Source organism: Blautia aquisgranensis (genome assembly GCF_040096615.1).
Lineage (GTDB): Bacteria > Bacillota > Clostridia > Lachnospirales > Lachnospiraceae > Blautia_A > Blautia_A aquisgranensis.
The window spans coordinates 1-115343 of record NZ_JBBMEJ010000005.1; the positions used below are offsets into that span (position 1 = coordinate 1).

The 115343-nt window shown below is 45.9% G+C and carries 89 protein-coding genes, 4 tRNA genes, 1 other RNA gene and 3 pseudogenes; 83 read left to right on the forward strand and 14 right to left on the reverse strand.

Features of this window, described 5'->3' with window-relative positions:
* Positions 1-89: 89 nt before the first annotated feature.
* Positions 90-1373: an O-acetylhomoserine aminocarboxypropyltransferase/cysteine synthase family protein gene (locus WMO28_RS05410; protein WP_349056292.1), complete on the reverse strand. Its 1284-nt coding sequence runs from the start codon at positions 1371-1373 to the stop codon at positions 90-92.
* Between the two features lie 341 nt (positions 1374-1714).
* Between WMO28_RS05410 and nadA the strand changes: the two genes are divergently transcribed.
* The 4 genes from nadA (at position 1715) to WMO28_RS05430 (ending at position 5539) form a co-directional block, all read left to right on the forward strand.
* Positions 1715-2620: a quinolinate synthase NadA gene (gene nadA, locus WMO28_RS05415; RefSeq protein WP_178644633.1), complete on the forward strand. Its 906-nt coding sequence runs from the start codon at positions 1715-1717 to the stop codon at positions 2618-2620.
* A 68-nt stretch (positions 2621-2688) separates the two neighbouring features.
* Positions 2689-3948 carry an FAD-binding protein gene (locus WMO28_RS05420; RefSeq protein WP_349056293.1) on the forward strand — a complete coding sequence of 420 codons (1260 nt, stop codon included), beginning with the start codon at positions 2689-2691 and terminating at the stop codon, positions 3946-3948.
* Between the two features lie 62 nt (positions 3949-4010).
* Positions 4011-4865, forward strand: coding sequence for a carboxylating nicotinate-nucleotide diphosphorylase (gene nadC / locus WMO28_RS05425; RefSeq protein WP_178644508.1), 855 nt, complete (start codon positions 4011-4013; stop codon positions 4863-4865).
* Positions 4866-5026: 161 nt separating this feature from the next.
* Positions 5027-5539, forward strand: coding sequence for a 3H domain-containing protein (locus tag WMO28_RS05430; RefSeq protein ID WP_178644510.1), 513 nt, complete (start codon positions 5027-5029; stop codon positions 5537-5539).
* A gap of 130 nt (positions 5540-5669) precedes the next feature.
* On the opposite strand, the gene WMO28_RS05435 is transcribed toward WMO28_RS05430, so the two are convergent.
* Positions 5670-7595 carry a GH36-type glycosyl hydrolase domain-containing protein gene (locus WMO28_RS05435; RefSeq protein WP_178644513.1) on the reverse strand — a complete coding sequence of 642 codons (1926 nt, stop codon included), beginning with the start codon at positions 7593-7595 and terminating at the stop codon, positions 5670-5672.
* A 188-nt stretch (positions 7596-7783) separates the two neighbouring features.
* On the opposite strand from WMO28_RS05435, the pseudogene WMO28_RS05440 reads away from it, so the two are divergent.
* Together WMO28_RS05440 and WMO28_RS05445 are read left to right on the forward strand one after the other, a co-directional pair.
* Positions 7784-7870: pseudogene (locus WMO28_RS05440) on the forward strand (carbohydrate ABC transporter permease); the annotation flags it as partial.
* Between the two features lie 215 nt (positions 7871-8085).
* Positions 8086-8736: a trimeric intracellular cation channel family protein gene (locus WMO28_RS05445; RefSeq protein WP_349056295.1), complete on the forward strand. Its 651-nt coding sequence runs from the start codon at positions 8086-8088 to the stop codon at positions 8734-8736.
* 128 nt (positions 8737-8864) lie between these two features.
* On the opposite strand, the gene WMO28_RS05450 is transcribed toward WMO28_RS05445, so the two are convergent.
* Entirely contained in the window at positions 8865-10589 is a 1725-nt protein-coding gene (locus WMO28_RS05450) for an ammonium transporter (RefSeq protein WP_349056296.1), read from the reverse strand.
* Positions 10590-10878: 289 nt separating this feature from the next.
* On the reverse strand, positions 10879-12981 hold the full coding sequence (locus WMO28_RS05455) for a glutamine synthetase III family protein (protein ID WP_349056297.1): 2103 nt from the start codon (positions 12979-12981) through the stop codon (positions 10879-10881).
* Between the two features lie 294 nt (positions 12982-13275).
* Between WMO28_RS05455 and WMO28_RS05460 the strand changes: the two genes are divergently transcribed.
* From WMO28_RS05460 to WMO28_RS05565, 22 genes are all read left to right on the forward strand, one after another.
* A complete protein-coding gene (locus tag WMO28_RS05460) occupies positions 13276-14304 on the forward strand; it encodes a BMP family lipoprotein (RefSeq protein WP_349056299.1) in 1029 nt (342 codons plus the stop codon).
* Between the two features lie 137 nt (positions 14305-14441).
* Positions 14442-15968 carry an ABC transporter ATP-binding protein gene (locus WMO28_RS05465; protein WP_349056399.1) on the forward strand — a complete coding sequence of 509 codons (1527 nt, stop codon included), beginning with the start codon at positions 14442-14444 and terminating at the stop codon, positions 15966-15968.
* A complete protein-coding gene (locus WMO28_RS05470; protein ID WP_349056301.1) occupies positions 15961-17028 on the forward strand; it encodes an ABC transporter permease in 1068 nt (355 codons plus the stop codon). The genes WMO28_RS05465 and WMO28_RS05470 overlap by 8 nt, the downstream gene beginning before the upstream one ends.
* 1 nt (position 17029) lies before the next feature.
* Positions 17030-17965: an ABC transporter permease gene (locus tag WMO28_RS05475; RefSeq protein ID WP_349056302.1), complete on the forward strand. Its 936-nt coding sequence runs from the start codon at positions 17030-17032 to the stop codon at positions 17963-17965.
* Between the two features lie 213 nt (positions 17966-18178).
* Positions 18179-19723, forward strand: a complete 1545-nt coding sequence (locus tag WMO28_RS05480) for a YjjI family glycine radical enzyme (protein WP_178645550.1) — start codon at positions 18179-18181, stop codon at positions 19721-19723.
* A complete protein-coding gene (locus tag WMO28_RS05485; protein ID WP_349056303.1) occupies positions 19724-20566 on the forward strand; it encodes a YjjW family glycine radical enzyme activase in 843 nt (280 codons plus the stop codon).
* Positions 20567-20621: 55 nt separating this feature from the next.
* Positions 20622-21287 carry a deoxyribose-phosphate aldolase gene (deoC, locus tag WMO28_RS05490; RefSeq protein ID WP_349056305.1) on the forward strand — a complete coding sequence of 222 codons (666 nt, stop codon included), beginning with the start codon at positions 20622-20624 and terminating at the stop codon, positions 21285-21287.
* 56 nt (positions 21288-21343) lie between these two features.
* The gene (locus tag WMO28_RS05495; RefSeq protein WP_435375941.1) at positions 21344-21775 is read left to right on the forward strand and encodes a cytidine deaminase; all 432 of its coding nucleotides are present in this window, start codon (positions 21344-21346) and stop codon (positions 21773-21775) included.
* Positions 21776-22070: 295 nt separating this feature from the next.
* Positions 22071-23465, forward strand: coding sequence for an amidophosphoribosyltransferase (purF, locus tag WMO28_RS05500; RefSeq protein ID WP_119239956.1), 1395 nt, complete (start codon positions 22071-22073; stop codon positions 23463-23465).
* Positions 23466-23752: 287 nt separating this feature from the next.
* Positions 23753-23977 carry an HPr family phosphocarrier protein gene (locus WMO28_RS05505; RefSeq protein ID WP_119239983.1) on the forward strand — a complete coding sequence of 75 codons (225 nt, stop codon included), beginning with the start codon at positions 23753-23755 and terminating at the stop codon, positions 23975-23977.
* A gap of 321 nt (positions 23978-24298) precedes the next feature.
* A complete protein-coding gene (pyrG, locus tag WMO28_RS05510; protein WP_178644380.1) occupies positions 24299-25927 on the forward strand; it encodes a CTP synthase in 1629 nt (542 codons plus the stop codon).
* A gap of 5 nt (positions 25928-25932) precedes the next feature.
* The gene (gltB, locus tag WMO28_RS05515; protein WP_178644378.1) at positions 25933-30477 is read left to right on the forward strand and encodes a glutamate synthase large subunit; all 4545 of its coding nucleotides are present in this window, start codon (positions 25933-25935) and stop codon (positions 30475-30477) included.
* Positions 30478-30490: 13 nt separating this feature from the next.
* Positions 30491-31978 carry a glutamate synthase small subunit gene (locus tag WMO28_RS05520; protein ID WP_178644376.1) on the forward strand — a complete coding sequence of 496 codons (1488 nt, stop codon included), beginning with the start codon at positions 30491-30493 and terminating at the stop codon, positions 31976-31978.
* A 149-nt stretch (positions 31979-32127) separates the two neighbouring features.
* Positions 32128-33450 carry a type I glutamate--ammonia ligase gene (gene glnA, locus WMO28_RS05525; RefSeq protein ID WP_178644374.1) on the forward strand — a complete coding sequence of 441 codons (1323 nt, stop codon included), beginning with the start codon at positions 32128-32130 and terminating at the stop codon, positions 33448-33450.
* Positions 33451-33488: 38 nt separating this feature from the next.
* On the forward strand, positions 33489-34043 hold the full coding sequence (locus tag WMO28_RS05530) for an ANTAR domain-containing response regulator (protein WP_349056307.1): 555 nt from the start codon (positions 33489-33491) through the stop codon (positions 34041-34043).
* Between the two features lie 130 nt (positions 34044-34173).
* The gene (gene aspS / locus WMO28_RS05535; RefSeq protein ID WP_349056308.1) at positions 34174-35505 is read left to right on the forward strand and encodes an aspartate--tRNA(Asn) ligase; all 1332 of its coding nucleotides are present in this window, start codon (positions 34174-34176) and stop codon (positions 35503-35505) included.
* 14 nt (positions 35506-35519) lie between these two features.
* Positions 35520-35813 carry an Asp-tRNA(Asn)/Glu-tRNA(Gln) amidotransferase subunit GatC gene (gene gatC, locus WMO28_RS05540; RefSeq protein ID WP_178644368.1) on the forward strand — a complete coding sequence of 98 codons (294 nt, stop codon included), beginning with the start codon at positions 35520-35522 and terminating at the stop codon, positions 35811-35813.
* Between the two features lie 15 nt (positions 35814-35828).
* Complete coding sequence (gatA, locus tag WMO28_RS05545) at positions 35829-37301, forward strand: Asp-tRNA(Asn)/Glu-tRNA(Gln) amidotransferase subunit GatA (RefSeq protein WP_349056309.1); 1473 nt, start codon at positions 35829-35831, stop codon at positions 37299-37301.
* On the forward strand, positions 37298-38737 hold the full coding sequence (gatB, locus tag WMO28_RS05550) for an Asp-tRNA(Asn)/Glu-tRNA(Gln) amidotransferase subunit GatB (RefSeq protein ID WP_349056310.1): 1440 nt from the start codon (positions 37298-37300) through the stop codon (positions 38735-38737). Before gatA ends, gatB begins: the two co-directional genes overlap by 4 nt.
* 6 nt (positions 38738-38743) lie before the next feature.
* Entirely contained in the window at positions 38744-39964 is a 1221-nt protein-coding gene (locus WMO28_RS05555) for an LL-diaminopimelate aminotransferase (protein WP_349056311.1), read from the forward strand.
* A 181-nt stretch (positions 39965-40145) separates the two neighbouring features.
* Positions 40146-40472, forward strand: coding sequence for a cupin domain-containing protein (locus WMO28_RS05560; protein ID WP_349056312.1), 327 nt, complete (start codon positions 40146-40148; stop codon positions 40470-40472).
* A gap of 209 nt (positions 40473-40681) precedes the next feature.
* A tRNA-Leu gene (locus WMO28_RS05565) sits at positions 40682-40766 on the forward strand.
* Positions 40767-40910: 144 nt separating this feature from the next.
* On the opposite strand, the gene WMO28_RS05570 is transcribed toward WMO28_RS05565, so the two are convergent.
* Positions 40911-44411 (reverse strand): fibronectin type III domain-containing protein, encoded by a 3501-nt coding sequence (locus tag WMO28_RS05570; RefSeq protein WP_349056313.1) that lies wholly within the window; start codon positions 44409-44411, stop codon positions 40911-40913.
* Positions 44412-44639: 228 nt separating this feature from the next.
* Between WMO28_RS05570 and WMO28_RS05575 the strand changes: the two genes are divergently transcribed.
* From WMO28_RS05575 to rnpB, 10 genes are all read left to right on the forward strand, one after another.
* A tRNA-Leu gene (locus WMO28_RS05575) sits at positions 44640-44724 on the forward strand.
* 27 nt (positions 44725-44751) lie between these two features.
* Positions 44752-44836, forward strand: a tRNA-Leu gene (locus WMO28_RS05580).
* 247 nt (positions 44837-45083) lie between these two features.
* The gene (locus tag WMO28_RS05585; protein ID WP_349056314.1) at positions 45084-46094 is read left to right on the forward strand and encodes a deoxyguanosinetriphosphate triphosphohydrolase; all 1011 of its coding nucleotides are present in this window, start codon (positions 45084-45086) and stop codon (positions 46092-46094) included.
* Between the two features lie 19 nt (positions 46095-46113).
* Positions 46114-47907: a DNA primase gene (gene dnaG, locus WMO28_RS05590; protein WP_349056315.1), complete on the forward strand. Its 1794-nt coding sequence runs from the start codon at positions 46114-46116 to the stop codon at positions 47905-47907.
* 39 nt (positions 47908-47946) lie between these two features.
* Positions 47947-49074 (forward strand): RNA polymerase sigma factor RpoD, encoded by a 1128-nt coding sequence (gene rpoD / locus WMO28_RS05595; RefSeq protein ID WP_148447579.1) that lies wholly within the window; start codon positions 47947-47949, stop codon positions 49072-49074.
* Complete coding sequence (locus tag WMO28_RS05600) at positions 49067-49792, forward strand: tRNA (adenine(22)-N(1))-methyltransferase (RefSeq protein ID WP_349056316.1); 726 nt, start codon at positions 49067-49069, stop codon at positions 49790-49792. Before rpoD ends, WMO28_RS05600 begins: the two co-directional genes overlap by 8 nt.
* Entirely contained in the window at positions 49779-50561 is a 783-nt protein-coding gene (locus tag WMO28_RS05605; RefSeq protein WP_178645438.1) for a Nif3-like dinuclear metal center hexameric protein, read from the forward strand. Before WMO28_RS05600 ends, WMO28_RS05605 begins: the two co-directional genes overlap by 14 nt.
* Before the next feature lie 42 nt (positions 50562-50603).
* Positions 50604-52271 (forward strand): nucleoside kinase, encoded by a 1668-nt coding sequence (locus WMO28_RS05610; RefSeq protein ID WP_349056317.1) that lies wholly within the window; start codon positions 50604-50606, stop codon positions 52269-52271.
* A 31-nt stretch (positions 52272-52302) separates the two neighbouring features.
* The gene (selD, locus tag WMO28_RS05615; protein WP_349056318.1) at positions 52303-53337 is read left to right on the forward strand and encodes a selenide, water dikinase SelD; all 1035 of its coding nucleotides are present in this window, start codon (positions 52303-52305) and stop codon (positions 53335-53337) included.
* Positions 53338-53529: 192 nt separating this feature from the next.
* Positions 53530-53881: RNase P RNA component class A (gene rnpB, locus WMO28_RS05620), an RNA gene on the forward strand.
* A 243-nt stretch (positions 53882-54124) separates the two neighbouring features.
* Here rnpB and WMO28_RS05625 read toward each other — a convergent pair.
* The 3 genes from WMO28_RS05625 to WMO28_RS05635 form a co-directional block, all read right to left on the reverse strand.
* The gene (locus tag WMO28_RS05625; RefSeq protein WP_178645482.1) at positions 54125-54562 is read right to left on the reverse strand and encodes an aspartate carbamoyltransferase regulatory subunit; all 438 of its coding nucleotides are present in this window, start codon (positions 54560-54562) and stop codon (positions 54125-54127) included.
* The gene (gene pyrB, locus WMO28_RS05630) at positions 54556-55479 is read right to left on the reverse strand and encodes an aspartate carbamoyltransferase (RefSeq protein WP_178645481.1); all 924 of its coding nucleotides are present in this window, start codon (positions 55477-55479) and stop codon (positions 54556-54558) included. The genes WMO28_RS05625 and pyrB overlap by 7 nt, the downstream gene beginning before the upstream one ends.
* Positions 55480-55550: 71 nt before the next feature.
* On the reverse strand, positions 55551-55952 hold the full coding sequence (locus tag WMO28_RS05635) for a putative ABC transporter permease (RefSeq protein WP_349056319.1): 402 nt from the start codon (positions 55950-55952) through the stop codon (positions 55551-55553).
* Between the two features lie 154 nt (positions 55953-56106).
* On the opposite strand from WMO28_RS05635, the gene WMO28_RS05640 reads away from it, so the two are divergent.
* The 6 genes from WMO28_RS05640 to WMO28_RS05665 all read left to right on the forward strand — a co-directional run bounded on the left by WMO28_RS05640 (position 56107) and on the right by WMO28_RS05665 (position 64227).
* Positions 56107-57408, forward strand: coding sequence for a bifunctional folylpolyglutamate synthase/dihydrofolate synthase (locus WMO28_RS05640; RefSeq protein ID WP_349056320.1), 1302 nt, complete (start codon positions 56107-56109; stop codon positions 57406-57408).
* A complete protein-coding gene (pheA, locus tag WMO28_RS05645; protein ID WP_349056321.1) occupies positions 57401-58531 on the forward strand; it encodes a prephenate dehydratase in 1131 nt (376 codons plus the stop codon). Before WMO28_RS05640 ends, pheA begins: the two co-directional genes overlap by 8 nt.
* 26 nt (positions 58532-58557) lie before the next feature.
* Positions 58558-59874 carry an ATP-binding protein gene (locus tag WMO28_RS05650; RefSeq protein WP_349056402.1) on the forward strand — a complete coding sequence of 439 codons (1317 nt, stop codon included), beginning with the start codon at positions 58558-58560 and terminating at the stop codon, positions 59872-59874.
* A 34-nt stretch (positions 59875-59908) separates the two neighbouring features.
* Positions 59909-61444, forward strand: coding sequence for a Ppx/GppA phosphatase family protein (locus tag WMO28_RS05655; RefSeq protein WP_349056322.1), 1536 nt, complete (start codon positions 59909-59911; stop codon positions 61442-61444).
* Between the two features lie 17 nt (positions 61445-61461).
* Positions 61462-63615, forward strand: a complete 2154-nt coding sequence (locus tag WMO28_RS05660) for an RNA degradosome polyphosphate kinase (protein WP_178645476.1) — start codon at positions 61462-61464, stop codon at positions 63613-63615.
* Between the two features lie 78 nt (positions 63616-63693).
* A complete protein-coding gene (locus WMO28_RS05665) occupies positions 63694-64227 on the forward strand; it encodes a hypothetical protein (RefSeq protein WP_349056323.1) in 534 nt (177 codons plus the stop codon).
* 175 nt (positions 64228-64402) lie between these two features.
* Here the strand turns inward: WMO28_RS05665 and WMO28_RS05670 are convergent, their stop codons facing one another.
* Positions 64403-65161, reverse strand: coding sequence for a ComEC/Rec2 family competence protein (locus WMO28_RS05670; RefSeq protein WP_349056324.1), 759 nt, complete (start codon positions 65159-65161; stop codon positions 64403-64405).
* Between the two features lie 307 nt (positions 65162-65468).
* A tRNA-Glu gene (locus tag WMO28_RS05675) sits at positions 65469-65540 on the reverse strand.
* 225 nt (positions 65541-65765) lie between these two features.
* Here WMO28_RS05675 and WMO28_RS05680 point away from each other — a divergent pair.
* The 25 genes and pseudogenes from WMO28_RS05680 (at position 65766) to WMO28_RS05800 (ending at position 91374) form a co-directional block, all read left to right on the forward strand.
* A complete protein-coding gene (locus tag WMO28_RS05680; protein WP_178643167.1) occupies positions 65766-67448 on the forward strand; it encodes a diguanylate cyclase domain-containing protein in 1683 nt (560 codons plus the stop codon).
* Entirely contained in the window at positions 67435-69339 is a 1905-nt protein-coding gene (locus WMO28_RS05685; protein ID WP_349056326.1) for an EAL domain-containing protein, read from the forward strand. Before WMO28_RS05680 ends, WMO28_RS05685 begins: the two co-directional genes overlap by 14 nt.
* A gap of 227 nt (positions 69340-69566) precedes the next feature.
* Positions 69567-71492 carry a DNA gyrase/topoisomerase IV subunit B gene (locus WMO28_RS05690; RefSeq protein ID WP_349056328.1) on the forward strand — a complete coding sequence of 642 codons (1926 nt, stop codon included), beginning with the start codon at positions 69567-69569 and terminating at the stop codon, positions 71490-71492.
* 69 nt (positions 71493-71561) lie between these two features.
* Positions 71562-73808: a DNA topoisomerase (ATP-hydrolyzing) gene (locus tag WMO28_RS05695; RefSeq protein WP_178643157.1), complete on the forward strand. Its 2247-nt coding sequence runs from the start codon at positions 71562-71564 to the stop codon at positions 73806-73808.
* A gap of 52 nt (positions 73809-73860) precedes the next feature.
* Positions 73861-74052, forward strand: a complete 192-nt coding sequence (locus WMO28_RS05700) for a hypothetical protein (protein ID WP_349056329.1) — start codon at positions 73861-73863, stop codon at positions 74050-74052.
* Between the two features lie 159 nt (positions 74053-74211).
* Entirely contained in the window at positions 74212-75048 is an 837-nt protein-coding gene (locus WMO28_RS05705) for a metal-dependent transcriptional regulator (RefSeq protein ID WP_349056331.1), read from the forward strand.
* 9 nt (positions 75049-75057) lie between these two features.
* The gene (locus WMO28_RS05710) at positions 75058-75891 is read left to right on the forward strand and encodes a hypothetical protein (protein ID WP_178643150.1); all 834 of its coding nucleotides are present in this window, start codon (positions 75058-75060) and stop codon (positions 75889-75891) included.
* Positions 75892-75895: 4 nt separating this feature from the next.
* A pseudogene (locus WMO28_RS05715) lies at positions 75896-77002 on the forward strand (ABC transporter ATP-binding protein/permease); the annotation flags it as partial.
* Positions 76995-77210, forward strand: a complete 216-nt coding sequence (locus WMO28_RS05720; protein WP_349056332.1) for a hypothetical protein — start codon at positions 76995-76997, stop codon at positions 77208-77210. The pseudogene WMO28_RS05715 and the gene WMO28_RS05720, both read left to right, overlap by 8 nt.
* A 74-nt stretch (positions 77211-77284) precedes the next feature.
* Positions 77285-78125: pseudogene (locus WMO28_RS05725) on the forward strand (ABC transporter ATP-binding protein); the annotation flags it as partial.
* A gap of 115 nt (positions 78126-78240) precedes the next feature.
* On the forward strand, positions 78241-78708 hold the full coding sequence (locus tag WMO28_RS05730; protein WP_178643148.1) for a DUF3990 domain-containing protein: 468 nt from the start codon (positions 78241-78243) through the stop codon (positions 78706-78708).
* On the forward strand, positions 78692-79132 hold the full coding sequence (locus tag WMO28_RS05735; protein ID WP_178643146.1) for a hypothetical protein: 441 nt from the start codon (positions 78692-78694) through the stop codon (positions 79130-79132). Before WMO28_RS05730 ends, WMO28_RS05735 begins: the two co-directional genes overlap by 17 nt.
* A 272-nt stretch (positions 79133-79404) precedes the next feature.
* Entirely contained in the window at positions 79405-79869 is a 465-nt protein-coding gene (gene rimP, locus WMO28_RS05740; protein WP_349056333.1) for a ribosome maturation factor RimP, read from the forward strand.
* 48 nt (positions 79870-79917) lie between these two features.
* A complete protein-coding gene (nusA, locus tag WMO28_RS05745) occupies positions 79918-81117 on the forward strand; it encodes a transcription termination factor NusA (RefSeq protein ID WP_178643142.1) in 1200 nt (399 codons plus the stop codon).
* Positions 81117-81395, forward strand: coding sequence for an RNase P modulator RnpM (gene rnpM, locus WMO28_RS05750; RefSeq protein ID WP_178643140.1), 279 nt, complete (start codon positions 81117-81119; stop codon positions 81393-81395). Before nusA ends, rnpM begins: the two co-directional genes overlap by 1 nt.
* Positions 81382-81699, forward strand: a complete 318-nt coding sequence (locus tag WMO28_RS05755) for a ribosomal L7Ae/L30e/S12e/Gadd45 family protein (protein WP_178643138.1) — start codon at positions 81382-81384, stop codon at positions 81697-81699. Before rnpM ends, WMO28_RS05755 begins: the two co-directional genes overlap by 14 nt.
* A 42-nt stretch (positions 81700-81741) precedes the next feature.
* A complete protein-coding gene (gene infB, locus WMO28_RS05760; RefSeq protein ID WP_349056334.1) occupies positions 81742-84423 on the forward strand; it encodes a translation initiation factor IF-2 in 2682 nt (893 codons plus the stop codon).
* A 12-nt stretch (positions 84424-84435) separates the two neighbouring features.
* Positions 84436-84804 (forward strand): 30S ribosome-binding factor RbfA, encoded by a 369-nt coding sequence (rbfA, locus tag WMO28_RS05765; RefSeq protein ID WP_178643135.1) that lies wholly within the window; start codon positions 84436-84438, stop codon positions 84802-84804.
* A 9-nt stretch (positions 84805-84813) separates the two neighbouring features.
* Positions 84814-85770 carry a DHH family phosphoesterase gene (locus WMO28_RS05770; protein WP_349056335.1) on the forward strand — a complete coding sequence of 319 codons (957 nt, stop codon included), beginning with the start codon at positions 84814-84816 and terminating at the stop codon, positions 85768-85770.
* A 6-nt stretch (positions 85771-85776) separates the two neighbouring features.
* Positions 85777-86667, forward strand: coding sequence for a tRNA pseudouridine(55) synthase TruB (truB, locus tag WMO28_RS05775; RefSeq protein ID WP_349056403.1), 891 nt, complete (start codon positions 85777-85779; stop codon positions 86665-86667).
* Positions 86668-86694: 27 nt separating this feature from the next.
* Positions 86695-87594: a riboflavin biosynthesis protein RibF gene (gene ribF / locus WMO28_RS05780; RefSeq protein WP_349056336.1), complete on the forward strand. Its 900-nt coding sequence runs from the start codon at positions 86695-86697 to the stop codon at positions 87592-87594.
* A gap of 154 nt (positions 87595-87748) precedes the next feature.
* Positions 87749-88015: a 30S ribosomal protein S15 gene (gene rpsO / locus WMO28_RS05785; RefSeq protein WP_114001446.1), complete on the forward strand. Its 267-nt coding sequence runs from the start codon at positions 87749-87751 to the stop codon at positions 88013-88015.
* Between the two features lie 212 nt (positions 88016-88227).
* Positions 88228-90321 (forward strand): polyribonucleotide nucleotidyltransferase, encoded by a 2094-nt coding sequence (locus WMO28_RS05790; RefSeq protein ID WP_349056337.1) that lies wholly within the window; start codon positions 88228-88230, stop codon positions 90319-90321.
* 3 nt (positions 90322-90324) lie between these two features.
* Positions 90325-90816, forward strand: a complete 492-nt coding sequence (gene nrdG, locus WMO28_RS05795; protein WP_349056338.1) for an anaerobic ribonucleoside-triphosphate reductase activating protein — start codon at positions 90325-90327, stop codon at positions 90814-90816.
* Positions 90817-90858: 42 nt separating this feature from the next.
* Positions 90859-91374 carry a dCTP deaminase/dUTPase family protein gene (locus WMO28_RS05800; RefSeq protein WP_349056339.1) on the forward strand — a complete coding sequence of 172 codons (516 nt, stop codon included), beginning with the start codon at positions 90859-90861 and terminating at the stop codon, positions 91372-91374.
* 86 nt (positions 91375-91460) lie between these two features.
* Here WMO28_RS05800 and WMO28_RS05805 read toward each other — a convergent pair whose 3' ends face one another.
* Positions 91461-91835 (reverse strand): DUF1292 domain-containing protein, encoded by a 375-nt coding sequence (locus WMO28_RS05805; RefSeq protein WP_178643543.1) that lies wholly within the window; start codon positions 91833-91835, stop codon positions 91461-91463.
* A gap of 181 nt (positions 91836-92016) precedes the next feature.
* On the opposite strand from WMO28_RS05805, the gene WMO28_RS05810 reads away from it, so the two are divergent.
* From WMO28_RS05810 to WMO28_RS05845, 8 genes are all read left to right on the forward strand, one after another.
* Positions 92017-92772: an exodeoxyribonuclease III gene (locus WMO28_RS05810; RefSeq protein WP_349056340.1), complete on the forward strand. Its 756-nt coding sequence runs from the start codon at positions 92017-92019 to the stop codon at positions 92770-92772.
* Positions 92773-92797: 25 nt separating this feature from the next.
* Entirely contained in the window at positions 92798-94723 is a 1926-nt protein-coding gene (locus WMO28_RS05815; protein WP_349056341.1) for a Type II secretory pathway, pullulanase PulA and related glycosidase, read from the forward strand.
* Positions 94674-95228 carry a DUF5662 family protein gene (locus WMO28_RS05820; protein WP_349056342.1) on the forward strand — a complete coding sequence of 185 codons (555 nt, stop codon included), beginning with the start codon at positions 94674-94676 and terminating at the stop codon, positions 95226-95228. Before WMO28_RS05815 ends, WMO28_RS05820 begins: the two co-directional genes overlap by 50 nt.
* A gap of 57 nt (positions 95229-95285) precedes the next feature.
* Positions 95286-95864 carry a DUF6553 family protein gene (locus WMO28_RS05825; RefSeq protein WP_178641241.1) on the forward strand — a complete coding sequence of 193 codons (579 nt, stop codon included), beginning with the start codon at positions 95286-95288 and terminating at the stop codon, positions 95862-95864.
* A 141-nt stretch (positions 95865-96005) separates the two neighbouring features.
* Positions 96006-98930, forward strand: a complete 2925-nt coding sequence (locus WMO28_RS05830; protein WP_349056343.1) for an insulinase family protein — start codon at positions 96006-96008, stop codon at positions 98928-98930.
* A gap of 61 nt (positions 98931-98991) precedes the next feature.
* Positions 98992-99900: a GTPase Era gene (era, locus tag WMO28_RS05835; protein ID WP_349056344.1), complete on the forward strand. Its 909-nt coding sequence runs from the start codon at positions 98992-98994 to the stop codon at positions 99898-99900.
* A 3-nt stretch (positions 99901-99903) separates the two neighbouring features.
* Positions 99904-100659 (forward strand): DNA repair protein RecO, encoded by a 756-nt coding sequence (gene recO / locus WMO28_RS05840; protein ID WP_349056345.1) that lies wholly within the window; start codon positions 99904-99906, stop codon positions 100657-100659.
* 110 nt (positions 100660-100769) lie between these two features.
* Positions 100770-102164, forward strand: coding sequence for a glycine--tRNA ligase (locus tag WMO28_RS05845; protein WP_178641253.1), 1395 nt, complete (start codon positions 100770-100772; stop codon positions 102162-102164).
* Positions 102165-102212: 48 nt separating this feature from the next.
* On the opposite strand, the gene WMO28_RS05850 is transcribed toward WMO28_RS05845, so the two are convergent.
* Entirely contained in the window at positions 102213-103079 is an 867-nt protein-coding gene (locus tag WMO28_RS05850; protein ID WP_178641256.1) for an AraC family transcriptional regulator, read from the reverse strand.
* Between the two features lie 521 nt (positions 103080-103600).
* Between WMO28_RS05850 and WMO28_RS05855 the strand changes: the two genes are divergently transcribed.
* From WMO28_RS05855 to WMO28_RS05870, 4 genes are read left to right on the forward strand one after another with little or no spacing between them, the layout of a single operon-like run.
* Complete coding sequence (locus tag WMO28_RS05855; protein WP_178644117.1) at positions 103601-104896, forward strand: extracellular solute-binding protein; 1296 nt, start codon at positions 103601-103603, stop codon at positions 104894-104896.
* 2 nt (positions 104897-104898) lie between these two features.
* Positions 104899-105777 (forward strand): ABC transporter permease subunit, encoded by an 879-nt coding sequence (locus WMO28_RS05860; RefSeq protein ID WP_178644119.1) that lies wholly within the window; start codon positions 104899-104901, stop codon positions 105775-105777.
* Positions 105777-106619 carry a carbohydrate ABC transporter permease gene (locus WMO28_RS05865; protein WP_349056346.1) on the forward strand — a complete coding sequence of 281 codons (843 nt, stop codon included), beginning with the start codon at positions 105777-105779 and terminating at the stop codon, positions 106617-106619. Before WMO28_RS05860 ends, WMO28_RS05865 begins: the two co-directional genes overlap by 1 nt.
* 23 nt (positions 106620-106642) lie before the next feature.
* A complete protein-coding gene (locus WMO28_RS05870; RefSeq protein WP_178644123.1) occupies positions 106643-108823 on the forward strand; it encodes an alpha-galactosidase in 2181 nt (726 codons plus the stop codon).
* 102 nt (positions 108824-108925) lie between these two features.
* Here the strand turns inward: WMO28_RS05870 and WMO28_RS05875 are convergent, their stop codons facing one another.
* Entirely contained in the window at positions 108926-109804 is an 879-nt protein-coding gene (locus WMO28_RS05875) for an aldose 1-epimerase family protein (protein ID WP_178644125.1), read from the reverse strand.
* 232 nt (positions 109805-110036) lie between these two features.
* Between WMO28_RS05875 and ppdK the strand changes: the two genes are divergently transcribed.
* Entirely contained in the window at positions 110037-112667 is a 2631-nt protein-coding gene (gene ppdK / locus WMO28_RS05880; RefSeq protein ID WP_015525819.1) for a pyruvate, phosphate dikinase, read from the forward strand.
* Between the two features lie 139 nt (positions 112668-112806).
* On the opposite strand, the gene WMO28_RS05885 is transcribed toward ppdK, so the two are convergent.
* A complete protein-coding gene (locus WMO28_RS05885) occupies positions 112807-114834 on the reverse strand; it encodes a right-handed parallel beta-helix repeat-containing protein (protein ID WP_178642843.1) in 2028 nt (675 codons plus the stop codon).
* A gap of 140 nt (positions 114835-114974) precedes the next feature.
* Here WMO28_RS05885 and WMO28_RS05890 point away from each other — a divergent pair, with 140 nt between their 5' ends.
* Positions 114975-115265, forward strand: a complete 291-nt coding sequence (locus WMO28_RS05890; protein WP_349056347.1) for a hypothetical protein — start codon at positions 114975-114977, stop codon at positions 115263-115265.
* Positions 115266-115343: the final 78 nt, after the last annotated feature.

Below are 115343 nucleotides of genomic sequence, written 5' to 3' on the forward strand. Positions count from 1 at the left end.
TGCTGACGCTGGCAAGTTCTAATTTCGAATAACGAAATATAATAAAAAGGCTGTAAACTCAAGGGTTTACAGCCTTTTTTATGTGGTGCTTATGCGTTTTCAAGTGCCTGTTCCAGATCTTTGATGATATCATCGGCATTTTCGATACCGATAGAGAGACGGATCATTCCCGGAGAAACGCCTGCCTCTGCCAGCTGTGCATCGTTCATTTGACGGTGGGTATGGCTGGCCGGGTGAAGAACCATGGTGATAGATGCGGCGACATGAGTAGCGATCGTAGCCAGCTTCAGACTGTCCATAAAACGGACAGCAGCATCACGGCCTCCGGTCAGTTCAAAGGAAATGACACCGCAGGTTCTGCCGTCTTTCATGTATTTCTGTGCCAGGGAATGATATTTGTCACCCGGAAGTCCTGCATAATTTACATGAGAAACCTTTTTGTGGGCGTTCAGATATTCGGCAACTTTCTGTGCGTTGGAGCAGTGACGTTCCATACGGAGAGGAAGGGTCTCCAGTCCCAGATTCAGAAGAAAACAGTTCATCGGAGAAGGAATAGAGCCAAGATCACGCATAAGCTGAGAGGTTGCCTTGGTGATATAGGCTTTTTTGCCAAACTGTTTGGTGTAGATCACGCCGTGGTAGGATTCGTCCGGCTCGGTCAGTCCGTGATATTTGTGACCGTAAGCGTCCCAGTCAAAATTTCCGCTGTCAACGATGGCACCGCCCACCTGAACAGCGTGACCGTCCATATATTTGGTGGTGGAATGGGTGACGATGTCTGCGCCCCATTCAAACGGACGGCAGTTGACAGGTGTTGCAAATGTGTTATCCACAATAAGCGGTACGCCGTTTTTGTGGGCTACACGTGCAAATTTCTCAATGTCCAGAATAACAAGGGCAGGGTTTGCGATAGTTTCTGCAAAGAGAACTTTTGTATTAGGTTTAAATGCAGCTGCAATCTCTTCTTCGGTCGCATCGGTATCCACGAAAGTACAGTCAATACCAAGCTTCTTGAAAGTTACTGCCAGAAGATTAAAGGTTCCGCCATAAATAGTGGAAGCTGCAACAACATGATCTCCGGCTTCGCAGATGTTAAATACTGCGTAAAAGTTGGCTGCCTGTCCGGAGGAAGTCAGAATGGCAGCAACACCGCCTTCCAGGTCTGCAATCTTGGCTGCAACTGCATCGTTGGTTGGGTTCTGCAGGCGGGTATAAAAATAACCATCTGCCTTCAGATCAAATAATTGTCCCATTTCATCTGTAGTGTCATATTTGTAAGTGGTGCTCTGGTAAACAGGAAGAGCACATGGTTCACCTTTGGATGGGGTGTAGCCGGAGTGGATACATTTGGTTTCTAAACTGTAATCGCTCATAGTCTTAAATCCTTTCTGTCTTCGGCGTGGGCATTGCAGCATGAAATTCTGCGGCAAAACAGACGCTTTAGTTAAAATTAATAAATATATATCGAATTATAACTCTTTATATATATAAATACAACAATAATCTCCGTAAACCATACCAGAGTATACGGGAAATACAAAACAAAAAACTTTACATATTACAAAACAACTGTCTTGTCACATGTAAACAACTGTGATATTATGTGTAAGATGCTTCGGATGGAAAAAGCCATCCGGCTTACAGAAAAAAACAAGATCGAGGGCAGGAACCGGCATTTACTTAAGAGGCTGAGCTGCCGGAAAGGTGTGAAAGTATGACAGTTGTGGAGGAAATCCAGAAATTAAAAAAAGAAAAAGACGCGATCATCCTGGCGCATTATTATGTGAGGCCGGAAGTACAGGATGTGGCAGATTATATAGGAGATTCTTTTTACTTAAGTAAGATCGCAGCCAGTGCGAAGGAGAAAACGATCGTTTTCTGCGGTGTAGGATTTATGGGAGAGAGTGCCAAGATATTAAGCCCGGATAAGACGGTTCTTATGCCAGCCATGGATGCAGACTGTCCGATGGCACATATGGCGACAGAAGAAGGAATCCGTAAAGTCAGAGAGGAGTATGACGATGTTGCTGTTGTCTGCTATATTAATTCAACAGCAGCGTTGAAAGAGCTTTCAGATGTCTGCGTAACTTCTGCAAATGCAGTAAAGATCGTGAAAGCACTTCCGAACAAAAATATCTTTTTTATCCCGGACAGAAACCTGGCACATTATATTGCAGAGCAGGTTCCGGAGAAAAACTTTATTTACAACGAAGGATTCTGTATCGTACATGAGTTTATGGATCCGGAAGAAGTGAAAGAGGCGAAGGAAGCACATCCGGAAGCGTTGGTTCTGGCGCATCCGGAATGTCCGCAGAGTGTTCTGAAACAGGCGGACTATATTGGCAGTACATCCGGAATCATTAATTATGCACAGCAGAGTGATAACAGAGAATTTATCATCTGCACAGAATGCGGTGTGCAGTATAAGCTGGAAACCACATGTCCGGATAAAAAATTCTACTTCACAGAAACTGTGCCTGTCTGCAAAAATATGAAAAAAGTATTTCTGGAAAAAGTCCTTCATGTTCTGAAAACAGGAGAAAATGAAGTGCATGTAACAGATGAGACACGTGAAAAAGCGAAAAAACCGCTGGAGAGAATGCTGGAGCTGGCGAAATAAGAGAAACAGGTGTATCGGCTGAGGTAAAAAAGAGATATACCAGGCAGGACAGAGAGGTAAGAGGAATTATGAAGATTAAAACAGATGTAGTCATTGTAGGAACAGGAGTTGCAGGAATGTTCAGTGCGCTGAAGCTTCCGAAGGATAAAAAGATCGTGATCATCACCAAGGAGGATATGAGAAGCAGCGACTCTTTCCTGGCGCAGGGCGGAATCTGTGTGCTCAGAGATGAGAATGATTATGACAGCTATTTTGAAGACACCATGAAAGCCGGACATTATGAAAACCGGAAAGAGTCAGTGGATATTATGATCCGCAGTTCAAGGGATATTATCAATGACTTGGTTGGATATGGTGTGGATTTTAAACGTGATGGAGATGATTTTGCCTATACAAGAGAAGGTGCACATTCCAAACCGAGAATCCTTTATCATGAAGATATCACGGGAAAAGAAATCTCAGAGAAGCTTCTTATGCAGGTGCTGAAGCTTGAAAATGTAACCATTCTGGAATATACTACCATGGAGGACATCCTGGTAAAAAATGGAAAATGTGCAGGCCTTAAGGCAGTTTCCGCAGAGGCGAACAGAGAGCGTCTGGAAGCGATGGAAGCAGGAAAAAAAGTAAAGATCCAGGAAGAGATTCAGCCAGGCGGCGAGATTCCGGTAGAAATCTATGCAGAAGACACCATTCTTGCAAGTGGAGGAATTGGAGGAAGATATCAGCATTCTACCAACTATCCACATCTTACAGGCGATGCTCTTGATATTGCGAAAAAGCATGATATCCGTCTGGAGCATCTGGATTATGTACAGATCCATCCGACCACTTTATATTCAAAAAAACCGGGAAGAAGATTTCTGATTTCAGAGTCTGTGAGAGGAGAAGGCGCAGTTCTTTATAACAGCAAAAAAGAACGTTTTGTCAATGAGCTTCTTCCGAGGGATGTTGTGACAAAGGCAATCCAGGAAGAAATGAAAAAAGAGGGGACTGATCACGTATGGCTTTCCATGGAAAATATTGATAAGGACACCATTCTTCATCATTTTCCAAATATTTATCAGAGATGCCTGGAAGAAGGCTATGATGTGACAAAGGAATGCATCCCGGTGGTTCCGGCTCAGCATTATTTTATGGGTGGTATCTGGGTAGATTCTGACAGCAAGACCAGTATGGACCAGCTTTATGCAGTAGGTGAGACCAGCTGCAATGGTGTACATGGTGCCAACCGTCTGGCCAGCAATTCCCTGTTGGAAAGCCTTGTGTTTGCAAAACGCGCAGCGAAAGCGATCGCAGGGGAAAATAAGAGTGCGGCAGGAGCAGCCTGAGCATAGATTGCAGCTGCTTTGCGAGAGATTGAAATAAAAACCAGAAAGAGAGAATATAAAAAATGAATAATATCACAATGACACTTCAGGTAGATCATCTGATTCTGGAGGCTCTGAAAGAAGATATATCCAGTGAGGACGTTACTACAAATTCTGTTATGAAAGAAGCTGTTCCAGGTGAAGTGGATCTGATCTGCAAGGAGGATGGAATCATTGCGGGCCTTGAGATCTTCAGCAGGGTATTTACACTTCTGGATAAAGATACGAAGGTTGAGCTGTTCTGTAAAGATGGTGATGAGGTGAAAAAAGGCCAGAAAATAGGAAAAGTAACCGGCGATATCCGTGTGCTTCTTTCCGGCGAGCGTGTAGCCCTCAATTATCTCCAGAGAATGAGCGGCATTGCGACTTATACACATTCAGTTGCTGCACTTCTTGAAGGAACAGGAATCACCCTTCTTGATACCAGAAAAACGACGCCGAATATGCGTATTTTTGAAAAATATGCAGTGCGCGTTGGTGGCGGACAGAATCACAGATATAATCTTTCCGATGGAGTTCTTCTGAAAGACAATCATATCGGTGCAGCAGGAAGTGTTGCCAAAGCTGTAAAAATGGCGCAGGAGTACGCACCTTTTGTCCGCAAGATCGAGGTTGAGGTGGAAAGCCTTGACCAGGTAAAGGAAGCTGTTGAGGCTGGAGCAGATATCATCATGCTGGATAATATGACATCGGAGATGATGAAAGAAGCTATTCAGATCATTGACGGCAGAGCAAAAACAGAATGCTCTGGAAATGTTACAAAAGAAAATATTGCAAAGATCAGGGACGTTGGTGTAGACTATGTATCAAGTGGAGCATTAACACATTCTGCACCGATCCTTGATATTTCCCTGAAAAATCTTCATCCACTCTCCTGAATGGACAGGCAGATTCCAGAAAAACCGGAAGCTACGACCGAAATGTTCCAAAACAGAAATGTCGGTGGACAAAAAAGATGGCGTTCGGAAAAAAGCGAACCTCATAAAAACGGGAACACAGATATCAGGAAGAACGGGTGCAGCAGGAAAGGGGAACTTAAATGACTGGTTCAGAACGCAGGGCAGCGATCGTGGATCGAATAAAAAACAGTGACCGGCCGGTTTCGGGCAGCGCACTGGCAAAAACATTTCAGGTCAGCAGACAGGTGATCGTGCAGGATATCGCATTGATACGGGCGGAGGGAAGTGATGTGATATCTACAAACAGGGGATATATCCTCAATGCTCCGCGTACAGTGAGCCGTATTTTCAAGGTTCACCATACAGATGCGGATCTGGAAAATGAGCTCTGTGGAATCGTAGATCTTGGCGGAAAGGTGATCAATGTGATGGTGAATCACAGAGTTTACGGACGCATAGAGGCAGAGCTTATGATCGGTTCCAGACGGCAGGTAGAGAATTTTATGGAGGATATCCGAAACGGAAAATCCAGCCCGCTCAAGAACATCACATCTGATTATCATTATCATAAAGTTGAAGCAGAATCCGAGGAGATCCTGGATATGATCCAGGATATGCTGAAGAGACGCGGATTTCTGATCGAAGCAGAATAAAAATAGTGAAGCTTCCGGATATGGCAGAAAGATGCTGTATTCCGGGAGCTTTTTTGTCGGAAAAAGACCACAGCCTGCATGACATGCAGGCTGTGGTCTGATTTTAAAATATCCTGAAAAGTCTGAAAGCTTATCCCATATAAGCGGTTACGAAATATTCCTTTTTATCTGCTTCATAAGGAATTATATTTCCATCAATTTCCTTTCCGTCCACGTTCAGATGAGTGATGCCTTTCTGTACGTTGGATGGATTTTTGATCTGGATGTGATATACGGCATCACGGAAAATTCTGGTGATGGTGAAATCCCCGAAGCCCTCCGGAATACAAGGATCAATGCGAAGTCCTTCGTAATCCGGGCAGACGCCGAGGATCGCCTGGGAAAGGTTGACGAAGGTCCATGCGGCAGTGCCGGTAAGCCAGCTGTTTTTGGCTTCGCCGTGGCGGGCTGCATCAGCACCGGCAACCATCTGTGAGTATACATATGGTTCTGTACGGTGAATCTCGCTGATATCTTCAATGCAGGAAGGGCAGGTCTTGCTGTAGATCTCATAAGCACGGTTTCCACGTCCGATCACAGTTTCTGCAATGGAGACCCATGGGTTATTGTGGCAGAAGATACCGGCATTTTCCTTATATCCAGGCGGGTAGGAGCTGATTTCGCCAAGGTTAAGGTAATACCGGGTGTAAGCAGGCTGCAGGAGCATGATTCCGTATTTCGTGTACAGACGTTCTTTTACGGAATCGAGAGCTTTTTCTGCCAGACCTTCTTTAACACCGACACCGGCCATAACACAGAATCCCTGTGGCTCGATGAAAATCTGTCCTTCTTTGCATTCAGAAGAACCAATTTTCTCGGAGGCTGCATCGTAAGCTCGAAGGAACCAGCTGCCGTCCCAGCCGGCATCCAGGATTGCCTGATACATGTTTTTTACTTCTTTTTCGGCTTTTTCGGAAAGCTCTGTATTGCCGTAGAGCTTGCTGATCTTTGCAAATTCGTCACCGTATTTTACAAACATACCTGCAATAAATACGGATTCTGCAACTGATCCCTCGGATGGGCCTGTTGTCTGGAAGGATTCACCTGGCTCAGAGGAAAAACAGTTCAGATTCAGGCAGTCATTCCAGTCTGCCCGGCCGATCAGCGGAAGCTTATGCGGACCAAGATGGTCTGCTGTGTACTGGAAGGAACGGCGAAGATGCTCAAACAACGTTTCCTCTGTGCCTGGCTTGCAGTCGAACGGAACCTGTGCATCCAGAATAGAAGCATCGCCGGTTTCTTTCAGATAGGCAGCAACTGCAGCAATCAGCCAGAGATTGATCTGATGAACGGCAGCGGGATACCAGCCACTTGCAATGGAGTTATGGCATTTGCACTCACGTACTGCATCCGGAATGGCGTTGCTGTTATAAGCACCAAGGAAATCATCACGGCTGGTATCAAATCCGTCTACAGAAGTATTTACTGTAAAGAAACTGTAATGGTTTCTACGTTCGCGGTATTCTGTTTTATGATAAATAGTGCTGTCTTCGATCTCGACTTCTCCGATGCTTAAGTTTCGCTGGAAGTTTGTCATATCGTCCATGGCATTCCAGAGACAGAATTCTACATAGGAGAAAAGGGAGAAGCTTTTTTCCTCAGAGGAAGTGTTTTCCAATGTGAGCAGATTGATCTCGCAGGCTGCGTCTACAGGTACGAAAGCCAGAAGCTCTGCACCAAGCCCGTTCTTACTGCTTTTGAAACGGGTATATCCCATTCCGTGTCTGCATTCGTAGGAATCCAGCTCCGTGCGGGATGGCATGAATCCCGGGTTCCAGACGGTTCCGTTATCATTGATATAGTAATATTTTCCGTTGGAATCGTTTGGAATATCGTTGTAGCGGTAACGGGTAATGCGGAGCAGCTTGGCATCTTTGTAGAAGCTGTAACCTCCGCCGGTGTTGGAGATCAGGCTGAAAAAGTCCTGGGATCCGAGATAATTGATCCATGGTAAAGGGGTGCGGGGAGTTGTGATGACATATTCACGGGCTTCGTCGTCAAAATATCCGAATTTCATATAGAACCTCCTTAAAATCCAAAATCAGTGAAAATAAAATATGGTTATGATTCGGGAAAATAAAAAGCAAGAAAATTATATTACGAAAACGAATAAGTTTAGAATATTAAAGGAATAAATTCGATAGAATTAAGATTCACCATCAGTATAGCGAATTAAAATGATAAAATCAACATGTGGGATTGTTTGTGACGATCATTCCACTGATCGTAGTTTACCTGATCCTGTCGAAGTATATTGTGGCAGGTGTGGCCCTTGGTGGTGTAAAAGGATAAAATATGCAAAAGAAAAGATGTACAGAATGAGAAAATTTTGTTAGAATAAAAAAAGTGAATGTAAAGATAAAAGAAGGAATCCTGCAGGCCGGGGTTCCTTCTTGTGCCCTGTGTAAAATATAAAATGCAAAAACAGGGCGAGTACAGGCTGCAGACAGATGCAACGAACGGGAAAAAGAAGACAGGAACAGCAGCCGGATATGTATGGAGGGGAAATGGATTATCAGAGTTTGTTTACATTTATCCTGGAGATGGCAGGGACGATTGCGTTTGCTGCTTCCGGAGCCATGGTAGGAGCGCAGAGAGGAATGGATATTTTTGGCGTCTGTGTTCTTGGCGTAGTGACAGCCGTGGGAGGAGGAGCGACCAGAGATATTATTCTGGGAATCGTGCCGCCCGGCATGTTTCAGGATCCTTTGTATACACTTGTGGCAACGATCACAGCCTGTATCGTATTTGGAGTGATGTACTGGAAGCAGGAGCTTCTGGAGGGAGAAAACAGGCTGCTTTATGATAAGGTGATGCTGGTGATGGATTCTATAGGTCTTGGAGTGTTTACGGTTATGGGAGTGGATAAGGGAATTCAGCAGGGTTATGCAGGGAAGATGTTTTTTCTCGTCTTTCTGGGAACGGTTACCGGTGTTGGCGGCGGATTGATCCGTGATATAATGGCCGGAGTGCCGCCGTATATTTTTGTGCGCCATATTTATGCCTGTGCGTCTATTGTTGGTGCTGTTGTCTGCGTGTGGGTGTACCGCCTGTTCGGAGGGGTACCTGCCATGGTGACAGGAACTGTTGTGGTGATCCTGATCCGGTATCTGGCTGCACATTACCGGTGGAACCTGCCGAGACTGAGGAGAGAGTAGAATCGAAAATGTAATGCAGATCAATGACGGAAACGAAACAGGATATAAAAAGAACCGGAACGTGTTACCATACGTCCCGGTTCTTTTTGGCTTTTCTGGTTTTGCTGTTGTCTGTTAAGAATCTGCGATCAGGCATCTGTATCCTGAAGAGCTAGGAAGCCTTCCTCACCTGTACGGATCTTGACAACGTTTTCGATATCGTAAACAAATACTTTTCCGTCACCGATCTGACCGGTGTGGAGAACTGCTTTGGCAGTATCAATAACTTTCTGAACAGGTACCAGACTGACAACGATCTCAATCTTAACCTTCGGACGGAGATTCATATCAACCTCAACACCACGATAGTAGGTTGGAGCACCTTTCTGGACTCCGCAGCCCATAACGTTGGTGATGGTGATTCCGGTTACGCCGATCTCGTTCATGGCCTGCATGAAGTCGTCCAGCTTGTTCGGACGGGTGATGATAACAACCTTTGTAAGCTTGTGTACGCCATCTGCCGGAATTTCCGGAACAGATTCAGCAGGAGCAGAAGGAGCATGTTTTACAACAGGATCTTTTACGGAAGTGCCCATAGGAGCAGGAGCTTTTGTCATGGTATCCTGTACAAAGAATCCGTCGTATGCACTTGCAAGACCGTGCTCTTTTACATCAAGACCTGCGATCTCTTCCTCAGCGGAAACACGAAGACCAATGGTGTGTTTGATCACCTGGAAGATAATTGTCATGGTAACGGCTACCCATGCGATGGTAATAGCCATACCTGCGAACTGAACTGCAAAACCATGGAAACCGCCGCCTGTGAAAAGACCTTTCCACTCAGTTCCGGCACCGTCAGAGAAAAGTCCGACAGCAAGAGTTCCGAATGCACCATTGAGACCGTGGACACCAACAGCACCAACAGGGTCATCGATTTTCAGAACCTTGTCGATAAACTCAATACCAAATACTACGATAAATCCGGAAATGATTCCGATGATAGCTGCGGATGTAGGAGAAACGGTATCGCAGCCGGCTGTGATCGCTACAAGTCCTGCGAGAGAACCGTTAAGGGACATGGAAACATCCGGTTTTTTGTAGCGGATCCATGTGATCAGCATAACAGTGCAGGTTGCAACTGCAGCAGAAAGGTTTGTAGTTACGAAGATTTTTCCGGCACTTACGATGGCATCGCCTTCCATGCTTACAGTGGAAGCACCGTTGAAGCCGAACCAGCAGAACCAGAGAATAAATACACCAAGTGCGCCGACGGTAAGGTTATGTCCCGGAATCGCTCTGGATTTGCCGGATTTGGAATATTTTCCGATACGAGGTCCAAGAATGATGGCACCGATAAAAGCAGCTACACCACCGACCATATGAACGGCGCAGGAGCCTGCAAAATCATGAAATCCCATCTGGCTGATGAAGCCGCCGCCCCAGATCCAGTGACCGGATACCGGATATACGACGAGACTGATCAGGAAACTGTAAATACAGTAGGAGATAAATTTGGTACGTTCTGCCATGGCACCGGATACGATGGTGGCAGCTGTTGCACAGAATACAGTCTGGAAGATGAGAAAAGCCCAGAATGGAACACCGTCCGGAAGCATTGCGTTTCCGTAGTTGGCTTCTGTGGCGATTCCGCCGATCTTACCGATGAAACCATTTCCAGCACCGAACATGAGACCAAATCCAACCAGCCAGAAGACCGGCGTACCGATACAGAAGTCCATCAGGTTTTTCATAATAATATTACCTGCGTTTTTTGCTCTTGTGAATCCTGTTTCGACCATTGCAAAACCAGCCTGCATAAAGAAGACAAGTGCTGCGCCGAAGAGAACCCAGATTGTGTTTACTGAAGAATACATAGTAACACTCCCTTTCCCAATTTTTTATTTCCTATATTAATAGGAATATTTTATACGAACATCAGATATAAAAACTGACAGATTTAATCTGATATTCGTGTGCGAAAAAGCGCGGAAGAGAAGCAATTCCCTTCCGCGCCTTTGCGAAACAAAATTAAAATATTGTAAAACAGGGAATATCCGTATCGTGTGATTAATGGATGAGGAAATCGATAATGAATTATGAAGTAGAGTTCATAAGGGATATCCCCTGTGTTTACCGTGTTAAATTTTATCTGATATATATTTATCAGATGGAAAATAACAGCTCATCATAAGTCGGATATGGAAGTAACTCATCCGGAATGAGAGCTTCTGCCTCATCAGCAGATTTTCTTAAGGTTTCCATGTCTGTAAGAACGGCTCCCTGATAAGCCTTTGCACATGCAAGTACATCGTCTGTAAGTGTGAAAGCTTTTGCTGTATCGGCTTCCAGTGTCTCCAGATCTTTTGTCATGGTGTCTGCAAGTGCGCTGAGTCTGGAAATAAGAGCAGCTTCACTTGCTACGGAAACATCAGCGACTACAGATTTTTTTGCAGCGGCTGTATCAGCAAGCTTTTCTACGTATGTAAATACAGAAGGAATTACCTGCTTCTGGATCATCTCAGCTAAAGTGTTAGACTCGATGTTGATTGTCTTATAATAATTCTCAAGCCAGATCTCGTAACGGGAGTTAAGCTCTTCTTTGGTGAAGATACCATGTTTGGTAAAGAGTGCTACGTTTTTCTCGGCGATAAAATGCGGAAGAGCATCTGGTGTTGATTTCAGATTGTAAAGACCGCGTTTTTCAGCTTCCTCGACCCACTCGTCTGTGTAACCGTTGCCATTGAAGATGATACGTTTGTGTTCTTCAAGAGTTTTCTTGAGAAGTGCATGTACAGCAGATTCCATCTCTGTTTCCGGAACATCTTTGAGTGTTTCGCTGAATTCGGAAAGAGCTTCAGCAACAGCAGTGTTCAGTACGATATTCGGGTTTGCGACAGATGCTGCAGAACCAAGCATACGGAATTCGAATTTGTTTCCGGTGAATGCGAATGGTGAAGTACGGTTTCTGTCTGTGGTATCTTTTGTAAAGTGCGGAAGTACTTTTGCACCGATATCCATCTGTACAGTATGTTTATTATTGAAGAAAGTATCGTTTTCGATGGATTTGAGAATATCTGTAAGTTCATCACCAAGGAAGATGGATACGATAGCTGGCGGTGCTTCGTTTGCACCGAGACGGTGATCATTTCCTGCGCTTGCAACGGAGATACGAAGAAGATCGGCATACTCGTCAACAGCTTTGATGACAGCTACCAGAAATACCAGGAACTGTGTATTCTCGGCAGGAGTTTTTCCGGGATCAAGAAGGTTGACACCGGTATCTGTGCTCATGGACCAGTTGTTATGTTTACCGCTTCCGTTGATTCCTTCGAATGGCTTTTCATGAAGAAGGCATACCATGTTGTGCTTGTCAGCAACCTTTTTCATGATCTCCATTGTCAGCTGGTTATGGTCGACAGCAACGTTTGTGGTATCGAATACTGGAGCCAGCTCATGCTGTGCAGGAGCAACTTCGTTATGTTTGGTTTTAGCCGGGATACCAAGCTTCCAGAGCTCTTCGTCAAGATCGTGCATGTAAGCTGCAACACGAGGTTTCAGTGCTCCGAAATAATGATCCTCCATTTCCTGTCCTTTTGGAGCAGAGGCACCGAGAAGTGTACGTCCGCAGAAGATCAGGTCTTTTCTTTTTTTATAGAGATCTTTGTCTACCAGGAAGTATTCCTGCTCAGGTCCTACGGTTGTGTTGATATGACGTACTTCTTTGTTTCCGAGTATGTGAAGAATACGAACTGCTTCTTTATTAAGTACATCCATGGAACGGAGAAGAGGAGTTTTCTTATCCAGTGCCTCTCCACTGTAGGAGCAGAATGCAGTTGGGATGTAAAGTGTTCTATCTTTAATGAATGCTGGTGAAGTAGGATCCCATGCGGTATATCCTCTTGCCTCGAAAGTAGCACGAAGTCCGCCGGACGGGAAGCTTGATGCATCAGGCTCACCTTTTACGAGCTCTTTGCCGGAGAAATCCATGATCACCTGTCCGTCACCTGTCGGTGAAATGAAGCTGTCATGTTTCTCGGCTGTTACGTTTGTCATTGGCTGGAACCAATGTGTGTAATGTGTTGCACCGTTCTCAGTAGCCCATTCTTTCATTGCAACAGCTACGGAGTTGGCTACATCCAGTTCCAGATGTGTTCCGTTTTCGATTGTTTTCTTTAATGCTTTGTACATGTCCTTTGGCAGTTTGCTGCGCATCACTTTGTCGTTGAATACAAGGCTGCCGTACATTTCTGGGATACTCTGTGCCATATAGGTACACTCCTTTCGATTTCGCTCATTCATTATATTTTTTATTAGAGAAAAACAAAAAAAGCGCTTCAGATACCTGTCGTATCCAAAGCGCCTTTGCTTTATGTGTTGCAGTATACACCAAAAAAAAATAATGTCAAGAGTTTTTTTTTGGATAATTATGGTAAAACTAACAGAAAAAATGTGAAAATTGTAAAAGATTGTAAAGAATAAATAAAATTCAGCTTTTCTTTTGCCAAAAAAGATGTTATCATAAAAATGAGTATTAGCGGAAAATACAAAGGAGGGCAATTTATGCGAAAAAAAGTAATGGCCACAGTATTAACAGCTGCTATGGTAGCATCTATCAGTGTTGTACCACAGAGTGTTGCAGCTGCAACAGATCCATCCGATCTTAAGATCGGTCTGATCACAGATGTAGGTGGAGTTAACGATGGTTCCTTTAACCAGTCTTCATGGGAAGGTCTTGAGAAAGCCGGTGAAGATCTTGGCGTGACTGTGAACTATCTGGAGTCAGCTACAGATGCAGATTACCAGCCTAATATGGAAACTTTTGTAGATGAGGACTATGATCTGATCATCAGCGTCGGCTATATGCTTGCAGATGCTACAAAAGAAGCAGCAGAAGCGAATCCGGATACCAAGTTCGCTATCATCGATGATTCCAGCATCGATCTTCCGAACGTTACCAGCCTGATGTTCAAGGCTGAGCAGGCTTCTTATTTAGTTGGTTATGTTGCAGGTCTTACTACCAAGACGAATAATATCGGATTTGTTGTTGGTATGACAAATGAGACCATGAACCAGTTTGGATATGGTTACTGTGCAGGTGCTATTGATGCGAACCCGGATATTACTGTTCAGCAGTTTAATGCCAACTCTTTCGCAGATTCTGCAACAGGTAAATCCATGGCTAACACAGCGATCACCAATGGCGCTGATATCGTATTCCAGGCAGCAGGTGCTACAGGACTTGGCGTTATCGAGGCATGCCAGGAGGCTGGTGTATATGCGATCGGTGTTGACTCTGACCAGTCCAGCATTGCTCCGAAGACCGTTCTTACTTCAGCAATGAAGAGAGTTGATACTGCAGTATATGATGCAGTACAGGAGCTGATCGACGGAAAACTTGAAGGCGGCGTTGAGACTTTTGACCTTGCAGCAGGCGGTGTTGATATCGCTCCATCTCAGGATCTGATCTCTGACGATGTGATCAAGGCAGTTGATGATGTAAAAGAGAAGATCATCAGCGGTGATGTCGTTGTTCCGGATAATAAGGATGATTTCGAGAAGAAATACGGCGACGTATACGTTCTTGACTAAAAGGGCGAATATCCGTTTTACCCAGTAATCGAATATTTGTGTCTGGCACGGGGCGCTGCGTATGCAGAGCCCCGTCAGTGACTGTATAAAACAAGAAACGAACAGAGGAGGCGATATAGGTGGGAAGAACAAGCCATATGGACGAAAGTAAAGTCGTGATCCAGATGAAGGATATCGTAAAAAAATTCGGCGACTTTACAGCCAATGACCATATCAATCTGACCGTACATAAAGGAGAAGTTCATGCGATCCTAGGTGAAAACGGAGCCGGAAAGAGTACGATGATGAATGTGCTCTGCGGTCTGTACAAGCCAACCAGCGGACAGATATTTATTAATGAAAAGGAAGTTCATTTTAACAGCCCGAAAGATGCCATTGATATCGGAATTGGTATGGTACATCAGCATTTCATGCTGATCCAGCCATTTACGGTAACGGAGAATATCATTCTCGGCATGGAACCAACCAAAGGTCTGAGCATTGATAAGGAGACAGCCAGAAAAAAGGTCGTAGAGCTGTCTGAACGTTACGGTATGAAGGTAGATCCGGATGCGAAGATTGAGGATATTTCCGTAGGTATGCAGCAGCGTGTAGAGATCCTGAAGGTTCTGTACCGCGGTGCGGAGACACTGATCCTGGATGAGCCAACGGCTTCCCTGACACCGCAGGAGATCGATGGCCTTATGGAAATCATCGAGAACCTGACTGCAGATGGAAAGAGTGTCATTCTGATCACACATAAATTAAAAGAGATCACAGCTTCTTCTGATAACTGTACGATCATCCGCCAGGGTAAATATATCCAGACCGTGAAAGTGGCGGATGTGAATGAGAATGAGCTGGCTGCCATGATGGTAGGACGTGATGTTAACTTCAAGGTAGACAAGAAAGATATGGAGCCGGGAGAAGTAGTTCTTGAGGTCGATGACCTGCATGCAAGGGATTATCGTGGAGTAGAGATCCTTAAGGGCTTTCATCTGAATGTGCGGAAAGGCGAGATCGTGGGTCTTGCAGGTGTAGATGGAAACGGACAGACAGAGCTTGTAGAAGTTCTGACAGGTCTTCGCAAGGCAGACTCCGGAAAGATTACAGTACTTGGAAAAGATGTATTCAACAAATCACCGAAGGAAACCTTCGAAAGTGGTATCTCCAGTATTCCGGCTGACCGCCAGAAGCATGGACTGATCCTTGAGTTTTCCAATGAGGATAACTTGATCCTGCAGCATTTTGAGGAAGAACCTTACTCCAAACATGGTATCCTGAACCGGAAAAATATCCGCAAGCATGCAGATGAACTGATCGAGAAGTTTGATGTCCGTCCGAAAGGCTGTGCAGAAGCACCGGCAGGAACTCTCTCAGGTGGTAACCAGCAGAAGGTGATCATTGCCCGTGAGGTGACGAACGACAAGGAACTTCTGATCGCAGTAAATCCAACCCGTGGTCTTGATGTAGGAGCCATAGAGTTTGTACATAAATATCTGGTGGATCAGAGAAATAAGAACCGTGCCGTTCTGCTGGTATCCTTTGAACTGGATGAGATCATGAGCCTTTCTGACAGGATCGAGGTTATTTTTGATGGCCGGATCACCGGAAGCGTTCCGGGCAAGGATGCAGATGAGAAGGAACTCGGATTTATGATGGCAGGAGGAAAAACAAATGAATAAGAAAAAAAGTATTCTTGAGAGCAATGTACTCTACACCATCATTGCGATCATTGTAGGATTCCTGGTCGGTGCAATATTCCTGATGATCGCCGGTATCAGCCCGGCGGTAGCCTATGGAAAGCTGTTTGACAGTGTTTTCAGTAAACCGAAATATCTGGTGTGGACTCTGGTTTATGCAAGCCCTCTGATCTTTACCGGACTGAGTGTGGCTTTCTCATTCCGTACCGGTGTATTTAATATCGGAGCGGAGGGACAGTTCGTAATCGGCGGTCTGGTAGCCTGTGTGCTCGGTGTTGTCCTGAAACTCCCACCGTTCCTTCATGCGGTCGTATGTCTGGTGGCAGCTGCAGCTGCAGGCTGTGTATGGTCCCTGATCGTAGGTGTGCTTAAGGTAAAAAGAGGCATTCATGAAGTATTGTCGTTTATCATGTTTAACTGGATCGCGTTCTATCTGTCTAACTATGTGGTAAACCTTCCGGGAATCCACAGAGAGAGCAGTGAGGCAACAAAGGATATCCTGGAAACTGCAAGAATCCTTATGCCGGAAGGAATTCGAAAGAGTCTGAACTGTAATGCAGCACACTGGGGAATCCTGCTGGCAGTGATCGCAGCGATCGTCATCTGGGTTATCATCGAAAAGACAACACTTGGTTACAAATTAAAAGCCGTAGGCTTTAACGGAAACTGTGCACAGTACGGCGGAATCAATGCGGACCGTTCTATTCTGACAGCACTTGGAATCTCCGGCCTTCTTTCCGGACTTGGCGGAGCTGTTCAGGTACTTGGTATGGCAGGACGTCTGAGCCAGTTTGCAGGCCAGGAGGGCTTTGGATTCGAGGGTATCACTGTTGCCCTGATCGGCGGATCAAATCCGATCGGTTGTATTTTCTCCGGACTGTTCTATGGTGCGATGAAATACGGTGGTTCCAAGCTCAGTATCGTAAAAGCTCCGTCAGAGGTTGTTGATATCATCATGGGCTGTGTGGTTCTTCTGATCGCGATCGCTCATGTATTTAAGGTATTCGTACTGAACGCAGCAAAGAAGAAGGAGGCTAAATAAGATGAATGGATTAATTAAAGACCTTGGTCTTCTGATCAATGCGACTCTGATCGCAACTCCGCCGCTTCTTCTGGCGGCACTTGGCTCCTGCTTTTCCGAAAGATGCGGAGTCGTAAACATCGGTATTGAGGGTATGATGACAATCGGTGCTTTTACCGGAGCAGTTATGGGTCTGACCACCGGAAACGGATGGATCGCATTTCTGTGTGCAGGTCTTGCGGGCGCATTGTTCGGTCTGATCCATGCGTTTGTGTGTATTTCCTGTCATGCTGACCAGACGATCGCCGGTACAGCGATCAACTTCCTTGGACCTGGACTTGCACTGTTTCTCTGTAAGGCCATGTATAACAATTCATCGGATACACCGGCCATGGATCCAAGCTGTAAGCTTCCGAAGCTGTTTGAGGGTGTGTTTAAGACCGGTTCCTTCTGGAGTAATGTACTGAATGTTTACGCAGTAGCTTATCTGGTGTTTGTTCTGGCATTTGTATGTTGGTTCGTATTTTACAAGACGAAATTCGGAGCACATCTCCGTGCAGTCGGAGAACATCCGGAAGCATGTGAGTCTCTTGGAATCGATGTTTACAAAGTTCGTTACATCTGCGTGATTCTGTCCGGCTTTTTTGCAGGACTTGGTGGAGCTTTTGTAACACTGGCAACGATCAACCAGTTCCGTCCGAGTGTTATCGTAGGACAGGGCTTTATCGCGATCGCGGCTGTTATCTTCGGTAAATTTTCACCGGAAGGTGCGACGAAAGCCTGCCTGCTTTTCGGTCTCTGCAGTGGTATCAAATCCCTGGCAGCACAGAGCAATGTGGTATCCCCGAACCTGATCTCCATGATCCCGTACGTGGTAACGATCATTGCACTGGTACTGTTTGTCGGTAAGGCACATACACCGGCAGCCAACGGTAAGATCTTTGTAAAATCCAAATAAATATGTGCTGATATGTGCAGGTAATAAAAAGAGTGCTGCGAAAGACTGGAAAGGGCTTTTACAGCACTTTTTTGCCCCCTTTGAAAGGGGCAAAAGAGATATTTTATCTTCCTTGTTCAGAGGAAATATGATATAACTAAAGTAGAACAATAAGGAAATACATAAATAAATGGAAACAAGTAAAACAGATGATTTTGAGGAGGTATTTACATTATGCGTGACATATCTATGGAACGGGTAAATGAGACAAGAAAAAATATTCTGGATATTATTGAAAGCCCGACACTGACACATGAACAGAAGGTGACCTGTCTGGCGAACCAGGCAGATTCCCTGATGGAGGTGCTGGATCTTCCGGAAGGACTGGATGAACTTCTGAATGTGCCGATCGACCGGAAATGTATCTGTGATCTGTCTGAGGGACATGCACCGATGCGCCCGCGTTATATTATTCCGGATTATGAGAAGTTCCTGAAAGAGGGAAGTAAATTCCTGCAGCTGGATCCGCCTACTGATCTTTATGAGGCACTGAACAGTTTGATGATCTTTTACAAGCATGTACCAAGTGTTACTAATTATCCGGTATATGTAGGTCAGCTGGATGAACTGCTGGAGCCGTATATCGATACAGTAGATGAGGCACAGGCGAAAAAAATGCTGAAGCTGTTCCTGACACAGATGGACCGTACGATCCTGGATTCTTTTTCCCATGCAAATATCGGACCGCGTGAGACAAAAGCAGGACGACTTCTTCTGGAGGCAGAGAAGGAACTGGAGAATGCGGTTCCAAACTTAAGCTTCAAGTATGATGAGGATATCACCCCGGATGATTTTGCACTGAAAGCTATCGACTGTGCAATGCACAGCGCGAAACCAAGCTTTGGAAATCATAAGATGTTTAAGAGCGAGCTTGGAGAGGGCTATGTGATCGCCAGCTGCTATAATGGACTGCTGTTAGGCGGCGGTGCTTATACACTTTGCAGACTGGTTCTCGGAAACATTGCCAAGCGGGCAAAAAATATCAAAGACTTTAAGGAGCGAGAGCTTCCGTATGTGCTGGATATCATGGCACGCTATATGGATGCGAGAATTAAATTCGAGGTAGAAGAGAGCGGATTTTTTGAAAATAACTTCCTTGCAAAAGAGGGATTTATCCACAGAGATCGTTTCTCTGGTATGTACGGTCTGGTAGGTCTTGCAGACTGTGTAAATATCCTGTTCGAAAAAGAAGGAATAAAGGGACGTTTCGGCCATGATGAGGCTGCAAATAACCTTGGCGTTGAGATCATGGAGATCATCAAGGAGTTTAACCTGAGCCACAAGAATAAATACTGTGAGGGAACAGGCGGACATTTTCTGCTTCACGCGCAGGTAGGCCTTGCAGAGGATGAAAATGTAACTCCTGGAACACGTATCCCGATCGGAGAGGAGCCGGAGGAACTGATCGATCAGCTGAATGTTTTAAGAAAATTCCACAAATACTTCACATCCGGAACCGGAGATATTTTCCCAATCGATATGACAGTTCATCGCAATCCGGAGTATGTATTGGATATTATCAAAGGCTCCTTTAAGATGGATCTTCGTTATCTGTCCTTCTATTCCAGTGACAGTGATGTGATCCGTGTGACAGGATACCTTGTGAAACGTTCCGAGCTTGAGAAACTTGCCGGTGGAGAAGCTGTTCTTCAGGATACCACAGCGCTTGGTCTTGGCGCTGCGAGAAACGGACATATCCTGGAGAGAAAGGTGCGCTAAATGAAAGCCGTAGTGAACCGGATCATTCCGTTCAGCAGCGTGGATGGTCCGGGTAACCGGACGGCGGTATTTCTGCAGGGGTGTAACATCAACTGCAAATACTGTCATAATCCGGAGACAAGGAAGCTGTGTGTACAATGCGGTACCTGTGTAAAAAAATGTCCGGCAGGAGCCCTGTCCCTTGGAACAGACGGCAAAGTGGCATTTGATCCGGCAAAGTGCGTACAGTGTGATACCTGTATCCATATCTGTCCTCATGACAGCTCTCCCAGAACCCTGGAGATGACACCGGAGGAAGTTTATGAGAAAGTAAAGAAACAGATCCCCTTTATCCGGGGAATCAGTGTTTCTGGAGGGGAATGCATGCTCTGGCCTGAGTTTCTTACGGAGCTGTTCCGTCTGGCCAGAAAGGACGGCCTGGGAACCCTGATCGACAGCAACGGAATGGTTTCTTTTGAAGATTATCCGGAGCTGATGGAGGTATCCGATGGTGTGATGCTGGATATTAAGGCGTTTGAGGCTTTTGAGCATGAGAAGGTGACTGGTTTCCGCAACGAAATGGTACTTAAGAACGCAGTGTACCTGGCAAAAACTTCCAAGCTTTATGAAGTAAGAGCAGTTATCGTACCGGATCTTTATGATACGGAGAAGAGTATCCGGGAGATGGGAGATTTTCTTGCACCATATCTGAAGATCAACGATATCCGTGTGAAGATCATCGCATACCGTCCGATGGGCGTCCGGGAGGAATATTCACATTATCAGGTTCCGGATCAGAAATATCTTTCCTATCTGGCAGATATTTTAAGGGAAAAAGGATTTCAGCATATTACGCTGATCTGACAGAATAACAGCTCCATCTGGCGGCTGAAACATAAAAACGGAGGAATAAACAAGTATGGATATAAAAGAGATTTTAAAGCATGTGGATCATACATTACTGACACAGACTGCGACATGGGCAGAGATCAGACAGATCTGCGATGATGCAGTCAAATACGGAACAGCTTCTGTATGTATTCCGCCTGCATATGTAAAACAGGTAAAAGAGTATGTACAGGACAAAATGGCTGTATGCACAGTTATCGGATTTCCGAACGGATATATGACAACTGCAGCGAAAGAATTCGAGACAAAGGATGCGCTGGCAAATGGTGCGGACGAGATCGACATGGTCATCAATATCGGATGGGTAAAAGATGGCAGATTTGATGCAGTTGAAGAGGAAATCCGTACCTTGAAAAAAGCCTGCGGCTCCAAGATTCTCAAGGTGATCATTGAGACCTGCCTTCTCACAGATGAGGAGAAGATCAAAATGTGTGAGGCAGTGACAAATGCAGGGGCAGATTACATCAAAACATCTACCGGATTTTCAAAGGCCGGAGCAACCTTTGACGATATCAAACTGTTTTCAGAGCATATCGGACCGAATATAAAAATGAAAGCAGCCGGTGGAATTTCTTCTCTGGATGATGCGGAGAAATTTTTAAGCCTTGGTGCAGACCGTCTTGGAACCAGCCGTATCATAAAGCTTGTGAAAAACGAGGAAGCCACAGGATATTGATTCGAATCAGGCTGTGAAGTGGCAGCGGAATTATGAGCAGGGAGTTTGGTAAGAAAATGAAAAAACTGGAAGAAAAACAGATTCATGAACTGATCGAAAAAGCAATCAGTATGATGGATTATTCCTATGTGCCGTATTCACATTTTCATGTGGGAGCGGCGTTGCTTGCGAAGAATGGGAATGTTTATGGTGGCTGTAATATTGAAAATGCCGGTTATACTCCAAGCAACTGTGCGGAGAGAACCGCATTTTTCAAGGCAGTCAGCGAGGGCGTTCTGGAATTCGATGCGATTTGTGTAGTGGGAGGAATGAATAAGGAGCTTAAGGAATATGCGGCGCCATGCGGTGTCTGCCGCCAGGTTATGATGGAGTTCTGTGATCCGAAGGAGTTTCAGATCATTCTGGCGACCGGTAAGGACCAGTACGAGATATTCCGGCTGGAAGAACTGCTTCCGATGGGATTCGGACCGAAGAATCTGAATAAATAAAACATTTCTCTTATTTATTATAATTTTTAATTATCTTATAAGGACTGTCTTATATTTTTTTAGAACAAAAACAGTTCCGAAAGATAAAAAAACGCTTTGGATATCTGCGGTATCCGAAGCGTTTTTGTGTTAAGTGTGCAGTATACACCAAAAAGAAATAATGTCAAGCTTTTTTTCAAAAAATCAAAAAAAGGATTCAAAAATGCGGCGGCCCTTAAAAGCGCAGGGTTGACAAATCACGTTCTTTTATTATAATTTGTGTGTAACAAAACGGAAGAGACAGATGGAGGAAAATATGTCAGGAGTAAAGGAAGAATGTGGCGTATTCGGGATTTATGATCTGGATGGAGGGAATATTGCACCATCTATTTATTATGGTCTTACTTCGCTGCAGCACAGGGGACAGGAGTCCTGCGGAATGGCCGTTTCAAGGACGGATGGAGAAAGAGGAAACGTACAGTTTCATAAAGATCTCGGACTGGTAAGCGAAGTTTTACGAAAAGATGTTGTACATAATATGAATGGTGACATCGGAATCGGACATGTTCGTTATTCCACCACCGGAGAGTCTGTTGCGGAGAATGCACAGCCGCTGGTACTTTCTTATATTAAGGGAAGTCTGGCACTGGCGCATAACGGAAATCTGGTTAATACAGAAGCTCTGAAATGGGAACTGATCCAGACAGGAGCGATCTTCCATACAACGACAGATTCAGAGGTTATTGCTTTCCATATTGCAAGAGAGCGTGTTCATTCTGCAACTGTAGAGGAAGCAGTACATAAAACAGTAGAGAAGATCAGGGGCGGATATGCGCTTGTGATCATGAGCCCGAGGAAGCTGATCGGTGCCCGTGACCCGTACGGACTGAAACCACTTTGTCTTGGAAAGAGAGACAATGCTTATGTTCTGGCATCTGAGAGCTGTGCACTGACATCTGTAGGAGCAGAATTTATCCGTGATATTGAACCGGGTGAGATCGTCACGATCACCAGGGACGGACTGAAATCCAGCAAACTGGCTGAACAGAAAAAGCATGCTCATTGTGTTTTTGAATATATTTATTTTGCAAGACTGGACAGCACCATGGATGGCGTAAAAATCTATGATGCAAGGATTCGTGGAGGAAAATCTCTTGCAAAGTCCTATCCGGTAGAAGCGGATCTGGTAACCGGTGTACCGGAATCCGGACTTCCGGCAGCAAAAGGCTATTCGGAGGAATCTGGAATCCCGTTTGGTTTTGCATTCTATAAAAACAGTTACATTGGAAGAACTTTTATCAAGCCTACACAGCAGGAGAGAGAGTCAAGCGTTCATCTGAAGCTGAGCGTTCTGGAATCAGTGGTGAAGGGGAAGAGAATCGTTCTGGTGGATGATTCCATTGTCCGTGGAACTACCATTGCCAATCTGATCCACATGCTGAAAGAAGCCGGAGCCAAAGAAGTACATGTACGTATCAGCTCCCCGCCATTTTTACATCCCTGTTATTTCGGTACGGATGTGCCGTCCAATGATCAGCTGATTGCGGCACAGCATAGTACGGAAGAGATTCGCAAGATGATCGGTGCGGATTCTCTTGGCTACATGCAGATCGATTATCTGGAAGGCATGGCAGGTGGCCTTCCGTTGTGCAAAGCATGTTTTGATGGTAATTATCCGATGGAGATACCAGAAGAAATCAAACAGGATTAATGAACTATATGGAATTAATCTCACAGTTAAAAATAATGGATTGAAAAATGAAAATATGAAAACTGCACAATAAATATCTAAGAAACCCGGATTTTATCATATAAAATTCGGGTTTCTATAGGAAAAACGTCCAAAACGATAAAAAATATCAACTTGACAAATCTGACAACATGAGACATAATGTGGAACAGCCAGATGAGAAAAGGCCGCTGGTCTGGAAAATACAGGAAAACAGCGAGGCCGGAACAATGCCGGTTTTTACCGAGATAAAAGAGAGGATGATATTTATGTCTAAAAAAATTAGATTGAATGCGACAGAGGATGTTAAAGAATTTGTTAAGGCTGCAAGTAAATGTGATTTTGATGTAGATATTTCATATAACAGAATTTTAATTGATGCAAAATCTATTCTTGGAATCCTCAGCATGGATCTGACCAAGGTTCTTACAGTAACCTGTCATGGTGAGGATCATGAGTTTAATTGTTTCCTTCAGAAATATGCAGTTGCCTGACAGACAGTGCAGCGACAGACAAGATATAAAAGACATAAAAAGAAAAGACAGACGTGGTTGCAGAGACAGGAAATCAGATGGAAATCCTCGGCAGGCGTCTGTTTTTTATTTGTAACCATTTCATAGGAAGAAATTCTGCAGACTATATAAAAAATCTGTTATTGACAAATAAAAAAAAATAGTTTATAGTAAACCATATTTTATATGAAAGATAACTGACAAAGGCGTCAGGAACGGATACCACAGGGGAATTCTCGCCCCTTGGAACCTGTTCCGGACGCCTTTTTGTTGTGGAACACAAAATGGAGGAGGAAATCGAAGATGGCAGTAAAATATGTTTTTGTAACGGGCGGAGTTGTTTCCGGTTTGGGAAAAGGAATTACCGCAGCGTCTCTTGGGCGCCTTCTGAAAGCCAGAGGGTATCAGGTGACCATGCAGAAATTTGATCCCTACATCAATATTGACCCGGGAACTATGAATCCCATTCAGCATGGAGAGGTTTTTGTAACCGATGACGGTACAGAGACAGATCTTGACCTTGGACATTATGAACGTTTCATTGATGAAAGCCTTGACAAAAATTCCAATGTGACAACCGGTAAGATCTACTGGTCCGTTCTCCAGAAAGAGCGTCACGGTGATTTCGGCGGAGGAACTGTTCAGGTCATTCCGCATATCACAAACGAGATCAAGAGCCGATTTTACAGGGCAAAATCCGCAGATGAAGACAGAATTGCCATCATCGAAGTTGGCGGTACAGTGGGCGATATCGAGAGCCAGCCGTTTCTGGAATCCATCCGTCAGTTCCAGCATGATGTGGGACATGACAATGCGATCCTTATCCATGTAACCTTGATTCCATATCTCCGGGCTTCCGGCGAGATGAAAACAAAACCAACCCAGGCCAGTGTCAAGGAGCTGCAGGGAATGGGAATTCAGCCGGACGTGCTGGTATGCAGAAGTGAGTATCCACTTACCGATGATATCCGCGGAAAGATCGCACTGTTCTGTAACGTGCCGGTAAGCCATGTGCTTCAGAACCTGGATGTGGAATATCTGTATGAGGCGCCGCTTGCAATGGAGAGAGAAAAACTTGCAGATGTGGTGCTTCAGAGCTTAAGACTTGAGAACCGCAAACCGGATCTTACAGACTGGGAGAATATGGTAGAGAACCTTCGTCATCCGGATAAAACAGTCAAGATCGCCATGGTCGGTAAATATACACAGCTTCACGATGCGTACTTAAGTGTTGTGGAAGCTCTGAAGCATGGCGGAATTTCCTGTCGTGCGAAAGTGGAGCTTGTGTGGGTGGATTCCGAGGAGCTGAATGAGAAGAATCTGGATCAGACACTTCATGCAGTGGATGGAATTCTGGTACCGGGAGGCTTTGGAAACCGTGGTACAGAAGGCATGATCCTGGCTGCACAGTATGCAAGAGTTCATAAGATCCCGTATCTTGGAATCTGTCTTGGAATGCAGATGGCTATCGTAGAATTTGCCCGTCACGTACTGGGATATGAGGATGCCAACAGCATCGAGCTGGATCCGGAGACCAAACATCCGGTCATTGCCCTGATGCCGGATCAGGAGGATGTGGAAGATCTCGGAGGAACACTCCGTCTCGGAAGCTATCCATGCGTGCTCAGTGAAGAATCAAAATCCTACGAGCTGTTTGGCAAAAAGGAGATCCAGGAGCGTCACAGACATCGTTATGAAGTAAACAATGCGTTCCGTAAAGAGTTAAGTGAAAAAGGAATGTCGATTGTGGGAACTTCACCAGATGCCCATATCGTTGAGATGATCGAGATTTCAGGACATCCGTTCTTCGTGGGAACACAGGGACATCCGGAATTTAAATCCAGACCGAATCATGCACATCCGCTGTTCCGTGGATTCGTGCAGGCGGCAGTGGACAAAAAGACGGCAGAAGAAGCTGCAATGAAAGGATGAGGAAAATGAAAGAAGTAGAAAATCAGCAGCAGGGCCTCTACCGCCCTGAATTCGAACATGATAACTGCGGTATCGGAGCCGTTGTCAATATAAAAGGAAAGAAAACCCATGACACCGTTGCCAATGCTCTTAAGATCGTAGAGAATCTGGAGCATCGTGCAGGTAAGGATGCAGAAGGAAAGACCGGCGATGGCGTCGGCATCCTTCTTCAGATCTCCCATAAATTTTTCAAAAAAGTCTGTAAGAAAGAGGGCTTTGACATCGGTGGTGAAAGAGAATACGGTGTGGCCCAGCTCTTTTTCCCGCAGCATGAGATCAAACGTGCCCAGGCAAAGAAGATGTTCGAGATCATCGTAGAAAAAGAAGGCCTTGAGCTTCTCGGATGGCGTACGGTACCGGTATTTCCGGAGGTGCTTGGACATAAGGCAAGAGAGTGCATGCCGTGCATCATGCAGGCTTTCATCAAGAAACCGGAGGATGTGGAAAAAGGTCTCCCGTTTGACCGTATGCTCTATATTGCCCGCCGTGAGTTTGAACAGAGTAATGATAATACCTATGTTGTTTCTATGAGCAGCCGTACTATTGTATACAAAGGTATGTTCCTGGTAGGACAGCTTCGTACTTTCTTCGGAGATCTGCAGAGCCCGGATTATGAATCTGCCATTGCAGTGGTACATTCCCGTTTCAGTACCAACACAAATCCGAGCTGGGAGAGAGCACATCCGAACCGTTTTATCGTGCACAATGGTGAGATCAACACCATCCGCGGAAATGCAGATAAGATGCTTGCACGTGAGGAAAATATGGATTCTCCGTATCTTAAGGATGAGCTTCATAAAGTCCTTCCTGTTGTCAACCGCAACGGTTCTGACTCCGCAATGCTGGATAACACGCTGGAATTCCTGGTAATGAGTGGTATGGATCTTCCCCTTGCAGTGATGATCACCATTCCTGAACCATGGGCAAATAATGATACGATCTCTCAGGAAAAGAGAGACTTTTATCAGTATTATGCAACCATGATGGAGCCATGGGACGGACCTGCGTCCATTCTGTTTTCAGATGGTGATGTGATGGGTGCGGTTCTTGACAGAAACGGTCTTCGTCCATCCAGATACTATATTACTTCTGACGGTTACATGATCCTTTCCTCCGAGGTTGGTGTTCTTCCGGTAGATGAGGAAAAGATCGTATTAAAAGAGCGTCTTCATCCTGGAAAAATGCTTCTGGTAGATACCGTTCAGGGACGCGTGATCGATGACAATGAACTGAAAGAAAAATATGCGAAAAAACAGCCATACGGCGAGTGGCTTGACAGCAACCTGGTACAGCTTCGCGACATCAAGATTCCCAATGAGCGTGTGATCGAGTACACACCGGAGGAGAGAGCCCGTCTGCAGAAAGCATTCGGCTATACATACGAGCAGTATCGTACCTCCATCCGTAACATGGCATTAAACGGTGCAGAGAGCATTGGAGCCATGGGTCATGATACGCCGCTTGCTGTATTTTCCAAGCAGCATTATCCGTTGTTCGACTACTTCAAACAGCTTTTTGCACAGGTTACCAACCCACCTATTGATGCCATCCGTGAGGAAATCGTTACTTCCACCAGCGTATATGTAGGTAAGGACGGAAACCTTCTGGTTCAGACTCCGGAGAACTGTCAGGTATTAAAGATCAACAATCCGATCCTGACCAATACGGATATGATGAAGATCAAGAGCATGAAAAAAGACGGCTTCAAGGTTGTGACGATCTCTACTTTATATTACAAGAGCACAAAGCTTGAGCGTGCTATTGACCGTCTGTTCGTAGAGGTTGACAAGGCATTTCGTGAAGGTGCCAATATCCTTGTTCTTTCTGACCGTGGCGTGGATGAAAACCATATGCCGATCCCGTCACTGCTGGCGGTTTCCGCAGTACATCAGCATCTTGTAAAGACGAAAAAGAGTACATCTCTTGCTCTGATCCTGGAGTCCGGTGAGCCGAGAGAGGTGCATCATTTTGCCACACTTCTTGGTTATGGTGCAAGTGCAGTCAACCCGTATCTGGCACTAGATACGATCCATGAGCTGATCGATACCCATATGCTGGACAAGGATTACTATGCAGCAGTGGATGATTATAACCATGCGGTGATCAGCGGAATCGTAAAGATCGCTTCCAAGATGGGTATTTCCACGATCCAGTCCTATCAGGGATCTCAGATCTTTGAGGCTATCGGAATCTCCCAGGATGTGATCGACCGTTACTTTACAGGAACTGTAAGCCGCGTAGGCGGAATCACTCTGGAGGATATCGAGGATAACGTAGAGAAGCTTCATTCCGAGGCTTTTGACCCGCTTGGACTTGCAACAGATTTGACACTGGACAGCGTAGGTGCCCATAAGATGAGAAGCCAGGGTGAGGAACACAGATATAATCCGCGTACCATCCATCTTCTCCAGCAGTCCACAAAACAGGGCAGCTATGAGATGTTCAAGGAATACACCAAACTGGTAGACGAAGAAGGACATGGAAACTTAAGAGGTCTTCTGGACTTTAAGTTTGCAAAAGAACCGCTTCCCATCGATCAGGTGGAAAGCGTAGATGAGATCGTAAAACGTTTTAAGACAGGTGCCATGTCCTATGGATCTATTTCACAGGAGGCACATGAGACACTGGCGATCGCCATGAATCATCTCCACGGAAAATCCAACACTGGTGAGGGCGGTGAGAGCGATGAGCGTCTGGATTCCGCAGGAACAGACAATGACCGCTGCTCTGCGATCAAACAGGTTGCCAGCGGACGTTTTGGTGTTACCAGCCGCTATCTGGTATCTGCAAGAGAGATCCAGATCAAAATGGCACAGGGCGCGAAACCTGGAGAAGGTGGACATCTTCCGGCAAAGAAGGTTTATCCATGGATCGCAAAAACCCGTCATTCCACACCTGGTGTCAGCCTGATCTCTCCTCCGCCACATCATGATATCTACTCCATTGAGGACCTGGCAGAGCTGATCTATGACCTGAAAAACGCAAATAAATATGCAGATATTTCCGTAAAGCTTGTTTCCGAGGCCGGTGTTGGTACAGTTGCAGCCGGTGTTGCAAAAGCAGGAGCACAGACAGTCCTGATCTCCGGATATGACGGAGGTACCGGTGCGGCACCAAGAAGCTCCATCCACAATGCAGGACTTCCGTGGGAGCTTGGTCTTGCAGAGACACACCAGACACTGATTATGAACGGACTTCGTAACCGTGTACGTATCGAGACAGACGGTAAGCTGATGAGCGGCCGTGACGTTGCCATTGCAGCACTTCTCGGTGCAGAGGAATTCGGTTTTGCAACAGCGCCGCTTGTAACGATGGGCTGCGTGATGATGCGTGTGTGCAACCTGGATACCTGCCCGGTAGGTGTTGCCACACAGAATCCGGAGCTTCGTAAAAGATTCCGCGGTAAACCGGAATACGTAGAAAACTTTATGCGCTTTATCGCACAGGAACTGAGAGAGTACATGGCACGTCTTGGCGTGGCAACTATTGATGAGATGGTTGGCCGTACAGATCTTCTTACTGTTTCTGGCGATGTACAGGAGCCGCATAAGGGCAAGGTTGACTTAAGCGCGATTCTGAATAACCCGTATGCAGGAAAAGGAAAAGTAACCTTTGATCCGAAGGCTGTATACAACTTCAATCTGGACAAAACACTGGACGAAAAGGTTCTTGTGAAAAAATGTGCACCTGCGATCCAGAAAGGTGAGAAGGTTTCTGTTGATGTAAAAGTCAGCAATACAGACCGTGCTTTCGGTACGATTCTTGGTTCTGAGATCACAAGAAACCATAAAGATGGTCTTGCAGAGGATACGGTAACTGTAAACTGTACAGGCGCAGGCGGACAGAGCTTCGGTGCATTTATCCCGAAGGGACTGACACTGAAACTGACCGGTGACAGCAATGATTACTTCGGAAAGGGACTTTCCGGTGGTAAGCTGATCGTCAGGGTTCCGGAAAAAGCTGCATATAAGGCAGAGGAGAATATTATTGTAGGAAACGTAGCTCTTTACGGAGCAACCAGCGGAACCGCATTTATCAACGGTGTTGCAGGTGAGCGTTTTGCAGTACGTAACTCCGGTGCAGTGGCTGTTGTAGAGGGCGTCGGCGAGCATGGATGTGAGTACATGACCGGTGGACGTGTGGTAGTTCTCGGAAAGACCGGAAAGAACTTTGCAGCAGGTATGAGCGGCGGTATCGCATATGTTCTGGATGTGGACAATGTTCTTTACAAGAATCTGAATAAGGCAATAATTTCCATTGAAAAGGTGGAGAATAAATATGATAAAAAAGAGCTTCGTGATCTTATCGAAGCTCATGTGGAAGCAACAGGCTCCGAGATCGGTAAGAAGGTGCTGGCTGATTTTGATTCCTATCTGCCTCACTTCAAAAAACTCATTCCGGATGAGTACAAGAGAATGATCACATTAAGTGCCAAGCTTGAGGAAAAAGGTCTGACAAGCCAGCAGGCACAGATGGAAGCATTCTATGAGAGCATCGGTGTGAAACATTAAGGAGGATGAGGAAATGGGAAAGCCAACGGGATTTTTAGATTATGAGAGAGAGACGGCAAAGGTTCTGCCGCCAAAGGAACGTATACAGAATTTCAACGAGTTTCGTATTCCGTTAAATAAAGAAAAACAGAAACTCCAGGGAGCGCGCTGCATGGCCTGCGGCGTTCCCTTCTGTCAGGCAGGCATGATGATCGGAGGAATGGCTTCCGGCTGTCCGCTGCACAATCTGGTTCCTGAGACCAATGATCTTGTGTATACAGGAAACTGGAAACAGGCCTTCTTACGTCTGAATAAGACACACAGTTTTCCGGAATTCACCTCCAGAGTGTGTCCGGCACTGTGCGAGGCTGCCTGTACCTGTAACCTGAACGGGGAACCGGTCAGCACAAAGGAAAATGAAAAAGCGATCATCGAGACAGCCTATGCCAACGGCTGGGTAAAACCTCAGATTCCACCAGTCCGTACAGGAAAGACAATCGCAGTCATCGGAAGCGGACCTTCCGGACTGGCAGCAGCACAGCAGCTGAACCGCCGCGGACACAGCGTAACCGTATTTGAGAGAAATGACCGGATCGGAGGACTTCTCCGTTATGGTATCCCGAATATGAAGCTTGAGAAAAAAGTCATCGACCGCAGACTGAAGCTGATGGAAGAGGAAGGCGTGAGGTTTGTTACCAATATCAATGTAGGCGTGGATATCACAGCAGAACAGATTCTGAAGGATTTTGACCGTGTACTTCTCTGTTGTGGTGCTTCTCACCCGCGAGACATCAAGGTTCCGGGAAGAGATGCGAAGGGAATCTATTTTGCAGTAGATTTCCTGAAGCAGGTAACAAAGAGCCTTCTGGATTCTGATTTTGCGAAGTTTCCTTATGAGCTTGCCAAAGGCAAAAACGTTCTGGTCATTGGCGGCGGTGACACAGGAAACGACTGTGTGGGAACTTCTATCCGTCTTGGTGCCAAATCTGTGACACAGCTTGAGATGATGCCAAAGCCGCCGGAAACAAGAACACCATCCAATCCGTGGCCGGAGTGGCCGAAAGTTCTGAAAACAGACTATGGCCAGGAAGAGGCGATCGCAGTATTCGGACATGACCCGCGTGTTTACCAGACAACCGTTACCGAGTTTATCAAAGACAAAAAAGGAAATGTATGTAAGGCCAAGATCGTGAAACTGAAAGGCGTGAAAGATGAAAAGACCGGAAGATTCAATATGGTTCCGATCGAGGGCAGCGAGGAAGTGATTCCGGCAGATCTGGTTCTGATCGCGGCAGGATTCCTTGGAAGTGAAAAATATGTAACCGATGCATTCCACGTAAATATCACGGGAAGAACCAACGTGGAGACAAAACCGGATGAATATGCAACAAGTGTGGACCGCGTATTTACAGCCGGTGATATGCACAGGGGACAATCTCTTGTAGTATGGGCGATCCATGAGGGACGTGAAGCTGCAAAAGCAGTGGATGAGTCACTGATGAGCTATTCTTACTTACAGTAAAAAACTGTTGACAAAGAATTAGCCGGTTGCTATAATTACGTCCATGAACAAGGGTGTTCTTCAGGAGCGGAAGCTCTCTGAAGTGCACCCTTTTTCTGATTTTACGGGTAATTATTTTTGTGTGATGAGGAAATAAAGGAGAGAATACTATGGGGAATTATACCAGAGAAGAGATTCTTGCAATGGCAGAGGAGGAAGACGTAGAGTTCATCCGCCTCCAGTTTACAGATATGTTTGGAACTCTGAAAAATATTGCGATCACAGCAAGAGAGCTTCCAAGAGCCCTGGATAACCAGTGTGTTGTATATGGCTCTCATATTGCGGGCATTGTGGGAGAAAAGGAGCCGGATTTGATCCTGTATCCGGATTACGATACTTTTTCGATTCTCCCATGGCGTCCTCAGCAGGGAAAGGTCGCAAGACTGATCTGCGATATGCGCCGTGCAGATGGATCTGAGCATGAGATGAGCTCAAGATATATTCTGAAAAAAACAGCGCAGGCAGCAGAAAAGGCAGGTTATACCTGCTATGTTGATCCAGAATGTGAGTTTTTCTTGTTTCATATTGATGACAACGGAATGCCTACAACGGTTTCTCACGAAAAAGCCGGATACCTGGATGTAAGTCCGGTGGACTTAGGCGAAAATGCAAGACGTGATATGGTACTGACTCTTGAGGATATGGGATTTGAGGTGGAATCCTCTCATCATGAGACAGCACCTGCACAGCATGAGATCGCCCTTCATTACGGAGAAGCACGTAAGATGGCAGACGAAGTTATAACCTTTAAGATGGCAGTGAGAACTGTAGCCAAACGTCATGGACTTCATGCGACATTTATGCCGAAGCCAAGACGGGAAGTAAACGGTTCAGCCATGCATATCCATTTTTCGCTGTTTAAAAATGGAAAAAATATTTTCGTGGATCCGGAGGATCCGTCCAGATTAAGTGAAGAGGCATACTATTTTATCGGAGGCCTTCTGGCTCACAGCCGTGAGATGACTCTGATCACCAATCCGCTTGTAAATTCCTATAAGCGTCTTGTGCCTGGATTTGATGCGCCTACAGAACTGACCTGGACGAGAAATAACCAGAATTCACTGGTAAGGATCCCGAGAGTCAATGGTGCAGATACCAGGATCGAGCTTCGAAGCCCGGATGCTGCATCCAACCCATACCTTGTTTTTGCGGTATGCCTGGCAGCGGGCCTGGATGGAATCCAGAAGAAGATCTATCCTACAAAAGCTTCTGACCGTTCTCTTTCCGAGTCGGATCAGAAGGAACAGGGTATCGAGAATTTACCGGAGAACTTACGGGAAGCGATCACACTGTTTGAAGAAAGTGACTGGATGAAGGAAATCCTTGGAGAAGCCTTCTGCAAACAATATGCGCAGGCCAAAAGAAAAGAGTGGCTGCGTTATTCCCAGGAGATTTCAGACTGGGAGATCGAGGAGTATCTGTATCGGATCTGATGAACGAGGCATAATAGGGCGAAAGAGAGTGGCGGCTTATGAACACGAGTATCGTGATTGCATTACCGAAAATAGAAGATGCAAAAAAGATCCGCACAGTCCTTAACAGATATGGATTCACGGTAGCGGCGGTATGCAATTCGGGTGCAAATGCCCTTGCCAGTATCTCGGAGCTTGATGGCGGCGTTCTGCTTTGCGGTTATCATCTTCAGGATATGTACTACCGTGATCTTCTGGACTATATGCCGGATTATTTTGAAATGCTGCTTATGGCCTCCCGGGGAGTGATCAGTGAGGCGCCAACATCCATTTTATGTGTGGGAATGCCTCTGAAGGCCGGAGATCTGGTAAATACGGTGAGCATGATGCTTTCCCAGATAGAAAGGCGCTGGAAAAAAGATAAGAAAAAGCCGAAGCAGCGTTCATGGAAAGAACAGAATTATATTTCAAATGCAAAGATGCTTTTAATGGAAAGAAATCACCTGAGCGAGGATGACGCATACCGCTATATCCAGAAATGCAGTATGGATTCCGGGACCAATATGGTGGAGACAGCCCAGATGGTTCTGATGCTTTTATATGATTCTGTGTAAAAAACAACAAAAAACAGCAGAGCGGACAGGAATGATCTGTTCTGAATGACTGATATCACACCGGATCGGGGAAAAGTCCGCAGAGGATTTCCTGATTCGGTGAAACTACTTTGAATTGGAGGATGAGGGAATGGAATTTATGGATGGAATCTGTAAGACTAGAGAATGTGCCTGGGATGTGCTTCTTTCCGAGAGCATGAAAGACCAGGAAGCGACAGTGGAAGGTGCAATACACAGCATCCGTAATATGGGTGACGTGGCATTTGTGATACTTCGAAAAAAAGAAGGGCTTTTTCAGACAGTATATGAGAACGACAAGACAAATGTTTCCATTCATGATCTGAAGGAGGCGATGTGTGTGCGCCTCACAGGAACTCTTCATGAGGAAGAAAGAGCGCCTCACGGAAGAGAGCTCCGCATCAGCCATGTGGAGATCCTTTCCTCACCGGCAGAGCCTCTTCCTCTTGCTATTGATAAATGGAAACTGAATACTTCCCTGGAAGCCAAGCTGAACTATCGTCCGATCGCACTTCGAAATATCCAGGAGCGCGCGAAATTCAAGATCCAGGAAGCAATCGTAAGGGCGTTTCGTGATTATCTTTACAAGAACGGATTTACCGAGATCCACACACCGAAGATCGGAGCCAGAGGCGCAGAGGGCGGCGCGAATCTGTTCAAGCTGAGCTATTTCCACAAACCGGCAGTTCTGGCACAGAGCCCGCAGTTTTACAAACAGATGATGGTGGGAGTTTTTGACCGTGTATTTGAGACCGGTCCTGTATTCCGTGCAGAGAAGCATAACACCAAACGTCATTTAAATGAATATACAAGCCTTGATTTTGAGATGGGCTATATCAACGGATTTGAGGATATCATGGAAATGGAGACAGGATTTCTCCAGTATGCGGTAGAGCTTCTTAAAAAAGACTACGCACATGAGCTTTCTATCCTGAAGGTAGAGCTTCCTAAGGTAGACAAGATCCCGGCAGTACGCTTTGACAAGGCAAAAGAGCTGGTTGCTGAGAAATATAACAGAAAGATCCGTAACCCATATGATCTGGAGCCGGAGGAAGAGTCTCTGATCGGAAGATATTTTAAAGAAGAGTATGATGCAGATTTTGTATTTGTCACACATTATCCTTCCAAGAAGCGTCCGTTCTATGCAATGGATGATCCGGCTGATGAGAAATTTACATTAAGCTTTGACCTTCTGTTCAAGGGACTTGAAATCACCACAGGCGGTCAGCGTATCCATGACTATCAGATGCTGAAGGACAAGATCGCAGCCCGTGGCATGGACGAGGAAGGTATGGAGCAGTATCTGGATACCTTCAAACACGGAATGCCGCCTCACGGTGGACTGGGAATCGGTCTGGAGCGTCTTACCATGCAGATCTTAGGGGAAGAAAACGTTCGTGAGACCTGTCTGTTCCCACGTGATATGAACAGACTTGAGCCGTAATAAGGAGAAAAAAGATGGCAAAGATAATTGATGATGAAACAATGGAAAATGTCTGCATTCTGGCCAAGCTTTCTCTGACAGAGGATGAAAAGGAAAAAGCAAAAGAAGATATGCAGAAGATGCTGGATTATGTAGATAAATTAGATGAGCTTGATACTTCCTCCGTGGAACCGATGTCTCATATCTTTCAGGATGAGAATGTGTTCCGTGAGGATGTTGTGACAAACGGAGACAACAGCGAGGCAATGCTTGCCAATGCACCGAAGCAGAAAGAAAATCAGTATCAGGTTCCGAAAACAATTGGATAAGACAGGAGACAGGACATGGATTTGGGAAAATTAACCGCATTACAGCTTGCGGAAAAGATCAAACAGCATCAGATAAGCGTCCTGGACGGTGTAAAATACGTATTTGATCAGATCGAGGCAAAAGAGGACAAAGTCCACGCTTATCTTGATACCTATAAAAAAGAAGCATATGCAAGAGCAAAGGAAGTGCAGAAGGGAATCGAGGACGGAACCTATAGAGGACCGCTTGCCGGTGTACCGATCGCGATCAAGGATAATATCTGCATCAAGGGAAAAACAACCACCTGTGCATCAAAGATCCTTGAAAATTTTGTTCCGCAGTACAATGCCGAGGTCATTGACCGCCTGGAAAAAGCAGGTCTTGTGATCATCGGAAAAACAAACATGGATGAGTTTGCCATGGGAAGTACCACAGAAACTTCGGCCTATGGAGTGACCAGAAACCCGTGGGATCTGGAGCATGTTCCGGGTGGCTCCTCCGGCGGCTCCTGTGCAGCAGTGGCAGCAGGAGAAACGTATCTGGCACTTGGTTCTGATACAGGCGGTTCTATCCGTCAGCCAAGTTCCTACTGTGGTGTGACCGGAATCAAGCCGACTTATGGAACCGTATCCCGTTACGGACTGGTTGCCTATGCGTCATCTCTGGACCAGATCGGACCGGTGGGAAAAGACGTTGCAGACTGTGCAGCACTCCTTGAGGTGATCGCAGGACATGATGAAAAAGACAGTACATCCATGAAGAGAGAGGATCTTGATTTCTCTTCTTCTATGACAGATAAGATCGTGGGAATGAAATTCGGCGTGCCTAAAGAATATCTTTCCGAGGGACTGAACTCTGAGGTAAAAGAGGCGTTTATGAATACCCTGAAAAGCCTTACCGAGATGGGCGCAGTGGTAGAATTTTTCTCCATGAAGACAACCGAATATATGATTCCTGCTTACTATATTATCGCCAGTGCAGAGGCCAGCTCCAACCTGGAGCGTTTCGATGGCGTGAAGTACGGTTTCCGTGCAAAAGAGTACGAGGGACTTCACGACATGTACAAAAAGACAAGAACCGAAGGCTTCGGTGAAGAGGTAAAACGTCGTATCATGCTTGGTTCTTTCGTATTGAGTTCCGGTTACTATGATGCTTATTATCTGAAAGCACTTCGTACAAAAGCACTGATTAAAAAAGAATTTGACGAGGCATTTTCCAAATATGATGTTCTTCTTGCTCCGGCATCTCCGTTCACGGCACCAAAACTTGGAGAAAGTCTGAAAGATCCTCTTGCCATGTACCTTGGAGATATCTATACCGTGGCAGTAAACCTGTGTGGACTTCCGGGAATCACAGTTCCATGCGGAAAGGACGCTGCCGGACTTCCAATCGGAATCCAGATGATCGGGGACTGCTTCAAAGAAAACAATCTGTTCCGCGCAGCTCACGCATATGAGAAAAAACGTGGCGATTTCGGAATGGCAATGGAAAGGGGAGAAAAGGCATGAAACAGTACGAGACAGTCATAGGACTTGAGGTACATGTGGAGCTTGCCACAAAAACAAAGATCTTCTGCGGATGCTCCACAGAGTTTGGCGGCGCGCCGAACACCCATACATGCCCGGTCTGCACCGGTATGCCGGGATCTCTTCCGGTCCTGAACAAAAAAGTTGTAGAGTTTGCCATCAAAGCAGGCCTTGCGGCAAACTGCCATATTCATCAGTACTGCAAGTTTGACCGTAAGAACTATTTTTACCCGGATAACCCCCAGAACTACCAGATCTCTCAGCTGTATCTGCCGATCTGCTATGACGGAGCTGTTGAGATCGAAACCTCCGCAGGAAAGAAAACCGTGCGTATCCATGAAATGCACATGGAGGAGGATGCAGGTAAGCTGATCCATGATGAGTGGGAGGACTGCTCCCTGGTTGACTACAATCGAAGCGGAGTACCGCTGATCGAGATCGTATCCGAGCCGGATATGAGAAGTTCTGAGGAGGTTATCGCATACCTGGAAAAACTTCGCTGTACTATGCAATATCTGGGAGTTTCGGACTGCAAACTTCAGGAAGGCTCCATGCGTGCCGATGTCAACCTTTCTGTACGCAAGGTAGGAAGTGATACTTTCGGAACAAGAACTGAGATGAAGAACCTGAACTCCTTCAAGGCGATCGCAAGAGCCATTGAGGGTGAGAGAGAACGTCAGATCGAGCTTCTGGAGGAAGGCAGAGCTGTTGTTCAGGAAACCAGAAGATGGGATGACAATAAGGAATCTTCTCATGCCATGCGTTCAAAAGAGGATGCCAAGGATTACCGTTACTTCCCGGATCCGGATCTTCCGCCGATCCACATTTCCGATGCATGGATCGAAGAGCTTCGTGCATCCATTCCGGAGCTTCGTGAAGCTAAGATGGAGAGATACCAGAAGGAATATGAGCTTCCGGCTTATGATGCAGGAATCCTTACAGAATCCAGACACCTGGCAGGACTTTTTGAGGAGACAGCCGTTCTTCTTGGAAACCCGAAAAAGGTGGCGAACTGGTTCATGGTAGAGGTTCTCCGTCTGACAAAGGACACAGGCCTGGATCCGGAAAAAGTAAACTTCACACCGAAGCATCTGGCAGATCTTCTTTCCATGGTGGAGAAAAAAGAAGTCAGCGCCCAGAATGCAAAAAAGGTTTTTGAAAAAGTATTTGACGAGGACATTGATCCGGTTGTATATATAGAAGAAAAGGGTCTTAAGATCGTAGAAGACACAGGCCTTCTCACCGAAACTGTGAAAAAGATCGTAGACGCAAACCCCGGACCGCTGGCAGAGCTTCTGGGAGGCAAGGACAAGGTTATGGGATTCTTCGTAGGACAGCTGATGAGAGAGCTGAAAGGTAAGGCAAATCCTGACAGCGTCAGAAAAGCACTGGCAGAGGAAATTGAGAGAAGGAGATAAATACCTATGGTTACAGTAAATAAGAATTATTTAAAACTTCCGGGAAGCTATCTGTTTTCCAATATCGCGAAGAAGGTTAAAGCATATAAGGAGGCCAATCCGGAATTTAAGGATTCCGTGATCAGTCTTGGAATCGGTGATGTGACACAGCCCCTTGCACCGGCGATCATCGATGCCCTTCATAAATCTGTAGACGAGATGGCACACGCAGAAACCTTCCACGGATATGCTCCGGATCTCGGATATGAGTTCTTAAGAAATGCCATTGCAAAAAATGATTATCAGTCCAGAGGCTGCGACATCAGCGCAGACGAGATCTTTGTTTCCGATGGAGCAAAAAGTGATTCCGGAAACATCCAGGAGATCTTCGGACTGGATAACAAGGTTGCAGTTTGCGACCCGGTTTATCCTGTATATGTAGACACTAATGTTATGGCAGGTCGTACCGGTGAGTACAACAAAGAGCGTGAGAATTTTGATGGTGTGATCTATATGCCATGCAAAGAGGAGAACGGATTCCTTCCGGAGATCCCGGGTGAGGTACCGGATCTTATCTATCTCTGCTTCCCGAACAACCCGACCGGTGGTGCCATCACAAAAGAGGCTCTGCAGGCATGGGTCGATTACGCGAACAAAAACGGCTGTGTGATCATTTATGACGCAGCATACGAAGCATATATCTCAGAGGAGGATGTTCCACACAGTATTTATGAGTGTGAAGGTGCAAGAACCTGCGCCATTGAGCTTAGAAGCTTTTCCAAGAATGCCGGATTTACAGGTGTTCGTCTTGGATTTACCGTAGTTCCGAAGGAACTGGTACGTGACGGTGTAGAGCTTCACAGCCTTTGGGCAAGACGCCACGGAACCAAATTCAACGGTGCTCCGTACATCGTGCAGAGAGCAGGTGAGGCAGTATATTCTCCAGAGGGAAAAGCACAGCTGAAGGAGCAGGTTGCTTATTATATGCGTAACGCGAAAACGATCCTGGATGGACTTTCCGCAGCAGGCTTCTCTGTATCCGGTGGAAAAAATGCGCCATATATCTGGCTGAAAACTCCGGATAAGATGACTTCCTGGGAATTCTTTGATTACCTCCTTGAGAAAGCACATATCGTAGGTACTCCTGGTTCAGGCTTCGGTGCACAGGGCGAGGGATACTTCCGTCTGACCGCATTCGGAAGCTATGAGAACACCCTTGAGGCAATTGAAAGAATTAAAAATCTGTAAAAATAAAAAAGCGGGGCAGATCTCTGAAAGATCAGCCTCGCTTTTTGAGTAAATTATGGAAAACAGTAATGAGGATTGCGAAAATTTATCATATCGTTTATAATTGTACAGGAAGCGAACGCCGGATCATAAAAAACAGCGTTCATAAAAATTCACGCAATTACGAAAGGGGAATTTTATCATGGGTATTAGAAGAGTAGAAAACATGTGTGGCGGTAAAGGTCATGTAATTATCAAAGACATTCTTGAGGGAGACGAGCTGAAAGGCAAATGCGGACTGTATTCCCAGGTTACCATTGAGAAGGGTTGTTCCCTTGGATACCATGAGCATCATGGCGAGACAGAGACTTATTATATTTTAAGCGGACAGGGCGAGTACGATGATAACGGTGTGAAACGCCCGGTAAAAGCCGGTGACATCACCATTACACCGGACGGGAAAGGACACGGACTTGCAAATACAGGAGAAACAGATCTTGTATTTATGGCACTGATCATTTTTGACTGATCATTAATTTCATAGTCTGAAATAACAGGATATAAAGAGCTGTCTGTATGAGGATACAGATGGCTCTTTTTGAACGAAAAATTCAAATTGTATAAATAAAAAATATTTTTTGATTTTTTTAGAAAAAAGTGTTGACATATGCAGTATGCTTTGCTATACTATCACTTGTCGCGAGGGAGAAAATAAAAAATCCCAATGAAATGCGATATGCGGAAGTGTCGGAACTGGCAGACGAGCAAGACTAAGGATCTTGTGAGCATTGCGCTCGTGTGGGTTCAAGTCCCATCTTCCGCATTTTTTTATTTGCGAAGAACTGTGAGAGGTCACGGTTCTTTTTTTGTACCATAAAATTAAAAGTAAATGTAAAAAAGCTACATCACAGAACCAGAAGATAAATGGACCGGTCTGTGATGCAGCTTTTCTATTAACTGATATTGCTTATTTTACTTTGACAGAAGAAGTTTTGCTCCAGGTGGAGTAATAATTTTTCTTGCTGACGGTTTTGTATGTACGGATGCGGATGTAGTATTTCTTGCCGCGGGTCAGTTTTTTCAGTACTGTAGATTTGGAACTGCTTTTTACGGTGACAGTTTTGGCACCCTTGAAGTTGCTTGAGGTACTGCACTGAATCTGGTAAGCCGTAATGGATGTTACCGGTTTCCAGGATACGCTTGCCTGGCTCTTTGCAGTGGACTTCAGAGAAATACTGCCGGTGTTCAGAGGGCGTACTGTGATTGTGAGCTTCGCAGATGCGGACTTATAATTTTTGCCTTGTGCTGCAGTAACTGTGACAGTAGCTTTTCCCGGGCTTAACGGAATGATGCTGGTACCGGAAATCTTCACGATCTTGCTGTTGGAAGATTTTAAGGTGATCTTTCCGTCCGTTTTTTTGCTTTTGATGACTGCTGTTTTGCTGGTGCTCTGATTCAGCGTAAGAGTAGCTGCCTTTACCGTGAGTGTAGCTTTTGCGCGGGCAATCTGGAAGGTGGCTGTTTTTTTGCCTGTATAGTTTCCGGTACCTGCGACGGTAACGGTTGCAGTACCTGCATTTACATTGTTTTTGTAGGAAACCGTATAGTCAGTACCGGAAGACAGTTTCTTTCCGTTTGAGGTCACTGTGATATTTGGTTTCTTTTCGGTTCCATCGTAAGTAAAAGAGGATGCGGAAAGCTGAACTGTACACTTGTTGAGAGCATTTGCCGTGATCTTAAATGTTTTGGTGAGCGTTCCGGAGTAATTGCCCTTGCCTGTGATAGTAACGGAAGCGGTGCCTGCATTCACATTGTTGCGATAGGACAGAGTATAATGAGTGCCTTCTGTTAAAGTATTGCCGTTACACTTTACGGTTACAGCAGGTTTTTTTGCTGTGCCATCATAGATCAGCGTTTCATCAGAAAGTGAGACATCGCAGTTACTGATATTGCCATAGCTGATATAAAAGGTAGTGGTAAAATATCCGCGGTAATTTCCGATACCTGTGATACCTGCGCGTGCTCTTCCGGGGGCTGTGTTGTATTTATATTCTACAGTGAAATCTTTGCCCTCGACCAGGGTATTGCCTTCGTTGACGATGGTTACCTTTGGCTCTGCCGGTTTACCGTCATAGATGCAGGTGCTTGGCGTAAGGGTGCAGGTAGTGTTGGTGGTAAGGATGGACATAGTCTTGATCGTATATTTTCTCGTTACACTGCCGGTATATTTACCAATTCCGGTGAAGGTCATGGTAAAAGTACCTGCGTTGATCGTGTCTCCGCTGACTGTAACCGTATAGTCTGTATCCTTTTGCAGAGTAAGACCGGAACGGTATATATGTACATCTGGGGTTTTGTCTGTACCGTTATAATATCCGACATACTCATTAGAAAAAGTGAATACATCTTCACTTAACATATCCACATATAATTCAGAGGTGAATACAGCATCCGGATTATATTTGGACTGAATAGTAAGCGTGGCTTTGCCGGGCTTTTGTGGGGTGATGACAGCAGCGCCGCCAGTGGTCTGGTTTACAGAAACAACATTTTCATCTGAACTGGAAATGATACAGTCAGACAGAAAATCGCTATCATTGGGGTAATCACCGGAAAACCAGCTCAGGCGGGTGATCGTATAGCTGAGTCCCATATTCAGAAAATCGCTTTTTTCCAGAGTCCGGTAACTGGAACCGGAAGGAGTGATACGGGCAGTGACCTTTGAAGGAACGACAGCTTTGGAAGAAATGCCGCAGACACGACAGGTCTTGTCAATCTGATAGTTTTCTATAGTCGTGCCATATACATATTTGTGCCCGTTCTCGATTCGCACAGCATTGTTGGAAGAAAGATCGGACAGATTGATCTCATAAAAAGTATTGTGGCTGTTTTTCCATGTGTACCAGATCAGTTTTCCATTAATAATAGAAGGAACGCAGTCGGAAAGATTTCCGGCCATCTTGTAAGTAGAGCCGACCTGCTGACCAGTTCCGTCGATCGCGGTATAGTAAACGTAGCCGTTACTGGACCAGAGAAGTACGAAGCTGTTGTTGCCGGTTTTTACCAGATGTGGTGTGGAAGCACTGTCAGAAGTGCCGGCATAATTGGAAAAATAGCGTACAACAGGAGTGCCTCCGGATTTGGATACAGAGGAAATAAATACATTTCTGGAGTTATTGTCCGCATCATAGTTTCCGGCAGCCAGGTAGGAACTGTCAGAATATTCAAATGCACCCAGAGATGCGCCTGTATAGTTGTTTCCTGTAGATCCGGGGAACGTCATAAGGTCGATTTCTTTACATGGAGTTGAAAAATAATTAGGAACAAAGGAACCATTGCTGATGTCTGTTACATATTGAAGAACTGCAATGGCACGAGGATAAGCGTCGCCATGATCGCAGCCCAGAAGAGTTCCGTTGTCAATCTGAATAAACTGGTTAAAGGAATGACTGACATAGCCCAGATTTGTATTACTGACACCGGTAAAACTATCCACAATGGACATTTTGGAAGTATCCACGGAGAAGGTTACATTGGCCTGATGTCCGTTGTACATTTCGTGGCAGGTACGAACGAACAAATATTTTCCGTAGGATGTTATACGCGCAGAGCCTGCATCAAAGGGGTAAGTGGTATTTGCGCCAAAAAGACCGCAGGAGCCCTGGGATTTCCAGTCTTTGGAATATCTGCTTACCCGATAGACTTCTTTGGTATCGTCTTTTTCAGTGTTGTTTGCACCGGTGAGGATATAATAGCTGTCACCAGTTTCGTAAAAAGCACCGAATACAGGCAGTGAGAGATCAAGTGTCATGGTTTTCTTAAGATTGTATCCGGAATCGTAGTATTCAATCAGAAGTTTACCATCAATGGCATCGTTCTGAACGCGCATAAGGTAACCATCCGGACTTGTTGTGAGATAAGATTCCACAGGAGAGGACCAGTTGGTATAATTCTGATTTTCGAGATTGCTGCCTTCGTAGATCGTGCAGGTGGTGGATACGGAGTCAGATATCGGAATATCTGCTTCTACAACAGAGTTTCTTTTTGCCATGCGGGCTTCTGCAGAATTATCCAGAATGCCAGCCTGTACCCCTTCTTCTCCGGATGAAAAAACATCGTTTTCATCAGAATCAGAAAAAGTTTCTTCTTCATCGCCGGTACTGAAATTGTCTTCCACAGAAGCGGCATCAGGGCTGTCAGCTGTGTCGGCGGGTTCAGAAGCTTCCGGTGTCTGGAAAAGATCCTCGGCCGGTTCTTCCGGCGTATCTGTACTGTCGGAGTCAGGAGTTTCTTCAGAAGAGATATCTTCAGAGATATCTTCAGAGATATCAGAAGGTGTCTCTGCGACTGTGCTTTCATCCGCAGAAAATGCTTCCGCAGAAAAATCAGCTGCACTTACAGGGACAGAAGTGCCCAGCATACATGCAGAAAGAAAAATCGACAGTACTTGTGCTTTTTTGTTTTTCATATGTGCCTCCTTTTAGTATGTTTTTGAGCATAAACCCAATTATATTTTACTACAAAGAAATAAAATTTGCTCGAATATTGTTGGAAAAAGAAGAAAAGAGGGAGAACAAACGGAAAAAATCACAAATTCAGAAAAAAACAAAAAAAGTGTTGACATATGAGAATCGCTTTGCTATACTATCACTTGTCGCGAGGGAGAAAATAAAAAATCCCAAGGAAATGCGGTCATGCGGAAGTGTCGGAACTGGCAGACGAGCAAGACTAAGGATCTTGTGAGCATTGCGCTCGTGTGGGTTCAAGTCCCATCTTCCGCATTGGAAATTTCCAATGAAATGCGATATGCGGAAGTGTCGGAACTGGCAGACGAGCAAGACTAAGGATCTTGTGAGCATTGCGCTCGTGTGGGTTCAAGTCCCATCTTCCGCATGACTTTGAGGCAGAGCTGTGAATCGCAGCTCTGTTTTTGACTATACGAAATTATTTTACATTTGATTTTGCGCCCGTTTCATATATAATATGAGAATTTTGGACATCTTCAGGTCGGATTGGACCATAAAACCAATATTTTTTGAATTTTTTTTTGAGAAAAGAGGAATTTGCGGTTTTGTGTAGAATATAATTAACAGAGGGTATTTTTATCGCCGTTGTTTGTCAGACTGTGGAGGAAGTGCTTATGAATATCAGAGAGAGCATGGAACAGAGAGAACGGGAGCTTTTGAGCCCTTTTGCTTCGCATAGTGCAGATACGAGAGGACGGGACAGACCGGAAGAGGAATGCGATGTGCGGACTGCGTATCAGAGAGACAGAGACCGGATCCTTCATTGTAAGGCATTTCGCCGTATGAAGGATAAGACACAGGTGTTTCTGGCACCCCAGGGGGATCATTACCGGACCAGGCTGACACACACGCTTGAGGTATCGCAGATCGCCCGGACCATTGCCAAGGCACTTCGCCTGAATGAGGATCTTGTGGAAGCGATTGCATTGGGACATGATCTGGGACATACACCTTTCGGACATGCCGGTGAGAGAGCACTTGACCAGATACATCCGGGAGGCTTTGCCCACTATAAACAGAGCGTCCGGGTTGTGGAGGTACTGGAGAAAAATGGAAACGGGCTGAATCTTACATGGGAAGTGAGAGATGGAATCAGGAATCACCGAACCAGCGGGAATCCAACCACGCTGGAAGGACAGGTTGTACGTTTTTCGGATAAGATCGCTTATATCCATCATGATATGGATGATGCTCAGCGTGCAGGAATCATAACTGAGGATGATATTCCGATCACCATGCGGACCTTTCTGGGCTATACCACGAGAGAACGACTGAATACCTTCGTACATAATATTATAGAGAACAGTATGGATAAGGACAGCATCTCCATGTCGCCGGATGTTTTTGAGGCGATGATGGAACTTCGGGCACTGATGTTCCGGAATGTTTATGAGAATCCGGTTGCCAAGAAGGAAGAGGATAAAGCAGCCAAGATGCTGACTAAGCTGTACGAATATTATATAGAACACCCGGATGCCATGTCACGGGAATACCGGGAGCTGACAGAATACCGGGGTGTTTCAAAAGGACAGGCTGTGTGTGATTATATTTCAGGAATGACGGATCAGTATTCCATGGAGAAATTCCGGGAGATATACATACCGAAGGCTTGGGAGATATATTAAACAGAAAAGAGGGATAAGTATGCGCTATTCAGATGACATCATAGAAGAAGTCCGGATGAAAAATGACATTGTAGACGTAATATCCCAGTATGTGAAACTGACCAGGAAGGGAAGCTCCTATTTTGGACTGTGCCCTTTCCATAACGAAAAAACTCCCTCCTTTTCCGTGACGCCATCCAAGCAGATGTATTACTGCTTTGGCTGCGGCGCAGGAGGAAACGTATACAATTTTATCATGGAATATGAGAACTATTCCTTTGGAGAGGCACTTTCCCACCTGGCGGACCGGGCTGGGGTAGAGCTTCCGAAGATCGAATATTCCAGGGAAGCAAGAGAAAAAGCAGAGCAGAGGGCAACGCTTCTGGAGATCAATAAACTGGCTGCACAGTATTTTTATTATCAGTTGCGGCGTGAGAGCGGAAAAACAGCGTATGGGTATCTTACAGGCAGGGGACTTTCGGACGAGACCATCCGCAAGTTTGGACTGGGCTATTCGGATAAATACAGTGATGATCTGTATAAATATCTGAAAAGCAAGGGCTACAGCGATGAGCTTCTCAGGGAATCCGGGCTGTTTAATGTGGATGAACGGCGGGGAATGTACGACAAGTTCTGGAATCGTGTGATCTTTCCCATCATGGATGTAAATAACCGTGTGATCGGATTTGGTGGCCGTGTTATGGGAGATGGCAAGCCGAAATATCTAAACTCTCCGGAGACGAAGATCTTTGATAAGAGTCGGAACCTGTATGGCCTGAATGTTGCGCGTACCACAAGAAAAAACTATCTCATTCTCTGTGAGGGCTATATGGATGTGATTGCCATGCATCAGGCAGGTTTTACCAATGCGGTAGCTTCTCTTGGAACGGCGCTGACTTCCGGTCATGCAAGTCTTGTGAAACGCTACACGAAAGAAGTACTTCTTCTTTATGACAGTGACGGTGCAGGAATCCGGGCAGCACTCCGGGCAATCCCGATTTTGCGCGAAGCAGGAGTGACTTCAAGAGTTGTAAGCCTGAAGCCCTGGAAGGATCCGGATGAGTTTATCAAGAACGAAGGGGCAGAAGCCTTTGAGGAACGGCTGGAACATGCCATGGATAGTTTTATGTTCCGTGTGCACATTGCGGAACAGGATTTTTCCATGGAAACCCCTCAGGGGCAGAATCAGTTTTTTGAGCGGTGTGCCGAGATGCTTCTGGAGCTTTCTGATGAACTGGAAAGGAATCTTTATATAGAAGCAATCGTAAAAGAATACGGTCGGCTTGGTGTGGGAACTGAGGATATCCGCAAGCGAGTCAATATGCTGGCCATGAAAGGAACACCGGCCGAGAAGCGTGTTCAGCCGAAATCCGGCACGCCGGAGACGAAGAAGAAGGAATCCGCAGCAGATAAGGCACAGAAGCTGATGCTCACCTGGCTGGTGAACTATCCTGGGATTTTTAATGAGGTGGAGAAATATATCTCACCGTCAGATTTTGTAGTGCCATTGTATAAACAGGTGGCACAGATGTTGTTTGATCAGCATAAAGAAGGAGAGACCAATCCGGGAAAACTTCTCAATGCGTTTACAGACAGCGAAGATCAGAGAGAAGTGGCATCACTTTTTAACGCTACCATTCATCTGGAAAATGAGGGAGAGCAGCAGAGAGCTTTTTCCGATGCGCTTCTTCGTATCAAGGAGGAAAGCCTCAAAGAAAAGAACCGTACCTGGGATCCGTCGGATATGGCGGGACTCCAGGAACTGATAAAGGCCAAAAAAGAACTGGAAGACCTTGGAAGAAAGCGGCAGCAGCTGCATATTTCTTTCAATTAAGGATAAAATATAAACACTATATGGAGGTATAGAGCACCTATGGAAATGAATATGGCAAAATTCAGCGAGAAACTTGTAGAGCTTCTTGAACTTGCAAAAAAGAAAAAGAATGTGCTGGAATATCAGGAGATCAGCGATTTCTTCAAGGATTCCCCACTGGAAGTAGACCAGATGGAGAAGGTTTTTGATTTCCTTGAGGCCAGCGGTGTGGATGTTCTCCGTATCACAGATAACAGTGGTGACGAACTCCTCCTTGATAATGATATGGATATGGATGGTATTGAGGATGAGGAAGAGGTAGAGCTTGACAAAATCGACCTTTCCGTACCGGAAGGTGTCAGCATCGAGGATCCGGTCCGTATGTACCTGAAAGAGATCGGTAAAGTCAGCCTGTTAAGTGCTGATGAGGAGATCGAACTTGCCAAAAGAATGGAAAAGGGCGATGAGGCTGCCAAGAAACGTCTGGCAGAGGCGAACCTTCGTCTTGTTGTCAGCATTGCGAAGCGTTATGTGGGACGTGGAATGCTGTTCCTTGACCTGATCCAGGAAGGTAACCTTGGACTTATCAAGGCTGTTGAGAAATTTGATTACCGAAAAGGTTATAAATTCAGTACCTATGCAACATGGTGGATCCGTCAGGCCATCACAAGAGCGATCGCTGACCAGGCACGTACCATTCGTATTCCGGTGCACATGGTTGAGACGATCAACAAGCTGATCCGTGTTTCCCGTCAGCTGCTTCAGGAGCTTGGACGTGAACCTACGCCGGAGGAGATCGCAGAGGAGATGGATATGCCGGTAGATCGTGTACGTGAGATCCTTAAGATTTCCCAGGAGCCGGTATCTCTGGAAACTCCGATCGGTGAGGAGGAAGACAGCCATCTTGGAGATTTCATTCAGGATGACAATGTACCGGTTCCTGCAGATGCAGCTGCCTTTACTCTTCTTAAGGAGCAGCTTGTGGAGGTTTTAAGCACACTGACAGACCGTGAGCAGAAGGTTCTCCGTCTTCGTTTCGGACTGGACGACGGACGTGCCAGAACTCTGGAAGAGGTTGGTAAGGAATTTAATGTTACAAGAGAGCGTATCCGTCAGATCGAGGCAAAAGCTCTGCGTAAGCTGCGTCATCCCAGCCGCAGCCGCAAGCTGAAGGATTACCTTGACTAAGAATTTATCCGTACAGCTTTCCAGGCGTCTTATGGCCATTGCCGGTATGGTAACAAACGGAAACCGGCTGGCAGACGTGGGATGTGACCATGGATATCTGTCGATCTACCTTGTCAGTGAGAAGAGAGTACCGACGGCGATCGCCATGGATGTACGTCCGGGACCGCTTTCAGGAGCAAAAGAGAACATTACCCGCTATGGTCTTGCGGATTACATAGAGACCCGTTTAAGCGATGGACTTGAGGGGCTTGAGCCGGGTGAAGGTGATACCTTGGTGATCGCAGGAATGGGCGGTCCTCTTATGGAACGGATATTAAATGATGGAGCGAAGGTCCGGGAGGGGTTTCAGGAACTGATCCTGCAGCCCCAGTCGGACCTTCCTCATTTCCGGTATTTTCTTTCGGAGATCGGCTGGGAGATCATCCAGGAAGAAATGATAAAGGAAGACGGAAAATTTTATCCCATGATGAAGGCTGTGCGAAACAAAACAGAAAAAAAATTAATTTATACAGAAGAAGAGGCATGGTTTGGTCCCCTTCTTCTGAAAGAACGCCATCCTGTTCTGAAAGAATATCTTCAGAGAGAGGCGTCTATCCGTGAAAAAATACTCAAAAATCTTTCAAAGGCACCATCTGTATCTGCGAAAGACCGTCTTGCAGAGGTAAAGGAGGAAATGGAGCTGATAAATACAGCTCTTAAACGATATGAAGGCATATGAACTGATCGAATGGCTGAATGAACATCATCCGCAGAAATTTGCGGAGGAATGGGATAATGTAGGGCTTCTGGTTGGCGATGACCAGAAAGAGGTCTCCCATGTATTTCTTGCACTGGATCTTACAGAGCCGGTGCTTGATGAAGCAGTGGCAGCAGGTGCGGATATGATCCTGACCCATCATCCTATGATCTTTTCCGGGATCAAGAAAATCAACAATCATACATTTACCGGAAGAAAGATCCTTCGTCTGATCCGGGAGGATATTCCGTATTTTGCCATGCACACCAATTATGATGTGATCGGAATGGCAGATTTAAGTGCGAATTATCTGAAACTTCAGGATACCAAGGTGCTCTCTGTTACGGATGAATCAGGAGAACAGCAGGAGGGATTTGGAAGAGTCGGAAAGCTCCCGCATCCCATGACACTTGCCGAGTTTGGAAAATATGTAAAAGCATGCAATGGTCTTGCAGATGTACGGGTCTATGGAGATCTGGATCGAAAAATCGAGACAGTGGCGATCTGTACAGGAAGCGGAAAGAGCATGATACGGGATGTGATGGCGGCAGGCGCCGATGTGTATGTGACCGGCGATATTGATTATCATACGGCAATCGATACCATGGCCGACGGACTTGCGATTGTAGACGCAGGACATTACGGAACGGAATATATTTTTGCGGAAGCAATGGAAAAAGAGCTTAAAAAAGCTTTTCCCAAGCTTAAGACAACCTGCGCGAGTGTGAAAAATCCATATACTGTTTTGTAAATATAGATCATATTAAAATATAAGCCTGTGGAGGTGATCGTTATGGAACAGACGATGATAAAAGTGACCATAAACGGAGAAACAAGGGAATATCCGAAGATGACTTCTTATTCTGAGATCGTTAAGGATTATGAGGGCACAACTGAGTATCCGGTCATTCTTGTGACCGAGAACGGAAAACTCCGTGAGCTGCACAAAAAAGTAAAACATGATTGTAAAGTGGAGTTTGTGACAACGAAGGACAGCGCGGGACGGAAGACCTATCGGCGAAGTGCTATTTTTATCCTTCTGAAAGCTATTTTTGATGTGGCAGGCAAAGAGAATGTAGATCATGTTGTGATCCATTATTCCCTGGGAAATGCGCTTTATTTTACCATGAAGGGAAGTGCCACACTGGATCAGGAGCTGCTTGATCGGGTAAGGGGGCGGATGCATGAACTTGTGGAGCAGAAGCTTCCAATTTATAAGAAAAGTGTCAGTACAGATGAAGCCATTTTCATGTTCCACAGGCATCATATGTATGATAAAGAAAAACTGTTCCGTTATCGCCGGGTTTCCAGAGTGAATATTTACAGCCTGGAGAATTTCGAGGATTATTTTTACGGTTTTATGGCACCGGATACCGGATATGTGCAGTATTTTGACCTGCAGCTTTATGATGAGGGCTTTGTGCTGATCCTGCCCCAACAGAATACACCGGATAAACTGGAGCCTTTTGAACCACAGGACAAGATTTTCCGTGTGCAGAAGGAATCGGAGGAATGGGGAGATAAGCTGGAGGTTGCCACAGTCGGAGATCTCAATGACCGGATCACCAGAGAGGGTGTCCAGAGTCTGATGCTGATTCAGGAGGCTCTTCACGAGGCGAAGATCTCATCCATTGCGGAGGAAATCCAGCGACGTGGAAATGTGAAATTTGTGATGATCGCAGGTCCGTCCTCCTCGGGAAAAACAAGCTTTTCCCATCGATTATCAATTCAGCTTTCTGCCCATGGATTAAAGCCTCATCCGATTGCAGTGGATAATTACTTTGTAGACCGTGAGCATACCCCGCTGGATGAATTCGGGGAAAAGAATTATGAGTGTCTGGAAGCAATCGACACGAAGCAGTTTAACGAAGATATGTTAAACCTTCTTGCCGGAAAAGAGGTTGATCTGCCTACCTTTAATTTTAAGACAGGATGCAGAGAGTACCGGGGAGATAAATTACAGCTGGGGAAAGAAGATATCCTGGTGATCGAGGGTATTCACGGGCTGAATGACAAGCTGAGCTATGCGCTTCCGAAGGAAAGCAAATTTAAGATCTATATCAGTGCCCTGACGCAGCTGAATATTGATGAGCATAACAGGATCCCGACGACAGATGGAAGACTGATCCGGAGAATTGTCCGCGATGCACGTACACGTGGAACTTCTGCAAAGGATACGATCGCAAGATGGCCTTCTGTGCGAAGAGGGGAAGAGCAGAATATCTTCCCGTTCCAGGAACAGGCAGATGTGATGTTTAATTCTGCACTTGTGTATGAGCTTGCCTGCCTGAAGGTTTATGCGGAGCCGTTATTGTTTGGAATCGATAAAAGTGAGCCGGAGTATCAGGAAGCGAAAAGACTTCTGAAATTTCTGGATTATTTTGTTCCGGTGCCCTGTGAGGGCATTCCGTTTAATTCTCTTCTCAGGGAGTTTGTGGGCGGAAGCTGCTTTAATGTATAAGTGAAAAACAGATAAAAAAGGATGAAGATTTATGAAAGAAAAGGTACAGTTAACAAAGCTTGCGCCTAATTGCGGGTGTGCGGCGAAGGTAGGACCTGGTACACTGGCTGGAGTTCTTGGAAATCTGCCAAAGTTTCATGATCCGGATCTTCTGGTTGGCACGGATACTTCCGATGATGCGGCGGTTTACCGGGTTTCGGATGATCTGGCTCTGATCCAGACACTGGATTTTTTTACACCTGTGGCGGATGATCCTTATGATTTCGGTCAGATCGCGGCTGCCAATGCTTTGAGTGATGTGTATGCCATGGGTGGCACACCGAAGACTGCTTTGAATATCGTGGCTTTTCCGAAGAATATGGACGTGGAGATCCTGGGGGAGATCCTGCGTGGTGGCGCGGATAAGGTTATGGAGGCTGGTGCTGTCCTTGCGGGCGGACATACGATCCAGGATGATACGCCGAAGTATGGGCTTAGTGTGACGGGTTTTGTTGATCCGAAGAGGTTCTGGAAGAATTTCGGGGCGCAGGCGGGGGATAAGCTGATCCTGACGAAGCCCCTTGGCGCGGGTATCGTGAATACGGCGATTAAAGCGGATCTGGCGTCGGATGTGACACGGGATGCGGTGCTTGCTTCTATGAAGCGGCTGAACCGGGATGCCTGTGAGGTGTTTCAGAAATTTGAGATTCATGCCTGCACGGATGTGACGGGATTTGGGCTTGGTGGTCATGCGACGGAGATGGCTGTGGCCAGTGACAAAACGATTGTGATCGATACGGAGTGTCTGCCGGTGCTTCCGGGAGTGGAGGAGTATGCTTCTATGGGACTGATCCCGGGCGGAGCTTATCGGAATCGGGAGTTTGCCGGGAAGTATGGTGTGAAGAGTGATGCGGTTCTCTGGAGGGAGGATCTGGTGTTTGATCCGCAGACTTCGGGGGGATTGCTGGCTGCTGTTCGTGAGGAGGATGTGAAGGAGATCATGAAACAGCTGGAAGCAGCCGGGCTTGAGGCTGGTGTGATCGGTGAGGTTGTTGGAAAGCAGGAATGGACGCTGAGGTTGCGGTGATGTGATGGGGTGGACGAACGGACACCCGGGAGTACGGAAGCGGACGCGTGGCGCACTGTCCACACGGAAAGTGTGCCCTTTGGGAGAACCCATTTCGGGAGAAATCTACCTATTTGGAAGTAGCCCGCATGCCAATGCGAAAAAAATTCCAACTTTACAAGTTTGTGCACCTGTGCTAAAATATCAGGTGCGCAGCCAGTCCAGGTGATCGCGGCTGAACAGACGAAAGGGTTCAGACGAGGAAAGTCCGGGCTTCACAGGGCAGGATGCCGGATAACGTCCGGTGGAGGTAACTCCCAGACCAGTGCAACAGAAATAAACCGCCTCGCATCTGCGGGGTAAGGGTGGAAAGGCAGTGTAAGAGACTACCGCCGCTGTGGTAACAGAGCGGGCACATGTAAACTCCATTCGAAGCAAGACCGAGTAGAAAGCGATACGGCGGCCCGTCGTGCTTTCAGGTAGGTCGCTGGAGCCTTCTGGCAACGGAAGGCCTAGATAGATGATCACTCAACGACATAACCCGGCTTATCGGTCTGACTGCGTATAAATAGAAAATATAATTGAAGATTAAGAAGAAACAGCTGTTGAATGAGGGAAGAATTTGTATCCTGCAGATTAATGGCTGTTTTTTGTTTTAGAGGAAATTATCCGAAATGTTCTGATGAAATAAAAATATCAATCAGATAGTGTCTGCTTAAAGAAAATTGAAAAATACGCCCGGATTCAGACAGGTTTAATATCTGTATGAATTCGGGCGTATTGGCATGCTATATGTTAATATAAGTATTTATTTATTACGTTTGCCACTGTATTTTTCCTCACAGTATTTGCAGCGGTAAACTTCTTTCTCCTCATCTGCAAGAACAAAGATCTGATCCAGACCCTGCTCAACGGATGTAATGCAACGAGGATTTTTGCAGCGGATCACATTAACTACCTGTTTCGGCAGTTTCAGTTCTTTCTTTGCAACGATCTTTTCATCTTTGATGATGTTTACAGTGATGTTGTGATCGATAAAGCCGAGGATATCCAGGTCCAGGTCCTCGATCGGGCATTCTACCTTAATGATATCTTTTTTGCCCATTTTCTGGCTGCGGGCGTTTTTGATGATGGCTACTGTGCAGTCCAGTTTGTCAAGTTTCAGATCATGATAGATGGTCATGGCCTTTCCGGCTTTGATGTGATCCAGGACATAGCCTTCGCGAAGAGCACCTACGTTTAACATGGCAGTTCCACCTCCAGTAATGTAAGAATCAGGGCCATACGGACATAAACGCCATACTGGACCTGTTTGAAGTAAGCGGCACGTGGATCGGAGTCCACCTCAACAGAGATCTCATTGACACGCGGAAGTGGGTGAAGAATGTACATATCCTTTGGTGCGAGCTCCAGCTTCTGTTTGTCCAGAATATAGAAGTCTTTCATACGGACGTAATCTTCTTCGTTGAAGAAGCGTTCCTTCTGAACACGGGTCATGTACAGGATATCAAGATTCGGAAGTGCATCCTCAAGGCGTTCTTCCTCAACAAACTCGATGTTGTTGCGTTTCAGTACATCCTCACGGATATAGCTTGGAATACGAAGCTCTTCCGGGGAGATTAGAACAAATTTTACGTTCTCATAACGTACCAGTGCCTCAATCAGAGAATGGACAGTACGACCGAATTTCAGGTCGCCGCAGAGACCAATTGTGATATTGTCAAGTCTGCCTTTGAGGGAACGGATAGTTAAAAGATCGGTTAATGTCTGAGTGGGATGCTGGTGGCCACCGTCACCGGCATTGATCACCGGAATATTGGATGCCATAGAAGCTACGAGCGGAGCACCTTCTTTCGGGTGACGCATAGCACAGATATCTGCATAGCAGGAAACAACGCGAATGGTATCGGCAACACTCTCGCCCTTGGATGCGGAGCTGGAATCAGCGGAAGAAAAACCAAGAACCTTTCCTCCAAGATTCATCATGGCTGCCTCAAAACTTAAACGTGTACGTGTACTTGGTTCGTAAAACAGTGTCGCAAGTCTTTTATCATCACAGGTATGCGCGTACTTTTTGGGATTTTTCCCGATGTCGTCGGCGAGATTCAGAAGTTTATCAAGCTCTTCAACCGAGAAATCCAACGGACTCATTAAATGTCTCATGTTGTACCTCCAATTATTTACTGGAAATTTAGATTTCCTTCCTGTTATCATATAATATAACGTGGAGTTTTTCAAGATGATTTCTGAGTATTTTGTCGAAGAAGCCACTCGAAGAAAAGACCGGTAAGGAACCACAGGGGAGCATAGTCCAGCCGGATCACTCCTTTATACTGAAATGGTACATGTGAATAATCCCAGGGACAAATATGAAGCTTCCGGAAAAAAGAGCCGCTTAAAAATTCAACGAGAAAAATTCCACAGGTATAAAAAATCCCACGTATCATTACCGGGAAATGAGAAAATTTATCGTAAGCAGGACGGATCAGGGCAGCAAGTCCGTACACGGGAAACATCAGAAGAGAGGTTTTTCCCATCATAGTGAACTGTCCGGTGAGAAGAGAGTGCATTCCGGTCCAGAAGATCTCCAGGCACCAGCCTGTGAAACCGCATAGAATAAAGTCGTTCTTTGGCATTTCGGGGCTCCTTTTTGCTGATCTGTAAAACTGAAAAAAATTACATGAATTTAACGTGGAAAAGCGTCTCTAATAGTGTTCCCTGCCTTGAAAAAAATATGTACGTGGGTTATAATGAACGATAATCAACATGTGCGGAAGGAGACAACAGACGATGAATTATAAAGAAAGTCGTGCCTATATCAGAGACGCAGAAAAGAAAAAAGGCATAGTCCTGGGACTTGATAATATGCGGGAGCTGATGAGGCGGCTTGGTGATCCGCAGGATGAGCTGAAATACGTTCATGTTGCAGGAACGAATGGTAAGGGGTCTGTGATCGCATATCTGTATTCCGCTTTATCTGGTACGGGCTACCGTGTGGGAAGATATATTTCCCCGGCTGTCTATTCCTACAGAGAGAGGATGGAAGTAAACGGAGAGCCTGTCAGCAGGGAGAAATTTGCAGCATATGTGACGAGGATCGCGGAGGTAATCGATGAGATCGTGGAAGAAGGGAAACCGCATCCGTCAGTATTTGAGATCGAGACAGCAGCCGCATTTCTCTATTTTAAGGAAGAGAAATGCGATCTTGTATTAATGGAGGTTGGTATGGGCGGCGATCTGGATGCTACCAATATCATCCGTACCACAGTTCTTTCTATTCTGGTATCCATCAGTATGGATCATACGGCATTTCTTGGAAATACCCTTGGCGAGATAGCAGAAAAAAAATCCGGCATCATCAAACCGGACAGTCATATGGTAACAGTGAAACAGCAGCCGGAAGTAGAGGCAGTGATCCGTCGGACATGCCAGGAACGGAATGTACCATATGAGGTGGCAGACCGGGATGAAGCAGAGGTGCTTCGGGCATCCATGACAGGTCAGACTTTTCTTTATAAGGGAGAAGAATATTCGATTGCCCTGGCAGGCGCTTACCAGAAGGAGAATGCGGTTGTTGCTCTTCGGGCACTGGAGCTTCTGAATGATCTGGGCTATCCCACAACAGTAGTGCAGAGGCAGAATGGGCTTAAGAATACAGCCTGGCCGGGACGTTTTGCCCTGCTTGGAACGAAACCGGATTTTGTGGTTGACGGAGCGCATAACCCGGCTGCGGCAGATATGCTTGCGGCATCCATTGAGCGGTATTTTAAGGGCAGAAGGATCATCTACATCATGGGTATGTTCCGTGATAAGGATTACCGCAGCGTGATCCAGAAGACGGAAAAATATGCAGATACGATCCTGACCATTGCAGCACCGGATAATCCGAGGGCACTGTCTCCGGAAGAGCTGGCGGCTGCAGTGAGAGAGTTTCATACAGATGTCAGACCTTTTGATGACATTGAAGCGGCAGTGGCAGAGGCATACCGGCTGGCCGGAAGTGAGGATGTGATCATTGCTTTCGGATCTCTCGCATTTTTGGGAGATCTTACAGAGATTATCAAGAAACATAACGGAGGAAATCATGACTGATCTGGAAAAATACAGAGGTGAGATCGACGAGATTGACAGCGAGATCGTGCGTCTTTTTGAAAAACGAATGAAGGTGAGTGAAGAAGTCGCTGAATATAAGATAAAAACAGGTAAGAAGGTACTGGATCCCAAACGCGAGAGTGATAAGATTCATACTCTTAAAGATAAGGCACATGGAGAGTTTAACAGTCTCGGTGTGCAGGAGCTTTTTCGCCAGATCATGGCGATCAGCCGTAAGAGGCAGTACCAGCTTCTGACAGAGCATGGCATCTATGGAGAGCGCAATTTCACAACTGTGAAGCATGTTCCTCTTGAGAATGCAACGGTTGTTTTCCAGGGCGTAGAGGGTGCGTACAGCTATGCGGCCATGCGCCAGTACTTTGGCAAAAACATCGAGAGCTACCATGTGAAGACCTGGCGGAAGGCTATGGAGGATGTGACCAACGGAAAAGCCGATTACGCAGTACTTCCTATTGAGAATTCCACCGCAGGTATTGTGGCTGATATCTACGATCTTCTCATGGAATATAAGCTGTATATCGTAGGCGAGCAGATCATCCGTGTAGATCATGTACTTCTGGGGCTGCCGGATGCGGAGCTTGAAGATATTAAACAGGTCTGCTCCCATCCACAGGGACTTGCCCAGTGCAAGGCATTTCTGGAGGAGCATCCATCCTGGAAAAAGAAAGAAGTGGAGAACACGGCAGGAGCGGCCAAGCTGGTCAGTGAGACCGGGGATAAGAGCGTGGCAGCCATTGCCAGCCGTGAGGCAGGTGAGGTATTCGGTCTTAAGGTTCTTGCAGAGAATATCTGCAGGGAAAAAGCAAACTCCACACGTTTTATCATTGTAAGCCGTAAGCCGGAATATGAGGAAAAAGCCGGAAAGATCAGCATCTGTTTCGAGCTGCCTCATGAAACAGGAACTCTTTACAATATGCTTTCCCACATCATCTACAACGGGCTGAACATGACAAAGATCGAGTCCCGTCCGATTCCGGGAAAATCCTGGGAATACCGGTTCTTCGTGGATTTCACAGGAAGACTGGGAGAGAGCGCAGTGGAAAATGCGTTAAGAGGAATTGAAGCGGAGGCGAATGTTCTCCGTGTTCTTGGAAATTATTAAGCTACAGAGGAGAATAGATTATTATGTTGGCAAGAATTCAGGAATGTATCCTTTACCGTGATTTTGCGGACGGTGAGATACTGAAAAATATGGCAGAGCTTATGAATCTTTATGAGTCGGATGAGGAAGCTCTCAAGGCAAAAGAAGATCAGTTTTTTAAATGTGTGAATGGGCTGGTGGAGCTGGCAGGAATGTATGGATTTTCCGGAAATATCTGGCATACATATCTTACTTTCCTTCTGGTAAATCATGAGAACGCGTTCAGCATGGCAAGCGAGATCCGCGGAGCCATTGAAGGCAGCATTAACGAGCTGGCAAAAAATGATTTCCAGATCTTCAAAGAGCTGTATGATTTTGATATCACAGTTTTTGACAAGGTGTTCGGAACTGTATGCTGCAAGGTGATCTGTGATTACCAGACACCGGATGAGAACAGTAAGCTTTTTAATACAAGAATCCGTGACCGTATCTGCCAGATGAGCAAGACCCTGGCAGCAGCAGCGACCACAGAGGAATTTATGGATGATATGGTAGCTTTCTACAAGGATTTTGGTGTAGGCAAGCTTGGCCTTCACAAAGCGTTCCGTATCGGCCATGATGGAAACGGCAAGGTAGAGATCCAGCCGATCACAAGGATCGCCCATGTGAACATTGAAGATCTGGTAGGTTATGAGATCGCCAAGAAAAAACTCATCGATAACACAGAGGCTTTTGTCCAGGGAAGAAAAGCGAACAACTGTCTTCTTTTCGGTGATGCGGGAACCGGTAAATCTTCCAGTATCAAGGGTATCCTGAACCGCTATTATGATCAGGGACTTCGTATCATTGAGGCCTACAAGCATCAGTTCCAGGATCTCAATGAGGTGATTGCCCAGATCAAAAACCGTAACTATCGTTTTATCATTTATATGGATGATCTTTCCTTTGAGGAATTTGAGATCGAATATAAATATCTGAAAGCAGTGATCGAGGGAGGTCTGGAGAAAAAACCGGACAATGTCCTGATCTATGCAACAAGTAACCGCCGTAATCTTGTACGTGAGCGCGCTGCGGATAAGCTGGAGATCGCAGATGATGACGATCTGCATTCCTCCGATACCGTACAGGAGAAGCTTTCTCTTGTATATCGTTTCGGTGTCCGCATTTACTTTGGAAAACCGGACAAGAAACAGTTCCAGGAGATTGTCCGTACGCTGGCAGCACGTTATGGTGTCACCATGCCGGAGGACGAGCTTCTTCTGAAAGCCAACCAGTGGGAACTTTCTCATGGAGGCCTGACCGGACGTACAGCTCAGCAGTTTATTGATTACATTGTGGGAACAGAGGAAGAAAAAAAGAAATAGTCCACCCGTGTATTGGGGGAAAGGATGATGAACTATGGCTGTGACAACCTTTGCGGCAATTGATATAGGCTCCTATGAAGTCAGCATGAAGATCTTTGAGATGTCAAAACGGATCGGCTTCAGGGAGATCAACGACGTCCGTTACCAGCTTCAGCTGGGAAGGGGAACCTATGCGGCAGGACGTCTTGAGATGGAAACTGTGAACGAGCTCTGCGAGATTCTGAATGATTTTAAACGCATGATGGCGGACTTTGGGGTGGAAAGCTGGCGTGCGTGTGCAACGAGTTCTCTTCGTGAGCTTGAGAATCCGACGATCATTCTGGAGCAGATCTACCAGAGAACAGGGATCCGCGTAGAGATCTTAAGCAATGCGGAACAGCATTTTCTGGGTTACAAGTCCATTGCGGCGATTGAATCGGGCTTCAAAAAAGCGATCCAGAAAGGAACAGCAATCCTGGATATTGGAGGCGGTAACCTGCAGGTATCGCTTTTTGACAAGGATGCTTTGGTGCTGACACAGAGCCTTCGTATGGGAAGCGTGCGTATCCGTGAACGTCTGAAAGAACTGGAGAAAACAACTCCACATTATGACGGCCTGGTGGAAGAATTTATCCGTAATGATCTGATGAGCTTTCAGAGACTGTATCTGAAAGAAAAAGAAGTGTCCAATCTGATCCTGATGGGAGACTTTCTCACAGATACGATCTTCCGGAAAAAACCGGGCGAAAATATGATAAGCAGGGCGGAATTTCTGGAAAAATACGAGGACATTATGAACCGGTCTGAATATGATCTGGCAGAGACTATGGGACTGGAGCCTGAATATGCTGCGCTGATCGTTCCCAATATGGTCATCATCCGCAATTTCATGGAAATCTTTAAGGCAGAGGCTTTGTGGATTCCGGGAGTATCCCTGCTGGATGGAATTGCATATGATTATGCAGAAAAAAACAAATACCTGAAAAGTATCCACAATTTTGAAAATGACATTCTTGTGGCTTCCAGAAACATTGCCAGACGTTATTCCAGCGGAAAGAATCATATCAACGGAACCACAGAGCTGGCATTGTCTATTTTTGACAGCACGAAGAAGATCCATGGCATGGGAAAAAGAGAGCGTTTGCTGCTTCAGATCGCAGTACTTCTTCATGACTGCGGAAAATATATCAGTATGGGTGATGTGGCGGAGTGTTCGTATCAGATCATCATGGCCACAGAGATCATCGGTCTTTCTACAGAAGAGCGTCAGGTAATCGCAAGTGCAGTGCGGTATAATACCAGGGAGTTCGGCTGTTATGAGGAGATCAACAGAGAGACCGGCATGAACAGGGAGAACTATCTGCTGACAGCCAAACTGGCTGCGATCCTCCGGCTTGCAAATGCCATGGACAGAAGTCATTATCAGAAGGTTAGTGGCTTAAGTGTAACGCTGAAAGACAGAACGCTTTCACTGGTGGTGGATTCTGCAAGAGATGTTTCCCTGGAGCTGGGGCTTTTGAAGGATAAGACAGCATTTTTTGAAGAGGTGTTTGGCATTCGGCTTGTGATGAAGCGGAAACGCAGAGGATAATGGAGGAGGTTTTTGGCATGAAATTAAAAGATTTTGAAAAACCGGAATACTTTGTAAACAGGGAACTGAGCTGGATCAAATTTGATGACAGGGTTTTAAGTGAGGCCAGGGACAAAAGCCTTCCGCTGTTTGAAAGACTGAAATTTTTAAGTATTACATCATCCAATCTGGATGAATTTTATATGGTTCGTGTGGCATCGCTGAAGGATCAGGTTCATGCAGGCTACAAGAAAACGGATATTGCCGGAATGACAGCCAAGGAGCAGCTGAAAGCGATCAGCCAGCAGACACACGATCTGGTTCATGTGCAGTACAGTACCTTAAACCGTTCTCTTGTTCCGGCACTTGAGAAAGCCGGACTTCATGTGATCTTTGAGCATGAGGCATTTTCCGAAAAACAGAAGGAATTTGTAGATCAGTATTTTGAGGATAATGTATATCCGGTACTGACACCGATGGCTATGGATTCATCCAGACCATTTCCGCTGATCCGTAATAAGACACTGAATATCGGAGCTCTTCTTTCCAGAAAGGATGCAAAAAAAGGCAAAGAAGAGATCGATTTTGCCACAGTACAGGTGCCTTCTGTGCTTCCGAGAGTGGTGATCATCCCTTCCGATAAAAAAGGTCAGACAACAGTAACGCTTCTGGAGCAGATCATTGAGCGAAATATCGATAAGCTGTTTTTAAGCTATGATGTGATCTGTGCACATCCGTACCGTATCATGCGTAATGCGGATCTTTCTATTGATGAGGATGAGGCGGAGGATCTTCTTGTGGAGATTCAGAAGCAGCTGAAAAAGCGTCAGTGGGGTGAGGTCATCCGCCTGGAAGTGGAAGATAAAATGGATCCGAGACTTCTGGATATTCTGAAAATGGAATTTCAGGTTCACGGAGATGACATCTTTTTTATCAATGGTCCCCTGGATCTGACCATGCTGATGAAGGTGTACGGTATTGATGGATATGATCAGTTCAAGGAGCCGAAATATAAGCCAGCTCCTGTACCTGCTTTTCAGAATGATAAAGATATCTTCCAGGTGATCCGTGAGGGTGATGTGTTCCTACATCATCCGTATATGAGCTTTGATCCGGTGGTAAATTTTGTGCGCCAGGCAGCAAAGGATCCCAATGTACTGGCAATCAAGCAGACGCTTTACCGTGTCAGCGGCAATTCACCAATTATCGCGGCACTGGCGCAGGCAGCAGAGAACGGTAAGCAGGTTTCTGTTCTTGTAGAGCTGAAGGCCCGTTTTGATGAGGAGAACAATATCGTCTGGGCGAAAATGCTTGAAAAAGCAGGCTGCCATGTTATTTATGGACTGGTCGGACTTAAGACACACAGTAAGATCACGCTTGTAGTACGCAGAGAAGAGAACGGAATCCGCAGATATGTTCATCTGGCAACAGGAAACTACAATGATTCCACTGCGAAACTGTATACAGACTGTGGTATTTTTACCTGTGATGAGCGGTTTGGCGAGGATGCGACGGCAGTCTTTAACATGCTTTCCGGATATTCAGAGCCGAAGCGATGGAACCGTCTGATCGTTGCACCGATCTGGATGAAGGACCGTTTTGTAAAAATGATCGAGAGAGAGGCGGAGCATGCGAAGAACGGAGAAGAGGCTCACATTGTGGCGAAGATGAACTCTCTATGTGATCCTGTGATCATGGCTGCCCTGTACTATGCTTCTTCCTGTGGCGTAAAGATCGATCTTCTGGTGCGAGGTATCTGCTGCCTGAAGGTAGGAATTCCGGGTGTAAGTGAAAACATCCATGTGCGTTCAATCGTTGGAAATTTCCTGGAGCACAGCCGGATCTTCTATTTCCGTAATGGCGGCGCGGATGAGATCTATATGGGAAGTGCGGACTGGATGCCACGAAATCTGGACCGCCGTGTGGAGATCGTTTTCCCTGTGGAGGATGAAGCAATCAAGGCGGAGATCATGCACGTGCTGGATCTGGAGTTCCGTGATAATGTAAAAGCGCATATCCTGAAACCGGACGGAACATATGAGAAGCAGGATAAACGCGGAAAAACACTGGTAAATTCTCAGATGGAATTCTGCCGTGAAGCTACTGAGCGTGCCAAAGCAGCCAAAAAAGAGAAAAAAGAAAAGAAAAGAGTCTTTATCCCGGCAGAACCAGTTGAGGATCTGGAACAATAAAACGGAACGAACTGGACTTGCCATCCTGCCCGTATTGTGCTAAGATTGGAGTATCATACGGGAAGGGAGGATAGGTTTATGACAGACAGAGAAATGCTGGAAATGCTGGTTCAGGGTCAGCAGCAGATATTTGTTCGGCTGGACGGGATTGATAACCGTCTGGACAGAGTGGAAGCGCGTCTGGATGGAGTGGAAGCCCGCCTAGACAGAGTGGAAGTGCGTTTGGATGGAGTGGAAACGCGTCTGGACAGAGTGGAAGCACGCCTAGACAAAGTGGAAGCGCGTTTAGATGGAGTTGATGCCCGTCTGGACAAAATGGATGCCCGTCTGGACAAAATGGATGAATGCTTTGACAGAGTTGATGCCCGTCTGGACAAAATGGATGAGCGCTTTGACAGAATGGATATCCGTCTGGATGGCATTGACAGAGAACTGGCAGCGATCAGGAACCGGCAGGATACACTGGAAGGCCGTCAGCGACTGCTTGAGAAGAAACTTGATCATTTGATCAATGTAGACATTAAGCATTTACAGGATACCATGGATACGATTGTGGCGCTTCTGCAAATGAATGGAACGATTCCGACAATGCCAGGATCTATCCTGATATAGGCCGGATTTTACAAAAGAAAAAAAGAATCATAAAGATACATAAAGAAAAGGACAGCCATATCATACACATACATGTATGATACAGCTGTCTTTAAATATTAATAGCATTTTTTGCAGGCATCATACCCGGCGGCTTCCGCCTGGGAACGAGTCATTTCTGTGGCATTATTCGGATTCATATTGCCACAATTTGGAATTCTGTGATATTTGCTTCCTGTAGCGGAGATCCAGACCATATCGCCCACATTTTCAGCTTCTGCCTGAGCAGAAGCCTGGGAATTGTTATCGGATGAGTCGATGGATCCGTAGGCAGAACTTCCGGAATCATCATAAACGGAAGAGGGCTGTGTACCGGTATCGGATTCATCTCCCGATGAGTAATCATTACTGGATTCTGATTCCACTCAATAGAATTTCCATCACTGACAGCAATAATAGTTCCCTGTTCATCAGTGCGGAATACCTGAATTCCCATATCGGAAAGCTTATCCATAGTATCCTTATGCGGATGCCCGTAGGAATTACCGGCTCTGCAGCTGATCACTGCATATTCCGGTACAGTCTGCTGAAGCAGATTCCAGGTGGTGGCGGTGGCGGAACCGTGGTGACCGGGAACGATTACATCGCAGGAAAGATCAATTCCCAGATTACAGATTGCTTCCTCGCCGGCAGATTCTGCATCTCCTGTAAAAAGAAAGTGATTGCTGCCGTTTTCCAGTCGGATGGCAACAGAATTATCGTTGTCATTGCTGCTGATAGACTGCGGAGAAAACACGGTGAATTTTCCGCTGCCAAAAGCGAAATCTGTTTCGGGCGCCGGATGCTGCACAGAAAGTCCCTGGGAAGCAACGCCGGCTTCAAAAGACTGATAGATCTTGGTATCCTGTACATAATCAGCACCGATCACATTTTTACGGAAAAGCTGTCCAGACATCCCACAAGCCCTGCTACATGATCCTCATCATAATGGGAGGAGATCACCTGTAACTGTCAGAAGAACAAGCAGCAGTGAGAGAAAAAATGACTGCAGTCTTCTGCGGAAAGAAATTTTGTGATTCATACGAAGTCACCCCTTATCTTAAGTATTTTCTGGGAAAAATTATAAAACAGAAGAGTAAAAAATGCAAAAAAATAATCAGAACACACATTCTGATTACACTTTTGATTACACCTGCATATTTTACATTTTTCAAGACAACAAAAAAGCAGTAGGAATATACTTTCCGACTGCTTTTACTTAGTAGCCAGTACGGGAATCGAACCCGTGTTTCCGCCGTGAGAGGGCGGCGTCTTAGCCCCTTGACCAACTGGCCATATTCATTTGTTTTTGTCGTTTGATTTCGTTTTTTGTTGCTTCCCTCAACCGACTTCGTTAGTATATAACACTTTCTTTCAAAATGCAAGTACTTTTTTAATTTTTTTGAAAAAATTTTTCACAGCAATATATCGACTTTTTTCAACAAACTTTTTGACTGGAAAATATATTAATGATATGATAGAAAGAAGTGAAAACCAAAAAATGTAAAAAGAGGAAGAGAATGGAACAGAAAAAAGAACAGGATCTGTGGAAAAAGCTGGAGATATTTTTATTTTTGGCAACTTTGATCGTTTTCGGGGCAATTTTTGCAGTGTTTCATATGGGAATTCCCAGGCAGAGCGAAGAACAGGCAGAACTTCTGTCTGATGGCTGGTATTACATGAAAGACGGAATCCGGCAGGAGATATCCCTTCCGGCGGAAATACCGGCAGAAAAGGGCGAGACATTGATTCTTTATAATGACAGTCTCGGGAAAGAAGCAGCCGGAAAGCTTCTGATAACGACAGGAGCACAATATGATCTTGCAATCCGGCTGAATGGCAGGCTTCTGTATGAATATAAGGAAGCCATGTTTGCAAGAAATGTACAGATGAAGTCCAAACTGGACTGTATTGCAACTCTTGGAAATGATACGGACGGAAAAACACTGACATTAAGTTATCACACCCCACAGCAGGGGAAATATATTATAAAACCAGTATATATAGGAAGTGGAAGAGCCACCGTTCTTTATCAGCTGAAAAAAGAGCTGATGCCTCTGGGAGCGGCAGTGATCATGATCGTATTGAGCGTGATCGCTCTTTTTGCGTCTTTTTATATGAAAAAGAGAAAAATGTCCGGCGGACGTTTCCAGGATGTAGCGTTGTTTCTTGTAATCTGCAGCATATGGCTGATTACTGATTCCTCCCTTGCACAGAGCTACAGCAACTGTCCGGAAGCCTTATGCCTGATTTCTTTTTATATGTTTATGCTTCTGGCAGTACCGATGATTCATTTTCAGCAGAAACTGGGAAATATGCGGAAATACAGAATCCTTAATGTAGGAATTTTTATGTTCTACTGTAATGCGCTTGTGCAGGGAATACTGGCATTTATGGGTATTGCGAAATTTAAGGACATGCTTTTTGTGACACATATCCTGCTTCTGGTATGGGTAGTGATCCTGGCAGCACTTCTGATCCGGGAATACCGGACACACAGGCGAAAAGAATTTCTGATCCTTTTGAGCGCATATATTATTGTTGGCGCAAGCGGTGTGCTGGCACTGGGTCTGTACTGGCTGTTTGAGATATCCTATTACGGAGTGATTTTTGAGATGGGAAGTCTGGCCTTTATGATCCTGATCCTGGCAGATGCAGTCATGGAAATGGCAGATAATATCCGTTACCGGATGGAAGCCCAGGCGTATGAAAGACTTGTGCAGAGAGACGGTATGACAGGACTGGAGACAAGAAACGGCTTTGAAAAAGCCCTGGAAGAAATATCCGCTGATGTGGAGAAATATAAAGATATTCTTCTGGTTTACATTGATATCGATCATCTTCGCCTGACTAACGAAGAATTCGGAAGAGGAAAAGGGGATGAGCTGGTGGTAGCTTCTGCCAGATGTATTGAGAATGTTTTCCGGGAAAAAGGCAGTTGTTACCGCATAGGAGGAGATGAATTTGCGGTGCTGGTATGTGATCCCGGACAGCCGGAAGAATTCTGGAAGGAAAAGCTGACAAAAGAAATAGCAGGAAATAGCAGAGGAACCCGTTTCCGTATTTCTCTGTCCTGGGGAAGCTGCAATCTTCGTAATCCGGATGGTACATGGAAAACCATCGGGGAATGGAAATACGAGGCAGATCAGAAGCTTTACGAGAACAAAAAGAAGAAGGAGGAGCAGGAGAATGGGGTATATTAACTATTTTCAGATTACAGCTCTTGTTCTGATAGCATTGATAGCGATTCATTATTTTTCCCATAAAAGACTGACAAATGCAGAAAACAGAGTCTTTGTGAGCTTTCTGGTTCTGGGAGGTACTTATATCTTTCTGGATATGATCTGCGGAACTGTTGCAGAAAAAGGATGCGGTACAAATATAAAAATGGCATCAGGGATATTTATACTGTACTATCTCAGCGTTGCATTGCTTCCATATGCATTTTTCTGCTATGTGCGTATCATCACGGGAATACAGAAGGAAAAATATAAATGGCTGAAAACAGCCTGGATCATTTTGCCGGCAGGAATGTCTCTGGCTGTGGTTTTGAATGTAAAGGGCAGGTGGCTGTTCTATTTTACCGAAGATGGGCAGCTGGTGCGAGGCAGTTACCATGACTTGTTGTATGTGTATATAGTTCTGCTTGGAGGAATCATTTCATATTTTACAGCACGCTATGGCAAGACGACGGAAATAGAGATCCGTCGTACGATCTGGAGATTTCTTGGTATAGAAGCTTGCTGTCTGGCAATTCAGGTATTTACCGGGCGAGTGCTGCTTACAGGCTTTGGCGTGGCCGCAGGATTATGGCTTATTTATCTTACACTGAATAATCCCGGAGATTATACGGACAGTATGACAGGGCTTTTTGACAAGCAGTATTTTGACAAATGGATCGAAGAAAAAATCTATCGGAAAGAAAGCTTTCATCTTCTGGCAGTTGATGCTTATAATATGAAACAGATCAACCGTATCTACGGCACAAGCGTGGGAGATCAGCTTCTGATACAAGTGGCAAAAGGATTTCAGGAAATCACAAATTCTGTGCAGGTGTTCCGTATTACAGGCAACTGTTTTGTGGCGGTGCTGGATTCTCTGTCCGGGTATGAAAAAGCCAGAGACGGAGTAGAAGAATTTCTGAAAAAAACATTTCTTATCGAAAAAGAAAGCGTATCTTTTCACGCGGCGATCTGCGGGATCATGAATGCAGAAAAGCTGGAAAAAGAAGATGCGATCCTGGCTTATATCGAATATATGGTTTCGCTGTCACAAAATGCAGAGGAAACCGTAGTGATACAGTCCGATAATAAGATTCTGGAAGGCTTCCGCTATGAACAGGAAGTAGAGCAGTTTCTTCGAAAAGCAGTAGAAGAGGATCTGTTTGAGGTTTATTACCAGCCAGTCTATTCCATTAAAAACAAAAGCTTTATCACGTTGGAGGCGCTGAGCCGTCTGAAGCATCCCACGCTGGGTATGATCCCGCCGGATGTTTTTATCGGAATCGCGGAGAAGCAGGGGCTGATCTCGGATGTGGGAAACCTTCAGCTTCGGAGAGTCTGCCGTTTTATCAAAGAGCATGAATATCTTATGGAGAAGATCTGGAATGTGAAATTCAATCTTTCTCCGTCAGAACTTATGAAAACGGGATACAGTCATGTGCTGATCGGGATCATACAGGAATATGGTCTGAATCCGGAATATTTCCAGTTTGAGATCACAGAGAGCGTGGCTACAGAATACAGCGAAAGTTTTTGTACGGCGATCGATGATTTTGCAAAAGTAGGAATACGTATGTGCCTGGATGATTTCGGATCCGGCTATGCCAATCTGAATGCAGTTCTGCGAATTCCGTTTTCTGCGGTAAAAATGGACCGGTCTCTTCTGGGCGGAATCAGCAGTGACAAACAGGCAGCATTATTCTATCACAGTATTGTCATGATCATGCAGCACATGGGATATAAGGTTATCGCAGAAGGTGCTGAAACGGAGAAAGAAGTAAAGCTCCTGGAAAAATGGGGCGTGGATATGATACAGGGATATTATTTCTCAAGGCCTTTAAATGAGAAGGACCTGCTGGAAAAAATTTCCTGAACAGTCGAATGAGTAAAAAGGCGGAGAATGTGCTTTCGATGAGAGACATATTTTCCGCCTTTTCTGTCGAATATGTACGGTTTTAACCGGGAGTTGGGCGACATAAACCGCTTGAAGTTTCCGGAGAGCTTTGGTAGAATAGATAAGCTATGGCTATTGAAAAAATTTATAATTTCTGATATAATGCAAACAAATGTTCGAGAAATAGAGAGAAAGGAATCACTGGAATGGCAAAAAAAGACACTTATGATGCGGGCAGTATCTCTGTCCTGGAAGGCCTTGAGGCCGTACGTAAACGCCCCGGTATGTATATCGGAAGCGTATCCAGAAAGGGACTGAACCATCTGATATATGAGATTGTGGATAATGCAGTGGACGAGCATCTTGCAGGATACTGCAGCCGGATCCACGTAGTTCTGGAGAAGGACGGTTCCTGTACAGTAGAAGATAACGGACGAGGAATCCCGGTTGACATGCATGCCAAGGGTGTATCCGCAGAAAGACTTGTTTTTACCACCCTGCATGCAGGAGGTAAATTTGACAATTCTGCATATAAAACAAGTGGCGGTCTTCACGGTGTGGGATCCTCCGTTGTAAATGCCCTGTCTACATATCTGGATATTAAGATCAGCCGTGACGGCTATGTACATCATGACCATTATGAGAGAGGAATCCCGACTATTGAACTGGAGGCAGGACTTCTTCCGAAGCTTGGGAAAGCGAAAGGAACCGGTACCTGCATTAATTTCCTTCCGGATCCGGAGATTTTTGAGAAGACACGTTTCGGGGCAGCAGATGTGAAGAGCCGTCTTCATGAGACTGCTTATCTGAATCCGGAGCTTACAATCCATTTTGAGGACAGAAGAGGCGAGGAGATTGAGGATATCGAGTATCACGAGCCGGAGGGGATCATAGGTTTTATCCGTGATCTGAACAAGAACGCACAGCCACTTCATGAGCCGGTTTACTTTAAAGGCGAGGCAGACGGAATTCAGGTGGAGGTGGCTTTTCAGTTTACCAATGAGTTCCGTGAGAATGTCCTCGGCTTCTGCAATAACATCTACAACGCAGAGGGCGGTACCCATCTGACCGGATTTAAGACTACCTTTACTACAGTTATGAACACCTATGCACGTGAGATCGGTGTTCTGAAGGATAAAGACCCGAATTTTACAGGAGCAGATATCCGAAACGGTATGACAGCCGTAGTATCTATCAAGCATCCAGCTCCCCGTTTTGAGGGACAGACCAAGACCAAGCTGGATAACCAGGACGCGTCACGTGTCACCGGTAAGGTGGTGGGAGAACAGCTTGTACTGTTCTTTGACCGAAATCTGGAAACACTGAAGACTGTACTTTCCTGTGCGGAAAAAGCGGCCAAGATCCGTAAGACAGAGGAGCGTGCCAAGACCAACCTTTTAACGAAGCAGAAGTATTCTTTTGATTCTAATGGCAAGCTTGCCAACTGTGAGAAGAAGGATCCGTCTCTCTGTGAGATCTTTATCGTAGAGGGAGATTCCGCCGGTGGTTCCGCCAAGACAGCCAGAAACCGTAATTACCAGGCAATCCTTCCAATCCGTGGTAAGATCCTGAACGTTGAGAAGGCTACCATTGACAAGGTTCTTGCCAATGCAGAGATCAAGACCATGATCAATGCTTTTGGCTGCGGCTTTTCCGAAGGTTACGGAAACGATTTTGACATCACCAAGCTTCGTTACGACAAGATCGTGATCATGGCCGATGCGGATGTGGATGGTGCACATATTTCCACACTGCTTCTGACACTGTTCTACCGTTTTATGCCGGAACTGATCTATGAGGGACATGTGTACATTGCCATGCCGCCACTTTATAAAGTAATGCCGAAGAAAGGCCAGGAAGAATATCTCTACGATGACAAGGCACTGGAGAAATACCGCAAGAGCCATAAACCGGGAAGCTTTACCCTCCAGAGATACAAAGGTCTTGGAGAGATGGACGCCGAGCAGCTCTGGGAGACCACACTGAATCCGGAGACCAGAATGATGAAACGTGTGGAGATCGAGGACGCACGTATGGCTTCTGATGTGACAGAGATCTTGATGGGAAGTGATGTTCCGCCACGTAAGGCCTTTATCTATGAGCATGCAACAGATGCAGAGCTGGATATTTGATAACTGGCCGGAATTGTTGCTGGTCACGAAGTGAACAGTAACACGGAATTAGATTGGGAGAATTGAACGATGAATACGAAACAGGATAATATCATCCGCACCGATTATGCGGAGATCATGCAGAAATCTTATATAGACTACGCCATGAGCGTTATCATTTCCAGAGCACTGCCGGATGTACGGGACGGACTGAAACCGGTACAGCGCCGTACCCTTTATGATATGTATGAGCTGGGCATCCGCTACGACCGCCCGTACCGTAAATGTGCCCGTATTGTAGGAGATACCATGGGTAAATATCATCCCCACGGTGATAGCTCCATTTATGATGCGCTTGTAGTCATGGCGCAGGAATTTAAAAAGGGTCGTACACTGGTGGACGGACATGGAAATTTTGGTTCTATTGAAGGCGACGGAGCTGCAGCCATGCGATACACAGAGGCCCGCCTGGAGAAGCTGACCCAGGAGGTTTTTCTGGAAGATCTTGATAAGAACGTTGTGGACTTTATGCCGAACTTTGATGAAACAGAGAAGGAGCCGGTAGTACTTCCGGTGCGTATTCCAAACCTTCTTGTAAACGGAGCAGACGGAATCGCCGTTGGTATGGCTACCAGCATCCCGCCGCATAACCTGGGCGAAGTGGTGGACGCAGTGAAGGCATACATGAAGAATAATGATATCAGCACAAAAGGGCTGATGCGTTATCTGAAAGGACCGGATTTCCCTACCGGTGGTATTGTGGTCAACAAGGACGACCTTGTGAAGATTTACGAAACAGGAACAGGCAAACTCCGTATCCGCGGCCGTGTGGAAGTGGAGAAGCTGAAAGGCGGCCGTCAGCAGCTGGTGATCACAGAGATCCCATACACTATGATTGGTGCCAATATCGGTAAATTTTTAAATGATGTGGCAACGCTTGTGGAGACCAAGAAGACTACGGATATCGTGGATATCTCCAACCAGTCTTCCAAGGAAGGAATCCGTATTGTTCTGGAACTGAAGCGTGATGCGGATGTGGAGAACCTTACCAATATGCTGTATAAGAAGACCAGACTGGAGGATACTTTCGGTGTGAACATGCTTGCGGTAGCAGACGGAAGACCGGAGACTCTGGGACTGAAACAGATCATTGCCCATCATGTGGATTTTGTTTTTGAAGTAAACTCCAGAAAATATAATACACTTCTTGCCAAGGAGCAGGAGAAGAGGGAGATTCAGGAAGGTCTGATCAAAGCCTGCGATGTGATCGACCTGATTATTGAAATCCTTCGTGGAAGCAAGAGCCGTGACCAGGTAAAGAAATGCCTTACAGAAGGCGTGACCGAAGGAATCCACTTTAAGACCAAGACCTCTGAAAAAGCTGCAAAAGCACTGAAATTTACAGAGAAACAGGCTACAGCGATCCTGGATATGCGTCTTTACAAGCTGATCGGACTGGAGATCGATGCGCTGATGAAAGAGCATGAGGAGACCATGAAGAATATTGCTCTTTATGAGGATATCCTGAACAACTATGATTCCATGGCAGCCGTGATCATGAAAGAACTGGATCAGATCAAGAAGGAATATGGCAGCAAGCGTAAGACTTCCATTGAGAATGCAGAGGAAGCGGTTTACGAGGAGAAGAAGATGGAAGAGACAGAAGTTGCCTTCCTGATGGATCGTTTCGGATACATGCGTCTCGTTGACAAGAATGCTTATGAACGGAATAAGGAAGCTGCCCATGCAGAGAGCCGTTATGTATTTACCTGTATGAACACAGATAAGATCTGTATTTTCACAGATACCGGCAAGCTTCATACGGTAAAAGCCGAGGATATTCCGCTGGTTCGTTTCCGTGACAAAGGTGTGCCTGCTGACAATCTGGGAAATTATGACAGTACTTCCGAACAGATCCTTTATGTGGCTCCGTTAAGCCAGGTAGCAGCTTCCACAGTGCTTTTTGTTACAGAGACCGGCATGTGCAAGCTGGTAAAGGGAGAAGAATTCCGTGCTTCCAAGCGTACCGTTGTTTCCACCAAGCTTGCGGAGGATGACCGCCTTGTATTTGTGGGCGCAGCAGATGAGATGGATCAGGTGGTATTCCAGTCCGAGAAGGGATACTTCCTCCGTATCATGAAAACCGAGATCTCTGTCACCAAGAAAAACGCCATAGGTGTCCGCGGTATGAAGCTTACCAGCGGAGACCGTATCCACCACGCATATCTCCTTGAGAGCCGCCAGGAATATGCCATTGAGTATCATGACAAGCCGTATGTACTGAATAAAGTTAAGCTGGCGAAGAGAGATACGAAGGGCGTGAAGCCGAGGGTATAAAAGACGCGAAGAAAGCATCCGTGTGCGTTTTGCTTATATGGAGTGATGACTTATGAAACAGCTTGATAATTTTTCTAATCGTCTTATCGTGCTGAAAAAACACAATACATCCGTCCATATATATAATAAGCAGGAAGTGGATGAGATGATCCTTCTCATCCGTGACAGCTTCATTTCGGCTTTTGTGGCTCTTGAGAAAACATTGAGGGAGAAGCTGGCAGAAGCGGAGAGCGACTGGATGTAAATAAAAAAATATAGAGTATATTTTGCCCCACCGACCAGGTACCCCAACCCCGACCGGTGGGGATTTTTTTGCCCTCTTGACAGAAAACCTCCCCATCTCCTATAATGAATTAGACTGAACTAACACAGCCGCAAATATTGATCAGGTTCAGATAAAGAAATGATGAAAACAACATATGAATCCACAGAGGAGCTGGGACGCAGCATGCCTTCTTCCAGAAGGGAAATGGAGGAGGATATGCTGGAGGAGCTTTGCTCCCTTGCGAAAAAAAACGCCCAGGTCACCATCCCGGAGATCTGTGGGCGGATGGAGATGACCAGACGGGAGGTACTGGCCTGCCTGAAACAGCTCACTGCCCAGGGCTATGTAAGAACCGAAGAAAAAAACACCTGCGTCTGCCTCACAGAACTGGGACGGATCCGGGGTGAGGAATGCCGCCACCGCCACGAAACCTTTACCCAGTTTCTGGAGTATGTAGGAGTAGGCAGCCGGACAGCAGAGGAAGATGCCTGCCGTATGGAGCATGTGGCAAGTGAGGAGACGGTGCAGCAGATCTGTAATTTTGTAAATTACGGAAGTACCTTTGAGCGTGTTTTTCGAAACACAGACCTCAGATACCGCTTTGAGCCGGGGGAATATTACTTTCTGATGGGAATTTACTACATGGAAAAAACCTGCCCCAGAAGACTGGCCGGTGAATTTAAGAATTATAAAGAACAGATTCGCCTTCAGGTAGAAAAGGACTCCAGTTTTTTTGAACTGATACCGGAATCACCGGAGGAAAAAAAGCTGATCCTCTGGTATATGGATCCGGAGACTGGCTGGGTCCGCGCCGGGGAAAAAAACGGAAATCCCAGGATCCCTACCGGTATTTTTGAATATTTTATCCGGCATCAGGATCCTGTAGTAGAAGGAACCGCGCTGGTGGCTTTTTTAAGAGAAGGAGAGAAACCGGTGGAGTGGAACAGCCGGGAGCTGGACGTACATATCTGGTAGGAGGAATCAATGGAAAAGAAAAACACGGAAGAACTGATGCATCCATCCATGCTGCAGATCCGCTATCTCTCAGAACTTGCCAGAATCGGCAAAAAAAGAGGCAGTGTGGCACTGATCGCAGACACCTGCGGAGTCAGCCATGGCCCGGTGAGCCGTTTCTTCAAGGAATGTATCGGCGCAGGTTATCTGACAGAAGCTTACGAATTTACAGAAAAAGGAACCCAGGCGCTGAAAACCTATCAGCGGATCTTAAGGGAGGTTGGTCTGTATCTGGAGAGAGTGGGAATCCCGGAAACAGAGATCCCGGAAAAAACAAGACAGCTTGTAGAAAATGTAGACTACAGCCTTCTTATGACCATGACCCGGAATTCCGGACAGGTAAATGAGCCCAGAAACCAGAAAACAGTGGAAGAAGGAACCCCCTATTACCTGGAAAACGTACTGGACAAAGGCCGTTTCGAGGTGGGAATCGCCCTGTACCAGCTGAGAACAGCAAAAGGAACCAGACTGTCCATGGCCAACAATGGTTTTGAGCATCTGGCCTGGATCCGGAACAATAACCGGGGAAGCTGGCTGGAGCTTGTCATAAAAGAGATGCACGCACATTCCAGAATTGATGGTGCGGATATGACAGGAAGACTTTCCTCCCTGAAATATGAAGAGCAGGGACAGCTTCATGAAGCAGTCATCCGGGACGGAAAGGCGCGGATTCCCTTAAGCGCCTGCCGTTTCCTGAAGTCCCGACTGGGAAATGTCAAGGGAATGATCCCCATCACCGTTACCTGCAGTGTGGGAAAAGCCCATATGCCGGAAAGCACTGCACTTCTGATGTTCTGGATGTAAAAGAATTTATACAGGTCTTGGAGATGCTTTTCTGGAAAATCTTCAAGGACTGACCACATTGAAAATCTATCAGGCAGACCAGCAGAAGGCAGATGAGATGGATGCGGAATCCCAGCGTTTCCGCCAGATCACCATGAAGGTGCTGACCATGCAGCTGAATTCCACCAGTGTGATGGATATTGTGGCTTATGGCGGTGCGGCAATAGGAATGGCAGTGGCGGTAACGGAATTTCTCCATGGAAGTCTTTCTCTTTCCGGGACACTGTGCATTGTGCTTCTGGCCAGTGAATTTTTTCTGCCGCTGCGATTGATGGGATCGTTTTTTCATATTGCCATGAACGGTATGGCTGCCAGTGACAAGATTTTCCGGATCCTGGATCTTCCGGAGCCCCCTGCCGGGGAAAAAGTTCTGCCGGATGGCGGTCTGGATATTTCTTTTCAGGATGTGCATTTTTCCTATGAGAAGGACCGTGAGATCCTTGGAGGGATTGATCTTCAGATTTCTGAGGGAAGCTTTGTTTCCCTGGTGGGAGAGTCCGGCTGTGGTAAGAGTACCATTGCGGGAATCCTTTCCGGAAAGAACCGGGAGTTTTCCGGCGATATCCGTATTGGAGGAGTTGCCCTCGGGGACGTTCGTGAGAATCTTCAGATGGCAAAACCGTTCGCAACAGAAAAGGAAATGCGGGAAGTTCTTGAAAAGGTTAATCTGCTGGGGTTTTTGGAAGCACAGAACGGACTGGATACAGTTCTTCTTGAAAAAGCGGGAAATCTTTCCGGTGGACAGTGCCAGAGACTGGTGATCGCCCGGGCACTTCTGAAAGACGCACCGGTTTATATCATGGATGAAGCGACTTCCAACATTGATGTGGAAAGTGAAGAGCTGATCATGAAGGTGATCCACGAGATGGCAAGAACGAAAACGGTGATTCTGATCTCCCACAGACTTGCCAATGTGGTGGAGTCTGATCAGATCTGTTTTCTGAAAAACGGAGAGATAACGGAACGGGGAACACACGAAGAACTGATGAAGCTGTGTGGAGATTACAGTTATCTTTATGAAAGCCAGATCATGCTGGAAAATTATGGGAAAGAGGGTGAGTGCCATGCGTGAGGAGCAGAAAAATAAAGGAGTTTCGGATACAGCTTCCTTAAAACGGAGAAGTTCTTTGGCGATCATGTGCAGCCTGATTGGGCTGGTAAAACCCCTTCTGCATATTATGCTGGCAGCGATCCTTCTGGGAACGCTGAGATATCTGTGCGCGATTTTCTTACAATCCTGGCTGGTCAAGTGGTCATTCGGGGAATTGCAGACAGAATGATCGGAAATGGGATGAATATTCCAGGCGCTTTTATGGAAAACAGCTGGCTTGCAGGAGTACCGGTGAAGAGGATTCTTGCCATGATGGGATCTTTTGGTCCGGTGGTGGCGTTGTCCAGCCTTTCCAATAACCTGAATCAGACTTTGGCAAGCGGTGAGAGGGTGCTTTCACTTCTGGAGGAGAAACCTCTTGTGGAGGAAATTCCGTGGGAGTGTAATGGTCGCGTATATGGGGGTGCTACAGACAGCCGGAAAAAAGAAGCTGCGGGATACGGATTCTCCGGTGCGGAGGCGTCTCATGTGACTTTTGCATATGAAAATGAGACTATATTGGATAATTATTCTCTGAGATTAGAACCGGGAAAGATCACCGGTATCCACGGAGCCAGTGGTTCCGGAAAATCCACACTCTTAAAGCTGCTGATGCGTTTCTGGGATGTAAATGCAGGCAACGTTTCTGTAGACGGCAGTAATGTAAAAGAAATCCCCACACGCAGGCTTCGCGACATGGAAAGTTATGTGACCCAGGAGACTCACCTGTTCCATGATTCCATAGCCAATAATATTGCCATTGCAAAACCAGGCGCAACCCGTGAAGAGATCATGGAGGCCGCAAAAAAAGCTTCCATTCATGAATTCATCGTGACCCTTTCCAAAGGATACGACACGGAAGTGGGAGAACTGGGAGACACCCTCTCCGGTGGCGAAAAACAGAGAATCGGTATCGCAAGAGCCTTCCTCCACGACAGCCCGCTTCTTCTTCTGGACGAGCCAACCTCCAACCTGGATTCCCTGAATGAAGGTATCATTTTGAAGTCTCTGAAAGAGAATAATGCTAACCGTACAGTGGTGTTAGTGTTCTACCATGAATGTGGCGGATGTGGTGTATGAGATGGAGAATGGGAGGGTGTCGTGATACAGATGATCTTAGATGATCTTGTGAGAATAAAATATATTGCGGTTTCTGATATACATTTGCTATAATAGTCCAGGAGATTATTGTGTTAAGTCCAATCTGAAAAGGAGTGCATATGGTTTTATATCATGGAAGTAAAGATATAGTAGAGTATCCGGAAATCAGAAAAGCCCGATTTAACAAAGATTTCTATTTTGGCTTCTATTGTACGAATATCGAAAAACAGGCAGAACGGTGGGCAACAAGGTACGGAGAAAAGGGATACATCAATAAGTACGAGTATACAGAAAATACAGAATTAAAAATTCTTAAATTTGAGAAAATGACAGAAGAATGGCTGGATTTTATTATTTCCTGTCGAAGTGGACAAGCACATCAGTATGATATTGTGGAGGGACCGATGGCAGATGATACAATCTACAATTATCTGCAAAACTATCTGGATGGTAAGATCTCAAGAGCTGCTTTCTGGGAACTGGTAAAATTCAAGTACCCTACACATCAGATCAGTTTTCATACAATCTCGGCACTGGATACTTTGAAATTTGCAGGAAGCGAGGTCGTATATGGCGAAAAAAAATAATAACAGTTTATTTTTTACCTGCAGTCTGATTGAGTATATAGGACGAACCAGAAAACAACATCGGCGGGAAATCACAGATTATCTTGGCAGGGAAAACATAAAGAGAATATACGATTATGCAGATGTATTTCACTGTGAGCCAATACAAAAAGTTGCAACGGAGTTTACGGAGCAATGTAATATTCCGGAAGGAGAATTTGACAATGTATCCATGTGCAGATATACAGTTCCGGATTACTGGGATATTGGAGAAGTATATGAGCGATTAATAGAAGACATATATGATGATGCGGAGATCGAAAAAGGAATATGGGATATTTATCATTCCTGGATTGATGCACATATTTCGGACTATAATACGGACTTTTATTATCAGCCGAGAGATTATATAGCAGCATGTTATAAGGCGGGAGAAATCCTGTAAAAATTCAAAAGTCACTTCTCTGAGGTGGAAAATTCGTGTCGCCATACACCAGAAATGGTTATCAAGAGATGCGAGAGCAGGCATGCTCGCCAGAGAAGCCACTTTACTATAAATCACAATTAACACTTGCAATTAACAAATATTGGTGTTACAATGAACGAAACTAAGAACTTGTTGGCATAGGAGTGGGCGAGAGCCCGCTCCTATTTGCTGAGAAGGAATTTGTTCAGAAATACAGCAACAGCATAAAAAAAGAAAGGCAGGTGGGAAGCATGAGCAGACGGGAAGAATATGAACAGAAAGCAGAGGCGATCCTTACACCGATCGTAGAGTCCAAGGGCTTTGAACTGGTAGATGTGGAATATGTCAAGGAAGCAGGATGCTGGTACCTCCGCGGTTATATTGACAAGCCGGGCGGAATCACAGTAAATGACTGTGAGGATGTAAGCCGTGCCTTCAGTGACATACTGGATGAGCAGGATTTCATCGAGGATAGCTATATTATGGAGATCAGTTCTCCGGGACTTGACAGACCTCTTAAGAAAGAGAAAGATTTTAAGAGAAGCCTTGGCAAGCTGGTGGAGATCCGTACCTACCGGCCGATCGAGAAGCAGAAAGAATTCTGCGGTATTTTAAAAGCATATGATAGTAACAGTGTGACAATTGATGAAGACGGCACAGAACGCACCTTTGAGAAAAAAGATATCGCCCTGATTCGTCTTGCAATCGAATTTTAGTCAGTGAAAAGATCGAATCTGTAAAAATTCAGGAGGAAAAAAAGGAAAATGAGCAGAGATTTAAGAGAAGCGCTGGACGTTCTTGAGAAAGAGAAGAACATCAGTAAGGATACACTGCTGGAGGCAATTGAGCAGTCACTGATCCAGGCATGTAAGAACCATTTCGGAAAGGCAGATAACGTTCACGTTATGATCGATCCGGAGACATGTGATTTCAGTGTTTATGCAGACAGAACTGTAGTAGAGCATGTAGAGGATCCGGCGCTGGAGATTTCTCTGGTGGATGCACAGAAAACAAACACCAATGCAGAGATCGGTGATATTATGAAGGTTGAGATCCAGTCCAAGGAATTCGGACGTATCGCAACTCAGAATGCAAAGAACGTAATCCTTCAGAAGATCCGTGAGGAAGAGAGAAAAGTTCTCTATGATCAGTACTACGGAATCGAAAAAGAAGTCGTAACCGGCATCGTTCAGCGAGTAATGGGCAAAAATGTCAGCATCAATCTTGGTAAGGCAGATGCAGTTCTCACAGAGAACGAGCAGGTAAAAGGCGAGACTTTCCAGCCGACAGAGAGAGTCAAGGTTTATATCCTTGAGGTTAAAGATACACCGAAGGGACCGCGTATCCTGGTTTCCAGAACACATCCGGGCCTTGTAAAGAGACTGTTCGAGTCTGAGGTTGCCGAGGTAAGAGATGGTACTGTTGAGATCAAGAGCATTGCCCGTGAGGCAGGTTCCCGCACCAAGATCGCAGTATGGAGCAACGATCCGGATGTAGATGCAGTTGGAGCATGTGTTGGTATGAACGGTGCACGTGTCGGTGCCGTAGTCAATGAGCTTCACGGTGAGAAGATCGATATCATCAACTGGGATGAGAATCCTGCGATCCTCATTGAAAATGCTTTAAGCCCGGCCAAAGTCATCGCAGTTATGGCAGATCCGGATGAGAAGACTGCACTGGTAGTTGTTCCGGATTATCAGCTCTCCCTTGCAATCGGTAAGGAAGGACAGAATGCACGTCTTGCTGCGAGACTGACAGGATTTAAGATTGACATCAAGAGCGAGACACAGGCAAGAGAGTCCGGTGATTTCTACGATTATGATGAGGAACACGAAGAAGCTGAGAACGCTTCCGAAGAAGTAACAGAGGAGACTGTTTCCGAGGAGACAGAAGACTCTGCGGAAACTTTCGAAGAGACAGAAACAGAAGCTGAAGAGACAGCAGATGGAGATGCCGAGGAATAATGAAAACGAGAAATAAGATTCCCATGCGTCAGTGCACCGGCTGCAGGGAAATGAAAAGCAAAAAGGAAATGATACGAGTTCTGAAAACAGCAGAAAATGATATCATCCTGGACGCTACAGGCAAGAAGAACGGACGCGGCGCATACCTTTGTTTCTCAGAGGAATGCCTGGAAAAAGCCATGAAGAATCACGGCCTGGAGCGTTCCTTGAAAATGGCAGTTCCGGATGAAGTGTATCAGAGCCTTAAAAAGGAGTTTGAGTCAATTGGAAAACAATAAGGTTTTATCACTCATCGGACTTGCAACAAAAGCAGGAAAAACCGTAAGCGGAGAATTTTCTACGGAGAAATCCGTAAAAACAGGAAAAGGCTTCCTTGCACTGGTGGCAGATGATGCCTCCGAAAATACAAAAAAGAAATTTCGGAATATGTGCACTTATTACGAGGTTCCGTTATATTTCCTTTCAGACAAAGAGAGCCTGGGCAGAGCTATGGGAAAAGAATTCCGTGCCAGCCTTGCCGTGCAGGACGAAAATTTTGCAAAGGCGATCATCAAAGCGCTGGAGAAGGAATCCGGCAGATAACCCAAAGGCTTTGAGGTCTGTAAGGAGGTTTGACTTATAGTAATGTTAAAAGATAAATCAGTTAGATCGGGAAAGGAGCAAAATAGACAATTGGATACTCCAAAAACAGAAGAAAAGACAACAACGGTGAATGCAGAGGGTAACAAGTCTGAGGCACCGAAAAAGAAAAAAAATATCATTCGTGTATTCCACGCACAGAACGCAAGCGATGGCGGTAAAGGAAGAAGAAAACCGGCAGCAGGCGAGAAAAAAGGTCCGGCACGTTCCCAGAACGGCGGTCAGAGAAGCGCAGGTCAGAACACAAGGAACGGTGAGTCCGGTGAGCAGAGAAACGCTCAGGGCGGAGCAAACCGTACACAGGGCACAAGAACACAGGGAAGCCGTCCGGAAGGAAGAAGAGACGGAAACCGTGACGGAAGAAGCTTCGAGGGAAGAAGAGACGGTGGAAACCGTTTCGGAAACCGTTCCCAGAATGGCGAGGGACGTCCGGCAAGACAGGGCGAAGGAAACAGAGGCCCGCGTCAGAATGACAACCGTGGCGGAAATCGTTTCGGTGGCGGAGCAAACCGTGGCCAGGGAGGTCAGGGCGGAAGCTTTGAAGGAAGAAGAGACGGAAACCGTTTCGGCGGCGGAGCAAACCGTGGTCAGGGAGGCCAGGGCGGACGCTCTGAAGGCGGAAGAGGCGGAGATAACCGTTTCGGAGGACAGAACCGCGGAGGTCAGGGCGGACAGCGTCTGGGACAGAAAAGAAGCAGTTCTTCTGATTCCGTATTCACACCGGAGCTGACCAAGACTTCCAAGGACAGCAAGCGCGAGCGTGACAGAGAGAATAAGAATAAGAAAAAAGATTTCGATAAAGGAAATCAGGGCGGACGCAGACCAAATCAGGGCGGACGCAGACCGAATTCCAGAATCCCGAAGGCTCTTCAGAAACCGAATCCACAGCCGAAGCAGGAAGAGAAGAAACCAGAGATCAAGGAGATCACAATTCCGGAGAAGCTTACCATCCGTGAGCTTGCAGATGCAATGAAGATGCAGCCATCCGTGATCGTGAAGAAGCTTTTCATGGAAGGCGTCATGGTAACAGTAAACCAGGAGATCGACTTCGATAAAGCAGAGGAGATCGCACTTGGCTTTGATATCATCGCTGAGAAGGAAGAGAAGGTTGATGTGATCGCAGAGCTTCTGAAAGAGGACGAAGAGGATGAGGACGATATGGTTCCAAGACCTCCGGTAGTCTGCGTTATGGGTCATGTCGATCATGGTAAAACATCCCTCCTGGATGCGATCCGTAATACAAACGTAACAAGAGGAGAGGCCGGCGGAATCACACAGCACATCGGTGCTTATGTGGTAAATGTCAAAGGTCAGAAGATCACATTCCTGGATACACCGGGACATGAGGCATTCACAGCTATGCGTATGCGTGGTGCCAATGCTACAGATATCGCAGTACTTGTTGTTGCAGCAGACGACGGTGTTATGCCACAGACTGTAGAGGCGATCAGTCATGCAAAAGCAGCTGGTGTTGAGATTATCGTTGCCATCAACAAGATCGATAAGCCAAGCGCAAATGTAGAACGTGTAAAACAGGAACTTTCCGAGTATGAGCTGATTCCGGAGGACTGGGGCGGAAGCACTATCTTTGTTCCGGTATCTGCACATACAGGTGAAGGAATCGAGAACCTTCTTGAGATGATCCTTCTTACAGCAGAGGTTTCCGAGCTGAAAGCAAATCCGAACCGTGAGGCAAGAGGTCTTGTTATTGAGGCACAGCTTGACAAAGGTAAAGGACCGGTTGCTACAATCCTTGTTCAGAAGGGAACACTTCATGTAGGTGATTTCATTGCAGCCGGTGCATGCAACGGTAAAGTACGTGCAATGATGGATGATAAGGGACGCCGCGTAAAAGAGGCTGGTCCGTCCACACCGGTTGAGATCCTTGGTCTTGGCGATGTTCCGAATGCAGGTGAGATCCTGATGTCCTTCGAAAGCGATAAGGAAGCCAAGAACTTTGCAGGCGCATTCGTTACAGAGAACAAGAGCCGTCTTCTTGAGGAGACAAAAGGCAAGCTTTCTCTTGATAATCTGTTTGACCAGATTCAGGCAAGCGATCTGAAAGAGCTCCCGATCATCGTCAAAGCTGATGTACAGGGTTCTGTTGAGGCGGTTAAGCAGAGTCTTACCAAGCTTTCCAATGAGGAAGTTGTGGTTAAGGTTATCCATGGTGGTGTAGGTGCCATCAATGAGTCTGATGTCAGCCTCGCTGCAACATCCAATGCGATCATCATCGGATTTAATGTACGTCCGGATTCCACAGCGAAACAGCTTGCGGAGCAGGAGGGCGTAGACCTTCGTCTTTACAAAGTCATCTATCAGGCAATCGAGGATGTGGAAGCTGCCATGAAGGGTATGCTGGATCCTGTATTCGAGGAGAAGGTTATCGGTCATGCAGAGGTTCGTCAGCTTTTCAAGGCATCTGGTGTGGGAACTATCGCAGGAAGCTATGTGCTAGATGGTACATTCCAGCGTAACTGCAAGGTTCGTATCACAAGAGGCGAGGAGCAGATCTACGAGGGCGAGCTTGCATCCCTTAAGAGATTTAAAGATGATGTCAAGGAAGTACGTGCAGGATATGAGTGTGGTCTTGTATTCAATGACTTTAATGATATCAAGGAAGAGGATAAAGTCGAAGCATATATCATGGTAGAGGTACCAAGATAGGAGTGACTTGAAATGAGAAAAAACAGCATTAAAAATACACGTGTGAATGGTGCAGTTCTGAAAGAACTCAGCACCATCATACACGGAGAGATCAAGGATCCCAGAATTCATCCGATGACTTCTGTGACAGCTGTGGAGGTTGCACCGGATCTTAAAACCTGTAAGGCTTACATCAGTGTGCTGGGTGAGAAACAGGCAAAAGATTCCACGATTCGCGGACTGAAGAACGCAGAGGGCTATATCAGGAGAGAGCTGGCCAGAAGACTGAATCTCCGAAATACACCGGAGATCCGTTTTGTTCTGGATGAGTCTATTGAATATGGCGTAAATATGTCAAAGAAGATCAATGACGTAATGAGTGGGATGGAAACAGAGGAATAGGTGGAAAAAATGAAAAACATTTCAGAAATACTGGAAAATGTAAAAACCGTAGGCATCGGCGGACATATCCGTCCGGATGGCGACTGCATCGGTTCCTGTATGGGTCTGTACCTTTATATCCGGAAGTATTTTCCGGATATTGAGGCAGATGTTTACCTGGAAGATCCGAAGCCTGTATTTGATTACATTGACAGAATGGATGAGGTTAAGACAGAAGCAGAGGATGAGAAGGTGTACGACCTTTTTATCACTTGTGATGTCAGTGCGCTGGACCGGCTTGCAGTTGCCAGAAAATATTTTGACACAGCAAAGAAAACTGCCTGCATTGATCATCATGTGAGCAACAGCGGATTTGCAGATGTCAACCATGTAAAAGGCGACATCGGATCTGCCTGTGAGGTTCTTTACGGACTTCTGGATGCAGATAAGATCAATCGTTCTATTGCAGTTCCGCTCTATACAGGAATGGCTCACGATACCGGCGTATTTCAGTATTCTTCCACAACACCGGAAACCATGCGGATCGCCGGTGAGCTGATGAAAACAGGATTCGATTTCAGCAAGATCATTGATGAATCCTTTTACCAGAAAACGTATATTCAGAATCAGGTTATGGGTCGTGTCTTGGCAGAGAGTATTCTGCTTCAGAACGGCAAGTGCGTAGTCGGATATCTGAAAAGAAGAGAGATGGATTTCTACGGTGTGGAAGGAAAGGATCTGGAGGGAATCGTAAGCCAGCTCCGTCTTACCGCAGGCGTGGAGGTTGCGATCTTTATCTATGAGATGGAGACACAGCACTTCAAAGTATCTCTTCGTTCCAACGGCAAAGTAGATGTAAGTAAGATCGCTGTATTTTTTGCCGGCGGCGGACATGTACGTGCAGCGGGCTGCGATATGCAGGGCTCCATGTATGATGTCATCAACAATCTTACTGCCGAGATTGAAAAACAGCTTGCAGAGGAGTAAAAACTGATCATGGATGGAATACTTGTGATCCGTAAGGAAAAAGGTTATACCTCACATGATGTTGTTGCAAAGCTGCGTGGAATTCTTCACATGAAAAAGATCGGCCATACAGGAACCCTGGATCCGGCGGCAGAGGGAGTACTTCCCGTTGCGCTGGGCAGAGGAACCCGTCTGGTAGAGCTTCTTACCGAAAAAGAAAAAAACTACGAAACGGTTCTGAGACTTGGAGTTACCACAGATACGCAGGATATGACCGGAACGGTTCTTTGTGAGAAGCCGGTCACTGTCACAGAAGAGGACGTACGGAAAACCGTAGAATCTTTTGTGGGAGAGCAAATGCAGGTTCCGCCGATGTACTCTGCATTGAAGGTGAACGGAAAGAAGCTTTACGAGCTGGCCAGAGAAGGAAAAACCATAGAGCGTAAACCGCGCCCTGTGGTTTTTTATGAGATAAGGATACTGGATATGAGCCTTCCGCTGGTGCGCTTAAGCGTTACCTGCAGTAAGGGAACCTATATCCGTACGCTTTGCAATGATATCGGAGAAGCTTTGGGCTGTGGCGGTGCCATGGAAGAGCTGCTTCGGACCAGATCCGGAAACTTTACACTGGAAGAAAGTATGACACTTTCCCAGGTTGAGGAAGCTATGGCAGATGGAACCATAGAAGAAAAAATCGTTCCCATAGAGGAAGTGCTTTCCATGTATCCGGCACTTACCTGTACCCCGGAGGGAGACAGACTTCTTCATAACGGAAATCCGATTCCGGAGGAACTGGTGCAGAATGGCACCCGGGAGAAAAATGTCCGGATGTATAGAAGTAACGGAAATTTCACAGGAATATACGGCTGGGATGAGAAAAAACAGAAATACGTTCCGGTACGAATGTTCTTTGTATAAAAACTTGCAGGAGAAATACTGGCAGATATGGAATACTTGAAGATTGACGGAGAATTCCCGCGCCTTTCCAAGAGTGCGGTAACATTAGGTAAATTTGACGGCATACACAGAGGGCACCAGAAGCTGGTGGAAAAGATCCTGGAGCAGAAGGAAAAAGGTCTGCAGACTGTGCTCTTTTCGCTGGGGATCGGCAGCCAGATGATCTTCACAAAAGAAGAACGCTGCCATATCCTTGAAAAGGCAGGCGTAGATGTTCTGGTGGAATGCCCTTTAGATACCAGGATCCGCCACATGAAAGCGGAAACTTTTATAAAAGAGATCCTGGTTGGAGATCTTCAGGCAGAGCATGTAGCAGTAGGTGAGGATTTCCGGTTCGGATATGAGCGCAAGGGCTCTCCGGAATTACTGGAGGAAATGGGAAAAAAGCTTGGCTTTTCCGTGGACATCCTTCCAAAAGAAATGGATGGCCGCAGAAAGATCAGCAGTACCTTCATCCGCGAGGAGCTGAAGCGTGGCAATATGGAAAAGGTCAATAACCTTCTGGGATTTCCTTTTTTTGTGGACGGAGTGATTGAGCATGGCAGAGGAATGGGCCACAAAGTACTCCTTCCAACGACCAACATCGTTCCGGCAAAAGAAAAACTGATGCCGCCAAACGGTGTCTATGATACTGTGTCCCATTTTAAGGACAGAACCCTTTACGGAATCACCAATATAGGATATAAACCTACCATAGGTGAGAAATTTCTGGGAGTGGAGACTTATCTCTTTGACTGTGAGGAGAATCTGTACGGAGAACCCTGCAGAGTAGAATTTCTTCACTATTCAAGACCTGAGAAACGTTTTTCTTCCATAGAGGCGCTGAAACAGCAGCTTCTTAAGGATGCGGAGAAAGGAAAGGCATATTTCCAGAGCCTTGAGAAATAAAAAAATCAGAAAAACTTTTCGAAAAAAACAGTTTACACGGAAGTAACCGTGTGCTATACTGTTCGAGGTGAAAAAAGCCAGTATTCAGAAGCCGGAATCTCCGACCACTTCTTAATACCCGGCGTTTAATTAAAAATTCAAGGAGGAAACAACAATGATTTCTAAAGAGAAAAAAGCAGCGATCATGAAAGAGTATGCAAGAACAGAGGGTGACACAGGTTCACCGGAGGTTCAGGTTGCAGTTCTTACAGCAAGAATCCAGGAGCTCACAGAGCATCTTAAAACACACCACAAAGATCATCATTCCAGAAGAGGTCTTCTGAAAATGGTAGGTCAGAGACGTGGCCTTCTTGCTTACCTTAAGAAAACAGACATCGAAAGATACCGTGCACTGATTGAGAAATTAGGTTTAAGAAAATAATTGCTACGGGAGGGGCGGATGATTCCATCCGCCCCGTTTTTACCATGTGTGGGTAAACACACATATGGAATTACCGCAGGAGCGATTTCCGAGACTACTGAAAAGCCCATTTCCGGTCGAGATATTTTTTAATCCCAAAGGAAGTGGCCTTTTCAGTTGTTTCGGGCTCCTGTCAGATTAAGAATATTATTTAACAGAAAAGGAGAACGAATATGTACAAAAGTTATTCCATGGAACTTGCAGGAAGAACACTGACTGTAGATATCGGACGTGTTGCCAAACAGGCAAACGGTGCTGCTCTTATGCACTACGGCGATACCACAGTACTTGCTACAGCTACCGCATCCAAAGAGCCAAGAGAGGGAATCGATTTCTTCCCGCTGAGCGTTGAGTATGAGGAGAAGATGTACGCAGTAGGAAAGATCCCGGGAGGTTTCAATAAGAGAGAGGGTAAGGCAAGCGAGCATGCAATCCTTACTTCCCGTGTTATCGACCGTCCGATGCGTCCACTGTTCCCGAAGGATTACAGAAATGACGTAACACTGGTAGACATGGTTATGTCTGTAGACCCTGAGTGTAATCCGGAGATCCCGGCTATGCTTGGTTCCTCTATCGCAACCTGTATTTCCGACATTCCGTTTGACGGACCTTGTGCAACAACACAGGTTGGTATGATCGACGGCGAGTTTATCATCAACCCGACACTTGCTCAGAAGGCAGTTTCTGATCTTCAGCTTACTGTAGCTTCCACAAGAGAGAAAGTCATCATGATCGAGGCCGGAGCTAACGAGATTCCGGAAGACAAGATGATCGAAGCAATCTACAAGGCTCATGAAGTAAACCAGGAGATCATCAAATTTATCGACAAGATCGTTGCAGAGTGCGGAAAAGAGAAACATTCCTACGAATCCTGTGCAGTTCCGCAGGAACTGTTCGATGAGATCAAGAAGATCGTTCCTCCGGAAGAGATGGAGGTTGCCGTATTCTCCGATGACAAGCAGACACGTGAGAATAACATCAGCGAGATCACAGACAAGCTGAAAGAAGCTTTTGCAGATAATGAGGAGTGGCTTGCAGTTCTTGGTGAGGCTGTGTACCAGTACCAGAAGAAGACTGTACGTAAGATGATTCTCAAAGATCACAAACGTCCGGACGGACGTGAGATCAGACAGATCCGTCCGCTGGCAGCAGAGACAGATATCATCCCGAGAGTTCATGGTTCTGCCATGTTCACAAGAGGACAGACACAGATCTGTACTGTTACCACACTGGCTCCTCTTACAGAGGCACAGCGTCTTGACGGACTGGATGAGTTCGAGACATCCAAGAGATATATGCATCACTATAACTTCCCGTCATACTCTGTAGGTGAGACAAAACCTTCCAGAGGACCGGGACGTCGTGAGATCGGTCACGGAGCACTTGCTGAGAGAGCACTGGTACCGGTACTTCCTACAGAGGAAGAGTTCCCGTATGCGATCCGTACTGTATCTGAGACATTTGAGTCCAATGGTTCCACATCACAGGCAAGTATCTGTGCATCTACCATGTCACTGATGGCTGCAGGTGTACCGATCAAGAAACCGGTTGCAGGTATCTCCTGCGGACTTGTTACAGGCGACACAGACGATGATTACATCGTTCTTACAGATATCCAGGGACTTGAGGACTTCTTCGGAGATATGGACTTCAAGGTAGCCGGAACACATGACGGAATCACAGCAATCCAGATGGATATCAAGATCCATGGTCTTACAAGACCGATCGTTGAGGAAGCAATCCGCAGAACAAAAGAGGCAAGAGAGTACATCCTGACAGAGGTTATGGAGAAATGCATCGACAAGCCTCGTACATCCGTTGGCGAGTTTGCTCCGAAGATCATCCAGATCCAGATCGATCCGCAGAAGATCGGTGATGTTGTAGGCCAGAGAGGAAAGACTATCAATACCATTATCGAGCGCACAGGCGTGAAGATCGATATCACAGATGACGGTGCAGTTTCCATCTGCGGAACAGATCAGAAGGGTATGGATGAGGCGAAGCGCATGATCGAGATCATCACTACTGATTTTGAGGCAGGACAGATCTTTACAGGCCGCGTAGTCAGCATCAAAGAGTTCGGTGCTTTCCTTGAGTTTGCACCTGGCAAGGAGGGAATGGTACACATTTCCAAGATTTCCAAACAGAGAATCAACCGTGTTGAGGATGTTCTTACACTTGGCGACAAGGTTAAGGTTATCTGCCTTGGTAAGGATAAGATGGGAAGAATCAGCTTCAGCATGAAGGATGTACCGGAAGAAGCATAAATTATGAGATATCACAATATTACCAAGGACGATATGTTAAACGGAGACGGACTTCGTGTAGTACTCTGGGTGGCCGGGTGTTCCCACGGCTGCCGGGAGTGCCAGAATCCCATAACCTGGGATCCTGCCGGAGGCCTTCCTTTTACGGACAGCGAGCGCGCTGAGATATTTGCAGAGCTGGACAAGGATTATATCAGCGGAATCACTTTTTCAGGCGGAGATCCGCTGCACCCTTCCAATATCGCTGAGGTAACAGCTCTTGCAAGAGAGATCAGAGAGAAGTATCCGGACAAGACGATCTGGCTGTATACAGGCTCTCTGTGGGAAGAGATCCAGGAGTACGAGATCGTCCGTTATCTGGATGTATGTGTTGACGGCGAATTTCAGGTAGAACGAAAAGAAGTTCTTCTGAAATGGTGTGGTTCCGCCAACCAGAGAGTAATCAATGTACCTGCAACACTGCGTGAGGGCAGGGTTGTCCTTTATGTAGACTGAGAAAGCAGATAAACCTGGAACAGCGAATAAGAGGGAGACTTTATGAAACGAATCGCAAAATTTCACAAAGTGAGTTTTGAGCAGTTTGCAAAAGACTGGAAAGATACATTTGGAGAGATTACGGAAGAAAAACTCCAGAATATCTATGAGAACCTGAAGCTTCCGAAGAGAGCAACAACAGGAAGTGCAGGATATGATTTCTATGCGCCGGTGGATGTAACCATGAAACCGGGTGAGATCGTCAAGATTCCTACAGGAATCCGTGTGGAAATGGAAGAAGGATGGGTCTTAAAATGCTATCCGAGAAGCGGACTGGGATTCAAATTCCGTCTGCAGCTGAATAATACGGTTGGAATTATTGACAGTGACTATTTCTTTTCTGATAACGAGGGTCATATCTTTGCGAAGCTGACTAACGATACAAGAGAAGATAAAACAATTCAGATTCCGGCAGGAACAGGTTTCATGCAGGGAATCTTCGTAGAGTATGGAATTACAGTGGATGATGATGCGGAAGCTGTAAGAAATGGCGGTTTTGGAAGTACTACAAAAGCATAAATAAAAGATATAAGAATAAGCCCGGGAAGAAGACTGATCTTCAGATCCCGGGCTTATTTCATATCATCGATAAAATTGAAAAAATGTTAGTTGAGAGGTGCATTAGCTTCCTCATCTGCACGTGCTTTCTCGATCACTGCATCGAAAGCAGCAGCAGCTGCCGCGTATTCATCGTCATCCTCAATATTGGCAAGCATCGGATCTCCCTCCGGTGTGCGTGAGAAGCTGTAAAGATATACTTCGCCGCTCTCATTCTGACCGTTCTCATCCAGTGGAAGAAGTGCGATATATTCGTTCTTCTCAACCGGGAAGATCGTGAGGATGGCACATTCTACCTCTGTGTCGTCATCCATGGTCAGTGTGATGGTGTGATGTGCCTCATCAACCTTATTACTGCAGCCTGCTGTACAGGAAGCACAGTCGCTTGGACTGCAGCTGTTGCTGTTGAATTCATCGCTCATAAAATAAACCCTCCGTTCTGATTATAACTGTCCCCGGATAATAAGGGACCGTGTGCGTGATATAAAAAACATTTTAACAGATAAAACACCCGACAGCAATAAAATCTTTTATACAAATATTTTTTGCTTAATCCGTCAATGTGAGATATAATAAAAACATGACGAAAAGGAGAAAAAATTTATGAAATTAATTTCCTGGAATGTAAATGGAATCCGGGCCTGTATCACCAAAGGCTTTGAGGAACGGTTTCGTGAGCTGGATGCAGATGTATTCTGCCTTCAGGAGACGAAATGCCAGCAGGGACAGGTGAAACTGGAACTTCCCGGTTATCATCAGTATTGGAATTATGCCAACCGAAGAGGCTATTCAGGTACCGCTGTTTTTACGAAGAAGGAGCCGATGTCTGTAGTTTATGGAATTGGAATTGAGGAGCATGACAAGGAAGGCCGTGTGATCACACTGGAATTTGAGAATTATTACTTTGTCACCGTATATACACCGAATTCACAGAGTGAATTAAGAAGACTGGAATACCGTATGGAATGGGAACGGGATTTTCTGGACTATCTTCTCGGACTTCAGGAGAAGAAGCCTGTGATCTGCTGTGGCGATCTCAACGTGGCACATCAGGAGATCGACCTTAAAAATCCAAAAACAAACCGTAAAAATGCAGGTTTTACAGATGAAGAAAGAGCATGCTTTACCAGAGTGCTTGAGAGTGGATTTATTGATACTTTCCGTTATTTTTATCCGGATAAAGAGGGAGTTTACTCCTGGTGGTCTTACCGTTTCAAGGCAAGAGAGAAGAATGCAGGATGGCGTATCGATTATTTCCTGACATCTCCATCTTTGAAAGATAGACTTCAGGATGCGAAGATCCATGGGGAGATCATGGGATCCGATCATTGTCCGGTAGAACTGGATATTGAACTATAAAAAAGAAAAAAAGGAGGGGATTCCCTTGGCGAGCCGCAGACTAGGAAAAGTTGAGAGAGGCTATCCGCTGATACTTGGAGCTAATAAAGTAGAGGGTGGTTATAATTTTGCAGTGGAGGCTTCGGAAACTTCTGAAGTGTCCCTGCTTCTGTATAAAAAAAGAGGAACAGCCACACCGGTGGAGATCGTTTTTCCGGAGGATTTTCATACAGGCCGTGTGTGGGCACTGAAGCTTGCGGATGTTTCCCTGAAGGATTACGAATACAACTACAGGATTGACGGAGAGATCGTACAGGATCCTTATGCGTATGGGCTTAAAGGAAGAGAACATTTTGGTGCGCCCTTTGATCCGGAGAAGGAGGTACGCTGCCGTTTCCTTACGGAAGATATTTCCGGTTGGGAAGAGGAGAGTGCACCGGCTGTTGAATACGACAATATGATCCTGTATAAGCTTCATGTGCGTGGATACACAAAGCTTGCCAGAAAACAGGTATCTCATAAGGGGACTTTTCTTGGACTGACCGAGATGATTCCTTACTGGAAGGAGCTGGGGATCAATGCCATTGAACTGATGCCGGCCTATGAATTCTGTGAGGTTCCTGCCGGAAAAGATGAAAAAGGCAGTGAGCATATCAAGACCCGCCGTAGAGAGAATGTGGTGAATTACTGGGGATATGCGCCGGGATTTTATTTCAGCCCGAAGAGTGCTTACTGCAGTACCAGGGAACCGGAGCAGGAATTCCGATATCTGATCCGGGAGCTTCATAAGAATGACATCGCCTGTATCATGGAGTTTTATTTTCCGGAGGGAACGGACAGCATGATAGCACTTCGGGCACTGCAGTTCTGGAGAGCTTTTTATCATGTGGATGGATTCCATGTGTTAGGTGAGGGAGCCAACCGGGAAATGCTTCTCCGTGACGGCATCCTTTCCGGGGCAAAAATGATCTTTCAGGGCTTTGATTTTGATCAGTTTTACAGAGGAAAATTTCCGGATAAACGCTGCGGCGCGGAGAGCAATATGAACTTCCTTCAGGATATGCGTCGTTTTCTTAAGAGCGATGAAGGTATGGTGGAGGCAGCAGCATGGCATATCCGCCATAACAGTGAGAATCATGGTGTGATCAACTATATGGTGTGCCAGGACGGTTTCACTATGAATGATCTGGTAAGCTATAATTACAAGCATAACGAGGCAAATGAGGAAGGAAATCAGGACGGAAGCAGCTACAATTATTCCTGGAACTGCGGGATCGAAGGCCCAAGCCGTAAGATTTCCGTGCGTCAGATGCGGGAACGCCAGATGAAGAATGCCTTTCTGATGATGCTTTTAAGCCAGGGAGTTCCGATGATCTATAACGGCGATGAGTTCGGCAATTCCCAGGGTGGTAATAACAATGCTTACTGCCAGGATAATGTTACAGGCTGGATCGACTGGAAGGGACTTAGCCGGAACCGTGAGCTGTATGAATTTGTAAAGGATGCCATTTCTTTCCGGAAGGATCATCCGGTGCTTCATATGGCGAGAGAGCTTAAAGGTGTGGATTACCTTACAAAAGGTTTCCCGGATGTATCGCTGCATGGTGAGCGTGCATGGTATTTAAGCTATGAGAACACCAGCCGCCTTCTTGGGCTTATGTATTATGGCGCATATGCAAGAGAGGAAAACGATCAGAAGGCTTCTGAGGATGATTTTATCTATGTAGGCTATAATTTCCACTGGGAGAACCGGAGACTGGCACTTCCGAACCTTCCGGATGGTATGTGCTGGAAAAAAATTACCGATACATCTTTCTATGGAGAAGGCTTCCATGTGAAAGACGCAGAAGAATATAAGAAAACGATCGAAATAGGCCCGCGTGCCATTGTGGTGCTTCTGGGCAGACAGGAGGCAAAAAAAGATGCAGGCATGGCACACGTTGCTGCACTTCAAGACGATCACCAGGCATAAGCTTCTGGTAATGAAATACTGTTTCCGCATTGGACTGTACAAGCAGGGACTGCTTCACGATCTGTCCAAATATTCGCCAACGGAATTTCTGGTAGGCTGTAAGTATTATCAGGGAACAAGAAGCCCCAATAATGCAGAGCGGGAGGCAACCGGAGTTTCCATGTCCTGGCTGCATCACAAAGGCAGGAACAAGCATCATTTTGAGCACTGGGTGGACTATTCCCTTGATGGAGAACATGTGATCATGGGAGCCAGAATGCCGAAAAAATATGTGGCAGAGATGGTCATGGACCGGATCAGTGCATCCAGAAATTATCTGGGGGATGCCTATACCCATCATGAACCGCTGGATTATTTTCTGAAAAGCAAGGAGAAGCTCTGGTTCATCCATCCACAGACAAAGAAAGAACTGGAGGGACTTTTGAGGATTCTGGACAGATACGGAGAAGATAAGGCATTATGGTATATCCGGAATGTATATCTGGGTAAAGGCAGAAAAAGATAGGGGTATATTTTTCGAAAGCAGTCTGATATAATATTCAGATATCAGGAGGAAGAATGAATGGACACACCAACAATTGCGAAATACTATAGAGAGAAAGAGCCCATGGAACGACTGAAGCTTCTGGAGCAGTCCATTGCGGCAGAGGAAGATCCGGAAGGAAATAAAGTCCGTAAGGAGCTGTGGGATATCCGCTACAGCGATAAATCTGAGGTGAAAGGCACAAGAGCAGATGGCTTCCTTGCCCTCTGGATGACTTTGGAATTTAACCGGAATTCCGGTTCCAGATTTTTCGGAACAAGAAGTGCAAAAAAAGATATCAACAAATATCTCAAAAAACTGAAATTCCAGGAGCTTCAGGAGAAGGGTGGCCTTTATGAAGAGCTTCTTTATCGTGAATGCTGCCATATGGTTCTGGTCTACATGGACCTCTGCCAGACAGATAAGTCCTATAACACAACACTTTGCGGACTGATCCATATTAAAGAGGACAGCGCGAAGGCCAAGCTCCAGAGAGATATCCAGGAGACTGCAGTACAGCTTCCGGGAAATCTTGGAATGGAAGCAGAGCTTGGAATCATCACAAGAGCTGCCAGAGAGATCTACAGGCAGTACTATCCGAACGAAGGAAACATTTAGGGAGCGTAAAGCTTCCGTTTCAGGCTGTCTGAATGCTCAGGCAGCCTTTTGTTGCCATGTATCTGCAGGCGGCTGTTAAATACTTAAATGCAGAACGTAACAGATACGGGAAGAAAAAACTCAGGAGGTTGATTTAAATTTATGAATCCAGATCATCTGAAATCATATGAAGTCCTGAAGGAAGAAGAGCTTCAGGATATTCATTCCAAAGGCTGGCTTTTAAGACACAGAAAAACAGGAGCCAGAGTAATGCTCATCGAGAACGATGATGAGAATAAAGTTTTTAATATTGCATTCCGCACACCGCCGAAGAACAGTACCGGTGTTGCCCATATTCTGGAACACAGCGTACTGTGCGGATCCCGGGAATTTCCGCTTAAAGATCCGTTTGTAGAGCTGGTAAAAGGCTCTCTTAACACATTCCTCAATGCGATGACCTATCCGGACAAGACCTGCTATCCGGTAGCCAGCTGCAATGACCGGGATTTCCAGAATCTGATGCATGTATATCTGGATGCAGTATTTTATCCGAATATTTACAAAAAAGAGGAGATTTTCCGCCAGGAGGGCTGGAACTATCATCTGGAGAATAAGGAAGGCCCGCTGAAATATAACGGTGTTGTATATAACGAGATGAAGGGAGCTTTTTCCTCACCGGATGATGTGCTGGAGCGTGAGATCATGAATTCCCTGTTCCCGGATACCACCTATGGATGTGAGTCCGGCGGTGATCCTGTGAATATCCCGGACTTAAGCTACGAGGAATTCCTGGATTTCCACAGACGTTATTATCATCCGTCCAACAGCTTTATCTATCTCTATGGAAACATGGACATGGAAGAGAAGCTGGAGTTTATTGACAGCCATTATCTCTCTGCATTTGATTCCCTTGAGATCGATTCCGAGATCCAAAACCAGGAGGCTTTTGAAGCAGTAAAGGATATTCAGAAAAACTATCCGATTGCAGAGAATGAGGGAGAAGAGGACAACACATATCTTTCCTACAACATGGTTGTGGGTGAGGCAGCAGATATTAATTTAAGCCTTGCTTTTGAAGTGCTGGACTATGCACTTTTAAGTGCGCCGGGTGCGCCGCTTAAACAGGCACTTCTTGATGCAAAGATCGGTAAGGACATCTATGGTTCCTTTGAAGATGGAATCAAGCAGACCTATTTTTCCATTGTGGCAAAGGGCGCAAATTTAAGCCAGAAGGAAGAATTTGTAAAGGTGATCCGTGATACCCTTACAAAGATCGCAGAAGAGGGAATTGATAAAAAGGCAGTTACAGCAGGAATCAATTACTATGAGTTCCGTTTCCGTGAGGCAGATTTCTCCTCTTATCCGAAGGGACTGATGTACGGCCTTGATATCTTAAGCAGCTGGCTCTATGACGATCAGAAGCCGTTCTGCGAGGTACAGCTTCTGGAGGGCTTTGCGTTCCTCAAGAAAGCACGGGAAGAAGGATATTTCGAGGAGCTGATCCGCAAATATCTTCTGGATAACACCCATGGTTCCGTTCTTTCCCTGGTACCGGAACGTGGCCTTGCGGCAAAGCGGGATAAGGAACTGGAAGAGAAGCTGGAGAATTACCGCAGCAGTCTTTCCGATGAGAAGCTTGAAGAAATGGTAGAGCGCACAAAAGCACTGGAGGCTTATCAGGAGGCAGAGGAGGATCCGGAGGCTCTGACCTGTATCCCGATGCTTTCCAGAGAGGACATTAAAAAAGAGATCACAGGGCTGACTAATGAGGAGCATTTTGTAGATGACAGCCTGTTTTTATATCATGATGTATGCACCAATGGCATCGGATATGCAGATCTGCTTTTTGAGATCCATGATTTCGATGTGAATACAGTCCATTATCTGGGACTCTTAAAATCCGTGCTTGGTGCAGTAGATACCGAGAATTACAGCTATGGAGAGCTGTTTAATGAGGTGAATGCAAGAACCGGTGGTATTGCTTATGGAATTGAGGTATTTGACAATGCCGCAGATACGGATGCGTTCCGTGCCATGTTTGCAGTGAGAGGCAAGGCACTGTATCCGGAGATGAAGTTCATGTTCGACATGATCCGTGAGGTTCTTACCACATCCAAGCTGGAGGATACCAAGAGACTTTATGAGATCATTGCCAGAGTGAAATCCAGAGCACAGGCAAACCTTGTAAGTGCGGGACATTCCACAGCCGTACTTCGTGGCGCAGCCTACGCATCTCCGATGGCAGCATTCCAGGACGAAATGGCAGGAATCGGATACTATCAGTTTATTGAGAAGCTGGAGAAAGATTTTGACACCTGCAAGGATGAGATCATAAAAAATCTCCGCAGGGTCATGGAAACAGTTCTTCGTCCGGAGAACTTCTGCGTAAGCTACACAGGAGAGAGAGAATCCCTGGAGGCAGTGAAGACACAGGTAGGAGAGATCCGTAAAGTCCTGTTTAACGGACAGAAACAGGAGGAGACAGCACAGCCGGCCTGCATAAAGAAAAACGAGGCATTCAAAACCTCCGGTCAGGTTCAGTACGTAGCCCAGAACGGAAACTTCCGTAAAAAAGGTCTTGAATACACCGGCGCATTGGAGATCCTGAAGGTGATCTTAAGCTACGATTATCTCTGGATCAACATTCGTGTCAAGGGCGGCGCTTACGGCTGCATGAGCGGATTTAAGAGAAGTGGAGAGAGCTTCCTGGTATCTTACCGTGATCCGCATCTTAAGAGAACCCTGGAGGTATATCAGGGCGTACCGGCTTACATTCGTGCTTTTGAGGCAGACGAACGTGAGATGACCAAATATATCATCGGAACCATCAGCAACAAGGATGTGCCGAGAACACCACAGATGCAGGGTGCGATCTCCAAGAGTGCATATTTCTCTCAGGTTACGGAGGAGATGCTGCAGAAGGAGAGAGACCAGATCATTGGAGCACAGAAAGAAGATATTCAGGCACTGGCTGAGCTTGTGGAGGCAGTGCTTTCTGATGACCAGATCTGTGTTGTGGGAAGTGAGACAGCAATCGATAAGGCAGAAGATATCTTTATGGAAGTGAAGCCGTTGATCAGCTGCTGATAATCAGAATAAGAATCCTGCTGTCCGTTAAATGGGACAGCAGGACATGAGAGGATAAAGAATGGAAAATAATTTCAAATCAGGCTTTGTTGCGATCATCGGAAGACCAAACGTTGGAAAATCCACACTGATGAACCACCTCATCGGACAGAAGATCGCCATTACATCAAACAAACCACAGACAACAAGAAATAAGATCCAGACCGTGTACACCAGTGACGAAGGACAGATCGTATTTCTTGATACACCAGGTATTCATAAGGCGAAAAACAAGCTTGGTGAGTACATGGTGCAGGTTGCGGAGAGAACACTGAAGGAAGTGGACGCCATCATGTGGCTGGTGGAGCCGTCCACTTTTGTGGGAGCCGGAGAGCGCCACATTGCCGAGCAGCTTCAGAAGGTAGGAGTTCCGGTGATCCTGATCATCAACAAGATCGATACCGTTAAAAAAGAGGAGCTTCTTCCTGCAATTGATACTTACCGCAAGATCTGCGATTTCGCAGAGATCATTCCGTGCTCTGCACTTCGTGGAAATAACACACAGGATATTATTCCGAGTATTTTTAAATATCTGCCTTACGGACCGATGTTTTATGATGAGGATACTGTCACAGATCAGCCGCAGCGCCAGATCGCAGCAGAGATCATCCGTGAGAAAGCACTTCACGCGCTGGATGAGGAGATTCCGCATGGAATCGCCGTTGCCATCGATAGAATGAAGAAACGTCCGGGCAGAAGTAATATCATTGATATTGATGCGACTATCATCTGTGAGAGAAATTCCCACAAGGGAATTATCATCGGCAAGCAGGGTGCCATGCTGAAAAAAATCGGAAGCAATGCCCGCTATGAGCTGGAACGCATGCTGGAATCCAAGGTAAATTTAAAACTCTGGGTCAAGGTAACAAAGAACTGGCGTGACAGTGACTTCCTGATCAAGAACTTTGGATACGATAAGAAAGAAATCTAAAAAATGAGTGATCTGATTACAGTGCAGGGAGTGGTGCTTTCTGCCATGCCGGTGGGAGACTATGACAAGCGGATCGTTCTCCTTACAAGGGAGCGGGGAAAAATTTCCGCTTTTGCAAAAGGGGCAAGGAGACAGAACAGTCCGTTCATGGCGGCAGCCAATCCCTTTGTGTTCGGAAGCTTTACCCTTTATGAGGGAAGAACAAGCTATAATCTCAATCAGGTCAGTGTACAGCATCATTTTGTGGAGCTGGCCACGCAGCAGCCGGGCGTGTATTACGGCTATTATTTTCTGGAGCTTGCGGACTATTTTGGCAAGGAAGGAACGGATGAGAAAGAGATGATGAATCTTCTTTATGTCACCATCAAAGCGATTCTCAATCCTCATATTGATGACCGGCTTGTGCGCTGCATTTATGAGCTTCGCACTATGACAGTCCAGGGGCTGATGCCACAGCTGTTCCAGTGTGCGGACTGTGGAAAAGAGCTTACAGAAGACGAAAAAGAGCTGTTTTTTTCCCAGGATGAGCATGGGCTTCTCTGCAGTGACTGCAGCAGGAGGGCTGTGGACAGGAAACGGATCTCAGAGGCTGCACTGTATGCGATGCGGTACATAGCCGTTTCCCCGCTGTCAAAATTATATACGTTTACTGTACGTGAGGATGTGCTCCGGGAGCTGGAACGTCATATTTACCGGTATACAGAGCTGAACACAGATAAGCGCTTCAAAAGTCTTGAAATTCTGGAAATGATGCGGTGACTGGGAAATATCCTTGAAAAATCACAGGGATGCTAGTATAATAAGACCAAAAAATGTAAAAAACAGCTTTCATAAAGCAGGAGAGCTGTAAGTCAAGAGGAGAAAAAATCATGGAAAAAACAATGGAAAAGATCGTAGCTCTTGCAAAAGCCAGAGGATTTGTTTATCCAGGTTCCGAGATCTACGGTGGCCTGGCTAACACATGGGATTACGGTAATCTCGGTGTAGAGCTTAAAAATAACGTAAAACGTGCATGGTGGCAGAAATTCGTACAGGAGTCTCCGTACAACGTAGGTGTTGACTGTGCGATCCTTATGAATCCACAGACATGGATCGCTTCCGGACATCTTGGCGGATTTTCTGATCCTCTTATGGACTGTAAAGAGTGCCATGAGCGTTTCCGTGCAGATAAGCTGATCGAGGATTACTGTGCAGAGCATGACATTGCCATTGAGGGAAGTGTTGATGCCTGGTCACAGGAGAAGATGATGGACTTTATCAAGGAGCATGAGGTAGCATGCCCGAGCTGTGGCAAGCACAACTTCACAGATATCCGTCAGTTCAACCTGATGTTCAAGACATTCCAGGGTGTTACTGAGGATGCCAAGAATACCGTATATTTAAGACCGGAGACAGCACAGGGTATCTTTGTAAACTTCAAGAATGTACAGAGAACATCCCGTAAGAAGATTCCGTTTGGTATCGGCCAGATTGGTAAATCTTTCCGTAACGAGATCACACCTGGTAACTTCACATTCCGTACACGTGAGTTCGAGCAGATGGAGCTTGAGTTCTTCTGTGAGCCGGATACAGACCTTGAGTGGTTTGCATACTGGAAGAAGTTCTGTCTTGACTGGCTGAGCTCCCTTGGTCTTAAGGATGACGAGGTTCGTTACCGTGATCATGATAAGGAAGAGCTGAGCTTCTACAGCAAGGCTACTACAGACGTAGAGTTCCTGTTCCCGTTCGGATGGGGCGAGCTCTGGGGAATCGCAGACAGAACAGATTATGACCTGACACAGCATCAGAACGTATCCGGTCAGGATCTGACATACTTCGATGATGAGAAGAAACAGAAATACATTCCGTATGTTATCGAGCCGTCACTTGGAGCAGACCGTATGGTTCTCGCATTCCTCTGCAGTGCTTATGACGAGGAAGTTCTGGATGCAGAGAAGAACGATGTTCGTACAGTTCTTCATTTCCATCCGGTACTTGCACCGGTTAAGATCGGTGTGCTTCCGCTTTCCAAGAAGCTTAACGAGGGTGCAGAGAAGATCTTCCACCAGCTCTCCAAGAAATACAACTGCGAGTATGATGACCGTGGAAACATCGGTAAACGTTACCGCAGACAGGATGAGATCGGTACTCCATTCTGCATCACTTATGATTTCGAGTCTGAGAATGACGGTGCTGTTACTGTCCGTGACCGTGACACCATGGAGCAGGTACGTGTGAAGATTGATGAGCTTGACGCATACTTTGCTGACAAATTTACTTTCTAAACTGATCTGAAAATTAGAATAAACAGAGAAACACCCCCGGCTGCTGGTTCAGACCGGAGGTGTTTTTTGAATAAGCTTATTCTTCATCCGCCAGCTTCTTGGCGAAATTCCGTATATATTTTTGAATGCCCGGGAAAAATGAAGCTGATTGGGATAGCCCACAGCATTTCCGATATCTGCAATAGAAAGAGATGTGATCTTCAGAAGCTCTGCGGCCTTGCTCATACGATAGCTGATGAGAAATTCCTGTGGTGAACGGCCGATGGTATCGTGGAAGATCTTTCCGAAATAGCTTCGGTTGAGTCCGCAGCAGGCAGCGATATCCTCCACAGAGATATCATTCTGAAAATTCTGCTCAATAAAGGAAAGTGCCTCCTTGATATAGAAATCACGGATACTTCCATCCTGTTTCATGCGGACTGTTTTTGCGGAGCGCATAAAATAATCCAGGAAAAGCCAGGTATGTCCGATGAGATGAAAAGGTGACTCCTGGGAATTGTGGCAGATGTAGAGCATTTCTTCCATCATCTTCTGGCGGAGTTCGGAATTGTGGCTGTGGTAGACCGGCTGATTCAGGCTTAAGCCGGCAGTCTCTACGATCTCTTTTGCCCGGAGACCGTCAAATTCCACCCAGGTATATTCCCATGGAAAGCTGGTGTCTGCAATATAGGTGTTGATCTGTCCCGGAAAAAGCATAAAGCCCTGGCCGCTCTTGATCTGAAAATTGACGGTTTCTCCGGCAGAATTATTCGCCATCAAAGTCCCGGTGCCGGAGATCACATAATGGAAGATATAGTGGTTACGCACAGCAGGACCGAAGGAATGTGCCGGAGCACAGTGCTCCCAGCCGTACTGATATAAGCCGATGTCAACGAAATTTTCATTGGGAAAAACAGAAAAAAGAAGATCGTTCATATATTCACCCTGTATTATAAGAGATTTTGTGTACTATCAGCATTATATAGCAAAAGAACGGAGAATTTCAATAAATATACAGAAAAATGTATTTCATTACAAAATGAAAAAAACAGGCATGGTTTTTTGATGTGAAAAACGTACAAAAATAAAGAAAAAACTTTGTGAAGAATTTAAGTTTCTCGAGAAACCATTTGATTTTGGCGGAATACTGGAATATGCTCATCTCAGATAAAATATTGAAGTAAGGAGATTCTGGAAGATGTAAAAAAACAAAACATAAGGAAATAAAAACATAATATATCAAAATGCTAGATAACTTTAAATGATATGGCAAAATGACGCATTTTGATATAAAACAGAAAAAATGCTGCTATTTATACAAGCATAAAGCTATGTTAAAATAGGTTCTACAAAGAAATGATACCGGAAAGCAGAACGTGTATATCCCCGGAAAGTATATTTTAGGGACGGGTGATAACAGAGCTTTTCAGAGAAAGAGAAGGAAGGAGCATAATAAGATGCGAAACAGAAGTAAATGGATATTCTGTATGGGACTTGCCTTTACCATGGCGGCCACAACCGTATTGAGTGGATGTAGCCTGGGAAAAAAAGACAGCGGAAAAACGGAAATAGAACTTGTCCAGTATAAGCCGGAAGCGGTAAAAGCATTCGAAAAGATGGAAGAAAAGTTCAATGCCACTCACGATGATATTCATCTTACCATTGAATCGCCGAATGATGCAATGACTGTGCTGAAAACAAGATTTATCCGGGAGGACAATCCGGATATCATTGGAATCGGCGGTGAGGTAAGCTATTCCAATTTCCTGGACTCGGACATGTTGATGGATATTTCGGATTATCAGGGACTGGATTCGATCAAGGACGCATACAAAGAGATCGATAAGGCACTGGAATTTGTTCCGGAGGACGGCGTATATGCAGTTCCTTATGTGGCCAATGCAGCAGGAATTCTGTATAACAAGGACATGTTTGAAGAACATGGATGGCAGATCCCGACAACCTGGGATGAATTCATGGATCTCTGTGAGGAGATCAAAGCAGCAGGCATTCTTCCCCTGTATTTTGGATTTAAGGACACATGGACCTGTCTTGCACCGTGGAACTCTATTGCAGTAGATCTTGCGCCGGCAGATGTATGCCGGCAGGTAAACAAGGGAGAAACGACCTTTACGGAAGAGTATAAGGAGGCTGCGGACCGTATGCTGGAGCTTCTTCCGTATGGCCCGGATGATCCATTTGCCTATGACTACAACGGAGCCTGCACAGCCTTTGCAAACGGGGAATCAGCTATGTATCCTATTGGAAGCTATGCGATCCCGCAGATTCAGAGCGTAAATCCGGATATGAATATTGATTCTTTTGTAACTCCGGCAAGCAACGATCCGTCAGAAAACAAACTGAATTCCGGTATTGACCTTCAGTTCTGTGTTATGAATGACTGCGAGAACAAGGAAGCAGCTTATGAAGTTCTGGATTTCCTTCTGGAGGATGAGAATATACAGACATACCTGGACGACCAGAAAGCGGTTCCATGTAAAGAAGGCGATTTCACACTGCCGGAAACACTGGATGGAATGAAGGAATACATAAAAGAAGGAAAAATGGCCGATTATCAGGATCATTATTATCCGTCCGAGATGGCAGTAGATGCACAGATCCAGACCTTCCTGATGAAAAAAGACGAGGATGCATTCCTGAAGAAATTTGACAAAGACTGGATAAGATACAATCGTGATATTATCCGTAAGGTTCAGGATTATGAGAAGAAACAGGAGAAAGGAGAGAACTGATCATGGGAAAAAAATCTATGAGTGGAAGAAAAATGACATTTCTGCTGATCACGATTCCGATTGTGGCACTGTTTTTCTGCTTTAACACACTGCCATTGATCAAAGGTGTGATCTACAGCTTTACCAACTTTAAGGGATATGGAAGCTATGACTGGGTTGGCCTTCGAAACTATAAAGATCTTTTTACGGACAGCAGAGTAGGTGGCTCCTATCTGTTCACCTTTAAGCTGGCTATTGCGGCAACGATCGTGACCAATGTGGTCAGTCTGCTCCTGGCACTGGGACTGAACAGCAAGATCCGTTTCAAGAGTGCACTGCGTGGAGCTTATTTTATCCCGAATGTACTTGGAGCTCTTGTTGTAGGATATATTTTCAACTATTTATTTACATACATTCTTCCGGCGTTCGGAAAAGCCATCGGAAGCAAAACCTTTTCCTCAAGTATGCTTTCCAGCACAAGCCTTGCATGGGTAGCTATCGTGGTTGTGTGTGCATGGCAGTCCATCGCAATGAACACGATCATCTATATCTCCGGTCTTCAGACAGTTCCGGAGGATGTGTATGAGGCAGGTGCCATTGACGGAGCTACCGGCTTTGCAAAATTCCGTTATCTGACCTTTCCGTTGATCATTCCGTTCTTCAGCATCAACATGGTACTGTGTGTGAAGAACTTCCTGATGGTATTTGACCAGATCATGGCCTTGACAAAAGGCGGTCCTGCACAGAGTACAGAGTCTATTTCCTACCTGATCTACAACAACGGTATGAGTGGCGGTCAGTTCGGTTTCCAGAGTGCCAATGCCGTGGTATTCTTCGTTGTGATCGTGATCATTTCCGTAGCACAGATGACCATCACAGGTAAAAAGGAGGAACAGCTGTAATGAAGACAAAAGTAAGGGAAAAAGTAAACTGGCCGGTAACGATCCTTCTGATCCTCGGTCTTGTGACCGTAGTATTTCCGCTTTATATGACTGTGGTGATCTCGTTCAAGCAGCCAAGTGAAATGACAAACAGCGTGGCAGGAATCCTCTCTCTGCCGAAAAAATTCAGCTTTTCCAATTTTGCTGAGGCTATGCGGGTAACCGATTTCTGGCATTCTCTGGGAAACAGTGTGCTGATCACAGTGATTACTGTAATACTTGCGATTGTAATTCATTCTCTTCTGGGTTATGCTATAGCAAGAAACAAAAACAGCAAATTTTATAAATTTATTTATCTTTATGTGGTAAGCGGTATGTTCGTGCCGTTTGCGATCCTGATGATGCCGCTCGTAAAGCAGACTGCTGAGATGGGCCTTGACAACAGGGTGGGAGTTATCATTCTTTACACTGTATTTTATATGCCGATGAACGTGCTCCTTTATTCCGGATATCTGACAAATATCCCGATGGCACTTGAAGAAGCAGCCTGCGTGGACGGAGCCAGCACCTGGACAACCTACTGGAAGATCATTTTCCCGATCATGAAGCCGATGCATGCGACGGTTGCAGTTCTGACTGCACTGGGAACCTGGAACGATGTTATGACACCACTTGTTATCATGTCCGGCTCCAACGGAGGAACCACACTTCCACTGGCACAGCTGAATTTCCAGACACAGTTTGGAACCAATTATAATCTTGCGTTTGCATCTTACCTGCTTGCACTTCTACCGATCCTTCTGTTCTATCTGATCTGCCAGAAGCACATTTTAAATGGTGTTGTAAACGGTGCGGTAAAATAAACTGACAAAAAGGAGAATCCGATATGGGAATAATCTATTGTGAAAAAGACAGGACATTTACATTACAGACGAAAGAAACAACATATCAGATGCAGGTGGATCCATATGGATTCCTCCTTCATCTTTACTATGGCAAAAAAGCTGAGGGCTGCATGGAGCATCTTCTGACTTACTATGACAGAGGCTTTTCCGGAAATCCTTATGATGCAGGCAGTGACAGAACTTACTCTATGGATGCACTTCCGCAGGAGTTTTCTTGTTTCGGAAACGGGGATTTCAGAAGCACAGCCCTGATGCTGGAAAATGGCGACGGCAGCATGAGCTGCGATATGCGCTATAAGAGTTATACCATCCGTGACGGTAAATACAGTCTTCCGGGTCTGCCGGCTGTTTATGCAGATAATGATGAGGCACAGACTCTTGAAATCGTTCTTGAGGATCCGGCTACCGGTGTGGAAGCCATGCTGCTCTACGGAGTACTCCCGGAAACAGATATCATTACCCGAAGTGCATACATCCGCAACCGGAGTGAAAAAAAGATCTACGTGAATAAGATTATGTCCGCAGAGCTTGATTTCCTTTATGGTGATTATGAGCTACTCACCTTTTATGGCAGACATGCCATGGAACGGAATCTGCAGAGAGTGCCGGTGGCTCACGGAAGCCAGATGATCGGCAGTGTCCGTGGAACCTCAAGCCATCAGTACAATCCGCTTATGATTCTTGCGGATAAGGATACTACAGAGGATAATGGCAGCTGTTATGCCATGTCATTTGTATACAGTGGAAATTTCCAGGGAGAGGTTCTCAAGGATCAGTATAATCAGACCAGAATGCTCCTCGGTGTTCAGGAGGACTGCTTCCGCTATCCTCTGGAAGCAGGCGAAAGCTTTTATGCGCCGGAAGTGATCTTAAGCTATGCAGATAAAGGTCTGAACCGTCTTTCCCAGAACCTGCATGACTGCATTCGCCATCACATCTGCCGTGGAAAATATAAGACAGAGGTACGCCCGGTTCTGGTAAACAGCTGGGAGGCGGCATACTTTGATTTTACAGGAGAAACTTTATATGCTCTTGCAAAAGAGGCAAAGAGCCTTGGCATCGATATGCTGGTGCTGGATGATGGCTGGTTCGGCAAGCGTGATGACGACAACAGCGGTCTTGGTGACTGGTATGTCAATGAGGAGAAGCTTGGCGGTCCGCTGGGAGAGCTTGTCACAAAGGTAAATGACCTTGGCGTGAAATTCGGTATCTGGATCGAACCGGAAATGATCTCAGAGGACAGCGACCTTTACCGTGAGCATCCGGACTGGGCCCTGACAATTCCGGGCAGAAAGCCGGTGCGTTCCAGAAACCAGCTGGTACTTGATTTTTCCAGAAAAGAAGTAGTAGATGGGATTTTTGACCAGATCAGCAAAGTTCTGGATCAGGCAAACATTGAGTACGTTAAATGGGATATGAACCGAAGCCTGATGGATGTATTTTCTGTTATTACAAAAGATCAGGGACGCGTGATGTATGATTATGTTCTGGGACTGTACGATTTTCTGGACCGTATGGTGAACCGTTATCCTGATCTTCTCATCGAAGGCTGCAGTGGTGGTGGCGGAAGATTCGACGCCGGCATGCTTTATTACACACCGCAGATCTGGTGCAGTGACAATTCCGATGCCATTGACAGACTGCGAATTCAGTATGGAACCTCTTTCGGTTATCCGGTGTCAGCAGTCGGTTCTCATGTATCGGCTGTGCCGAATCATCAGACTGGAAGAGTTACACCGTTACATACAAGAGGCGTGGTTGCCATGTCAGGAACCTTCGGCTATGAACTGGATCTTCTGAAGCTTACGGAGGAAGAGAAAGATGAGGTCCGAAGTCAGATTGAAGAGTACAGAAGATTTGCCCCGCTGATTCAGAATGGAAAGTACTATCGCCTGACAGATCCGGTAAAGAGTGAAATCTGTGCATGGGAAATCCTGGGACAGTCGCAGGAGGAAGTGCTTCTGAATGTTGTAATGGAAGAAATTCATGGAAATATGACAGTGAATTATGTACAGCTGCGGGGACTTGAGGAGAATGCACTGTACAAGGAGCAGTCCTCCGGAAAGATTTATTCCGGAGCGGCACTGATGTACGCGGGAATCCCGCTTCCTGTGGAGATGGGTGAATATAAGGCTTATCAGTATCATTTTGTAAGAGAATAAGAGAAATTACGAAGTTATCGGAATACAACAGGACACGGCGCAGACCTTGATTGAAGGCTGCGCCGTGTCCTGTATGATGATATATCTGAAGAAAAGTTCAGATCAGTGTACAGTGATCTGATAGCTCTTGATAAATTCTTCCTCTGGCCTGAGAACATTGATATTGGATTTTTCGGTAAGCTCGCCGGTAAAACCACGGTCATCACAACGTCCCATCCATGGCTCCAGGCATACAAAAGGAGCACCTGGTACAGACCAGATTCCGTAGTTCGGGAAGCCTTCGCTGGTAAGAGTTACATACGGAGTACCATCAGGGAGCAGAATGCTGGCTTTTTGGATCTGTCCGTTATCAAAAACAAGAGCATCTTTGTCAAACATATGTGCAGCGATAAGACAGCTTCCGTTTTCCAGGGTAAGGGTATGCGGTTCGTCTGAGATGGCTGTTCCGGAAGCCGGGTCCAGAAGAAGATAAGTAAGGGAAGTCTGTCCCTCAAAAGCAAGGTGGTAATCACTCTGCACATCATCTTCACGTGCAGGAACACAGAAGGCAGGGTGGGCACCGATGGTAAAGTACATCGTCTCAGAATCTTCATTTACGACTTCCCAGCATACATCCAGATCATGCTCTTTCAGAGTGTAGGTGATCTTGAGGGCAAAGGAGAAGGGATAAGATTTCTGTGTCTCATCAGAAGACTTCAGAACGAAGGTAAGAGAAGAATCTGTGATGTCCGTACAGATAAATTCGCTGTCCCTTGCAAATCCATGCTGTTTGGAAGTGTATTCCGTTCCGTTAAGACGCCAGGTGTCATTGTAATGGCGGCCTACATTCGGAAAAAGCACCGGTGCATGGCGTTTCCAGTAAGCGGGGTCTGCCTGCCAGAGAACTTCGCGGTCATTTACCTTGTCATAAATGCTGGTGAGCTCGGCACCGTGATCAGAAACGGAAATCCTGAGAGTATTGTTTTCTATTGTGCGTATCATGATAAACCTCCTGTGAGTTTTTTTATATTTTAGCACATTTTACAGATAATAACGAGGAAAATACGGCAGATAGAAAAAATAACCGTAAAATCTGTCAGATTTGACAAGATAAATTGCTGTTTTTTGGAAGAATAACCTTGACTAATGAGGGATAAATCTATAAAATAATTATGTGCGTAGAAAACATACATTTTTATGTTTTAAAGAACAATAATTAGGAGGAAAATGTAAAATGGCAAAATGGGTTTACATGTTTACAGAAGGTAATGCTACTATGAGAAATCTTCTGGGCGGCAAAGGTGCCAACCTTGCTGAGATGACAAACCTCGGTCTTCCTGTACCGCAGGGCTTCACAATCACAACAGAGGCCTGCACACAGTACTACGAGGATGGCAGATCCATCAATGATGAGATCATGGCTCAGATCATGGAAGCAATTACCAAGATGGAAGGAGTTACCGGTAAGAAATTCGGTGACAAAGAAAATCCTCTGCTTGTATCCGTTCGTTCAGGTGCTAGAGCATCTATGCCAGGTATGATGGATACAATCCTCAACCTTGGTTTAAATGAAGAAGTTGTTAACACTCTTGCTGAGAAATCCGGCAACGAGCGTTGGGCTTGGGACTGCTACAGAAGATTCATCCAGATGTACTCTGACGTAGTTATGGAAGTTGGTAAGAAATACTTCGAGGAGCTCATCGATGAGATGAAAGCTAAGAGAGGTGTTAAGCAGGACGTAGAGCTTACAGCTGCTGACCTGCATGAGCTTGCTGACCAGTTCAAAGCTGAGTATAAATCCAAAATCGGTTCTGACTTCCCAACTGATCCGAAGGAGCAGTTAGTAGGTGCAATCAAAGCCGTATTCCGTTCCTGGGACAACCCACGTGCGAACGTATATCGTCGTGACAACGATATCCCATATTCCTGGGGTACAGCTGTTAACGTACAGATGATGGCATTCGGTAACATGGGTGATGACTGTGGTACAGGTGTTGCCTTCACACGTGACCCTGCTACAGGTGCTAACGGTCTGTTCGGTGAGTTCCTTACCAATGCACAGGGTGAGGACGTAGTTGCCGGTGTTCGTACACCTATGCACATCTCCGAGATGGAGCAGAAGTTCCCGGAAGCATTCGTACAGTTCAAACAGGTTTGCGAGACTCTTGAGAAACATTACAGAGATATGCAGGATATGGAGTTTACTGTAGAGCATGGTAAACTGTATATGCTTCAGACACGTAATGGTAAGAGAACTGCACAGGCTGCTCTTAAGATCGCTTGTGACCTCGTTGATGAGGGAATGAGAACTGAGGAAGAGGCTGTTGCAATGATCGATCCTCGTAACCTTGATACCCTTCTTCATCCGCAGTTCGATGCAGCCGCTCTTAAAGCTGCTACACCGATGGGCAAAGGCCTTGGTGCTTCTCCAGGAGCTGCTTGCGGTAAGATCGTATTCTCTGCAGAGGACGCTGTTGAGTGGGCTGCAAGAGGAGAGAAAGTTGTTCTTGTTCGTCTTGAGACATCCCCAGAGGATATCACAGGTATGAAGGCTGCTCAGGGTATCCTGACAGTTCGTGGTGGTATGACATCTCACGCAGCCGTTGTTGCTCGTGGTATGGGATCCTGCTGTGTATCCGGATGCGGCGACATCGCTATGGATGAGGAGAACAAGAAATTCACACTTGCTGGTAAAGAGTTCCATGAGGGAGATGCAATCTCCATCGATGGTACAACAGGTAACATCTATGACGGACTTATCCCGACTGTAGATGCTAAGATCGCTGGTGAGTTCGGACGTATCATGGGATGGGCTGACAAGTACAGAACAATGAAAGTTCGTACAAACGCTGATACTCCTGCTGATGCTAAGAAAGCTCGTGAGCTTGGTGCAGAGGGAATCGGTCTTTGCCGTACAGAGCATATGTTCTTCGAGGGCAACAGAATCGATGCATTCCGTGAGATGATCTGCTCTGAGACAGTAGAGGAGAGAGAAGCAGCACTTGCTAAGATCCTTCCGGAGCAGCAGGGAGACTTCGAGAAACTCTATGAGGCACTTGAAGGAAATCCTGTAACAATCCGTTTCCTTGATCCGCCACTTCATGAGTTCGTTCCTACAGAGGAAGAGGACATCAAGAAACTGGCTGACGCTCAGGGCAAGACAGTTGAGCAGATCAAGACAATCATCGCTTCCCTTCACGAGTTCAACCCGATGATGGGACATCGTGGATGCCGTCTTGCTGTTACTTACCCGGAGATCGCTAAGATGCAGACAAGCGCTGTTATCCGTGCAGCTATCAATGTTAAGAAGAATCATCCGGATTGGAACATCAAACCGGAGATCATGATTCCGCTTGTTGGTGACATCAAAGAGCTTAAATATGTTAAGAAATTCGTTGTAGAGACAGCAGACGCTGAGATCAAAGCAGCTGGTTCTGACCTTGAGTACGAGGTTGGTACTATGATCGAGATCCCGAGAGCAGCTCTTACAGCTGATGATATCGCTAAAGAGGCTGACTTCTTCTGCTTCGGTACAAACGACCTTACACAGATGACATACGGATTCTCCCGTGATGACGCTGGTAAGTTCCTTAACGCATACTATGATGCTAAGATCTTCGAGAACGATCCATTTGCTAAGCTTGACCAGACAGGTGTCGGCAAACTTATGAAGATGGCTATCGAGCTTGGAAAACCGGTTAACCCGAAACTTCACGTAGGTATCTGCGGTGAGCACGGCGGAGATCCGTCTTCCGTAGAGTTCTGCAACGAGATCGGACTTGACTATGTATCCTGCTCACCGTTCCGTGTACCGATCGCTCGTCTTGCAGCAGCACAGGCAGCTATCGCTAAGAAGAACGCATAAGAGTAATACAATAAGTAATAGGAGTGACCTTGTGGTACGAAAGTACTGCAAGGTCATTTTTATGAAACAAAATTTTTGTGAAAAAACAAATCCCTGACCCGCTGGTGAATTTTTCAGCTGGTCAGGGATTTTTTACTGTTTAGAACAGCAGCTTCGTGCTTGATTTTTTATTTTCGAATGGTCCAGGATAAGTATGTATGCCACGGTGATCTCCGAAGAAATCATGATTAAAGATGATCGCTGAGCCATCCGGATTCTCATATTTCTGCTCCGGTTCAAAAGCCATGCCAAGAATTTCTGTGGAGATGATTCCGGCAGACTTTTCCGGAAGGAAATCGTAGAGATTGGTATGAAGATACCAGCCGTCTTCTGTGTCTTCCAGAGAAATATTTACGGTATCTTTTGTATTTACCAGCGCATCAGACTCCTTTTTCCAGGGGCGGGCACCGTTGAAATAGCAGTTGCCTGACGTCCACACAGGAAGATGTTCATAATAAAGATCCCCTACATCTGAGCCCATTCCACAGTAGCCCTCGAAATTCTTTTTCCATTCGGAAAGAGTGGGATACTCATCATACGGAAAAGTACCGGTGAGTACATTGCAGTCATCCCACATATTTCCGTCGTTTCCCATAAGATCAGAAAGCTCTTTCATGCACGGGCGGATTTCCTTCTGAATAAAAATATTGTTATAAAATTTCATATCTCCATGAAGGATCGTCATAAAGCCTGCGATCTGTGTTCCGTGGTGTACATGATAAGGAGTGTATCGCGGAGACGGAAGAACCGGCGCCCCATTGTCTGTTCCGATTCCTACGGAAACGAGAGAACCGCAGATCAGGTTATGTACCAGCGCAACACCCTGGGTAGCAAGCTTCAGAGCACGGTCCGAAAGCAGAAGATTGTGGTCAACCAGAGTCGGCCCGTGAGAAACCTCTATAAAAAGATCCTCGCCTACGCAGTTGTATACTTTTTCACAGTCAGTGAAATCAAAGGGCAGACAGTTGTGATGAAAAACATTTCCTGTGACCCGTGTTCCCTGCGCCTGCCAGTCCAGCCAGATTCCTCTGGTGCAGTTGTGGATGTGGTTCCGACGGATGATCACATCGATGGCTGCATGCATCTTGATTCCACCGATCTCTGCACCGGCCAGATTCTGCTTGTTGTTGATGTGATGAATATGATTATCCTCAATAATGGAAAAAATTCCTCCCAGATGTCCAACAATACCAGTCTGTCCGCAGTGATGGATGTTACATCTGCGGATAATGTGGGAACCGATATGCTCCCTGTCCCAGCCCTCATAGGAAGCCTGGCAGATGCAGTCACGTTCTGTCTGGGTGCCGTCCTTATATTTCCATTTCAGCCATTTGTTGTCATTCTCTGGCTGGAGATATTTTCCAAGAGAGATACCGCTGCATTTGGCTTCATAAATCTCACAGTCCTCAATGATCCAGCCTTTGGACCAGTGCGGGCCGACCATTCCCTCCTGGTAAGCAGTAGGCGGAGCCCACTGGGTAGCAGCCTGGCTGATCTTAAAGCCGGAAAGAGTGATGTAGCCGATTCCTTCTCTGGAAGGATAAAAACAGTTTCTTCTGACACTGATCTCCACATTTTCCTGATTGGGGTCCTTATCCTGAAAATTTGCATACAGAATGGTCTGATCGTTTGGTACATCCTGTTCTGTATACCAGGTATAGAGGGAAAAATCAGGATCCCAGGAAAGATCACTTTTTACCGGGGATTTCACATCGTCAAGACTTGTAACCTCATACATGGATTTTTCATTGAGAAAAACATCTCCTGTGTGTGCGATCATGGAAGCAATGAACCAGTCTCCGGATATCAAAGTGGTAAATGGATTATAATCGCCGAAAATGCCGTTGGGAATAGCGGCTTTCCATATGGAACCTTCGATGTTTACCCAGATTTTTACCGGTTCACTTCCTGTAATATGTGCCTGCCCCGGCTGTGCGGAACGGTAGGTGATCCGCAGATCGGCTGTGCCTGCATGGATGGGATCCACGGCCTCACGGTAAATTCCGGGAGCTACCAGGACAGTGTCTCCTGGTCTGGCTTCGCAGGCAGCCTCCTGAATGGTTTTAAATGGAGCTTCTTTTGTTCCGGTACCTGTGTGCAGGGCGGAAGCGTCAACGTAAATGGTCATTTTTGTAAAAACCTCCCGTTTATATTGTATGATCAAAATTATAGCAGAAAAACAGAAAATGAGGAATGGATTTGGCGGATTTGCGAAAATTTTGAGAGTATTTGCTGGAATACAGCTTTTGTTTTGGAGCGGTTAATGATATGATGATATCAAAGGCAGATATTGCTGCGTTTTGTCGGGATGTAGTATATGGGAAAGTAAAAGGAAAAAAGATGATGTTAAAGAAAAAAGGACTGGCAGTGCGTCGGATTCTTGCACTGATCCTTGTGCTGTTTCTGGTTGGTACGACAACACCGGCCGGACAGGAGAGGGTTGTTTACGGAGCAGCAGCGACACCGGTATCCAGACATGGAAGACTGTCTGTAAAAGGTGCAGATCTGGTGGATGCAAGCAGGAACAAATTTCAGCTGCGGGATATGCCACGGAGCTAGGAATGTACGTGATCATTGACTGACATATCTTAAATGACGGAAATCCGAAAAGCCATTTAAGCCAGGCGAAATCTTTTT

Excerpts from the sequence above, each read along its gene's own strand:
- WMO28_RS05410 (WP_349056292.1), bottom strand. The coding sequence starts at position 1,373 with ATGAGCGATTACAGTTTAGAAACCAAATGTATCCACTCCGGCTACACC.
- nadA (WP_178644633.1), top strand. The coding sequence starts at position 1,715 with ATGACAGTTGTGGAGGAAATCCAGAAATTAAAAAAAGAAAAAGACGCG.
- WMO28_RS05420 (WP_349056293.1), top strand. The coding sequence starts at position 2,689 with ATGAAGATTAAAACAGATGTAGTCATTGTAGGAACAGGAGTTGCAGGA.
- nadC (WP_178644508.1), top strand. The coding sequence starts at position 4,011 with ATGAATAATATCACAATGACACTTCAGGTAGATCATCTGATTCTGGAG.
- WMO28_RS05430 (WP_178644510.1), top strand. The coding sequence starts at position 5,027 with ATGACTGGTTCAGAACGCAGGGCAGCGATCGTGGATCGAATAAAAAAC.
- WMO28_RS05435 (WP_178644513.1), bottom strand. The coding sequence starts at position 7,595 with ATGAAATTCGGATATTTTGACGACGAAGCCCGTGAATATGTCATCACA.
- WMO28_RS05445 (WP_349056295.1), top strand. The coding sequence starts at position 8,086 with ATGGATTATCAGAGTTTGTTTACATTTATCCTGGAGATGGCAGGGACG.
- WMO28_RS05450 (WP_349056296.1), bottom strand. The coding sequence starts at position 10,589 with ATGTATTCTTCAGTAAACACAATCTGGGTTCTCTTCGGCGCAGCACTT.
- WMO28_RS05455 (WP_349056297.1), bottom strand. The coding sequence starts at position 12,981 with ATGGCACAGAGTATCCCAGAAATGTACGGCAGCCTTGTATTCAACGAC.
- WMO28_RS05460 (WP_349056299.1), top strand. The coding sequence starts at position 13,276 with ATGCGAAAAAAAGTAATGGCCACAGTATTAACAGCTGCTATGGTAGCA.
- WMO28_RS05465 (WP_349056399.1), top strand. The coding sequence starts at position 14,442 with ATGGACGAAAGTAAAGTCGTGATCCAGATGAAGGATATCGTAAAAAAA.
- WMO28_RS05470 (WP_349056301.1), top strand. The coding sequence starts at position 15,961 with ATGAATAAGAAAAAAAGTATTCTTGAGAGCAATGTACTCTACACCATC.
- WMO28_RS05475 (WP_349056302.1), top strand. The coding sequence starts at position 17,030 with ATGAATGGATTAATTAAAGACCTTGGTCTTCTGATCAATGCGACTCTG.
- WMO28_RS05480 (WP_178645550.1), top strand. The coding sequence starts at position 18,179 with ATGCGTGACATATCTATGGAACGGGTAAATGAGACAAGAAAAAATATT.
- WMO28_RS05485 (WP_349056303.1), top strand. The coding sequence starts at position 19,724 with ATGAAAGCCGTAGTGAACCGGATCATTCCGTTCAGCAGCGTGGATGGT.
- deoC (WP_349056305.1), top strand. The coding sequence starts at position 20,622 with ATGGATATAAAAGAGATTTTAAAGCATGTGGATCATACATTACTGACA.
- WMO28_RS05495 (WP_435375941.1), top strand. The coding sequence starts at position 21,344 with ATGAAAAAACTGGAAGAAAAACAGATTCATGAACTGATCGAAAAAGCA.
- purF (WP_119239956.1), top strand. The coding sequence starts at position 22,071 with ATGTCAGGAGTAAAGGAAGAATGTGGCGTATTCGGGATTTATGATCTG.
- WMO28_RS05505 (WP_119239983.1), top strand. The coding sequence starts at position 23,753 with ATGTCTAAAAAAATTAGATTGAATGCGACAGAGGATGTTAAAGAATTT.
- pyrG (WP_178644380.1), top strand. The coding sequence starts at position 24,299 with ATGGCAGTAAAATATGTTTTTGTAACGGGCGGAGTTGTTTCCGGTTTG.
- gltB (WP_178644378.1), top strand. The coding sequence starts at position 25,933 with ATGAAAGAAGTAGAAAATCAGCAGCAGGGCCTCTACCGCCCTGAATTC.
- WMO28_RS05520 (WP_178644376.1), top strand. The coding sequence starts at position 30,491 with ATGGGAAAGCCAACGGGATTTTTAGATTATGAGAGAGAGACGGCAAAG.
- glnA (WP_178644374.1), top strand. The coding sequence starts at position 32,128 with ATGGGGAATTATACCAGAGAAGAGATTCTTGCAATGGCAGAGGAGGAA.
- WMO28_RS05530 (WP_349056307.1), top strand. The coding sequence starts at position 33,489 with ATGAACACGAGTATCGTGATTGCATTACCGAAAATAGAAGATGCAAAA.
- aspS (WP_349056308.1), top strand. The coding sequence starts at position 34,174 with ATGGAATTTATGGATGGAATCTGTAAGACTAGAGAATGTGCCTGGGAT.
- gatC (WP_178644368.1), top strand. The coding sequence starts at position 35,520 with ATGGCAAAGATAATTGATGATGAAACAATGGAAAATGTCTGCATTCTG.
- gatA (WP_349056309.1), top strand. The coding sequence starts at position 35,829 with ATGGATTTGGGAAAATTAACCGCATTACAGCTTGCGGAAAAGATCAAA.
- gatB (WP_349056310.1), top strand. The coding sequence starts at position 37,298 with ATGAAACAGTACGAGACAGTCATAGGACTTGAGGTACATGTGGAGCTT.
- WMO28_RS05555 (WP_349056311.1), top strand. The coding sequence starts at position 38,744 with ATGGTTACAGTAAATAAGAATTATTTAAAACTTCCGGGAAGCTATCTG.
- WMO28_RS05560 (WP_349056312.1), top strand. The coding sequence starts at position 40,146 with ATGGGTATTAGAAGAGTAGAAAACATGTGTGGCGGTAAAGGTCATGTA.
- WMO28_RS05570 (WP_349056313.1), bottom strand. The coding sequence starts at position 44,411 with ATGAAAAACAAAAAAGCACAAGTACTGTCGATTTTTCTTTCTGCATGT.
- WMO28_RS05585 (WP_349056314.1), top strand. The coding sequence starts at position 45,084 with ATGAATATCAGAGAGAGCATGGAACAGAGAGAACGGGAGCTTTTGAGC.
- dnaG (WP_349056315.1), top strand. The coding sequence starts at position 46,114 with ATGCGCTATTCAGATGACATCATAGAAGAAGTCCGGATGAAAAATGAC.
- rpoD (WP_148447579.1), top strand. The coding sequence starts at position 47,947 with ATGGAAATGAATATGGCAAAATTCAGCGAGAAACTTGTAGAGCTTCTT.
- WMO28_RS05605 (WP_178645438.1), top strand. The coding sequence starts at position 49,779 with ATGAAGGCATATGAACTGATCGAATGGCTGAATGAACATCATCCGCAG.
- WMO28_RS05610 (WP_349056317.1), top strand. The coding sequence starts at position 50,604 with ATGGAACAGACGATGATAAAAGTGACCATAAACGGAGAAACAAGGGAA.
- selD (WP_349056318.1), top strand. The coding sequence starts at position 52,303 with ATGAAAGAAAAGGTACAGTTAACAAAGCTTGCGCCTAATTGCGGGTGT.
- WMO28_RS05625 (WP_178645482.1), bottom strand. The coding sequence starts at position 54,562 with ATGTTAAACGTAGGTGCTCTTCGCGAAGGCTATGTCCTGGATCACATC.
- pyrB (WP_178645481.1), bottom strand. The coding sequence starts at position 55,479 with ATGAGACATTTAATGAGTCCGTTGGATTTCTCGGTTGAAGAGCTTGAT.
- WMO28_RS05635 (WP_349056319.1), bottom strand. The coding sequence starts at position 55,952 with ATGCCAAAGAACGACTTTATTCTATGCGGTTTCACAGGCTGGTGCCTG.
- WMO28_RS05640 (WP_349056320.1), top strand. The coding sequence starts at position 56,107 with ATGAATTATAAAGAAAGTCGTGCCTATATCAGAGACGCAGAAAAGAAA.
- pheA (WP_349056321.1), top strand. The coding sequence starts at position 57,401 with ATGACTGATCTGGAAAAATACAGAGGTGAGATCGACGAGATTGACAGC.
- WMO28_RS05655 (WP_349056322.1), top strand. The coding sequence starts at position 59,909 with ATGGCTGTGACAACCTTTGCGGCAATTGATATAGGCTCCTATGAAGTC.
- WMO28_RS05660 (WP_178645476.1), top strand. The coding sequence starts at position 61,462 with ATGAAATTAAAAGATTTTGAAAAACCGGAATACTTTGTAAACAGGGAA.
- WMO28_RS05665 (WP_349056323.1), top strand. The coding sequence starts at position 63,694 with ATGACAGACAGAGAAATGCTGGAAATGCTGGTTCAGGGTCAGCAGCAG.
- WMO28_RS05670 (WP_349056324.1), bottom strand. The coding sequence starts at position 65,161 with ATGTCTGGACAGCTTTTCCGTAAAAATGTGATCGGTGCTGATTATGTA.
- WMO28_RS05680 (WP_178643167.1), top strand. The coding sequence starts at position 65,766 with ATGGAACAGAAAAAAGAACAGGATCTGTGGAAAAAGCTGGAGATATTT.
- WMO28_RS05685 (WP_349056326.1), top strand. The coding sequence starts at position 67,435 with ATGGGGTATATTAACTATTTTCAGATTACAGCTCTTGTTCTGATAGCA.
- WMO28_RS05690 (WP_349056328.1), top strand. The coding sequence starts at position 69,567 with ATGGCAAAAAAAGACACTTATGATGCGGGCAGTATCTCTGTCCTGGAA.
- WMO28_RS05695 (WP_178643157.1), top strand. The coding sequence starts at position 71,562 with ATGAATACGAAACAGGATAATATCATCCGCACCGATTATGCGGAGATC.
- WMO28_RS05700 (WP_349056329.1), top strand. The coding sequence starts at position 73,861 with ATGAAACAGCTTGATAATTTTTCTAATCGTCTTATCGTGCTGAAAAAA.
- WMO28_RS05705 (WP_349056331.1), top strand. The coding sequence starts at position 74,212 with ATGATGAAAACAACATATGAATCCACAGAGGAGCTGGGACGCAGCATG.
- WMO28_RS05710 (WP_178643150.1), top strand. The coding sequence starts at position 75,058 with ATGGAAAAGAAAAACACGGAAGAACTGATGCATCCATCCATGCTGCAG.
- WMO28_RS05720 (WP_349056332.1), top strand. The coding sequence starts at position 76,995 with ATGCGTGAGGAGCAGAAAAATAAAGGAGTTTCGGATACAGCTTCCTTA.
- WMO28_RS05730 (WP_178643148.1), top strand. The coding sequence starts at position 78,241 with ATGGTTTTATATCATGGAAGTAAAGATATAGTAGAGTATCCGGAAATC.
- WMO28_RS05735 (WP_178643146.1), top strand. The coding sequence starts at position 78,692 with ATGGCGAAAAAAAATAATAACAGTTTATTTTTTACCTGCAGTCTGATT.
- rimP (WP_349056333.1), top strand. The coding sequence starts at position 79,405 with ATGAGCAGACGGGAAGAATATGAACAGAAAGCAGAGGCGATCCTTACA.
- nusA (WP_178643142.1), top strand. The coding sequence starts at position 79,918 with ATGAGCAGAGATTTAAGAGAAGCGCTGGACGTTCTTGAGAAAGAGAAG.
- rnpM (WP_178643140.1), top strand. The coding sequence starts at position 81,117 with ATGAAAACGAGAAATAAGATTCCCATGCGTCAGTGCACCGGCTGCAGG.
- infB (WP_349056334.1), top strand. The coding sequence starts at position 81,742 with ATGTTAAAAGATAAATCAGTTAGATCGGGAAAGGAGCAAAATAGACAA.
- rbfA (WP_178643135.1), top strand. The coding sequence starts at position 84,436 with ATGAGAAAAAACAGCATTAAAAATACACGTGTGAATGGTGCAGTTCTG.
- WMO28_RS05770 (WP_349056335.1), top strand. The coding sequence starts at position 84,814 with ATGAAAAACATTTCAGAAATACTGGAAAATGTAAAAACCGTAGGCATC.
- ribF (WP_349056336.1), top strand. The coding sequence starts at position 86,695 with ATGGAATACTTGAAGATTGACGGAGAATTCCCGCGCCTTTCCAAGAGT.
- rpsO (WP_114001446.1), top strand. The coding sequence starts at position 87,749 with ATGATTTCTAAAGAGAAAAAAGCAGCGATCATGAAAGAGTATGCAAGA.
- WMO28_RS05790 (WP_349056337.1), top strand. The coding sequence starts at position 88,228 with ATGTACAAAAGTTATTCCATGGAACTTGCAGGAAGAACACTGACTGTA.
- nrdG (WP_349056338.1), top strand. The coding sequence starts at position 90,325 with ATGAGATATCACAATATTACCAAGGACGATATGTTAAACGGAGACGGA.
- WMO28_RS05800 (WP_349056339.1), top strand. The coding sequence starts at position 90,859 with ATGAAACGAATCGCAAAATTTCACAAAGTGAGTTTTGAGCAGTTTGCA.
- WMO28_RS05805 (WP_178643543.1), bottom strand. The coding sequence starts at position 91,835 with ATGAGCGATGAATTCAACAGCAACAGCTGCAGTCCAAGCGACTGTGCT.
- WMO28_RS05810 (WP_349056340.1), top strand. The coding sequence starts at position 92,017 with ATGAAATTAATTTCCTGGAATGTAAATGGAATCCGGGCCTGTATCACC.
- WMO28_RS05820 (WP_349056342.1), top strand. The coding sequence starts at position 94,674 with ATGCAGGCATGGCACACGTTGCTGCACTTCAAGACGATCACCAGGCAT.
- WMO28_RS05825 (WP_178641241.1), top strand. The coding sequence starts at position 95,286 with ATGGACACACCAACAATTGCGAAATACTATAGAGAGAAAGAGCCCATG.
- WMO28_RS05830 (WP_349056343.1), top strand. The coding sequence starts at position 96,006 with ATGAATCCAGATCATCTGAAATCATATGAAGTCCTGAAGGAAGAAGAG.
- era (WP_349056344.1), top strand. The coding sequence starts at position 98,992 with ATGGAAAATAATTTCAAATCAGGCTTTGTTGCGATCATCGGAAGACCA.
- recO (WP_349056345.1), top strand. The coding sequence starts at position 99,904 with ATGAGTGATCTGATTACAGTGCAGGGAGTGGTGCTTTCTGCCATGCCG.
- WMO28_RS05845 (WP_178641253.1), top strand. The coding sequence starts at position 100,770 with ATGGAAAAAACAATGGAAAAGATCGTAGCTCTTGCAAAAGCCAGAGGA.
- WMO28_RS05850 (WP_178641256.1), bottom strand. The coding sequence starts at position 103,079 with ATGAACGATCTTCTTTTTTCTGTTTTTCCCAATGAAAATTTCGTTGAC.
- WMO28_RS05855 (WP_178644117.1), top strand. The coding sequence starts at position 103,601 with ATGCGAAACAGAAGTAAATGGATATTCTGTATGGGACTTGCCTTTACC.
- WMO28_RS05860 (WP_178644119.1), top strand. The coding sequence starts at position 104,899 with ATGGGAAAAAAATCTATGAGTGGAAGAAAAATGACATTTCTGCTGATC.
- WMO28_RS05865 (WP_349056346.1), top strand. The coding sequence starts at position 105,777 with ATGAAGACAAAAGTAAGGGAAAAAGTAAACTGGCCGGTAACGATCCTT.
- WMO28_RS05870 (WP_178644123.1), top strand. The coding sequence starts at position 106,643 with ATGGGAATAATCTATTGTGAAAAAGACAGGACATTTACATTACAGACG.
- WMO28_RS05875 (WP_178644125.1), bottom strand. The coding sequence starts at position 109,804 with ATGATACGCACAATAGAAAACAATACTCTCAGGATTTCCGTTTCTGAT.
- ppdK (WP_015525819.1), top strand. The coding sequence starts at position 110,037 with ATGGCAAAATGGGTTTACATGTTTACAGAAGGTAATGCTACTATGAGA.
- WMO28_RS05885 (WP_178642843.1), bottom strand. The coding sequence starts at position 114,834 with ATGACCATTTACGTTGACGCTTCCGCCCTGCACACAGGTACCGGAACA.
- WMO28_RS05890 (WP_349056347.1), top strand. The coding sequence starts at position 114,975 with ATGATGATATCAAAGGCAGATATTGCTGCGTTTTGTCGGGATGTAGTA.